The 108,056-nt window shown below is 64.9% G+C and carries 125 protein-coding genes and 1 riboswitch (2 of these 126 running past the window's edge); of the genes, 52 read left to right on the top strand and 73 right to left on the bottom strand.

Annotation, left to right across the window (positions count from 1 at the left end; all coding sequences use genetic code 11):
• The 3 genes in view from ACP7BY_RS02135 to ACP7BY_RS02145 are tightly spaced (each overlapping or abutting the next) and all read right to left on the bottom strand, a layout consistent with a single transcriptional unit that may run on beyond the window.
• A protein-coding gene (locus ACP7BY_RS02135; protein ID WP_033965361.1) for a dihydrofolate reductase family protein crosses the window boundary here: on the bottom strand, window positions 1-267 show its 5' end (the start). 306 nt of this gene lie to the left of the window's left edge; 267 of the gene's 573 nt are visible here — the first part of the coding sequence; the start codon lies at window positions 265-267; the stop codon falls past the left edge of the window.
• A complete protein-coding gene (locus tag ACP7BY_RS02140) occupies window positions 267-782 on the bottom strand; it encodes an SRPBCC family protein (protein WP_033965362.1) in 516 nt (171 codons plus the stop codon). Before ACP7BY_RS02140 ends, ACP7BY_RS02135 begins: the two co-directional genes overlap by 1 nt.
• Complete coding sequence (locus ACP7BY_RS02145; RefSeq protein ID WP_137903025.1) at window positions 782-1,120, bottom strand: ArsR/SmtB family transcription factor; 339 nt, start codon at window positions 1,118-1,120, stop codon at window positions 782-784. The genes ACP7BY_RS02140 and ACP7BY_RS02145 overlap by 1 nt, the downstream gene beginning before the upstream one ends.
• Window positions 1,121-1,551: 431 nt before the next feature.
• Here ACP7BY_RS02145 and ACP7BY_RS02150 point away from each other — a divergent pair, with 431 nt between their 5' ends.
• From ACP7BY_RS02150 to ACP7BY_RS02160, 3 genes are all read left to right on the top strand, one after another.
• Window positions 1,552-1,719 carry a hypothetical protein gene (locus tag ACP7BY_RS02150; RefSeq protein WP_171010564.1) on the top strand — a complete coding sequence of 56 codons (168 nt, stop codon included), beginning with the start codon at window positions 1,552-1,554 and terminating at the stop codon, window positions 1,717-1,719.
• Between the two features lie 135 nt (window positions 1,720-1,854).
• Window positions 1,855-2,289 (top strand): hypothetical protein, encoded by a 435-nt coding sequence (locus ACP7BY_RS02155; RefSeq protein ID WP_137903026.1) that lies wholly within the window; start codon window positions 1,855-1,857, stop codon window positions 2,287-2,289.
• Window positions 2,290-2,890: 601 nt separating this feature from the next.
• Complete coding sequence (locus ACP7BY_RS02160; protein WP_033965364.1) at window positions 2,891-3,217, top strand: DUF736 domain-containing protein; 327 nt, start codon at window positions 2,891-2,893, stop codon at window positions 3,215-3,217.
• Window positions 3,218-3,302: 85 nt separating this feature from the next.
• Here the strand turns inward: ACP7BY_RS02160 and ACP7BY_RS02165 are convergent, their stop codons facing one another.
• Window positions 3,303-5,054 carry an ATP-binding protein gene (locus tag ACP7BY_RS02165; RefSeq protein ID WP_137903027.1) on the bottom strand — a complete coding sequence of 584 codons (1,752 nt, stop codon included), beginning with the start codon at window positions 5,052-5,054 and terminating at the stop codon, window positions 3,303-3,305.
• Window positions 5,032-6,537, bottom strand: a complete 1,506-nt coding sequence (locus ACP7BY_RS02170; RefSeq protein WP_033965366.1) for an ATPase domain-containing protein — start codon at window positions 6,535-6,537, stop codon at window positions 5,032-5,034. The genes ACP7BY_RS02165 and ACP7BY_RS02170 overlap by 23 nt, the downstream gene beginning before the upstream one ends.
• Window positions 6,538-6,907: 370 nt before the next feature.
• On the opposite strand from ACP7BY_RS02170, the gene ACP7BY_RS02175 reads away from it, so the two are divergent.
• From ACP7BY_RS02175 to ACP7BY_RS02260, 18 genes are all read left to right on the top strand, one after another.
• The gene (locus tag ACP7BY_RS02175; protein WP_349304018.1) at window positions 6,908-7,420 is read left to right on the top strand and encodes an Hsp20/alpha crystallin family protein; all 513 of its coding nucleotides are present in this window, start codon (window positions 6,908-6,910) and stop codon (window positions 7,418-7,420) included.
• Between the two features lie 76 nt (window positions 7,421-7,496).
• A complete protein-coding gene (locus ACP7BY_RS02180; RefSeq protein WP_231565150.1) occupies window positions 7,497-7,841 on the top strand; it encodes an ETC complex I subunit in 345 nt (114 codons plus the stop codon).
• Between the two features lie 336 nt (window positions 7,842-8,177).
• Window positions 8,178-8,426 (top strand): helix-turn-helix domain-containing protein, encoded by a 249-nt coding sequence (locus tag ACP7BY_RS02185; protein ID WP_033965369.1) that lies wholly within the window; start codon window positions 8,178-8,180, stop codon window positions 8,424-8,426.
• A gap of 137 nt (window positions 8,427-8,563) precedes the next feature.
• Entirely contained in the window at window positions 8,564-8,827 is a 264-nt protein-coding gene (locus ACP7BY_RS02190; protein WP_033965373.1) for a DNA -binding domain-containing protein, read from the top strand.
• Window positions 8,828-8,938: 111 nt separating this feature from the next.
• Window positions 8,939-9,163: a transcriptional regulator domain-containing protein gene (locus ACP7BY_RS02195; RefSeq protein WP_033965374.1), complete on the top strand. Its 225-nt coding sequence runs from the start codon at window positions 8,939-8,941 to the stop codon at window positions 9,161-9,163.
• A gap of 7 nt (window positions 9,164-9,170) precedes the next feature.
• Window positions 9,171-9,710: a DUF2285 domain-containing protein gene (locus ACP7BY_RS02200; RefSeq protein WP_033965375.1), complete on the top strand. Its 540-nt coding sequence runs from the start codon at window positions 9,171-9,173 to the stop codon at window positions 9,708-9,710.
• A 128-nt stretch (window positions 9,711-9,838) separates the two neighbouring features.
• Window positions 9,839-10,120 (top strand): helix-turn-helix transcriptional regulator, encoded by a 282-nt coding sequence (locus ACP7BY_RS02205; protein ID WP_033965377.1) that lies wholly within the window; start codon window positions 9,839-9,841, stop codon window positions 10,118-10,120.
• An 11-nt stretch (window positions 10,121-10,131) separates the two neighbouring features.
• Window positions 10,132-11,016, top strand: a complete 885-nt coding sequence (locus tag ACP7BY_RS02210; RefSeq protein WP_033965379.1) for a replication initiator protein A — start codon at window positions 10,132-10,134, stop codon at window positions 11,014-11,016.
• Window positions 11,017-11,227: 211 nt separating this feature from the next.
• On the top strand, window positions 11,228-11,866 hold the full coding sequence (gene parA, locus ACP7BY_RS02215; protein WP_137903028.1) for a ParA family partition ATPase: 639 nt from the start codon (window positions 11,228-11,230) through the stop codon (window positions 11,864-11,866).
• The gene (locus ACP7BY_RS02220) at window positions 11,863-12,117 is read left to right on the top strand and encodes a hypothetical protein (RefSeq protein WP_033965404.1); all 255 of its coding nucleotides are present in this window, start codon (window positions 11,863-11,865) and stop codon (window positions 12,115-12,117) included. The genes parA and ACP7BY_RS02220 overlap by 4 nt, the downstream gene beginning before the upstream one ends.
• Window positions 12,114-12,635 carry a DUF2840 domain-containing protein gene (locus ACP7BY_RS02225; RefSeq protein WP_033965380.1) on the top strand — a complete coding sequence of 174 codons (522 nt, stop codon included), beginning with the start codon at window positions 12,114-12,116 and terminating at the stop codon, window positions 12,633-12,635. Before ACP7BY_RS02220 ends, ACP7BY_RS02225 begins: the two co-directional genes overlap by 4 nt.
• Window positions 12,632-13,177, top strand: coding sequence for a S26 family signal peptidase (locus ACP7BY_RS02230; protein WP_137903029.1), 546 nt, complete (start codon window positions 12,632-12,634; stop codon window positions 13,175-13,177). The genes ACP7BY_RS02225 and ACP7BY_RS02230 overlap by 4 nt, the downstream gene beginning before the upstream one ends.
• A gap of 46 nt (window positions 13,178-13,223) precedes the next feature.
• A complete protein-coding gene (locus ACP7BY_RS02235) occupies window positions 13,224-13,559 on the top strand; it encodes a DUF736 domain-containing protein (protein WP_033965406.1) in 336 nt (111 codons plus the stop codon).
• A 4-nt stretch (window positions 13,560-13,563) separates the two neighbouring features.
• Complete coding sequence (locus tag ACP7BY_RS02240) at window positions 13,564-14,340, top strand: lytic transglycosylase domain-containing protein (RefSeq protein ID WP_052192374.1); 777 nt, start codon at window positions 13,564-13,566, stop codon at window positions 14,338-14,340.
• A gap of 244 nt (window positions 14,341-14,584) precedes the next feature.
• A complete protein-coding gene (locus tag ACP7BY_RS02245) occupies window positions 14,585-16,324 on the top strand; it encodes a relaxase/mobilization nuclease domain-containing protein (protein ID WP_137903030.1) in 1,740 nt (579 codons plus the stop codon).
• A 226-nt stretch (window positions 16,325-16,550) separates the two neighbouring features.
• Window positions 16,551-16,943, top strand: a complete 393-nt coding sequence (locus tag ACP7BY_RS02250; protein WP_033965381.1) for a VOC family protein — start codon at window positions 16,551-16,553, stop codon at window positions 16,941-16,943.
• Between the two features lie 407 nt (window positions 16,944-17,350).
• The gene (locus tag ACP7BY_RS02255) at window positions 17,351-19,336 is read left to right on the top strand and encodes a conjugal transfer protein TraG (RefSeq protein ID WP_033965409.1); all 1,986 of its coding nucleotides are present in this window, start codon (window positions 17,351-17,353) and stop codon (window positions 19,334-19,336) included.
• Between the two features lie 9 nt (window positions 19,337-19,345).
• Window positions 19,346-19,774 carry a ribbon-helix-helix protein, CopG family gene (locus ACP7BY_RS02260; RefSeq protein WP_033965383.1) on the top strand — a complete coding sequence of 143 codons (429 nt, stop codon included), beginning with the start codon at window positions 19,346-19,348 and terminating at the stop codon, window positions 19,772-19,774.
• A gap of 50 nt (window positions 19,775-19,824) precedes the next feature.
• Here the strand turns inward: ACP7BY_RS02260 and ACP7BY_RS02265 are convergent, their stop codons facing one another.
• Genes ACP7BY_RS02265 through ACP7BY_RS02280 form a run of 4 tightly spaced genes read right to left on the bottom strand, consistent with a single transcriptional unit; the run spans window position 19,825 to window position 21,712 of the window.
• Window positions 19,825-20,412 carry a uridine kinase family protein gene (locus ACP7BY_RS02265; RefSeq protein WP_052192375.1) on the bottom strand — a complete coding sequence of 196 codons (588 nt, stop codon included), beginning with the start codon at window positions 20,410-20,412 and terminating at the stop codon, window positions 19,825-19,827.
• A 49-nt stretch (window positions 20,413-20,461) separates the two neighbouring features.
• Window positions 20,462-20,917: an SRPBCC domain-containing protein gene (locus ACP7BY_RS02270; protein WP_033965384.1), complete on the bottom strand. Its 456-nt coding sequence runs from the start codon at window positions 20,915-20,917 to the stop codon at window positions 20,462-20,464.
• Window positions 20,917-21,384 (bottom strand): SRPBCC family protein, encoded by a 468-nt coding sequence (locus ACP7BY_RS02275; protein WP_033965385.1) that lies wholly within the window; start codon window positions 21,382-21,384, stop codon window positions 20,917-20,919. Before ACP7BY_RS02275 ends, ACP7BY_RS02270 begins: the two co-directional genes overlap by 1 nt.
• Window positions 21,374-21,712 (bottom strand): ArsR/SmtB family transcription factor, encoded by a 339-nt coding sequence (locus ACP7BY_RS02280; protein ID WP_033965386.1) that lies wholly within the window; start codon window positions 21,710-21,712, stop codon window positions 21,374-21,376. Before ACP7BY_RS02280 ends, ACP7BY_RS02275 begins: the two co-directional genes overlap by 11 nt.
• A 161-nt stretch (window positions 21,713-21,873) precedes the next feature.
• On the opposite strand from ACP7BY_RS02280, the gene ACP7BY_RS02285 reads away from it, so the two are divergent.
• Complete coding sequence (locus ACP7BY_RS02285; protein WP_033965387.1) at window positions 21,874-22,299, top strand: SAM-dependent methyltransferase; 426 nt, start codon at window positions 21,874-21,876, stop codon at window positions 22,297-22,299.
• The gene (locus ACP7BY_RS02290) at window positions 22,296-23,234 is read left to right on the top strand and encodes a GNAT family N-acetyltransferase (protein WP_171010565.1); all 939 of its coding nucleotides are present in this window, start codon (window positions 22,296-22,298) and stop codon (window positions 23,232-23,234) included. The genes ACP7BY_RS02285 and ACP7BY_RS02290 overlap by 4 nt, the downstream gene beginning before the upstream one ends.
• Here the strand turns inward: ACP7BY_RS02290 and ACP7BY_RS02295 are convergent.
• Window positions 23,212-23,478: a VOC family protein gene (locus ACP7BY_RS02295; protein ID WP_331386108.1), complete on the bottom strand. Its 267-nt coding sequence runs from the start codon at window positions 23,476-23,478 to the stop codon at window positions 23,212-23,214. The genes ACP7BY_RS02290 and ACP7BY_RS02295 overlap by 23 nt on opposite strands.
• Window positions 23,479-23,833: 355 nt before the next feature.
• Between ACP7BY_RS02295 and trbB the strand changes: the two genes are divergently transcribed.
• The 11 genes from trbB (at window position 23,834) to ACP7BY_RS02350 (ending at window position 33,518) form a co-directional block, all read left to right on the top strand.
• Window positions 23,834-24,817, top strand: coding sequence for a P-type conjugative transfer ATPase TrbB (gene trbB / locus ACP7BY_RS02300; RefSeq protein ID WP_137900597.1), 984 nt, complete (start codon window positions 23,834-23,836; stop codon window positions 24,815-24,817).
• On the top strand, window positions 24,814-25,146 hold the full coding sequence (locus tag ACP7BY_RS02305) for a TrbC/VirB2 family protein (RefSeq protein WP_033965391.1): 333 nt from the start codon (window positions 24,814-24,816) through the stop codon (window positions 25,144-25,146). Before trbB ends, ACP7BY_RS02305 begins: the two co-directional genes overlap by 4 nt.
• Complete coding sequence (locus tag ACP7BY_RS02310; RefSeq protein WP_033965392.1) at window positions 25,146-25,427, top strand: VirB3 family type IV secretion system protein; 282 nt, start codon at window positions 25,146-25,148, stop codon at window positions 25,425-25,427. Before ACP7BY_RS02305 ends, ACP7BY_RS02310 begins: the two co-directional genes overlap by 1 nt.
• 9 nt (window positions 25,428-25,436) lie before the next feature.
• Entirely contained in the window at window positions 25,437-27,875 is a 2,439-nt protein-coding gene (trbE, locus tag ACP7BY_RS02315; RefSeq protein WP_137903032.1) for a conjugal transfer protein TrbE, read from the top strand.
• Window positions 27,872-28,633, top strand: coding sequence for a P-type conjugative transfer protein TrbJ (gene trbJ / locus ACP7BY_RS02320; RefSeq protein ID WP_033965393.1), 762 nt, complete (start codon window positions 27,872-27,874; stop codon window positions 28,631-28,633). Before trbE ends, trbJ begins: the two co-directional genes overlap by 4 nt.
• 10 nt (window positions 28,634-28,643) lie before the next feature.
• Window positions 28,644-29,027: a putative entry exclusion protein TrbK-alt gene (trbK-alt, locus tag ACP7BY_RS02325; RefSeq protein WP_033965394.1), complete on the top strand. Its 384-nt coding sequence runs from the start codon at window positions 28,644-28,646 to the stop codon at window positions 29,025-29,027.
• Between the two features lie 4 nt (window positions 29,028-29,031).
• Window positions 29,032-30,372: a P-type conjugative transfer protein TrbL gene (gene trbL, locus ACP7BY_RS02330; protein ID WP_137903033.1), complete on the top strand. Its 1,341-nt coding sequence runs from the start codon at window positions 29,032-29,034 to the stop codon at window positions 30,370-30,372.
• Window positions 30,372-31,055 carry a conjugal transfer protein TrbF gene (gene trbF / locus ACP7BY_RS02335; RefSeq protein WP_033964902.1) on the top strand — a complete coding sequence of 228 codons (684 nt, stop codon included), beginning with the start codon at window positions 30,372-30,374 and terminating at the stop codon, window positions 31,053-31,055. The genes trbL and trbF overlap by 1 nt, the downstream gene beginning before the upstream one ends.
• Window positions 31,052-32,077, top strand: coding sequence for a P-type conjugative transfer protein TrbG (gene trbG / locus ACP7BY_RS02340; RefSeq protein ID WP_052192340.1), 1,026 nt, complete (start codon window positions 31,052-31,054; stop codon window positions 32,075-32,077). Before trbF ends, trbG begins: the two co-directional genes overlap by 4 nt.
• Window positions 32,078-32,148: 71 nt before the next feature.
• Entirely contained in the window at window positions 32,149-33,291 is a 1,143-nt protein-coding gene (locus ACP7BY_RS02345; protein ID WP_212742094.1) for a TrbI/VirB10 family protein, read from the top strand.
• A 2-nt stretch (window positions 33,292-33,293) separates the two neighbouring features.
• The gene (locus ACP7BY_RS02350; RefSeq protein ID WP_033964904.1) at window positions 33,294-33,518 is read left to right on the top strand and encodes a DUF2274 domain-containing protein; all 225 of its coding nucleotides are present in this window, start codon (window positions 33,294-33,296) and stop codon (window positions 33,516-33,518) included.
• 36 nt (window positions 33,519-33,554) lie between these two features.
• Here ACP7BY_RS02350 and ACP7BY_RS02355 read toward each other — a convergent pair whose 3' ends face one another.
• The 8 genes from ACP7BY_RS02355 to ACP7BY_RS02390 form a co-directional block, all read right to left on the bottom strand.
• Window positions 33,555-34,463 carry a LysR family transcriptional regulator gene (locus ACP7BY_RS02355; protein WP_081988714.1) on the bottom strand — a complete coding sequence of 303 codons (909 nt, stop codon included), beginning with the start codon at window positions 34,461-34,463 and terminating at the stop codon, window positions 33,555-33,557.
• Between the two features lie 126 nt (window positions 34,464-34,589).
• Window positions 34,590-35,018, bottom strand: a complete 429-nt coding sequence (locus tag ACP7BY_RS02360; protein WP_033964907.1) for a hypothetical protein — start codon at window positions 35,016-35,018, stop codon at window positions 34,590-34,592.
• A gap of 89 nt (window positions 35,019-35,107) precedes the next feature.
• The gene (locus tag ACP7BY_RS02365; RefSeq protein WP_033964908.1) at window positions 35,108-35,359 is read right to left on the bottom strand and encodes a hypothetical protein; all 252 of its coding nucleotides are present in this window, start codon (window positions 35,357-35,359) and stop codon (window positions 35,108-35,110) included.
• Window positions 35,360-35,384: 25 nt separating this feature from the next.
• Window positions 35,385-36,248, bottom strand: a complete 864-nt coding sequence (locus ACP7BY_RS02370) for a DUF6671 family protein (protein WP_033964909.1) — start codon at window positions 36,246-36,248, stop codon at window positions 35,385-35,387.
• Between the two features lie 2 nt (window positions 36,249-36,250).
• The gene (gene cysD / locus ACP7BY_RS02375) at window positions 36,251-37,156 is read right to left on the bottom strand and encodes a sulfate adenylyltransferase subunit CysD (protein ID WP_033964970.1); all 906 of its coding nucleotides are present in this window, start codon (window positions 37,154-37,156) and stop codon (window positions 36,251-36,253) included.
• Window positions 37,153-39,711 (bottom strand): YbcC family protein, encoded by a 2,559-nt coding sequence (locus ACP7BY_RS02380; protein ID WP_137903035.1) that lies wholly within the window; start codon window positions 39,709-39,711, stop codon window positions 37,153-37,155. Before ACP7BY_RS02380 ends, cysD begins: the two co-directional genes overlap by 4 nt.
• Window positions 39,708-41,339, bottom strand: coding sequence for an NADH-quinone oxidoreductase subunit L (locus tag ACP7BY_RS02385; protein ID WP_033964910.1), 1,632 nt, complete (start codon window positions 41,337-41,339; stop codon window positions 39,708-39,710). Before ACP7BY_RS02385 ends, ACP7BY_RS02380 begins: the two co-directional genes overlap by 4 nt.
• A 386-nt stretch (window positions 41,340-41,725) precedes the next feature.
• A complete protein-coding gene (locus ACP7BY_RS02390; RefSeq protein WP_033964911.1) occupies window positions 41,726-42,499 on the bottom strand; it encodes an HAD-IA family hydrolase in 774 nt (257 codons plus the stop codon).
• Window positions 42,500-42,627: 128 nt separating this feature from the next.
• Between ACP7BY_RS02390 and ACP7BY_RS02395 the strand changes: the two genes are divergently transcribed.
• Window positions 42,628-43,515 (top strand): LysR family transcriptional regulator, encoded by an 888-nt coding sequence (locus ACP7BY_RS02395; RefSeq protein ID WP_033964912.1) that lies wholly within the window; start codon window positions 42,628-42,630, stop codon window positions 43,513-43,515.
• A 44-nt stretch (window positions 43,516-43,559) separates the two neighbouring features.
• On the opposite strand, the gene ACP7BY_RS02400 is transcribed toward ACP7BY_RS02395, so the two are convergent.
• The 7 genes from ACP7BY_RS02400 to ACP7BY_RS02430 form a co-directional block, all read right to left on the bottom strand.
• Window positions 43,560-44,942: a bifunctional folylpolyglutamate synthase/dihydrofolate synthase gene (locus ACP7BY_RS02400; protein WP_231565084.1), complete on the bottom strand. Its 1,383-nt coding sequence runs from the start codon at window positions 44,940-44,942 to the stop codon at window positions 43,560-43,562.
• 85 nt (window positions 44,943-45,027) lie between these two features.
• Window positions 45,028-45,852, bottom strand: a complete 825-nt coding sequence (locus tag ACP7BY_RS02405; RefSeq protein WP_033964971.1) for a DUF6671 family protein — start codon at window positions 45,850-45,852, stop codon at window positions 45,028-45,030.
• Between the two features lie 46 nt (window positions 45,853-45,898).
• A complete protein-coding gene (pyrC, locus tag ACP7BY_RS02410) occupies window positions 45,899-47,002 on the bottom strand; it encodes a dihydroorotase (protein WP_426287978.1) in 1,104 nt (367 codons plus the stop codon).
• On the bottom strand, window positions 46,989-48,710 hold the full coding sequence (ilvD, locus tag ACP7BY_RS02415; protein WP_033964916.1) for a dihydroxy-acid dehydratase: 1,722 nt from the start codon (window positions 48,708-48,710) through the stop codon (window positions 46,989-46,991). Before ilvD ends, pyrC begins: the two co-directional genes overlap by 14 nt.
• A 305-nt stretch (window positions 48,711-49,015) precedes the next feature.
• The gene (locus tag ACP7BY_RS02420) at window positions 49,016-49,483 is read right to left on the bottom strand and encodes a tellurite resistance TerB family protein (RefSeq protein ID WP_171010566.1); all 468 of its coding nucleotides are present in this window, start codon (window positions 49,481-49,483) and stop codon (window positions 49,016-49,018) included.
• Window positions 49,484-49,532: 49 nt separating this feature from the next.
• Window positions 49,533-49,820: a zf-TFIIB domain-containing protein gene (locus tag ACP7BY_RS02425; protein WP_033964917.1), complete on the bottom strand. Its 288-nt coding sequence runs from the start codon at window positions 49,818-49,820 to the stop codon at window positions 49,533-49,535.
• Window positions 49,820-50,809: a TerC family protein gene (locus tag ACP7BY_RS02430; protein ID WP_033964919.1), complete on the bottom strand. Its 990-nt coding sequence runs from the start codon at window positions 50,807-50,809 to the stop codon at window positions 49,820-49,822. Before ACP7BY_RS02430 ends, ACP7BY_RS02425 begins: the two co-directional genes overlap by 1 nt.
• 448 nt (window positions 50,810-51,257) lie before the next feature.
• Here ACP7BY_RS02430 and ACP7BY_RS02435 point away from each other — a divergent pair, with 448 nt between their 5' ends.
• Complete coding sequence (locus tag ACP7BY_RS02435) at window positions 51,258-52,427, top strand: serine hydrolase domain-containing protein (RefSeq protein WP_137903037.1); 1,170 nt, start codon at window positions 51,258-51,260, stop codon at window positions 52,425-52,427.
• 488 nt (window positions 52,428-52,915) lie between these two features.
• On the top strand, window positions 52,916-53,185 hold the full coding sequence (locus ACP7BY_RS02440) for a helix-turn-helix transcriptional regulator (protein WP_081988710.1): 270 nt from the start codon (window positions 52,916-52,918) through the stop codon (window positions 53,183-53,185).
• Here ACP7BY_RS02440 and ACP7BY_RS02445 read toward each other — a convergent pair.
• Together ACP7BY_RS02445 and guaA are read right to left on the bottom strand one after the other, a co-directional pair.
• On the bottom strand, window positions 53,175-54,431 hold the full coding sequence (locus ACP7BY_RS02445) for a tyrosine-type recombinase/integrase (RefSeq protein WP_033964920.1): 1,257 nt from the start codon (window positions 54,429-54,431) through the stop codon (window positions 53,175-53,177). The genes ACP7BY_RS02440 and ACP7BY_RS02445 overlap by 11 nt on opposite strands.
• 318 nt (window positions 54,432-54,749) lie before the next feature.
• The gene (gene guaA, locus ACP7BY_RS02450) at window positions 54,750-56,306 is read right to left on the bottom strand and encodes a glutamine-hydrolyzing GMP synthase (protein WP_033964921.1); all 1,557 of its coding nucleotides are present in this window, start codon (window positions 56,304-56,306) and stop codon (window positions 54,750-54,752) included.
• A gap of 49 nt (window positions 56,307-56,355) precedes the next feature.
• On the opposite strand from guaA, the gene ACP7BY_RS02455 reads away from it, so the two are divergent.
• Complete coding sequence (locus ACP7BY_RS02455) at window positions 56,356-57,435, top strand: 50S ribosomal protein L11 methyltransferase (protein WP_052192343.1); 1,080 nt, start codon at window positions 56,356-56,358, stop codon at window positions 57,433-57,435.
• A gap of 25 nt (window positions 57,436-57,460) precedes the next feature.
• Here ACP7BY_RS02455 and ACP7BY_RS02460 read toward each other — a convergent pair whose 3' ends face one another.
• The 34 genes from ACP7BY_RS02460 to rpsL form a co-directional block, all read right to left on the bottom strand.
• On the bottom strand, window positions 57,461-59,587 hold the full coding sequence (locus tag ACP7BY_RS02460) for a prolyl oligopeptidase family serine peptidase (protein WP_033964922.1): 2,127 nt from the start codon (window positions 59,585-59,587) through the stop codon (window positions 57,461-57,463).
• 172 nt (window positions 59,588-59,759) lie between these two features.
• Entirely contained in the window at window positions 59,760-60,182 is a 423-nt protein-coding gene (gene rplQ / locus ACP7BY_RS02465) for a 50S ribosomal protein L17 (RefSeq protein ID WP_010403700.1), read from the bottom strand.
• Between the two features lie 171 nt (window positions 60,183-60,353).
• Window positions 60,354-61,421 carry a DNA-directed RNA polymerase subunit alpha gene (locus ACP7BY_RS02470; RefSeq protein WP_033964923.1) on the bottom strand — a complete coding sequence of 356 codons (1,068 nt, stop codon included), beginning with the start codon at window positions 61,419-61,421 and terminating at the stop codon, window positions 60,354-60,356.
• A gap of 95 nt (window positions 61,422-61,516) precedes the next feature.
• A complete protein-coding gene (rpsK, locus tag ACP7BY_RS02475) occupies window positions 61,517-61,906 on the bottom strand; it encodes a 30S ribosomal protein S11 (RefSeq protein ID WP_010164557.1) in 390 nt (129 codons plus the stop codon).
• Between the two features lie 55 nt (window positions 61,907-61,961).
• Window positions 61,962-62,330, bottom strand: a complete 369-nt coding sequence (gene rpsM, locus ACP7BY_RS02480; protein WP_033964976.1) for a 30S ribosomal protein S13 — start codon at window positions 62,328-62,330, stop codon at window positions 61,962-61,964.
• Between the two features lie 166 nt (window positions 62,331-62,496).
• A complete protein-coding gene (locus tag ACP7BY_RS02485; protein ID WP_249340876.1) occupies window positions 62,497-63,789 on the bottom strand; it encodes a HAMP domain-containing sensor histidine kinase in 1,293 nt (430 codons plus the stop codon).
• 86 nt (window positions 63,790-63,875) lie between these two features.
• Window positions 63,876-64,568 carry a response regulator transcription factor gene (locus ACP7BY_RS02490; RefSeq protein ID WP_137903039.1) on the bottom strand — a complete coding sequence of 231 codons (693 nt, stop codon included), beginning with the start codon at window positions 64,566-64,568 and terminating at the stop codon, window positions 63,876-63,878.
• Window positions 64,569-64,829: 261 nt separating this feature from the next.
• Entirely contained in the window at window positions 64,830-65,480 is a 651-nt protein-coding gene (locus ACP7BY_RS02495; protein WP_033964926.1) for an adenylate kinase, read from the bottom strand.
• A gap of 40 nt (window positions 65,481-65,520) precedes the next feature.
• Window positions 65,521-66,873 (bottom strand): preprotein translocase subunit SecY, encoded by a 1,353-nt coding sequence (gene secY, locus ACP7BY_RS02500; protein ID WP_033964927.1) that lies wholly within the window; start codon window positions 66,871-66,873, stop codon window positions 65,521-65,523.
• 314 nt (window positions 66,874-67,187) lie between these two features.
• Complete coding sequence (rplO, locus tag ACP7BY_RS02505; protein WP_033964928.1) at window positions 67,188-67,730, bottom strand: 50S ribosomal protein L15; 543 nt, start codon at window positions 67,728-67,730, stop codon at window positions 67,188-67,190.
• 118 nt (window positions 67,731-67,848) lie between these two features.
• Window positions 67,849-68,025, bottom strand: a complete 177-nt coding sequence (rpmD, locus tag ACP7BY_RS02510; RefSeq protein WP_010403711.1) for a 50S ribosomal protein L30 — start codon at window positions 68,023-68,025, stop codon at window positions 67,849-67,851.
• Window positions 68,026-68,031: 6 nt separating this feature from the next.
• Entirely contained in the window at window positions 68,032-68,751 is a 720-nt protein-coding gene (rpsE, locus tag ACP7BY_RS02515; RefSeq protein WP_010403712.1) for a 30S ribosomal protein S5, read from the bottom strand.
• Between the two features lie 2 nt (window positions 68,752-68,753).
• A complete protein-coding gene (rplR, locus tag ACP7BY_RS02520) occupies window positions 68,754-69,113 on the bottom strand; it encodes a 50S ribosomal protein L18 (protein ID WP_033964929.1) in 360 nt (119 codons plus the stop codon).
• Window positions 69,113-69,646 carry a 50S ribosomal protein L6 gene (gene rplF / locus ACP7BY_RS02525; RefSeq protein WP_010403714.1) on the bottom strand — a complete coding sequence of 178 codons (534 nt, stop codon included), beginning with the start codon at window positions 69,644-69,646 and terminating at the stop codon, window positions 69,113-69,115. The genes rplR and rplF overlap by 1 nt, the downstream gene beginning before the upstream one ends.
• Window positions 69,646-70,041 (bottom strand): 30S ribosomal protein S8, encoded by a 396-nt coding sequence (rpsH, locus tag ACP7BY_RS02530; protein WP_033964930.1) that lies wholly within the window; start codon window positions 70,039-70,041, stop codon window positions 69,646-69,648. Before rpsH ends, rplF begins: the two co-directional genes overlap by 1 nt.
• Window positions 70,042-70,051: 10 nt before the next feature.
• Window positions 70,052-70,357, bottom strand: a complete 306-nt coding sequence (gene rpsN, locus ACP7BY_RS02535) for a 30S ribosomal protein S14 (RefSeq protein WP_033964931.1) — start codon at window positions 70,355-70,357, stop codon at window positions 70,052-70,054.
• A 1-nt stretch (window position 70,358) separates the two neighbouring features.
• On the bottom strand, window positions 70,359-70,946 hold the full coding sequence (gene rplE / locus ACP7BY_RS02540; RefSeq protein WP_033964932.1) for a 50S ribosomal protein L5: 588 nt from the start codon (window positions 70,944-70,946) through the stop codon (window positions 70,359-70,361).
• Entirely contained in the window at window positions 70,939-71,256 is a 318-nt protein-coding gene (rplX, locus tag ACP7BY_RS02545) for a 50S ribosomal protein L24 (RefSeq protein WP_033964933.1), read from the bottom strand. The genes rplE and rplX overlap by 8 nt, the downstream gene beginning before the upstream one ends.
• A complete protein-coding gene (gene rplN / locus ACP7BY_RS02550; protein WP_010164574.1) occupies window positions 71,256-71,624 on the bottom strand; it encodes a 50S ribosomal protein L14 in 369 nt (122 codons plus the stop codon). The genes rplX and rplN overlap by 1 nt, the downstream gene beginning before the upstream one ends.
• An 82-nt stretch (window positions 71,625-71,706) precedes the next feature.
• Window positions 71,707-71,979, bottom strand: a complete 273-nt coding sequence (rpsQ, locus tag ACP7BY_RS02555; protein ID WP_010403725.1) for a 30S ribosomal protein S17 — start codon at window positions 71,977-71,979, stop codon at window positions 71,707-71,709.
• A 10-nt stretch (window positions 71,980-71,989) separates the two neighbouring features.
• Window positions 71,990-72,208, bottom strand: a complete 219-nt coding sequence (gene rpmC / locus ACP7BY_RS02560) for a 50S ribosomal protein L29 (RefSeq protein WP_010403727.1) — start codon at window positions 72,206-72,208, stop codon at window positions 71,990-71,992.
• A gap of 1 nt (window position 72,209) precedes the next feature.
• Entirely contained in the window at window positions 72,210-72,644 is a 435-nt protein-coding gene (gene rplP, locus ACP7BY_RS02565) for a 50S ribosomal protein L16 (RefSeq protein WP_010164579.1), read from the bottom strand.
• Window positions 72,645-72,654: 10 nt separating this feature from the next.
• On the bottom strand, window positions 72,655-73,356 hold the full coding sequence (gene rpsC, locus ACP7BY_RS02570; RefSeq protein ID WP_010403730.1) for a 30S ribosomal protein S3: 702 nt from the start codon (window positions 73,354-73,356) through the stop codon (window positions 72,655-72,657).
• Window positions 73,356-73,733 (bottom strand): 50S ribosomal protein L22, encoded by a 378-nt coding sequence (gene rplV / locus ACP7BY_RS02575; protein ID WP_010403732.1) that lies wholly within the window; start codon window positions 73,731-73,733, stop codon window positions 73,356-73,358. Before rplV ends, rpsC begins: the two co-directional genes overlap by 1 nt.
• Window positions 73,733-74,008, bottom strand: coding sequence for a 30S ribosomal protein S19 (rpsS, locus tag ACP7BY_RS02580; protein ID WP_010164582.1), 276 nt, complete (start codon window positions 74,006-74,008; stop codon window positions 73,733-73,735). The genes rplV and rpsS overlap by 1 nt, the downstream gene beginning before the upstream one ends.
• Window positions 74,009-74,011: 3 nt before the next feature.
• Complete coding sequence (rplB, locus tag ACP7BY_RS02585) at window positions 74,012-74,863, bottom strand: 50S ribosomal protein L2 (protein ID WP_010403733.1); 852 nt, start codon at window positions 74,861-74,863, stop codon at window positions 74,012-74,014.
• 4 nt (window positions 74,864-74,867) lie between these two features.
• Window positions 74,868-75,179 (bottom strand): 50S ribosomal protein L23, encoded by a 312-nt coding sequence (locus ACP7BY_RS02590; protein ID WP_010403734.1) that lies wholly within the window; start codon window positions 75,177-75,179, stop codon window positions 74,868-74,870.
• Window positions 75,172-75,798, bottom strand: a complete 627-nt coding sequence (gene rplD, locus ACP7BY_RS02595; protein WP_033964934.1) for a 50S ribosomal protein L4 — start codon at window positions 75,796-75,798, stop codon at window positions 75,172-75,174. The genes ACP7BY_RS02590 and rplD overlap by 8 nt, the downstream gene beginning before the upstream one ends.
• Window positions 75,799-75,800: 2 nt before the next feature.
• On the bottom strand, window positions 75,801-76,556 hold the full coding sequence (gene rplC, locus ACP7BY_RS02600; protein ID WP_010403739.1) for a 50S ribosomal protein L3: 756 nt from the start codon (window positions 76,554-76,556) through the stop codon (window positions 75,801-75,803).
• Between the two features lie 214 nt (window positions 76,557-76,770).
• Window positions 76,771-77,079 carry a 30S ribosomal protein S10 gene (rpsJ, locus tag ACP7BY_RS02605; protein ID WP_007406109.1) on the bottom strand — a complete coding sequence of 103 codons (309 nt, stop codon included), beginning with the start codon at window positions 77,077-77,079 and terminating at the stop codon, window positions 76,771-76,773.
• 150 nt (window positions 77,080-77,229) lie between these two features.
• Window positions 77,230-78,420, bottom strand: a complete 1,191-nt coding sequence (gene tuf, locus ACP7BY_RS02610; RefSeq protein ID WP_033964937.1) for an elongation factor Tu — start codon at window positions 78,418-78,420, stop codon at window positions 77,230-77,232.
• Between the two features lie 106 nt (window positions 78,421-78,526).
• A complete protein-coding gene (gene fusA, locus ACP7BY_RS02615) occupies window positions 78,527-80,602 on the bottom strand; it encodes an elongation factor G (protein WP_033964941.1) in 2,076 nt (691 codons plus the stop codon).
• A gap of 178 nt (window positions 80,603-80,780) precedes the next feature.
• Window positions 80,781-81,251 (bottom strand): 30S ribosomal protein S7, encoded by a 471-nt coding sequence (gene rpsG / locus ACP7BY_RS02620; protein ID WP_010403744.1) that lies wholly within the window; start codon window positions 81,249-81,251, stop codon window positions 80,781-80,783.
• Between the two features lie 58 nt (window positions 81,252-81,309).
• Window positions 81,310-81,681, bottom strand: coding sequence for a 30S ribosomal protein S12 (gene rpsL / locus ACP7BY_RS02625; protein ID WP_010185487.1), 372 nt, complete (start codon window positions 81,679-81,681; stop codon window positions 81,310-81,312).
• A gap of 292 nt (window positions 81,682-81,973) precedes the next feature.
• On the opposite strand from rpsL, the gene ACP7BY_RS02630 reads away from it, so the two are divergent.
• On the top strand, window positions 81,974-83,200 hold the full coding sequence (locus ACP7BY_RS02630; RefSeq protein ID WP_171010567.1) for an erythromycin esterase family protein: 1,227 nt from the start codon (window positions 81,974-81,976) through the stop codon (window positions 83,198-83,200).
• Between the two features lie 92 nt (window positions 83,201-83,292).
• On the opposite strand, the gene ACP7BY_RS02635 is transcribed toward ACP7BY_RS02630, so the two are convergent.
• Window positions 83,293-83,949 (bottom strand): hypothetical protein, encoded by a 657-nt coding sequence (locus ACP7BY_RS02635; protein WP_426287979.1) that lies wholly within the window; start codon window positions 83,947-83,949, stop codon window positions 83,293-83,295.
• Between the two features lie 310 nt (window positions 83,950-84,259).
• On the opposite strand from ACP7BY_RS02635, the gene glpD reads away from it, so the two are divergent.
• The 3 genes from glpD to ACP7BY_RS02650 all read left to right on the top strand — a co-directional run bounded on the left by glpD (window position 84,260) and on the right by ACP7BY_RS02650 (window position 87,987).
• Entirely contained in the window at window positions 84,260-85,762 is a 1,503-nt protein-coding gene (gene glpD / locus ACP7BY_RS02640) for a glycerol-3-phosphate dehydrogenase (RefSeq protein ID WP_033964947.1), read from the top strand.
• 63 nt (window positions 85,763-85,825) lie between these two features.
• Complete coding sequence (locus tag ACP7BY_RS02645; RefSeq protein WP_033964948.1) at window positions 85,826-86,890, top strand: NAD(P)-dependent alcohol dehydrogenase; 1,065 nt, start codon at window positions 85,826-85,828, stop codon at window positions 86,888-86,890.
• Between the two features lie 149 nt (window positions 86,891-87,039).
• Complete coding sequence (locus tag ACP7BY_RS02650; RefSeq protein WP_137903041.1) at window positions 87,040-87,987, top strand: rhodanese-related sulfurtransferase; 948 nt, start codon at window positions 87,040-87,042, stop codon at window positions 87,985-87,987.
• Between the two features lie 34 nt (window positions 87,988-88,021).
• Here ACP7BY_RS02650 and ACP7BY_RS02655 read toward each other — a convergent pair whose 3' ends face one another.
• On the bottom strand, window positions 88,022-89,554 hold the full coding sequence (locus ACP7BY_RS02655; RefSeq protein WP_033964950.1) for an aminoacyl--tRNA ligase-related protein: 1,533 nt from the start codon (window positions 89,552-89,554) through the stop codon (window positions 88,022-88,024).
• A 158-nt stretch (window positions 89,555-89,712) separates the two neighbouring features.
• Here ACP7BY_RS02655 and ACP7BY_RS02660 point away from each other — a divergent pair, with 158 nt between their 5' ends.
• The gene (locus ACP7BY_RS02660) at window positions 89,713-90,588 is read left to right on the top strand and encodes a DMT family transporter (RefSeq protein ID WP_033964952.1); all 876 of its coding nucleotides are present in this window, start codon (window positions 89,713-89,715) and stop codon (window positions 90,586-90,588) included.
• Here ACP7BY_RS02660 and ACP7BY_RS02665 read toward each other — a convergent pair.
• The 7 genes from ACP7BY_RS02665 to ACP7BY_RS02695 all read right to left on the bottom strand — a co-directional run bounded on the left by ACP7BY_RS02665 (window position 90,585) and on the right by ACP7BY_RS02695 (window position 97,332).
• Entirely contained in the window at window positions 90,585-91,211 is a 627-nt protein-coding gene (locus ACP7BY_RS02665; RefSeq protein ID WP_052192345.1) for a DUF938 domain-containing protein, read from the bottom strand. The genes ACP7BY_RS02660 and ACP7BY_RS02665 overlap by 4 nt on opposite strands.
• Window positions 91,208-91,711 carry a CcdC protein domain-containing protein gene (locus ACP7BY_RS02670; RefSeq protein WP_033964953.1) on the bottom strand — a complete coding sequence of 168 codons (504 nt, stop codon included), beginning with the start codon at window positions 91,709-91,711 and terminating at the stop codon, window positions 91,208-91,210. Before ACP7BY_RS02670 ends, ACP7BY_RS02665 begins: the two co-directional genes overlap by 4 nt.
• A 13-nt stretch (window positions 91,712-91,724) precedes the next feature.
• Complete coding sequence (gene gcvPB / locus ACP7BY_RS02675; protein ID WP_033964954.1) at window positions 91,725-93,317, bottom strand: aminomethyl-transferring glycine dehydrogenase subunit GcvPB; 1,593 nt, start codon at window positions 93,315-93,317, stop codon at window positions 91,725-91,727.
• The gene (gene gcvPA, locus ACP7BY_RS02680) at window positions 93,314-94,672 is read right to left on the bottom strand and encodes an aminomethyl-transferring glycine dehydrogenase subunit GcvPA (RefSeq protein WP_137903043.1); all 1,359 of its coding nucleotides are present in this window, start codon (window positions 94,670-94,672) and stop codon (window positions 93,314-93,316) included. Before gcvPA ends, gcvPB begins: the two co-directional genes overlap by 4 nt.
• A gap of 118 nt (window positions 94,673-94,790) precedes the next feature.
• Window positions 94,791-95,162 (bottom strand): glycine cleavage system protein GcvH, encoded by a 372-nt coding sequence (gene gcvH / locus ACP7BY_RS02685; protein ID WP_033964955.1) that lies wholly within the window; start codon window positions 95,160-95,162, stop codon window positions 94,791-94,793.
• On the bottom strand, window positions 95,162-96,322 hold the full coding sequence (gcvT, locus tag ACP7BY_RS02690) for a glycine cleavage system aminomethyltransferase GcvT (RefSeq protein ID WP_081988713.1): 1,161 nt from the start codon (window positions 96,320-96,322) through the stop codon (window positions 95,162-95,164). The genes gcvH and gcvT overlap by 1 nt, the downstream gene beginning before the upstream one ends.
• A 165-nt stretch (window positions 96,323-96,487) precedes the next feature.
• Window positions 96,488-96,591, bottom strand: a riboswitch (glycine riboswitch).
• Between the two features lie 84 nt (window positions 96,592-96,675).
• On the bottom strand, window positions 96,676-97,332 hold the full coding sequence (locus tag ACP7BY_RS02695) for a hypothetical protein (protein ID WP_081988715.1): 657 nt from the start codon (window positions 97,330-97,332) through the stop codon (window positions 96,676-96,678).
• A 120-nt stretch (window positions 97,333-97,452) separates the two neighbouring features.
• Here ACP7BY_RS02695 and ispH point away from each other — a divergent pair, with 120 nt between their 5' ends.
• The 3 genes from ispH to rnhA are packed head-to-tail and all read left to right on the top strand — an operon-like array spanning window position 97,453 to window position 99,845.
• On the top strand, window positions 97,453-98,409 hold the full coding sequence (gene ispH, locus ACP7BY_RS02700; protein ID WP_033964957.1) for a 4-hydroxy-3-methylbut-2-enyl diphosphate reductase: 957 nt from the start codon (window positions 97,453-97,455) through the stop codon (window positions 98,407-98,409).
• Window positions 98,410-98,412: 3 nt separating this feature from the next.
• Complete coding sequence (thrB, locus tag ACP7BY_RS02705) at window positions 98,413-99,372, top strand: homoserine kinase (RefSeq protein ID WP_033964958.1); 960 nt, start codon at window positions 98,413-98,415, stop codon at window positions 99,370-99,372.
• The gene (gene rnhA, locus ACP7BY_RS02710; RefSeq protein WP_137903044.1) at window positions 99,369-99,845 is read left to right on the top strand and encodes a ribonuclease HI; all 477 of its coding nucleotides are present in this window, start codon (window positions 99,369-99,371) and stop codon (window positions 99,843-99,845) included. Before thrB ends, rnhA begins: the two co-directional genes overlap by 4 nt.
• Here the strand turns inward: rnhA and ACP7BY_RS02715 are convergent.
• Genes ACP7BY_RS02715 through ACP7BY_RS02725 form a run of 3 tightly spaced genes read right to left on the bottom strand, consistent with a single transcriptional unit; the run spans window position 99,842 to window position 102,118 of the window.
• A complete protein-coding gene (locus ACP7BY_RS02715) occupies window positions 99,842-100,015 on the bottom strand; it encodes a YegP family protein (RefSeq protein WP_010403777.1) in 174 nt (57 codons plus the stop codon). The two genes, rnhA and ACP7BY_RS02715, sit on opposite strands and share 4 nt — an antisense overlap.
• A gap of 50 nt (window positions 100,016-100,065) precedes the next feature.
• Window positions 100,066-101,160, bottom strand: a complete 1,095-nt coding sequence (locus tag ACP7BY_RS02720; RefSeq protein ID WP_033964960.1) for an NAD(P)/FAD-dependent oxidoreductase — start codon at window positions 101,158-101,160, stop codon at window positions 100,066-100,068.
• 4 nt (window positions 101,161-101,164) lie between these two features.
• Window positions 101,165-102,118 carry an alpha/beta fold hydrolase gene (locus ACP7BY_RS02725; RefSeq protein ID WP_033964962.1) on the bottom strand — a complete coding sequence of 318 codons (954 nt, stop codon included), beginning with the start codon at window positions 102,116-102,118 and terminating at the stop codon, window positions 101,165-101,167.
• A 47-nt stretch (window positions 102,119-102,165) separates the two neighbouring features.
• Here ACP7BY_RS02725 and ACP7BY_RS02730 point away from each other — a divergent pair, with 47 nt between their 5' ends.
• The 6 genes from ACP7BY_RS02730 to ACP7BY_RS02755 form a co-directional block, all read left to right on the top strand.
• Complete coding sequence (locus ACP7BY_RS02730) at window positions 102,166-102,648, top strand: A24 family peptidase (protein ID WP_171010569.1); 483 nt, start codon at window positions 102,166-102,168, stop codon at window positions 102,646-102,648.
• A gap of 35 nt (window positions 102,649-102,683) precedes the next feature.
• Window positions 102,684-103,697, top strand: a complete 1,014-nt coding sequence (gene cpaB / locus ACP7BY_RS02735) for a Flp pilus assembly protein CpaB (protein WP_033964963.1) — start codon at window positions 102,684-102,686, stop codon at window positions 103,695-103,697.
• Complete coding sequence (locus ACP7BY_RS02740) at window positions 103,697-105,397, top strand: type II and III secretion system protein family protein (protein ID WP_033964965.1); 1,701 nt, start codon at window positions 103,697-103,699, stop codon at window positions 105,395-105,397. Before cpaB ends, ACP7BY_RS02740 begins: the two co-directional genes overlap by 1 nt.
• 12 nt (window positions 105,398-105,409) lie before the next feature.
• Window positions 105,410-106,057: a CpaD family pilus assembly protein gene (locus ACP7BY_RS02745; protein WP_052192346.1), complete on the top strand. Its 648-nt coding sequence runs from the start codon at window positions 105,410-105,412 to the stop codon at window positions 106,055-106,057.
• The gene (locus ACP7BY_RS02750; protein WP_137903045.1) at window positions 106,057-107,346 is read left to right on the top strand and encodes an AAA family ATPase; all 1,290 of its coding nucleotides are present in this window, start codon (window positions 106,057-106,059) and stop codon (window positions 107,344-107,346) included. The genes ACP7BY_RS02745 and ACP7BY_RS02750 overlap by 1 nt, the downstream gene beginning before the upstream one ends.
• Before the next feature lie 73 nt (window positions 107,347-107,419).
• Window positions 107,420-108,056, top strand: partial view of a type II secretion system F family protein gene (locus tag ACP7BY_RS02755; protein ID WP_033964967.1) — the 5' portion only. Its footprint extends 338 nt past the window's final position; only the first 637 of its 975 coding nucleotides appear in the window; the start codon lies at window positions 107,420-107,422; its stop codon lies off the right edge, out of view.

Below are 108,056 nucleotides of genomic sequence, written 5' to 3' on the forward strand. Positions count from 1 at the left end.
GTACTTCTTCATCGCATCAATGGTCCGTGCGAACGGGTCCGTCCACTCGGGCATTGTCAAGGTCCGCGTCTCCAGCCGCCACGCTTCCTCCATCATCTGGTAGGTGACGCGACCAAAGAGCAGCGCATCGGCGCGGCCCATGCTCGCTATGGCATGGCGATGTGTTGCACGCAGCGCCTCCTCCAGAAGCACCGCGTCCGTAGAGCCGGCGCTATGGTCGACACAACCGTCGATCGTCACGTTGATGGAGTAGAGAAGGGGTCGCATTATGGACGTTGCTCCTTTGTTGCTCTTGCTGAGATAGCCAGGTCGAATTTTTGCAGCTGGCTGGTCAATCCAAGGATTGCGCCGCTTGTCATCTCGGGGTCCGGATGACGATCCGCGGTAAGGACCATCCGAACACGCCCGGCTTCGACGCTCATCTCAACCAGCATGTCATACGGATACGGCTCGACGCCGGGGACGAAGTCCATGTCGAAGCGGATGCGCAGCCGCCGGTGGCGCACCATCTCCACGAGCCGACCGCTCACCCTCGCGGTCTGCCGCATGTCGAGGTTCGCCAGATAGGCGACCTGCTCGGCACCCACCGCGGTCATCACATAATCAAAGGCGCCGCCGACCCGCAGCTGAAGGGCCGTCATCTCGACGCGCATTCCCTCGGGTGCGAACCACTCCTCCAGCCCTTCTTTCGTGGTCCATAGCGCCCAGACGTCCTCGATCGATGCGTCATAGACCCGCTCGAACCTGATCGGACCCGCGGCCCGCTCGCTGGCCTGCGCCATCACTTCTCACCCTCGGATTGCCGCGCGCTCGCCCGTCGCGCCAGAGCTGCATCGAAACGATCGAGCCGGCCCTCCCAAAGCCTGCGATAGCTTCGAACCCAGTCGTCGATCGCATGGAACGGCTCAGGTCGGAGCGAGTAGAGGCGCCTTGCCCCATCGGGCCTCATGACGACGAATCCCGCTTCCCCGAGGATTCTCAGGTGCCGCGAAACGCCGGACTGATCGATGTCCACGGCACGAACGAGGTCGCCCACCGCCTGTTCCCCGGCTGCCAGCGCTTCCACGATACGAAGCCGCGTCGGGTCGGCCAATGTCTGGAAAACGCTTTGTTGCATCATGATACATATGTATATCGGTGCATATCGAGCGTCAAGCCGCCTGCCCGCGGCTGGGACCCTGAGCGTTGGCGCCCAGCCTCAACTCCGCTTCTGACGGGGGGTAGCCGTGCCCCTCCGTCACGGGTCGAAAGACAGGTGCCGGCCGAATAGCGATCAGCGAGGCTGTGTCGTGACCAACCGATCAAGATCGGCGCGCGTCGTAATGGAGAATCCAGTCAAGCCTCCGGTCCGGACGTCCGACCAGCCCCCTTGTCCTTGCGCTAATCCTTGGTCCGGCCGAGGCCCTAACGCCATCAACCCATAAAGGGTCGGCTATGCGCGCATGCCGCCGCTGCGGCTTCGCCTGCGCGGTGATTGCGGCCCTCGGCCGGACACATCGGGCGCCAGTCACGCGGGGGTTGGTCCCCCGCCTCCAGACAGGAGCCGGAACGATGTCCCTCAACCAAGCGCACGCCTTCGCCTTCAGCCTCGCCACGACGCTGATGGTCACCATCGTGATCTTCGAGGCCGGTGACGGCAGCCTCTCGGTCGTTCCCGCCAACGAATATGACGGCGACGCCGCGGCTATCGTCCACGAAGTGGATCCCTTCGCGCCCTAAGCACGAAGGGCTCAGTCGAGCGGAGATCCTGCCGGATTTCCGCTCCCGCGCATGCTCTCTTTCGGCTATACTTCGATCTGCGCCGTGGCGGTGGTGGAAGGCGCGACCCATAGACTATTCGCATGGAGCACCACCATGGTTATTGGCATCCTCATCAGCATCACGGCCATCGGCATCTTGTGCTGGCTGCTCTTCACGCTCGCCATCTACGCGCTGCCCCTGTTCGCCGGCGTCGCCGCCGGCAGCTGGGCCTATGAGATGGGCGCAGGCTGGCCCGGCGGCATCCTGGCCGGCCTTATAACCGCCGGGCTGACGCTCGGGCTCGGCCAGTTCCTCTTCACCCTCACCCGTCCGGCCTGGCTGCGGCTGGCCGTCGGGCTGGTGTTTGCAGCGCCCGCGGCGCTGGCCGGCTACCACGCCGTCCATGGGATCGCGAAGCACGCGGTGCCCTCGGAAACCTGGCAGACGCTGTTCTCCATCGTCGGCGCTGTCGCGGTCGGCATCACGGCATGGACCCGGATCGCTGCCGCCGCTCCCGCCCGATCGAGCGAGAGGTTCGCGGGGGCGTAACACCCACCTGGGCGACGGCAGCTGCGGGACGAGGCGCTGGCGCAACTCACGTCTTCGGCGGTAGGACGGTCGGGGATCAGGAGGCTCGCAGCCGTCAAATCCAGCCGAGAGCCGCGCCGTTCGAGCGCTTCGACGGAGCTCGGCAGTCGCGCGCGATCGATGAAGACGTGAGCAGCAGCGTCCCTGCCGAGAACCGTGCGGGACCGCACGAGCCTATACGGACGCCAAGTTGATGACGATCGCCATCTGTCCGGAGCCGGGCTTTGCGAGCGGCGACAGATCGCCAGGTCTCCGTTGACCCATTGCCTGTTGCGAGCGCACCGACACGGCCTCTTCGATGGGTGTATCTGGCCGAAGGACGGCTTCGCCTCGATCGCCTAAGGCGCAACAGCACCGTCAAGATTTTCTTCCCCTGCCGGAACCCACCCCACGCGACAGGTCGCGTAGGGGCCCCGGGCCGCCGGCATTCCTCGCGCACCAAGAAAGTCCCTCCTTTGCTGTCTGACGCCCTTCGGGTGCGCCGTCGATCGCCTCCGGCCGGGCGATCACCATCGAGGCCGCAATGGTGCGGGCTCGACAGACAAGCTCAAGGAGATTTCCCATGGCCACCATCGGCACCTTCAAGAAGACCGGCTCGAACGAGTACACCGGCGAAATCGTTACCCTCAGCGTCCAGACCAAGAACGTCCGCATCGTCCCCGAAGCCCGGACCAGCGGCGAGAACGCCCCCAGCCACCGCGTCTTCGTCGGCCGCGCCGAGATCGGGGCCGCCTGGTCGAAGCGCTCCAACGAGGGCCGCAACTATCTCGGCCTCAAGCTGGACGATCCGAGCTTCACCGCTCCGATCTACGCCAATCTCTTCGACGACGAGGAAGGCGACGGCTTCAGCCTCATCTGGTCCCGCCCCAGCCGCCGCAACGGCGACTGAGACGCCCCGCAAGCGCCCCGCCCGGCAACCCGGGCGGGGCGTCTTTTCAGCTCTCGGGCAGGTTTGGCGTGCCGCCCCGGTCGTTTCAGCCGGAAGAGAGATGCGCTCCCAAGGCGGCCGCGAGAGCCGCTTCCAACTCGTCGAGCCGATAGGGCTTGCGCAACAATTTCAAGCCGTCTGCGTCGCCATCCCGCTGGCCGTCGCTAAACCCGCTCGTGAGCACGACGGGCAGGCCCGGACGGCGGCGCGCGAGTTCGCGGGCGAGTTCAATGCCGCTCATGCCGCCCGGCATCACCACGTCGGAGAACACCAGATCGGCGGCGTGGCCGTTCTCCAATTGCGCGAGCGCGGCTGGCGCGCTCTCCGCCCGGCGAACCGTGAAGCCGAGCCCCTCCAGCATCTGGCCGGCCAGCTCCGCGACCTCGTCATTGTCTTCAACCAGGAGAATCCGGCGCTCGCCCTTCGGGCCTGGTACCGGAATCGCGGGTGGACTCGCCTCGACAGCCGCCGCGAGCGGAAGGCTGTTGGCGCGCGGCAGGTGAAGGATGATCCTCGTCCCCTCCCCGACACGGCTTCGCACCTTCACATGTCCCCCCGACTGCTTGGCGAAGCCATAGACCTGGCTGAGGCCGAGACCGGTGCCGCTTCCGACCTCTTTGGTCGTGAAGAAGGGATCGAAGATCCGATCCAAGACGTCGGGTGCTATTCCGGTGCCGGTGTCACGAACTTCGATCCGCACGAAATCACCGGTGAGACGACTTTCGCCACGGCCGTCCAGTCGCGCATTGCCAGCGAAGATCGTCACGGTCCCGCCCTGCGGCATGGCATCCCGCGCGTTGACGACCGTGTTGAGGATGGCAAGCTCGAGCTGCGTCTGGTCCGCCATCACCGGCCAGAGGTCTTCCGCAAGCTCGACCTCGAGCGCGATATCCTCGCGCAGAGCGCCTGTCATCAGGATGCGCATATCGTCGAAGCGGGCACGCAAATCGATCGCCTCGGGCGCCAATGACATGCGTCGGGAGAAGGCAAGCAGTTGGCGCGTCAGCGACGCACCCCGCGTGACGGCCTGGCGCATGCCGGAGACGATCCGCTCGCGGCGCTCCGGGTCGGGCGCCCGCCCCAACATGTCCAGCCCGCCAGAGACCACCATCAGGAGGTTGTTGAAGTCGTGGGCGACGCCGCCTGTGAGCTGGCCGATCGCCTCCATCTTCTGCGCCTGGCGGAGCGCCCGCTCGGCCTCCTGCCGCTGTTCCATCTCGACGGCCAGCCTGCGGTTCGTCGCCTCAAGCTCTGCGGTGCGTTCGCGAACCCGTTCTTCGAGCGTCTCATTGAGATCGCGCAGGTCCTGCTCCTGCGCGCGCAACCGCGCCTCAGCACGCTCACGCTCGCGCAAATGGTCGCGCACCTGATATTGCCGCCGTCGCGCCCGGAGCGCCGAATGCAGGGTGCTTACCAGCGTTACAGAGCGAAGCGGCCGCTCCAGCAGCACCAGATTGCCGAAGCCTGCGAAGTGTTCACTGCCGCGTCCGAACCCGGCGCTGCCGCGCGAGCCGCTGGCGGTGACCACGAGGATCGGTGGTTCCGACCACGCCGGCAGCCGCTCAAGACAGGCTTGAAGCATGGCCATGGCCGGCGGCGGTGATACCGCCTCCTCGACGACGATCGCGGCGCCAACCCCTTCTTCCATCGCCCGGCAGAGCTCGGCGAGCGTGGCGACGGTTTGCGTCCCAAGTCCTGCTCGCTCCAAGATCGCCGCGACGGTGGGACCGTCCCGACGCGACGGCGCCAAGATCAGGACGCGCTCATCACGTTCTTCAGCGCCCGGGATTTGCGTCATCACGGGCGTCCGGCATGGCCTGCTTGCTATCAACGAGGGTGGGCGCGCCCGACAGGACCCCACGGAATGAACGAATTGGCGGACCGACGCTGACGCCCTCGCCAGATATCAGACGATATTCGCGAATCGTCGTCTCGTGCCGGCCGCTGCGGCTCTTCAAGACCGATATCGCCTTGCGTACCTCGCCTTCAGCCTCGAAGTAACGCAGCAGGACGATGCCGTCGGCGAGGAAGCTGAGATCAATCGGCGCCGCCACGTCGCCGACCATGCCGTGCTGGGCCATGATCAGGATGGTGACCACCCCTTGATTCCCGAGATACGCCAGCAGCTCGTGCATATGCAGGATGAGCGCCTGCTCCTCCGGCATCGACGCCATATAGCTGTTGAGGCTGTCGATCACGACCAGCTTCGCGCCCGCCTCGACGTTGCGCTTCACCTTGTCGACGAACTCGCCCGGTGACAGCGTCACCGGGTTGATCTGCTCCCAGACAAGCGTTCCGCTCTCTCTCGCCGCCTCGATCTCCATGCCGAGCCCTGCGGCTCGCGCCTCGGCGGTGCGGTAGTTCTCGTCGAAAGCGAAGATCGCCACCCGCTGCTCCTGGCGCGCCGCCGCCATCGTGTACTGCAGCGCGAGCGACGACTTGCCGACCCCCGACGGACCGAGCAGGAGCGTACTGGTCCCGCGCTGAAGCCCTCCGCCGAGCATCTCATCGAGCGGCCCGACATCGCTCCGCAGCACATCTGCCGTGAACTCGGTCCGATGCTCGGCCGCGATCAGGCTCGGGTACACCAAAATACCGCCCTTGCAGATTGCATAGTCATGATAGCCGGTGCGGTAATCGACACCGCGCAGCTTGGCGACGCACATGCGGCGGCGAAACACGCCGTATTGCATCCGCCGCTGCTCGAGGGTGACGACGCCATGGACGATGCTGTGCAACTGAAGACCTTGCGCGTTGTCGGTGAGATCATCGAGCGCCAGGACGGTGCATTGCTGATCGGCGAAGAAACGCTTCAAGGTCAGCAGCTGGCGGCGGTAGCTTAAAGAGTCGAGCGCGAGGAGACGCAATTCGGTCAGGGCATCGATGACCAGGCGGTCCGGCCGGAGCGCTTTCACCTTGTCGATGATCAGACCGACGGTGTGGTCGAGCTCGACCTCGGCGGCGTGGATGATGCCCTGCTGCTGCTCCAGGTCGGCTTCCAGCGGCGCGACCTCCAGGATGGTCAAGCCATTCAGGTCGAGGCTGTGGCTAAGTGCGGTGGCGCGCAGCTCGCGCTCGGTTTCCGACAGCGTGATGTAGAGGCATCGCTCGCCCGACCGGACGCCTTCCAGGAGGAACTGCAGCGCGAGCGTGGTCTTGCCGGAGCCCGGGGTGCCCTCGACCAGGTACATATGTTCGCGCGCCAACCCGCCATGCACGACGGAATCGAAACCGGCGATGCCACTCGCGGCCAAGCGATCCAGTTGCGGTCGGTCTTCCACGGTCGACGCTCCCCGGTGCAAACGCGCTTGGAGCGCGCGGCCGGGTCGCACGACCTCAGTTCGTCACAAGGCCAGCCCCTTTGGCGCAAGACTCCATCGCAGCCTGTAACTTTACAAAGCCGGTTTGGTTCAAACAAGCTTGCCTGATCTTGCAGATGTCTGGGACTGCGCGTCGCCCAAAGGTCGCGATCAGCCCGACGAAGCTGTTTCTTCATCGAAAAGTTGCCCAACCACGACCGTGTGGTTCTTGACCTCCGGCCGCCCCATTCCCAAATTTCTGGCGCGCCGGACGCTCGATTGAGGTCCGGCTCCGAGGGGCGTCCGGCGCTCCGGGCGCACCTCATTCAACCATGTTGCTTTGAGAAAGGACATGACGATGAACGTGCGTGATCTGATCCACTGGGGTCGGGAAACCGATCAGACCCCGACCGCCTATCGGAGCGGGACCCCGAGCCCGTTCTTGTCGCTCCATCGCGACATGAACCGCCTGTTCGATGAGGCCTTCCGCGACTTCGGCGCGCCCGGTCTTTTCGGCCGCACCCCGGCGTGGCCAAGCGTCGAGGTGACGGAGACCGAGAAGGACGTGCGTATCGCCGCAGAACTCCCCGGCCTGGAGGAGAAGGACGTCGAGGTCCTGATCGAGGACGGCGTCCTGACGCTCCGCGGCGAAAAGCGCTCCCACACCGAAGACGCGGCGCGGCAGTTCAGCGAGCGGACCTATGGCCGCTTCGAGCGCCGCATCGGGCTCGGCTTCGACGTCGAGGAGGAGAAGGTCGCTGCCGACTTCAAGAACGGCGTGCTGACCGTCACCCTGCCGAAGTCCGAAAGGGCTCAGTCCAAAGCCAAGCGCATCGCCATCAACGGCGGCGCCCAGGCGCAGTAAGCCTGACGAGGCCAGGGGGCAGACCCAGCCGGGTCCCCCCCGGCCTTTCCTTCGCCGTTCGCGGGAGGGACAGGTCGTGAGCTATGTTTGGAGAGAAATAGAACCCGCGCAGCCCCTGCCCGAGACAAGTCGCACCGACCTCGGCCGCCGGGCGCCGCGTGCGCACGACCCGGACTCGGTGTTTCCTCCCGATGCCGTCGCTCGGATCTTTCGCCCCTCACGCTCGGTCATGACCTCGGGCAAGGCGCGCACGAAGCATTGGATTCTCCGCTTCGAACGGCGAACCCCACCCTTCATCGAGCCTTTGATGGGTTGGACGGGTGGTGACGATCCGCTGACGCAGGTCGAGCTCCGGTTTCCGACTCTCGAATCCGCGGTCGCCTACGCCCGACGCCAGGGTCTAACCTATGTCGTGAACTAAGCAGATCCGCAAGCGCCGGCGCGGCGGCGACCGGCAATTCGGCGCGCGCCCACCGCCATTCTGGTGCGCTGAATCCTCCTTGGGCTTGTGGAGGCGGACGGCTCGATCCCCCTCCGAGAACAGTCGATTTGCGCTCATACCTAGGGGTCTGACGATACGGCTCATCTGATCCACTGGGCCAGACATCAGCAACGGATCAGGCGACCGAATCAGGTCGGCCGCTCCACCCGGAAAAGGTGCCCCGAAACGGAAAAACACTGGCGGCTCTGGCACCAGGACGACTATTATAGTCGTAGTTCTGGCGTGCACGTTCGTGTCGGTGGGAGGTGATCATGCATGATCACCGCCCGACAGTCGCGGGCCGCACGCGCGCTGCTCGGTTGGAACCAGGAGACGCTCGCTGACAAGGCCCAGGTTTCTTTGACCGCGCTCAAACGCCTCGAATCCGTCAACGGTCTCGAGGTGTTCGAAAGCACGCGCGATCAGGTCCGTCGGGCCCTGGAACGAAGCGGCATCGTCCTCCTCACCTCCGACCAGGGTGAAGGAGTCATGCTTGTCCGTGCGAAGATCGGCTCAGCAACTTGAGGTGCGCCCTACCTGGCGACCCGGCGGTGATGCCGCGCGTTCATCGGGTGATGTCCCCCATCGCCCCTCGCATGTCGCAGAATTCTGGATATGGTTAACCGCTGATTCAGCGGCGCTCATCACGGCGGGGGGAACGCATGACCCAGCAAGAATTCCTTGATCAGCCGCCGGAGAGCCCGGCGCTGACCGCCTACGACCGCACGCATGTGAAGCTCTATTTGCGCCTGCTCGACGCCGACACCGATGGAGCCGACTGGCGAGAGGCGGTCGCGTTGCTGTTCGGCATCGATCCGGACCGCGAGCCCGAACGGGCCCAACGCGTTCACCACAGCCACCTGGCGCGCGCGCGCTGGATGACCGAGCACGGCTACCGCCAGCTCGTCCGTGAAGGCCATCACTAAGCGCGATGCCGCCGCGGCATCACCCATTGCCGACGCGCTGACTTCCCGCGCCTCGCTCAACCGTGGATCGTCTCTTCCCCGTCCCGCACGCGTGCGACCAGGAGGATACCGATGACGCCCGACACGTCCGGGTGGCGCACTTCACCCGGCTACGATTTCCTCGACCAACTCATTGCCCCGGACCTCGCCTGGGAATGTCTGCGCCGCAACCGCGATTATCAACGCGATTACGCTGACACCGAGCGGCCCGCCACCAGCCTGCAGATCATCACCGAGGGAGTGCGCCTGCGATGGGGGTTGCGATTTCCCCGTCCCACCGATCCTCAACGCAACTGAGACGACGGTGTTCTGGGCGCCGGAGATTGATCCAGGCAGCGTCATTGTAGCAGCGGTTCCGCCGATCCCGGGTTTGGACGGCGGATTGTCTTCTGGCCGAGAGCTTGGCGACGCCCGTGCAGGCGTCGACGGGCTCAGCATGGTCTACGGACGCGGACCGAAAGCCGTCCGCCTCCTTCTTGTCGACGCTGCCGTTCCCACCCAGCCCCTCGCGGCGCTCGTCCCCCTCGGCGCAGACGGGCTCGACCGGATCGAAGCTGTGACACGGCTATGGCGCGCCCTCAACAAGCGGTCCGTACCGCCGGACGGCCGTCTCACCGCCCAGCAGCGACGCCGGCTGCGTTACATGCTGCAAGCGGTTGACGGGCACATGAACGGCGCAAGTTATCGCGAGATCGCCGCCGCGATCTACGGTGCTTCACGGGTCGGCGAGGCCGCGTGGAAGACCTCCGCGCTTCGAGACAGCACCATCGACCTCGTCAAGGACGGCGCAGCGCTGATCGCCGGCGGCTATCGCAAGCTGCTGCGCAGCCGACGCCGTACCTGAACGCCCAAAGGGGTGCGATTTAAGCCCACCCATCTTCGCCATCCCCCCGCGCGGCAGCTCTTCGCCACCATGGCCTTCGCTCGCCGCTAATCGCCAGCGGCCTCACCGAACGCCCCGGAGGCCCGATCATGTCCGCCAACGCAGCCGGCTTGCCGCCGCGCTATCTCCGCACACCCGAAGCCGCACGTTTCCTCGGTCTGTCCGGCCGCACCCTGGAAAAACACAGGACCTATGGCACTGGTCCCGCCTATCGCAAGCTCGGCGGCCGTGTCGTCTACGCCGTCGACGACCTGCAGGCCTGGGCCGATCGCGGCGCGGTCACCTCCACCTCCGACCCGCGCGGGAGCGTCCTTCCCGCCAAGCGCCATGAACCTGCGGCGCCGGTCCGCGCCGGCCGCCAGGCCCGTTGAGACGTCCCCGGATGTCACCGCCTCGCCCACGCCACGAACGCGAGCAGCTCGATCTCTTCCGAGCGCTGCCCGGCGGCCTGGCGCCCAGGGATGCGCAGGATCTCATGGCCTATCCGTTCTTCTCGCTCGCCAAATCGAAGCGCCTCGCGCCGATCGCCTTCAAGGCGGGTCCGGTCGTCATCCGGGTCGAAGCCGTGCCGGAGCACGGCATGGCGACCATCTGGGACGCCGACGTGCTGATCTGGGCCGCGAGCCAGATCGTCGAGGCGCGTGATGCCGGCCTGCGCCCGTCGCGGCTGATGGGGACGACGCCCTACGAGATCCTGAACTTCATCGGTCGCGGCGTGTCTCTACGCGACTATGACCGCCTGAAGGCGGCGCTCGACCGGCTGCAATCGACCACGATCGCGACTTCGATCCGCCAGCCCAATGAGCGGCGGATGCACCGCTTCTCCTGGATCAACGAGTGGAAGGAGAAGGCCGACGCGCGCGGCCGGCCGCACGGCCTCGAACTGATCGTGCCCGACTGGTTCTACGCCGCGGTGCTCGACGACGCGCTCGTGCTGACCATCGACCGCGCCTATTTCGACCTCACCGGGGGCCTTGAGCGCTGGCTCTATCGGCTCGTCCGCAAGCATGGCGGTCGCCAGGAGCACGGCTGGCGCTTCGACTTCGCGCACCTCCACGCCAAGTCGGGCAGCCTCTCGCCGCTCAAGCACTTCGCCTACGACCTGCGCGACATCGTCCGCCGCCAGCCGCTGCCCGGCTATCGCTTGCGCATCGAGCCGTGCGCCGGCGGCCCTGAAATCCTGTCCTTCGTCACCACCGATCCCGACGCGCTCGGGACACCGCGGCGTCACCGCCGGTCGCCAATTCGATCAGGGGATAAGCTGTGAATCGTCTCGTGCTATCGGGGACCGCCCCTATCGTGCCATCGGGGACCCGATTCTCGTGCTATCGGGGACCGGAATCGCCGATTCCAGGTTTCGATTCAGCAGCTTGGGGCCCCCGTAACTTACCTAACCTAGATTCCTTCGGAATCTTTCTAACGCGGCCGCCGTTTTGCACGCCTGCGGATAACCACCAGGCCCTGCTCCGGAGCGCGTCATGATCGTCGCGCTCCTCAACCAGAAGGGCGGCGTCGGCAAGACAACGCTCGCTTTGCATCTCGCCGGCGAATGGGCACGCCACGGCCTGCGCGTCACCCTGATCGACGCGGACCCGCAAGGCTCCGCGCTCGATTGGTCGCAGCAGCGCGCCCGTGAACGCCTGCCGCGCCTGTTCGGCGTCGTCGGTCTGGCGCGAGACACCCTCCACCGTGAAGCACCCGAGCTGGCGCGGGACGCCGATCACATCGTCATCGACGGCCCGCCGCGCGTCGCCGGGCTGATGCGATCGGCCTTGCTCGCCGCCGATCTGATCCTGATCCCGGTACAACCGTCGCCGTTCGACGGCTGGGCGTCCGCCGAGATGCTGTCGCTGCTCGGCGAGGCGCGCATCTACCGCCCGCATCTCGCCGCACGCTTCGTGCTCAACCGCTGCGCCGCGCGCACCGTCATCGCCCGCGACACCGCCGAGACGCTCGCCGACCACGATCCGCCGCTGCTGGCTTCCACCATCGGCCAGCGCGTCGCCTTCGCCGACACCGCCCAATCCGGACGGCTCGTCTCGGAGGTCGACGGACACAGCCGAGCGGCGCGCGAGATCACCGCCCTCTGCGCCGAAATCGGGAGGATCACATGGTGACCGAGCGGTCGTCGAAGCGTGCCTTCGCCAAGCGTCCCGCTGATCCGGACAGCTGGATCAAGGCCTGCGACCCGCAACGGCCGCGAAGCGGCGATGCCGCCGCCTTCACGGCCCGGCTAACCATCGACGTCACGCCGGAGCTGCGCGGACGGATCAAGATCGCCGCGTTCCAGCGTGCGCAAACCGTCGCCGACATGCTGCGCGCGCTGCTCGCGCGTGAGTATCCCGAGAACGCAGGAGGTGATCAATGATCGCCCCCGACGCCAGCCCCGCGAGGCGCGACCAGAGCTCCGCCGACGCCGCATCCGACCCGCTCACCCACGTCGAGCTGACCTGGATCGAGAAGCGGCAGGAGGACTGGATCCGGTTCGGCCGCCACGCGCGCGAACAGATTCTCGATCGCCGCCGACGGGTCGTCAGCTTCCCACCCGGAAGTACGTTTGCCCTGGTCCGGTGGGCGGCCAACGACTTCGGCACGATCCTCTCCAACATCTCCATTGCCTGGGCCGTGGGGCGCGGCGAGGCCTTTCAGACGCTGCCATCGGTGCGTCCTGGCGCGGACATCCTGCTGACGGTGGATGGATGGCCGAAAGTCGAGCGCGTGCTGCAGACCATCGACGCCGTCGAGCACCGCGGCCTCGATCCTGCCGACGCCGCGCCGGATTACTGGCGACATGTCCACAACCGGCTCGCCGCCGGGTTGGAGCCGCGGACCTATACCGCCGCGCGGCACGGCGCGTTCCGCCTGCGCGTGAGCGTCGCGCCATGACGCGCTTCGACTATGTGGTGACAACGGTCTTGGCCGTGATCTTGATCGGCGGGCTCTCGGCGCTGCCGATCGCGCCGAGGCTGATCTGGAATGCCTCCGCCAGCACGCCGATCGGCCTCTATGCGATCGAGCGCTCGCCGCGCCTTGAGGTCACCGACCTCGTCGCCGTGGACGCCCCGGAACCGCTCGCGTCCTTCCTCGCCGGGCGTGGCTATCTGCCCCGCGGCGTGCCGCTCCTGAAGCGCGTCGCCGGCCTTCCCGGGCAACGGGTTTGCCGCGCCGGCGCGCAGGTCAGCGTCGACGGCGTGCCGATGGGAGACGCGCTGGCGCGCGACCGGCTCGGTCGCGACCTGCCGATCTGGCAGGGCTGCCGCCGTATCGAGGCGGGCGAGATCTTCCTCATGAACTGGTCCGTCGAGGACAGCCTCGACGGCCGCTACTTCGGTCCGCTTCCCACGGGCACGATCATCGGCCGCGCGATGCCGGTGTGGACCGACGAAGACGGCAGCGGCCGTTTCGAATGGCGCGCGCCAACACGATGACCGCGCGCCGATCCTCTTCCCCACCACCAGCAGAAGGAGCCTTTCCATGGCGCTGATCGGTCATTTCACCCGCACCAAGTCCGGCTATTCCGGCCACATCCGAACGCTCACGCTGGATGCTGCACTCGTCCTCCTCCCGGCCGATCCGTCCGACGCCGAGAATGCGCCCGACTTCCGCGTCCATCTCGGCGATGAGGACGGCCCGGAGGTCGGCGCCGGCTGGAAACGCACCGGCGAGAAGGCCGGCGACTATGTCTCGCTGCTGCTCGACGATCCCACGCTGGCACGCCCGATGCGCGCCAACCTGTTCCAGTCGGGCGACGACAAATCGGCTTGGGGCCTGAACTGGAGCCGTCCGCCCAAGCGCAACGAGCAGGACTGAGCCGATGTGGAGATTTCGCCGCTCGCATGAGCCCTCGACGGACACCGGGCGGTTACGCGCCGCCCGGCGTCTCTCCCCGCTTCTCGTTTCCGGCCTGCTGATCCAGCTCGGCCCGCCCGCAGCCGCACTCGGCCAGACACCGCAGATCGTCCGCTCGGTTCCAGCCGATCCGTTTGCCGCCTTCGTCACCGAAGCGGCGCAGCGCTTCGGCGTTCCGGAGAGCTGGATCCGCGCCGTCATGCGCGTCGAAAGCGCCGGCGAGGTGCGCGCGATCTCTCCGGCGGGCGCGATGGGGTTGATGCAGATCATGCCCACGACCTGGGTCGATCTGCGTACCCGTCACCGGCTCGGGAGCGACCCCTACGACCCCCGCGACAACATCCTGGCGGGGGCCGCCTATCTGCGCGAAATGCACGACCGCTACGGCTCGCCCGGCTTCCTCGCGGCTTACAATGCCGGTCCCGGCCGCTACGACGAATACCTCGCGAGCGGCCGAGCCTTGCCGGCTGAGACTCGGGCCTATGTCGCCGCGCTGGCGCCCGTCGTGGGCGGCGGAGAGATCGCCGGCCCCATCAATGTCGCGGCCGCCGATCCGCTCGCATGGACGCGGGCGCCGCTGTTCATCGCGCACAGCGGGAGCACGACGGCTGCCGATCCGGCGCGGACCGAAAGCCGACCGACCGAGGTTTTGGCGACCGCTCCAGTGCGCGAAGCGTCCGCGTCGGCGCCGCAGTCGTCCGGCCTGTTCGTCGCACGACCCGATGGTCGAGGCCCGCGATGACCGCACCAAGCCGTTCTCGCAGTCTAGCGTGCCCCGGCGTTTTCTGGCGACCTTCGGGAGGAGAAGCATGCAACACAACCGCACGATGGCAGGATAAAGGGGCGCGATGTGCGCTTCGGGTCGGTCGTGCTTTTTCAGGGACTTATGCGGCAAATTCGCGATGTGCGCCTGAGAGGCGCAGCCTGCGACTTCGGTATTCTCCTCAGCAAATCAGCGCGATCGCGCGATGTGCGGGCTGGGCACAATGAGCGGCGAGGACGAGTTCCGCATCCGGCCGGGCCGCATCCGCTCGACCAGCGCGCAACGGGCGCGACCCTTCATCGCCCAGGCGCTGGCCGCCGCCCAGCGCGCCGGCGGATCGGTCTCACGCAAGGGCGCGATCGGACCCGGCCATCGCTCGCGCTTCGGCCGCGGTCAGCGCGCCTCGGTCCAGGCCAATCGCTTTATCACCGCCCGATCGCGGGGCGCCGTGATCAAGGCGCGCGTGGTGCGTCATGCCGGGCGCGGTGCGCCGCTCGCCACGCACTTGGGCTATCTGCGCCGCGAGGGCGTCACCCGGGATGGAGAGAAGGCCCGGCTGTTCGGGCCCGGAAGCGACGACGCCGATCCCAAGGCCTTCTCGGCACGGTGCGAGGAGGACCGCCATCATTTCCGCTTCATCGTCTCGCCCGACGACGCCGTCGAGATGTCCGACCTCAGAGGCTTCACCCGCGAGCTCGTCGGTCAGATGGAGAAGGATCTCGGGACCAGGCTCGAGTGGATCGGCGTCGACCACTGGAATACCGAACACCCGCACGTGCACCTGATCGTCCGCGGCGTGCGCGACGACGGCGAAAACCTCGTCATCTCCCGTGACTACATCAAGGAAGGCATGCGCGATCGTGCGCGCGACCTGATCACCCAGGAGCTCGGAGTCCGGACCGACCAGGACATCCGCCGCACGCTCGAACGCCAGATCACGGCGGAGCGCTGGACCACTCTCGATCGCCAGCTCGCGCGCGACAGCAACCGGACCGGCGTCATCGACCTCGCGCCGCATCCAAACCGCCAGCCCGATGAATTCCATGCCCTCAAGGTCGGACGGCTGCGCAAGCTGGAGTCGCTGGGACTCGCCGACCAGATCGGCCCCGGCCAGTGGTCCGTGTCAGAGAAGGCCGAGGCGACGCTGCGCGAGCTCGGCGAGCGCGGCGACATCATCAAGCGCATCCATCGTGGGCTTTCGGAGCGCGGCATCGAGCGCGGCGCGGCGAGCTACGTCCTGGCCGGCGAGAGCCTCGACGATCCCGTCGTCGGCCGGCTGGTCGCCCGCGGCCTCGACGACGAGCTGAAGGGCACAGCCTTCGCCGTGATCGACGGCGTCGATGGCCGCACCCACCACGTCAGACTCGCCGACCTCGACGGCGCCGGCGACAGTGCGCCGGGCTCGATCGTCGAACTCCGCAAATTCGACGACGCGCGGGGTCAGCGACGCGTCGCGCTCGCGGTCCGCTCGGACCTGGCGATCGACCAGCAGATTACCGCGAGCGGCGCCACCTGGCTGGACCGGCAGGCGATCGCGCGCGAGCCGGTCGCGCTCGGCGGTGGAGGCTTCGGCGCGGAGGTTCGCCAAGCGCTGGACGCCCGCGCCGAACATCTGATCGGGCAGGGCCTCGCCGAACGCCAGGCCCGCGGCGTCAGCTTCCGACCCGGGCTGATCGAGACGCTCCGCCAGCGTGAGCTGGACGCCATCGCGAAACAGTTGGCCACCGAAACCGGCCGCCCGCTGACCCGCGCGGCGGCAGGCGAGTATGTCGCCGGGGCCTATCGGCAGCGCTTCACGCTCGCGTCGGGCCGGTTCGCGATGATCGACGACGGGCTCGGCTTCCAACTCGTGCCTTGGTCCCCCTCGCTGGAAAGGCAGCTCGGCCAGCATGTCTCCGGCGTGTCGCGCGGCGACGGCGGCGTCGACTGGAGTTTCGGCCGCAAGCGGGGCCTCGGACTCTAGTTGGAGTTGGTGATGGTGTGCTTACCGGAAGCCTAGACCCTCCTCGCTTGACAGGGGGCCAGCCTGGCCTGGCCGGCGAGCGTGCCGCCACCTGGATGGCGTCGCGACAGGCTGGCACACTGACAGCGTTCGACCGCGGTGATGACGTTTCCGCCAAACGTAGGCTTCCGCGTTGACCTCAAAGGCCGAGGTGGGCATCGTACTCCGAACCCAAAGGAAGAGTGACATGCCCGTTCCAGAAGGTTTCGCGGTGGTGACGCCGTACATTTTTGTAGATGGGGCCGAGGAATATGTGCGCTTCCTCGAGGCCGCATTCGGCGCGCGCGAAATCGGTAGAAGCATCGCTCCCGACGGGCGCATCGCCAATTGCCAGATGAGATTCGACACCGCGACGATCATGATCAGCGAAGCGTCCGAGGGTTTTCCAGCGAGCTCAGCTGCCTTTTACCTTTACGTCGACGATGCCAATGCAGCGATGGACAAAGCATTGGGGGCTGGCGCCGACAAGATCATGGATACGGCCGACATGCCGTATGGAGATCGGCAGGGGGGCATCAGAGATCCCTCAGGCAACATATGGTGGGTCTCGCAGCGCCTGAGCGACGGGCCTTATTTCTAGCCTCCGGTTCAATCGGTTCTTGTCGCAAAGGCCGACATTCCGGACTCCGCAGGGAGTCGGCTGCTGAGCGCGCCGTTCAAATGCTCACCTTGGGGTTTGCCCGAATAGTCAGTCAGCCTCCCGTCGCCGATATGGCAAAAGCTGCCTATCCGTAGCGCCGCCTTTGGCACGGGCTAGAAGTCCGGCCCCAGGCGATCATCGCGAACCGGCCGATGGCGAGAAATGCCTGCCCCAGCGCAATACGGAGTCAGGTGTCATGCGGGCGCTGGTCTCGGACAATGAAACTTTCTACGCCAAGACCTGTATTCGCGCGCCAAGGTTGCCGGCAATGCGATCCCCGAAAACGCGTCTTGCAATCTGGCCGGCCAAGCACTGACGTCGATGCAGTCACCGTCGAGGAAATCTGCTTGTCTGCCACGAAAATCCTATGGGGTCAGATCCTCACCGTCTTCCTGATCGTGCTCCTGACCACATGGGCGGCGACGCAATGGACGGCTTGGCGGCTCGGCTTCCAGCCGCAGCTCGGCTCACCCTGGTTCGAGCTGTTCGGCTGGCCCATCTACTACCCACCGGCCCTCTTCTGGTGGTGGTATTTCTACGATGCCTATGCGCCGCCGATCTTCGTCGAAGGCGCCTATATCGCCGCATCGGGTGGCTTCATTTCGATAGCGGTCGCGATCGGCATGTCGGTGTGGCGGGCACGCGAGGCCAAGAACGTCGAGACCTACGGCTCGGCGCGATGGGCACGCCCGGACGAGGTGAGGTCCGCCGGGTTACTCGGACCCGATGGCGTGGTGCTCGGCAAGCTCGACCGCGCCTATCTCCGTCATGATGGACCCGAGCATGTGCTCTGCTTTGCTCCGACTCGGTCCGGCAAAGGCGTCGGCCTCGTCGTTCCGTCGCTTCTGACCTGGCCGGGCTCCGCAATCGTCCACGACATCAAGGGTGAGAACTGGCAGCTCACTGCGGGCTTTCGCGCCCGGCACGGCCGGGTGCTGCTGTTCGATCCCACCAATGCGAAGTCGGCCGCTTACAATCCTCTGCTCGAGGTCCGCCGCGGCGAGTGGGAGGTACGCGACGTCCAGAACATCGCCGACATCCTGGTCGATCCGGAAGGGAGCCTGGAGAAACGGAACCATTGGGAGAAGACCAGCCACGCGCTCCTCGTCGGCGCCATCCTCCATGTCCTCTACGCCGAAGCCGACAAGACGCTGGCCGGTGTCGCCGCTTTCCTTTCCGACCCGAAGCGACCGATCGAATCGACACTGGCCGCCATGATGAAGACCGCGCATCTCGGCGAGGCCGGTCCCCACCCGGTCATCGCCAGCGCCGCGCGCGAGCTGCTCAACAAATCGGACAACGAACGGTCAGGCGTGCTCTCGACCGCGATGTCGTTCCTCGGCCTCTACCGCGATCCCGTCGTCGCCGCAGTCACGCGCCGTTGCGACTGGCGCATTACGGATATCATTGGGGGGAAACGACCCACCACGCTTTATCTGGTGGTGCCGCCCTCCGACATCGCGCGCACCAAGCCGCTGATCCGCCTGATCCTCAACCAGGTCGGCCGACGGCTGACCGAGGACCTGCAGGCCAAAGGCGGACGCCACCGGCTGCTCCTAATGCTCGATGAGTTTCCCGCGCTCGGACGCCTGGACTTCTTCGAAAGCGCCTTGGCTTTCATGGCCGGCTACGGCCTGAAGAGCTTCCTGATCGCGCAGTCGCTGAACCAGATCGAGAAGGCTTACGGGCCGAACAACTCGATCCTCGACAACTGTCATGTCCGGGTCAGCTTCGCGACAAACGACGAGCGTACCGCCAAGCGGGTTTCCGATGCGCTCGGAACCGCGACCGAGATGCGCGCGATGAAGAACTATGCCGGGCACCGCCTCTCGCCCTGGCTCGGCCACCTTATGGTCTCGCGCTCGGAGACGGCGCGGCCGCTGCTCACCCCCGGCGAGGTGATGCAGCTCCCACCGGCCGATGAGATCGTCATGGTGGCTGGGACGCCGCCGATCCGCGCAAAAAAGGCGCGCTATTTCGAGGATCGGCGCTTCCAGGAGCGCATCCTGCCACCGCCCTCTTTGGCGAAGTCGCCTGAGGCAAATCCCGACGATTGGAGCGCCTTGCCGTTGCCGCCGTCACCGCAAACCGAACCAGCCGTCGAGCAGGGCGGGACTGACGGTGAGGATCCGACGGGATCGGAGCGCCGCCACCAGCCCGAATTGAGCCACGCCCGGGCGGTCGAGAAGAAGGTCCCGATCGAGAACGAGTTTGCGGCAGATCTCGATGATGACGCCGAAGACGACAGCGCCCGGATCAGCCGGATGAACCGGCTCGTGCAGGGCGTGGCCCGGCAGGTGTCGCTTGATCCCAACGACGGCATGGAGCTGTGAGAGGCGGCGATGGCATCAAGCTCGAAAAAACAGCGCGTGTCCGTCTACCTCGACCCGGAGGTCATGAAGGCGCTGGCGGATTATGCCGCGCGCCGGGATCATTCGCGCTCTCTCGTCGCGGAGGCGGCCATCGCGTCCTTCCTGTCTCCCGACGCCGCCGAGCGGCAGGAGGCGGCCACGACCAAGCGGCTCGATCAACTCGATCGGCGCATGACGCGCATGGAACGCGACCTCGGTATCTCGGTCGAGACACTGGCGGTCTTCGTGCGCTTCTGGCTTACGACCAATCCACCCTTGCCTGAGCCGGCCCAAGCCGCCGCCCGCGCACAGGCCGGCGAGCGCTACGATGCGTTCGTCGCGGCCCTCGGCCGGCGACTCGCCAAGGGCCCGAAGCTGCGACAGGAAATCTCGGAGGACGTTCCTGCAGGCGGCAATTGATCGGTGCCGGGACCACCTCGGCTACGCGACCAGGTTTGCGACGCTCGGGCTCAGGGGGTGAGATTAATGGCCACGTCAAACGCGTCAGGGGGCATCACGCTCTTGAAGTAGAAATCCTCAGCTTCATGCCACTGCCGCTCCCAAGGTCCGATCGCTCCTTCCCGAGCGGCCAACCGCGCCAAGCGCACATCGTCCGGCGCCAAGAGCGCGACGCGCAGATCGAGCAGGTCGGCCAGTTCCGGGCGCGCCGCATAGACCCCTTCCAGGATCACGATCGGCCTTGGGCCGATCCGCGTCGGCTCATCGCGCAGCCGTCCATCGAAAGCGTCCCAGTCGAAGGCGCGCCAACATGCCTCCCGGCCGGCCGCAAGGCCTTCGAGCACCGATCGTTGTCTCGTCCAATCGATGCAGGCCGCTGCGCGCGCTACGGCGCTATCCGCCCGAAGCTCGATCCCGCCCGCATAAAAGTCGTCGCCCTCGATCACGCAGGCCTCGACCCGCTCGGCGAGCGTCCTCGCCAACGTCGATTTGCCGACACCGCTTCTGCCATCAACCGCGACGATCAAGGGCAGCCCCTTACGCTGCGCCGCTTCGGTCATGATCCCGGCCAGCGTGACCTCATCGCTGGCACGCATCATTCGACCACTCCGTTCGCTGATTGCGTCGGGCTGTTCAGCGATCCTCCTTTCAAAGCACCTTCTCCACTTCATCGAGGAGCGCTCTCGTACCTGCTTCCCGGCCAGCGATGTCGCCGTCGAAGTAGGCGCCCTGTTCGGTCAGCTCCAAACGCGTACCGGCGCCATCGGAATTGAAGCTGATGGTGACGAGCGAAGAGGACAGCGGCGTCCCCTCCAGTGTCATGTGGTAGGCGTAGATGAGCGTGTTGCCCTCATCTACGTGCAGCCAGGTCGTGGCGTTCGTGAGGACGACGTCCGCTCCCGGGGGGCTGAACCGGCTGAACTCGACGGCGCCTGCCACGGTCGGTTCGGCTGGCCGATACTCATGGATGGTCCAGCCGTCGGCGAAGACCAGCCACTTGCGCCGCGCGTCGGCCTGCGCGAACGCCGCGAAAACCTTGGCCGGCGGCGCAGAGTAATTCCGTTCGATGGTGAAGCTTCCGTGCTTGATCGGGTTGCCCGTCATCAGAGCCCTCCGGCCAAGGCTTCGAGCTGGCTGAGGCACGTGCCCCAGCCATCATGGAAGCCCATCTCCTCATGCTTCTGACGGTCTGCGTCTGACTTGTGGCGCACCAGTGCCCGATAGCGGGTGCCGCCTTCCACCGCCTCCATCGTGATGTCGGCGGTCATGAAGGTTTCGGAATTCGGACGGAACTCGGGCCCGACCGCATCGGTCCATACCAGACGCTTCCGAGGCTCTGCCAGCAGCACGCAGCCTGGCGTTTCATCCATTTCGGCGCCGTCCGGCGACGCCATCACGACCGAGAAGATTGCCCCGGCGCGGGGGTCGATCGCGACGCGCGCTACCGTCCAGGGTTTCGGTGCGAACCATTGCTTGAGCAGGTCGGGCTCCGTCCACGCGCGCCAGAGCTGGGCGGGTGCGGCGCTGACCGTCCGCTCCAGCACGAGATCGAGTTTGGCATCATGCGTCATTGTTTTCTCCTTCACCGGGTAGATTCGCTAGAAATGCATCGAGGCGGTCGAGACGCGCCTCCCAAAGAGACCGCTGCTGGCCCAGCCAGCCTTCGGCGGCTTTCGCCGTTTCAGCCTTGAGCCGACAGGTACGGATGCGGCCGGCCTTGTCGGATTCAATCCATCCGCCCGCCTCCAGCACCTTCAGGTGTTTGAGGAAGCTCGGCAGCGCCATGTCATGCGGCGCGGCCAGCTCAGAGACAGGCGCGGGGCCGGCCGCCAGCCGGGCGATCACCGCACGGCGGGTGGGATCAGCGAGTCCGTGGAAAATCGAATCAAGGTTAGCCATATGGCTATCTATTGACTTGGCACAGTGCTCGTCAAGATACCTAGCCATATGGAAAGGTGTCTTCCATCCGGCGGAGCGAAGGTCATGATGAAACCAAACGACACGGACGACGTCGTCGCACCAAACCCGTCGAAGCCCCCGAGCCTGTCCGGAGGAGAAAAGTGACTGAACGGCTGTCCCAACGTCTGAAGGCGATCCTCGAAGCCCTGCCTCTCTCGCCCTGTATACGCGTGCTCGAGGTGGGATGCGGTCCCGGAGCGCTGACGCGCGCCATGTCGTCGGCGATCGGCAGCGGGTATGTGCTCGGGATCGACCGGTCAGACCGGGCCGTCGCGCAGGCCATCGCAGGCTCCAAGGAGCAGATCGCTGCCGGCCGTCTGTCATTCCGAACGGTGGCGGCCGAGGATTTCGTGATGGGACCCGGCGAGGCGCCGTTCGATCTTGTCGTGGCGGTCCGCGTCGGCGCGCTCGACGGCCGTCATCCCGCGGCCGGCGCTCGCGCCTGGCCGCGAATTCGCGCGGCGCTTGCCCCAAGCGGACGGATCTTCGTCGATGGCGTTGAGATACCTGCGGAGACGCCAAGGTGAGGATCGTGCCCTTCACGATGGATCGCGCCGAAGACGCATTGCGCCTGATGAACCTGCTTCGGCTCACGCCGATCAGCCTGCCCGAGTTCCTGGACCGCGAGGCACGATGGCCGGCGGGCGATCTGCGTCTGCGCTGGCTTGGTTACGACAATGACCGGGCCGTTGCCTTCGGGCAGATCGCCAACTCGCCCTATGCGCCATCTGATCATCTTGCCGTGCAGGTCGCTGTCGATCCCGATCATCGCGGCCGGGGGAGAGGCAGCACCATGCTCGGCCTTGTGGAGAGCGAAGCCATCGGGCGCGGTTTTCGGGGGCTTGTCGCCACGATACCTGAGGCAGCATCCGGTCCGCAGGCCTGGGCCGAGGCACGCGGGTTTCAGCGCCACGCGCTGCGTTGCGACAGTCTGCTCGACCTTCGGACCTTCGACGGTCAGTCGGCAGTGCCCGCGGGGGTGACGCTCTCGGACATGACCGGAGCCAGCGAGGCGCAGTGGAAGGCGGTGGCGATGCTGTTGCAGACCCTCATCGCCGATGCGCCCGACATGCGAGACCTCCCGTCATGGACGTTGGCGCGCTGTTTTTCGGTACTGCGCGAGACTCCGGCCTCGCGACCGGAATGGGTCGTTGTTGCCCGGTTTAACGGCAGACCCGTCGGCCTCACCATCGGTCACGCTTTGGGCCAGGAGATCTATTCCTACTTCACTGGCGTGTTGCCCGACTGGCGCAGCATGCATGTCGGCCTCGCGCTCAAGCTGCGCCTGATCGCTGCGGCGCAAATGTCGGGCATCACGACGATGCGGACAACGAACCTCGACGCCAATACCGCGGCGCTTCGGCTCAACGCCTCGATTGGCTTCCGTCGCGTTCCCGGCAGCCTGGAGCTGCGCAAGGCTTTGTCCGCGGTCGATTTCGCTACCTCGGCGAAACCCCAGTAACATAGCTAGCTGCGAACTCCGCGCTGGCCGGGATCGGCTTGATGATGTCGATCAGCACCCCGTTGGGGTCGCTGGTGATGAAGTGGCGCTGGCCGAAGTCCTCATCGCGCAAGGACAGGAGAATAGGGATCCCGTCGGCAACAACCTGGCCATGCACGGTGTCAACATCGTCGACTTCGAAATTGAGAAGGATGTCCGACGCGCGTCCGCGCGCGACGTAAGGTCGCGTGGTACTGCGCGCGATCTATCCGATTCCGACGTATTCGCACCCAATCGCAGACGGTCTTTCTTACAAGCGATCCTGGCCATGAGAGTGCCCAGAAGCTCTCTGCGATATGATCGCGGAAGTGATCGAGTACGGGGTTCGAGAGCTACAGCACATTCGAGATATCTCTTTAGCGCCATTGGACGATTTCCAAAGTTGGGCACGCTGACCGGCGAAGGATCGCAAGCTATTCCGCAGGTCCGCCTTTTCCCTGTATTTCTACGCTACGGTTCTACGAACGCATTCCCTTGTTGCCGCGCCCACATTTCTGCCTCTTCTACTCATCCCCGATCCAGGGCCGCTCGTCCGCGGTCCTTTCACGAACGGGGACGACATGGCGGCTTCTCACCAGCGATCCGAGGCGAGCTTACGCGGCGCGCGCATGTTGCGCACCGCGCTCGGCCCCGCCATCGCCGGATTCCTGGAAGACCCCACAGTCGTCGAGGTGATGCTCAACCCCGACGGGCGGCTCTGGATCGACCGCCTGTCCGAGGGGCTGTCTGATACGGGAGAGTGCCTGTCCGCCGCCGACGGCGAGCGTATCGTGCGCCTGGTGGCGCATCACGTCGGCGCCGAGGTTCATGCCGGCGCACCACGCGTCTCGGCCGAGCTGCCCGAAACCGGAGAGCGGTTCGAGGGGCTGTTGCCGCCCGTCGTGGCGGCGCCGGCCTTCGCGATCCGCAAGCCCGCCGTCGCGGTCTTTACGCTGCAGGACTACGTCGCGTCCGCGATCATGTCGGCGGATCAGGCCGACGTCCTTCGTCGCGCCGTGGCCGATCGGCGCAACATCCTCGTGGCCGGCGGCACCTCGACCGGCAAGACCACGCTCACCAACGCCTTGCTCGCCGAGATCTCAAAGACCGCCGACCGCGTCGTCCTGATCGAGGACACGCGCGAGCTGCAATGCGCGGCCCCAAACCTGGTCGCGATGCGCACCAAGGATGGCGTCGCCACCCTCTCTGAGCTGGTCCGCTCGTCGCTGCGCCTGCGCCCAGACCGTATCCCCATCGGTGAGGTGCGCGGGTCCGAGGCGCTCGACCTCTTGAAGGCCTGGGGCACCGGCCACCCTGGCGGCGTCGGCACAATCCACGCCGGCACCGCGCTAGGCGCGCTACGCCGCCTCGAGCAGCTCATCCAGGAAGCCGTCGTCACCGTCCCGCGCGCCCTGATCGCCGAGACGATCGATCTGGTCGCGGTGCTGAGCGGCCGCGGGTCCAATCGCCGCCTGGCCGAACTCGCCCGGATCGAGGGCCTCCGTCCCGACGGCGACTACCACGTAACCCCCGCAACCCAGCCCCCCTCAGGAGATCCCGCATGATCCGCCGGTCCTTGGCCCTACGTCGCCGCCTCACAACGGCGGTCAGTCTCGCGCTTTTCAGCGTTGCGTTCGCGCCGGCCGCCCACGCCTCCGGCTCGTCCATGCCGTGGGAGCAACCGCTCAATCAGATCCTGCAGTCCATCGAAGGACCGGTCGCCAAGATCATCGCGGTGATCATCATCATCGTCACCGGCCTGACGCTCGCGTTCGGCGACACCAGCGGCGGCTTCCGCAGGCTGATCCAGATCGTCTTCGGCCTCTCGATCGCGTTCGCGGCCTCGAGCTTCTTCCTGTCGTTCTTCTCCTTCGGCGGCGGGGCGCTCGTTTGATGACGGGCCTTGCCGACAGCGCCGGCGAAGTGCCTGGCTTCAGCGTCCCGGTGCACCGCGCCTTGACGGAGCACATCCTGCTTGGCGGCGCGCCGCGCTCGATCGCCATCCTCAATGGCACGCTGGCGGCGGCGCTCGGCCTCGGATTGCGCCTCTGGCTGGTGGGCTTGGGCCTCTGGGCGGTAGGGCACCTTGCCGCCGTCTGGGCGGCCAAGCGCGATCCGCAGTTCGTCGACGTGGTGCGCCGCCACCTGCGCCTCCCCGTTTTCCTGAACGTCTGAGGCCGGCCGATGATGAACCTCGCCGAATATCGCCGGACCTCGACCCGCCTCGCCGATTTCCTGCCCTGGGCGGCGCTGGTCGGCGAAGGCGTTGTCCTCAACAAGGACGGCAGCTTCCAGCGCACCGCTCGCTTTCGCGGGCCCGATCTCGACTCCGCGGTGCCGGCCGAGCTGGTCGCCGTCGCCGGCCGGCTCAACAACGCCTTCCGTCGGCTGGGTTCCGGCTGGGCGATCTTCGTCGAGGCGCAGCGGCACGGCGTCGGCGCCTATCCAGCAAGCCGCTTTCCCGAGGCCGCGTCCGCGCTGGTTGACGCTGAGCGCCAGGCCGACTTCGAGGAAGACGCCTCGCACTTCGAGTCGAGCTACTTCGTCACCTTCGTCTTCCTGCCCCCGGCCGAAGACGCTGCGCGCGCCGAGAGCTGGCTCTACGAAGGCAAGGCCGATAAGGGCGTTGACGCCTGGGAGGCGTTGCGCGGCTTCGTCGATCGCACCAACCGCGTGCTCCAGCTCGTCGAGAGCTTCATGCCCGAGTGCGCCTGGCTCGATGATGGCGAGACGCTCACCTACCTACATTCGACCGTCTCGACCAAACGCCACCGCGTGCGCGTGCCCGAGACGCCGATGTATCTCGACGCGCTGCTGGCGGACCAGCCGCTGACCGGCGGCCTCGAGCCGCGACTCGGCGAGGCCCATCTGCGCGTGCTCACCATCGTCGGCTTCCCGACCGCGACGACGCCCGGCCTGCTCGACGATCTCAACCGCCTCGCCTTCCCCTATCGCTGGTCGACGCGCGCGGTGCTGCTCGACAAGACCGACGCCACCAAGCTGCTGACAAAGATCCGGCGGCAATGGTTCTCCAAGCGCAAGTCGATCGCCGCGATCCTGAAGGAGGTGATGACCAACGAGGCCTCCGTGCTGGTCGACACCGATGCCGCCAACAAGGCGGCCGATGCCGATCTCGCGCTGCAGGAGCTCGGCGCCGACTACACCGGCCAGGCCTATGTGACGGCGACCGTCGCCGTCTGGGACGCCGATCCGCGCGTCGCGGCAGAGAAGCTGCGCCTGGTCGAGAAGGTCATTCAGGGTCGCGACTTCACGGCGATGCCTGAGACGGTCAACGCCGTCGATGCCTGGCTCGGCTCCCTGCCGGGCCACGTCTACGCCAACGTCCGGCAGCCGCCAATCTCGACACTCAACCTTGCCCACATGATCCCCCTGTCAGCGGTGTGGGCGGGGCCGGAACGGGATGAGCATTTCGGTGCGCCCCCCTTGCTGTTCGGCAAGACCGAAGGCTCCACCCCGTTCCGGTTTTCCCTTCACGTCGGCGACGTCGGCCACACCCTGGTGGTCGGCCCGACCGGAGCCGGCAAGTCCGTCCTGCTGGCGCTGATGGCGCTGCAGTTCCGGCGATACCCCGGTTCGCAGGTCTTCGCCTTCGACTTCGGCGGCTCGATCCGTGCGGCCGCGCTCGCTTGTGGTGGCGACTGGCACGATCTGGGAGGCAGCTTGACCGAAGCCGCGGCCGACAGCGTGTCGTTGCAGCCGCTCGCCCGCATCCACGAGGTGCCCGAGCGCGCCTGGGCCGCCGACTGGATCGTCGCCATCCTGATGCGCGAGGGCGTGACCATCTCGCCCGAGGTGAAGGAACATCTCTGGACGGCCTTGACCTCGCTGGCGAGCGCGCCAGTGGTCGAGCGCACGCTTACCGGGCTCGCCGTCCTCTTGCAATCGAACGACCTCAAGCAGGCGCTCCGACCCTACTGCATCGGCGGCGCCTATGGTCGCCTGCTCGATGCCGAAAGCGAGCATCTCGGGCAAGCATCGGTGCAGGCGTTCGAGACTGAAGGCCTGATCGGCACCGGCGCGGCGCCGGCCGTGCTCGCCTATCTGTTCCACCGCATCGAGGACCGCCTCGACGGCAGCCCGACCTTGCTGATCGTCGACGAAGGCTGGCTGGCGCTCGATGACAAGGGATTCGCCGGCCAGCTTCGGGAATGGCTGAAGACGCTCCGGAAGAAGAACGCCTCGGTCGTATTCGCCACGCAGTCGCTGTCGGACATCGATGGATCGGCCATCGCGCCCGCCATCATCGAGAGCTGCCAGACCCGGCTGCTCCTGCCGAACGAGCGGGCAATCGAGCCGCAGATCACCGCGATCTACCGGCGCTTCGGCCTCAACGACCGGCAGATCGAGATCCTCGCCCGGGCCATGCCCAAGCGCGACTATTACTGCCAGTCCCGCCGCGGCAACCGGCTGTTCGAGCTCGGCCTCGGCGAGGTCGCGCTGGCGCTCTGCGCCGCGTCTTCCAAGACCGACCAGGCCGCCATCGAGCGCGTCCTCGCCGAGCACGGCCGCGACGCCTTCCTCGCCGAATGGCTGCGCCTGCGCGGCGTCGGCTGGGCCGCCGACCTGATCCCCGGCCTCACCAACCTGGAGACCCGACCATGATCCTTCGTCGCTCGCGCGCGGCCCTTTTGGCCGCCAGCATCTTCGCCGTGCCCGTCGCGTTGTCGCCGGTCCTCACCACCCCGGCCGCTGCGCAGTGGGTGGTCTACGATCCGACCAACTACGCCCAGAACGTCCTTCAGGCGGCGCGCGCGCTGCAGCAGATCAACAACCAGATCACCTCACTGCAGAACGAAGCGCAATCGCTGATCAATCAGGCGCGCAATCTGGCCAGCCTCCCCTACTCCTCGTTGCAGCAGCTTCAACAGTCCGTGCAGCGGACCCAGCAGCTCCTGAATCAGGCGCAAAACATCGCCTTCGACGTCCAGCAGGTCGACCGCGCCTTCCAGTCGACCTACGGCAACGCCTCACTCTCCGCGTCTGACGCCCAGCTCGTCGCGCAAGCCCGCGAGCGCTGGCAGAACACGGTCGGCGGTTTGCAGGACGCAATGCGGGTGCAGGCGGGCGTCGTCGGCAATATCGACACCAACCGCACGCAGATGTCGGCGCTGGTCGGCCAGAGCCAGGGCGCCACCGGCGCGTTGCAGGCGACCCAGGCCGGAAACCAGCTCCTCGCACTCCAGGCGCAACAGCTCGCCGATCTCACCGCCGTCGTCGCCGCCAACGGCCGCGCGCAATCGCTCTCGGAAGCCGAACGCGCGGCGGCCGCCGAACAGGGCCGCGAGCAGCGCCGACGGTTCCTGACCCCCGGCGTCGGCTATCAACCCGGCAACGCCCGGATGTTCCCAAGCGGCAACTGAGGGCGAGCTCATGGACGGCAAGCTTTTCGCACGGGTGGGCGCCATCGTCTTCGTCGCGGTCGCAATCACCGCGACGGCGATCGAGATGACCCGGAAAGAGGAAGAACCGGGGGCAACGTTCGCGCGCGCCGCCGTCGCGGCGGCGACCGACCCACTGCGCGCGGAGCTGATCCGGTGCCAGCGCCTCGGCGAAGCCGGTCCCCGCGATCCGGCCTGCCTCACCGCCTGGGCGGAAAGCCGCGAGCGGTTCCTTGCTCCCGGCGCGCGGCCGGGCGTGCGCACCACCCCGGCCACCGAGGTTCCGCCGACGCCGCCCGACGCGGCTGGAATTCGCTCCATGCCGGATGATCCGATCCGCAAGGAAATGGCGCCGCAGCTGGACGAGGCCCGATAGCATCATGGGCGGCACCGGCGTCATCGACCATTTCCTCGAGGTCTTCACCCGCTACATCGACAGCGGGTTCGGCCTGCTCGGGGGCGAGGTCGCGTTTATCGCGACCACGCTGATCGTCATCGACGTAACGCTCGCCGCCCTGTTCTGGAGCTGGGGCGCCGACGACGACATCATGGCGCGCCTGGTCAAGAAGACCCTGTTCGTCGGCGTGTTCGCCTACATCATCGGCAACTGGAACAACCTCGCGCGGATCGTCTTCGAAAGCTTCGCCGGCCTCGGCCTGAAGGCCTCCGGCACCGGTTTCACTACCGCCGATCTGCTGCGCCCCGGCAAGGTCGCGCAGACCGGGCTGGATGCCGGTCGACCGCTGCTCGACTCGATCTCCAGCCTGATGGGCTACTGGTCGTTCTTCGAGAATTTCATCCAGATCGCCTGCATGTTCCTCGCCTGGGCGCTGGTGCTGCTCGCCTTCTTCATCCTCGCCATCCAGCTCTTCGTCACCTTGATCGAGTTCAAGCTGACGACGCTCGCCGGCTTCGTGCTTATCCCCTTCGGCCTGTTCGGCAAGAGCGCCTTCATGGCCGAGCGGGTGCTCGGCAACGTCATCTCGTCGGGCATCAAGGTCCTGGTGCTCGCCGTCATCATCGGCATCGGCTCGACGCTGTTCTCCGAGTTCACGGCCGGTTTCGGCGGCGCCAATCCGACCATCGACGAGGCCATGGCCATCGTGCTCGCCGCACTGTCGCTGCTCGGCCTCGGCATCTTCGGGCCCGGCATCGCCAACGGGCTGGTGTCCGGCGGTCCGCAGCTCGGCGCCGGCGCCGCGGTCGGGACCGGGCTCGCGGCAGGCGGCATGATCGCCGCCGGCGGCGCCGCGGCCGGTCTGGCCGCCGGTGGTGTCGGAGCCGTGGCCGGCGGCGCGGCCGCCGCCGCGCGCGGCGGCGCCGCGATGGCGGGCGGCGCGTCCACCGCCTACAGCCTCGGTGCGGCCGGTCAGTCGGGCGCGGCCGGCGTGGCCTCCGGCCTCGGCGGCGTCGCCCGCGCCGCCGGGAGTGCGGCGACCTCGCCGCTTCGCCGCGCCGCCGCCAGCATGAAGTCGAGCTTCTCCGAGGGCGGCAAGACCGCGTTCGAGGCGACGGGCGGTTCGTCGACCATGGGCTCGATCGGCGGCGGCGCGACGGACGCAGCCTCGTCGGCGGCCAGCGACGCGCCGCCCGCCTGGGCCCGCCGCATGAAACGCTCCCAAGCCCTCAGCCACGGCGTGACGGCCGCCGCGCACGCGGTGCGCAGCGGCGACAGCCATGGCGGCGGCGCCTCCATCAACCTCTCCGAAAGCGACCGTTGATGTTCAAAAGACCTTCCACGCACTACGGCAAGACCCCCGAGCCCGAGACGCCCTATCAGCGCGCCGCCCAGGTCTGGGATGACCGGATCGGCGGCGCCCGCGTCCAGGCCAAGAACTGGCGGCTGATGGCCTTCGGCTCGCTGATCCTGTCTGCCGGGTTCGCCGCCGCGCTTGTCTGGCAATCGGCGCGCGGCACGGTCGTGCCCTGGGTAGTGCAGGTCGACCGGCTCGGCCAGGCGCAGGCGATCGCGCCCGCGGTCGCGGACTACCGGCCCACCGATCCCCAGATCGCCTTCCATCTCGCGCGCTTCATCGAGCAGGTCCGCACGATCCCCGCCGACCCGATCATCGTCCGCCAGAATTGGCTGCGCGCCTACGATTTCACCACCGATCGCGGCGCCGCGGCGCTCAACGACTATGCACGCTCGAACGACCCCTTCGCCAAGGTCGGGCGGATCCAAATCGCGATCGACGTCTCGAGCGTGATCCGGGCGTCGCCGGACTCATTCCGCGTCGCCTGGACCGAGCGGCGCTACGAGAACGGCCAGCTCGCCGAGACGAGCCGCTGGACCGCCATCCTCACCATCGTCGTGCAGGTCCCGCGCAATGCCGACCGGCTGCGCGCCAACCCGCTCGGCATCTACGTCAACGCCATCAACTGGTCACGGGAGCTTGGGCAATGAAGCCGTCTTTCCGTAGAGCCGGAAACCCGGCTTTCCGCACGTCCACATTCGCGGCTTTGCTGCTCTCAGCAACCCCGCTCGCCGGCTGCGCCACCGCGCAAAAGCCGCCCGAGATCTCCTATGATGATGCCGCGCCCGCGGTACAGACGGTCGATCCACCCGCGCCGGTCCAGGTGGTGGAGCTGCCACGGCCGTTGCCGCTGCCCGGCCAGATGAAACCGGTCGAGGAACGCCGCCGGCCCCCTGAACCGACCGATCCCGCCGCGCGGATCAACCAGGCCAATGCGGCCGCGCGGGTGCAGCCGGTGCGCGACGGCTTCATCAACGCCATGCAGGTCTATCCGTGGACGCAGGGCGCGCTCTATCAAGTCTATACCGCCGTCGGCCAGATCACCGACATCGCGCTCCAGCCCGGCGAACAGCTCGTCGGCGCAGGGCCGGTCGCCGCCGGCGACACGGTGCGCTGGATCATCGGCGACACCCAGAGCGGCTCCGGCGCGACCACCCAAGTCCATATCCTGGTGAAGCCGACCCGCGCCGATCTGATGACGAACCTCGTCATCAACACCAACCTGCGCACCTACCATATGGAGCTGCGCTCCACCGAGCGGACCTATATGGCCTCGGTCTCCTGGCAGTATCCGCAGGATCAGCTGATCGCGCTCCGCCGCCAGAACGCGCAGGCCGAGGCGGCGCGGCCGGTCGCCACCGGCGTCGACCTCGCCAACATCAACTTCCGCTACGCCATCGAGGGCGACCGCGCGCCGTGGCGGCCGCTCCGCGCCTATGACGACGGGCGGCAGGTCTTCATCGAGTTCCCGCGGGGCATCGCCCAGGGAGAGATGCCGCCGCTGTTCGTGGTCGGCCCGGAGGGCGACACCTCCGAACTCGTGAACTACCGCGTCCGTAGTAACTACATGATTGTCGATCGCCTGTTCGCGGCCGCCGAGCTGCGCTTCGGCGCCGGCGATCGCCAGAGGCGCGTGCGGATCACCCGCACCGACGGGAGGCCGACATCGTGAGCGAGCCGCAGGCCCCGAAAGACGACGAGGCGGCTCCGCTGACAGGGGCCGCCCAGGAAGCTGCCTCGACCATGCGCCTGCGCGCCGAAGCGCCGCGGGTGACGCGGCTGTCACGCAAGGTGCTCGCCGGCATCGGGCTGGTCGCGAGCGTCGGGCTCGGCAGCGCGCTGATCTACGCGCTTCAGACCCGCGACGGCGGCAAAACCGCCGAGGAGCTCTATTCGATCGACAACCGCTCGACCGCGGACGGCTTGGCCGGCCTCCCGCGCGACTACAGTCGGGTACCGCAGCTGGGACCGCCGCTCCCCGGCGATCTCGGTCGACCCATCCTGGACGCGCAGAACCGCGGCCAACCGGTGCCGGCGCCCGGCATCGCCACACCGAACCCCGGCCTCAGCGCCGAGGAGCAGCGGCGTCTCCAGGAGATCGAGACCGCCCGCACCGCCAAGCTCTTTGCCGGTACGGAGGGCCGTCCGCTGTCATCGCCGGCACCCGGCACTGCCGCTGCCACGCCCCCACCGGCGCCTGATCTCAGCAGCCTCGGCCTCGCGCCACAGCCCGCCACGCCCACCGCTCAGGATCGGCAGCTCGCCTTCCTGAATGCCGCCGCCGATCGGCGCACCGTCGCCCCGGATCGTATTGCCGCGCCAGCGTCGCCAAACGTCCTGCAGGCGGGCACCATCATCTCCGCCGCGCTCATCACCGGCATCCGCTCCGATCTTCCCGGCCAGATCACCGCCCAGGTGACCGAGAACGTCTACGACAGTCCGACCGGCCGGATTCTGCTTGTGCCTCAGGGCACACGCATCGTCGGTCAGTACGACAACAATGTCGGGTTTGGGCAGAGCCGGGTGCTGCTCGTCTGGAACCGCCTGATCTTCCCGAACGGTCGCTCGATCGTGCTGGAGCGCCAGCCCGGAGCGGACGCTGAGGGTTATGCCGGGCTACAGGACGGCGTGGACTACCACTGGTGGGATCTGGCCAAAGCCGCCGGTCTGTCCACCCTCCTCAGCCTGGGCGCCGAACTCGCCACCAACGATGAAGATCGCTTGATTCAGGCAATCCGCAACGGCGGTCAGGACACCATTAATGATACCGGCCAGCAGATCGTTCGTCGTCAGCTCAACGTCGCGCCGACGCTTACGATCCGACCGGGATTCCCCGTGCGGGTCATCGTAACCCGCGACCTTGTCCTCGAACCCTATGGAGGTTGACCATGGCAAAGTTAAAGCTGGGAGCCCTCGACGACGACAAGCCGACTAAGGTGTCGATCGAACTGCCGGCGACGGTCCATCGGAACCTGGTCGCCTACGCCGAGGTGCTCGCGCGCGAGACGGGTCGGCCTGTCGGTGATCCGATCAAGCTGATTTCACCGATGATCGAGCGGTTCATGGCGACCGATCGAGCATTCGCAAAAGCGCGTCGGACAACAGGTAGATGAACCGCATTCGACGACTTCGTCCTGGAAGCGCAAGTCTTAGGCCTCGATGGGTGACCTGGTGATCCTTTGGGTCGCTGAAAGCGACTTGGCGAGGCTGAGCAATCGTCTCAAGGCCGGATTGTCGTTCCGGGGAGACCACACGGCGCAGAACGTGAGGAGATCGTCCGATAGCGGCCGGTAAACAACACCGGGGAAGCGCGTCGCTATGGTCGCTTCGCTTGTCAAAGTCAGACCTCGCCCAAGGGCCACGAGGTGCATCAGATTATCTCGGCCGACGCGATAGCTTTCGATGCTCGGATGACGCCCGAGGTCAGCGAGGTGCTTGACCAGATAGTCATGGATTTCAGGTCCGGGATCGGTGTCGCTGATGATGAAATGTCGCTCGTAAAGGGCCGCCCACGAAATAACCGGCTTCTTCGACAACTCATCACCATCCGGGATCGCCACATAAACCCGTTCCGTCCATAGTTGTGCCAGATCACAGCCCTCCGCACTCGGTTGGCCAGTGAGGAATGCCACGTCGAGGTCATGACGCTGAACAGCGTTGATGTGCGCAGACGGGCCGCCTTCGACAAGATCGGGTCGGATGGCCGGATGTGCCGCGATGAAGGCGCGAAGCAAGTCAGCGAGGAATCCGGAAGCAAGAGAAGAAAATATGCCGATCCGAACAGCTCCAGCCTCTCCACGCCCGTGCGATCCAGCATCCATCGCTGCATGACCAATATGCCTTAGGGCCTTGCGCGCACGGATGAGAAACTGACTGCCTGCATGGGTGAGTTGAACGCCCCCGTGATGGCGGACAAACAGTGCCGCGCCGATCTCATCCTCAAGGTCACGCACGCGGCGACTGATGGCGGACTCGTGGACCCCCATGGCTTTTGCCGCCCGCCGGAAGCTCCCCCGCTCGGCGGCCGCAACCATGTAGCGAAGGTGTCGAAGCTCCATCCTTATGTCGCCTCCATTCATCTCGCGAGGCGCAGGCTCACACCTTCGATGAGGTCCGACGCATAACCGATCGCGTCTTGAGATCGCCACGTTGGCTTGAGGTCGTCGCTGTGTCTGTGTGCGTGCTCATCCCGGGATCAGCCGCCGACTACTCACGATCGCGCCAAGCTGGCCAAGCGTCTTGCCATCGACAGTCGCGGTCGCGTGGGCTGTCCTGATTGCCTCGAATTCCGCGGTGACGCCGGAGTATCCCGCCTCCGAGGGATACCCGACGATGACGAGTACGTCCCAAGGCTGGTCCGCCTCGTTCGATATGAGCATGCGGTACTCGGTGATAATTCCGCGCTCGACCGCAATCCGGTCCATCTCGAACCAATTGAGCGTGATGAAGCGCGCAAGCGACGTGGTGTCGCCATCCTGAGCCTTCAGAAATGTCAGTTCGAAAGCGCGTGTAGCTGACCTGATGGCCGCAGTCTCGCCCGCCCACGAAAATGCGGGAATAGCCAACGCAGACAAAGCGCTTACCCCGAGCATGCGCCGCGACGGTTCAAACATAAAGCACTTTCCTTCAAGCGGTGAAAAGGAATCGTCAAAGGTGTTTAGTCAGCTTCTTTAGCTGTTGCGCCCGTAGCCCGCGTGCACTGTCAGTCCTTATTGACGGACTCGACGGCGCCGCAGTCGTGTTCAGCATAATAGGAGTTCAGCGCCGATCGGCATCGTGCCGCCGACAGGTGTTTCAATATTTCGAGGTCGTTGAGAACATCGAAGGGGTCTTGGTCAAGGGCGCTCCGCAGGGCGTTCTTGAGCCACAGGCTCATGCGAGGGTTCGCCAAAACCCATTCAATCATCGAATCGGCATCTTCTGGGCCGTCGCGGCGCTTTCCTCCTTCTGCCATGTGAACCTCCTCGCTTACCTGACAGTCACGGGTTGCAATCGCCGCATTGACCTGGATCCGCCGTTGTCGCTGCAACCGGGCGCTCGATCCGGTGACCGCAGGCTGCGCACGAAAGCACGTCCGCCCGCATCGCCAAGGTTGGCCCGCCGCACCACGAACAGGGCAGACCGGAAAGCCGCTCGGTAACGGCGAACCCGGGTGCCAAGCACACCGGGCACTGGCTGCGATACCGGCGGACCAGATCGATGGCAGCGGCTTTGATGGCGCGCATGCGGTTCGGGTTTCGATGGGCGCGCATGTCGGTTTCGACGAAGGCCGCACCACATACGCCGACCACCTGCGTCACCGCGTTGTCGAGTTCCGCCGCGCTGCCGATATCTTTGATCAGCGCGCGCTGAGGTGCCGGCTGACCCTCGGTACATCCGATGACGATCACGCCGTGAGCGGGGAACTGGACCCGCTCGGCGAATGCGCGCGCCGCCGCCACGTCCGAAACAACCGCGTGACTGAAGTTGGTGTTCAGGCCCGCATGACGACCGATGAGCTCAAGCCCGCGGGCGCGATCGGCGAGCACGACGATCTCGCGGGCGAGCGGCGCGAACGGGATGTAAGGGTGCGGGCCAAAGCTGCCTTCACTTGCGAGCGCGACCCTGGCGTCGGGCGATTCCGCGAACGCCGCCGTGATCTTGGCCCGCGCGGCATCGAGCTGCGAGCCTGTCCGCTCGACGTCCCGGCTGAAGGTTCCGAACCGGTCGGTGTCGATGCCGTTGCTTACCTTGACACGCAGACCGAGCGCTCGCTCCAGCAGCGGCGCTATCACCCGCTCCTTGGCGTGCATCGTCGCGAGCACCGCCAGTTCATCGTCGTAGGGGCGCGAGGCGGCGGGCATGTTTAGAAATACCCCTCCCGCTTCTTCTGTTCGAGCGAGCCGCCATCCTCTCCGTCGCTGATCCGGCCCTGACGTTCCGATCCCTTGGCAGCCAAAGTCTCCTGGACTACGGAGCGGAGGTCCGTCGCGTCGGATTCGACCGCCGCCGTCACCGGCCAGCAGCCAAGCGTCCGAAAGCGCACGGTCTTCGTGTCGACGGTTTCGCCGGCCCGCAGTCGCATGCGGGGTTCGTCATCGACGACGATCAGTCCCCCGCCCCTCTCCACGACGGGCCTGGGCGCCGCGAAATAAAGCGGCGCCAGCGCGATGTCGTAGACGAGCGCATACGTCCAGACGTCAGTTTCGGTCCAGTTCGACAGCGGGAACACCCGCGCCGACTGATCCTTGCCGAGCCGCGTGTTGTAGAGATTCCAGAGCTCGGGACGCTGTTGGCGGGGTTCCCAGACATGGCCGGCGCTCCGAACGGAAAACACGCGCTCCTTGGCCCGTGATTTCTCCTCGTCGCGGCGCGCCCCGCCGAAGATGATGTCATAGCCGCCCTGGTCGAGAGCGGCCTTGAGCGGCTCGGTGCGCATCTCCAGCGTATAGCGGTCGCCATGATCGAACGGGTTGAGACCGGCAGCGCGACCGTCCTCATTGGCATGGACGATCAGCTTGAACCCATGCTCGCGCGCGAAGGCGTCGCGGAAGTCGAGCAGCGACCGGAACTCCCAGGTCGAGTCGATATGGAGCAGCGGGAACGGCGGTCGGCCGGGAAAGAAGGCGCGCAACGCGAGGTGGGCGAGCACGGTCGAGTCCTTGCCCGCCGAGAACAGCATAACCGGCTTGCGCGCGTCGGCGACGGCCTCGCGCAGGATGTGGATCGCCTCCGATTCCAGTCGAGCGAGGTGCGACAGCCGTGCGGTCATGCGGCGGCTTCCCATTGAAGCCCACCGACGTAGCGGCGGATCACCCGCCCATCGTCGGCCAGCCGGAAGAGGTGAACCCAGCCGTTGTCGACGAGATGGCGAACGCCCGCGTGTTTCGCGATGACGCCGTTCAGCGCGTCTTCGGGGGCTGCGATGAAAACGTTGAGCCGCAGCGGCTCGTGCACGAAGCGCTCGCCGTCGTGAACCGACTGCCAGGGCAATCCCACCTTGAGGTCGCCGGAATTGCCCTCAAGCACACCCAGTTGCCCGACGACGTTGTGAAGCACCTTGTTGCCGCTCCCGAAGGCGCGGTTGTTCACGGTCGAGCCGTAATATTGCAGGTTGATCCAGCTCGCGACGACCATCGGCGCGGTCATGATCAGTTCGAGCACGCCGAACCCGTCGTCCTTGCGCCACTCATAGTCATGAAGGAAGGCGCGGCCCCCGAGATCGAGCCCGCGCGTCCGCGCCCGCGGGGCGGCGATGAAGGCGGCGTTGCCGGCCAGCCCCCATTCGGGACGGACCTGCGCCCAGTCACGGCTGCGCGCCTTCACCGCATCATCGACGTCCGTTTTGTTGTCGATCCCGAGCCCCAGCGCGCGCTCGGCGCGCGCCAGCGAGGAAGCCTTGGCGAGCGCCGCGCGCAGTGCGGCGAGATCGGCGGCGTGGGATGCGGGCAGATCGCCAGCGTCGAAGATGCGGACCTCATCCGTCGTGGTGTCGTGCAGACAGCCCAGGAACCAGGTGTCCTCGGGGATGTCGATCCCCTTGCCGGCGAGGCCTATGCGCACGCCCGGATCGTTGAGAATGGCTGCGGCGACGCGGGCATTCGCTTCGCCGGTGTGGCCGCCGCACGCGCCGCAATCGAGCCCCGAGGCATGGGGATTGTTGACGGTCGTGCTGCCGTGCCCGGTGAGCAGGACCAGCCGCGCGAAGTCTTTCGTCATCGACATGGCGCGCAAGACGGCCTCGGCCATGGCGACGCGCTGCGCGTCGTCGAAGCCGGTCAGCCGGCCGCCCACCGCACGGGGTTCCAGACGTGGACCGATCCGACCGATGACGCTCTTGTCGAGGCCATCGGTGTTGGGATCGCTGACCGTCCGGGTCAGGCGCGCGCTGTCGCCGACGAGCTTGCCGGCGAACAGCAAGCCCGCCGTCTCGACATAGGTGAAGGACGACACTGCCGAGAGCTTGAACGCCTTCCACGCCTTGGCGGCGCGACGACGCAGCAGGCGCCGATTGAGGATCTCCGCCTCCTCGGGCTCGGAAGCGCCGGCGACCGCCTCGCAGACGACGAAGGCCGGCTTGAGCAGCACCGGACATTGCGCTCCGCCGGTGTCGCGGCCGATCGGCACATACTCGATCGGGAAGCCGAAGAAGCCGGCGAAGCCGATCGTCTCGGCCTCGGGGCATACGGTCTCCAGCGCGCGCCGATAGACCTCGGAGCGCACGTCGATGCAGAACGCCGCCTGGAACGCCTTGCGCGCGCCCTTCGAGGGCGCGGGGGAGGCGAGGTGCTGCCCGAGCCGCGCCAGTAACTGACGCTGATACGCGGCCTCATAGGCTTCGTGCAGCATCAGATCGATGACCAGCTCCGGATCGTCGCCAAGGCGCTCGTCCTCCGGCAGCGCGGTGGCCTCAGCCATCGCCTTCGACCACGCAATTCTGAAGGCGGGGTCCGCGCGTTCGAGGAACAGTGCATAGCCCCACACCACCCGGATCGCCAGCAACTGCACCAGGGTGTCGTCGTCGCGCCCGTAAAGCGCGTTGTCCCAGACGCGGTAGCGCGCATAGGCGGCCCAGCCGCCGATATCGATCAGCGCGCGGTGCAGATAATCCTCGACCGCGCGATCGGGGATGCCGAGCGCGCCGACGACCGCGACGATCGCGTCGCGCGGATCGTCGGGCATGGCGGCGACAGCCTTGCGGAAGCCCTTGATCCCCATCGTCTCGGGGTTGCGGTCGAACCGCATCGCCGCGCGCCAGGCGGCGTAAGGCGGCAGCGCCCGCGACGGCAGCTTCCAGGCCGCCTGACCTTCGTCGAAATAAGCCGCGCACCACTTCGAGATCTCGTCGATCATGAAGGCCGTGCGCGAGGCCTGACGGTCGCCCGCCGCCAGGCCGTCGAGAACTTCGGCGACAGTCGCAACCACCGCTTTTGGCCTCTTCGTCACTGGCTCTCGCGTCGCCGACTGGCGCAGCGCGGCGGCATCGCTCGCCGGCGCCGCATGACCGGACGTCGCGGCGATCGCCGCCTCCAGATCGCGATCCTCGATCCGTCCCGCCGCCAGCGCTTCGCGATAGAAATTGCGCGGCATCAGCATGTCGACGCCGGCGACACGGCGCAGCGTTGCGCTCGTCGCCGAAAAGCTCTGGTCGCTGAAGCCTAAGAACGGATTGACCGCGACGAAGTGCTTGAGCGGCCAAAGCGGCGCGATCTTGTTGCACGCCCGGTCGATGGCGGCGTCGATCGCCGGCCGTTGCCGGCTGATCGATGGCTCCACATCACAGGCCGGGCTTGGCGGGTCGAACGCGACGGCGACGACATGGCTCATGAGGGAACTCCGCTGACAGTAGTCGAGGAAACGATCGCAGTGGGCGGCGGCGGGCTGGGCCAGAACCGCAGCACCAGCCGATTGGCGAGCGTGTTGACATAGAGGCCGTTGGCGAGATGGACGTAGATGGCCTGCCAGCGCGGGGCATCGGCCTTGCCCGGCAAGACGCTCTGGAAGACGGTCACGGCGGCAAAGGCGAGGACGACCAGGGCGACGATGACGAGGTCGAGAGGGCCGCGCAGCGCCTGCACCGGGGGCAGCGACCCGGCGAGCACATGCTCCACCGCCCATTGCAGCCCGAAATAGGCGAGCGACACCACGACGGCGAGCGCGACCGTCCGGGCGACCACATAGAGGCTCGGCCGCTCGTCGAAGGCCTGGGTGATGAGGTGAGCGAGACCCAGCATCACCACCGCGCCGAGCGCGAACACACCGGGCTGGGCGGTGATCGTCGCCCCGAACAGCGTGCCCACGACCAGCGCCGCCGCCAGCACCAGACCGACGATCATCGCCATCCGGGCCGGGTGCGGCTTGCCGCCCGGGCTCGGCGACCACGACGCCCGCGCGAGGTCAATCACGCTGCCCGACGAGAGGAAGGCGTGCGCCTTGTAGAGCGAGTGGGCGACGATGTGCAGCAGCGCGGCGGCGAACGCGCCGAGGCCGCATTGCAGCATCATGAACCCCATCTGGGCGATGGTCGAATAGGCCAGCGAAACCTTGACGCTGGTCTGGGTGAGCATGACGACCGACCCGAACAGCGCGGTCGCGCCGCCGACGATGACCAGGACTTCCATCGATGGCGCTGAGAGCGAGATGACATCGGCGAAGCGCAGCACGAGGAAGCCGCCGGCATTGATCACACCGGCATGGAGCAGCGCCGACACGGGCGTCGGCGTCTCCATGACCTCGGTGAGCCAGCCATGCAGCGGGAACTGTGCCGACTTCAGCAGCGCGGCGACGACCAGCAGCACCGCGACCGCGTGGATGGCAGTCGGAATGTCTCCGCCGACGCGCATCGCCTCCGCGCCCGCGAAGAGGACCGCATAGTCGAGGCTGCCGAACGCCTGGTGCAGCAGCACCATCGCGGCGATCAGGCAGAGATCGCCGAGGCGGCTGGCGAGGAATTTCTTGCGAGCCGCGAGCACCGCCGCCTGCCGCTCGGGATAGAACAACAGCAACTTGTTGAGCCCGAGGCTGGTTGCGATCCACCCAAGCGCGAACTGGAAAAGATTGCCCGAGACGATTAGCAGCAGCACCGCCGCCAGCGTCAGGCACAGCCAGCGGGTGAAACGGCCCTGCCCGGGATCGCCGTCGAGATAGTTGCGGCTATAGAGGATGACGATCAGGCCGACGAAGGCGACGAGCGCGAACATGATCACGCTCAATGCATCGATATAGATCCCCAGCCCGACGCCGCTGATGCCGAGCGTACCCGTCGTCAGCGGTCCGTGAAACGCGACAGCGACTGCCGCCGTCAGCGCTAATGCGAGCGCGAAGGCGGCCGCCGGACCTGCCGCAAAGGCGGTCCCGGCGATGCGTTGCCGCGCGACTGTGGCCACCGGTGCCATGCCGACGGCCGTTAGGGTGAGTGGACCGAGGCCAAGGAGCCATAGCAGCGATGCAGACATGGGTGCCTCCAAGAAGTAGCTACCCCTGCAATATCGTGCGCGACGTTTTCGATAAAATACAAAGATTACAAGAGATCATTCTCTTTCGTAAAACTGTGATCCGGCAAACCGCCCGCCTTTCATCGCTAGCGGGATGCAGGTCCGACCGTAGGAAAGGGCAACGGTTCAGCAATTCCGCCGGATTGTGTAGCGCGGGACTAGTCCGCGACCGGCGCTCCCCCGGGTTCGCTTGGGCCGAGCCGTGACGGGTTGCCCGCTCCGGCTCGGTCGTGTCGAGCGAAGGAAATGGCGGAGAAGGATGTGATGGAGCCGCGCGGCTCTTGCGGCTTCTCGTTGATGGCTTGCGGATTCCAACGACGTCTCGACTTGCCCGACGGTGCCGACGTTTACACTACAGCTTGGCGGCCCGCGGCATTCAGGATCTCCTCCAAGAACGCCAAGTCAACAATTCCGGCTTCTGGACGGGCACCGTGCAACGAAAGCGCGGGTGCATTGGGCTCCCCCAGATTCGAGAGCACAGCTGTTGCGCCGGCAAAATCTTCCCGCGTCGTGTAGTCGCTCACCGTGACGATTGTTTGCAGATGAGCCGCCAGCGCCGCGCGTAGGCCGACACTCGAATCCTCGATTGCGACGCAGTCGGCGGCCTCAAGCCCCAAGCGCGCGAGCGCCCAGACATAGATATCGGGCTCGGGCTTCTTGCGCTCAACCGCTTCGTTGGCCGCGATCAGGTTGATCATGGCGGGTAAGTGCAGGTCTTGGCTTAACAGCGCCTCGACGCCAGGCTTAGACGCTGTCGTCGCGATCGCGACCATGACGCCGGCGGCGTCCGCCTCCCGCACCAGCCGCAACAGGCCTGGCCGAAGCGGAATCGCCGGAGCGATCTCGGCGAAGTGCCGGATCTTCGCACGATGGATCTCAGCGATCAGGGCGGAAGTGTCGGCGTCATCGAGAAGCTCAGGCCGTTGGCGTTCGAGATAAAAGCGCAGGCGTTCCTTGCCGCCGGCCACAGCGAGAAGTTCGCCATACAGCGCCTCGTCCCAAAACCAGTCGAGCCCCAATTCGGCAAAGGCGCGATTGTAGGCGACACGTTGCCCGATGCGCTCGGTTTCCGCGATCGTACCATCGAAGTCCAGGAAGAGACCGCGGAGCCCACACTTCATGCCAGTGACCTCATGGCAAAACCATTTTTGTTGGCGGTGAACAAATCTGTCTTATCTACCACCCCGCTCGCGCTTCGATAAAATACAAAGATTGCAACATATCGTTCTGTTTCATAAACTCCTCAGCCATGGCCACTCTCAACTATCACCACCTGCGCTATTTCTGGGCGATCGCTCATGAGGGCAGCCTCACTCGCGCCGCTGACCGCCTCAACCTTTCGCAATCGGCCCTCTCGGTTCAGCTCGGCAAGCTCGAACTGCAGCTTGGCCATCCGCTGTTCGACCGAGCCGGAAAACGCCTCGTGCTCACGGAGGCCGGTCGGATCGCCCTCGACTATGCAGACACCGTCTTCCAGGCCGGCGACGAGCTGGTGAGCACGATGAAAGGGCGGCCGGTGGATCGGCGCCAAGCATTCCGAGTGGGCGCGTTGACGACGCTCTCGCGAAACTTCCAGCTGGAGTTCCTGAGCCCACTCGTGGGCCGGACCGACGTCGAGCTGATCATCCGCTCAGGGACCATGCGCGATCTCCTCGCCCAGCTTGAGGCGCATATGATCGATGTCGTGCTCGCCAACAGCGCGCCGCAGCACGACGCGCGGTCCGATCTTCGCAGCCATCTGCTCGCTCAGCAGCCGGTCGCACTGGTAAGGCGCCCGCGCGCCGAACCGGTCGCGTTCCGCTTCCCGGAAGACCTGCGGTCGCAACCCATCCTGTTACCGAGTCTCGACAGCGAGATCCGCATCGGGTTCGACCGGATCCTCGAACTCGCCGGTGTGCGCCCGATTATATTTGCCGAAGTGGACGACATGGCGATGTTGCGGCTACTGGCTCGCGACAGCGACGGACTGGCGCTCGTGCCGCCAATCGTGGTGCGCGACGAGCTCGCTGCCGGCCTGCTCGTGGAGGTCTGTCCCGTCCCGAACCTCAGCGAGACGTTCTACGCGATCACCCAGAAACGCCGCTTTCCGAATCCCTTGCTCGGGGAGTTGCTCATGCGGGCGGCAAACGGAAAGTGATACCGTCGCTTAGTTCGGGTTCTGCCTATGACGCCGTCAGCTTTTCAATTTGGCCAGGTTTCTGAATCCAGCGCCAAGACCTCTCCGGCGAGATAGAGCGAACCGCAGATGACCACATGCGGCGGCGGCCCGTCGTCCGAAAGCGCCGCATCGAGAGCCGTTGAGACATCCGGCCGAGCCTCCGCGTAAAGCCCCGCACGCCGCGCCACGTCCAACAGGATCGCCGGATCGGCCGCCGCGCTCGCATCAAATGCCACCACGAGCAGCTTTAGGGGACGGATCGGACACAACGCCGCGAAGATGCCTTCAAGGTCTTTGTTGGCGAGGACGCCGAGAATGACCGCCAACGGCCGCCCATCGCTCGCTCTCAGGTCGCGAAGCGATCGGGCCAGCGATCTGAACGCGTGAGGATTATGGGCGCCGTCGAGCCAGAGATCGGCGCCTCGCGCTAACGCTCGTCCGGCCAGCGGGCCTGCCGTCAAGGACTGCATCCGGGCGGGCCACGAGGCGCATCTCATCCCCTCAGCCAAGGCTGGGTCCAGCAGGCCGAACTTGCGGGCCACGGCGACCGCGAGCCCGGCATTGGCGACCTGATGCGCGCCAATCAAACGACCCTGGGGCAAGTCCATGACTCCGGCAGCGTCCTGATAGCGGATGCGGCCGCCTTCCGCCCATGAATCGAAATCCCGGCCAGCCAGCATAAGCGGCGCTCGTGCGCTCTCGGCCGCTTGCCTGATCACGACCGAGGCGCTTTCGACCTGGCGAGCGGAAACGCAGGGAACTCCGGGTTTGATGATGCCGGCCTTCTCCCCCGCGATCTCGGCGATCCCTTCTCCGAGAAACTCACAATGGTCGAGCGCGACGGCCGTGATCGCCGTGATCGCCGGACGCTCGATGACGTTGGTTGCGTCATAACGCCCGCCCAGACCCACCTCTACCAGGCAGAGATCGGCGGGCGTCTCCGCGAACGCCAGCAACGCCGCCGCCGTCGTGATCTCGAAGAATGTGATCGGCTCACCCTCGTTCGCCGTTTCAATCCGCGCCAGCACCTCAGCCAGATGATCCTCAGAAATCAGTTCCCCGGCCAGCCGTATCCGCTCCGCGAAACGGACGAGGTGCGGTGAGGTATAGACGTGCGTGCGCAAGCCGCCAGACTCGACGATGGCGCGCAGGAACGCGATGGTCGACCCTTTGCCGTTGGTCCCCGCGACATGAATCACGGGTGGCAGGCGACGCTCAGGGCATCCGAGCTTCGCACAGAGACGTTCCATGCGAACGAGCGAAAGATCGATCAGCTGCGGGTGCAGCGCGCGCAGTCGCTCCAGCGCAGCGTCGTGAGCTCGCAGACCGTCTGTCACGAGGGACAGTCCACCACCGAGATCGGCGGAGCGGTTCGGGCCTCGGCGGGCGTGACCAAAGCTGGCCACCAGGTCCGCCCTTTGCGCCACTGACCCCTCCGAGCAGCACCCCGACGCGACGTCGGTCTCGAAGCGGGATAAGCGCCCCGGTGCCTCATGGATTGCACTCCGGACAATACTGCGCCGGCGCACGGATCAACCCGTCGGACCGAGGCCGCTCCTCACGACAACCGCACGCGGAACAACCATATTCCTCGGCGAGGACCATCTCGGTGGGCGTACCGCACGCCTCGCACGTCAAGCCGACGCGCGATCCCGTACGGCCGAAACCGGGCGCGGCACACGCAGGACATGGTGTCGCGAGCCGGCGAGCGAGACGATCCGCCAGCGCCGCGAGGCTATTCATCCGCGTCGGATTGAGGTGGGCGCGCATGTCGGTTTCCAGACGCGCGCGGCGATCCGAGGATTCGGCAGCGGCCGTCGCGATCGCGCGCGCGAGGCTTTCCCGGTCGGTGATGCCTTTGGCGAGAGCGGCTGTCACCGAACCCTCATTTGCCCGCACGATCAAGGCGTGGCTCGGGAAGCCAACCCGTTCGAGAAACGGGTCAAGGGCGTCGCCAGGCGCGACAACGAGGTGGCCGAAGTTGGTCGCGTCGGCGATCAGGCTTTCACTGACGACGATCCCCCTCTCGTCATCGACGAACACCAGGAGTTCCATGCCAGCCGCGAAGAACGGGATCGCCGGATGGGGACCGAACGAGCCTTCGCTGGCGAGCCCCAGCGGTAATCCGGCGCCCTGCATGCCCAGCCTCGCCTTGCGCACCGCGACCTCGAGCATCGTCCCCTGTCGGGCGATTTCGCCGGAGAACGTCCCGAGCTGATCGGTATCGAGACCGGACGCGGGTACGACGACAAGACCAAGTGTCGTGTTCAGGGCCGGGGCGATCGCATCTTCCTTGCGATGCATGGTGGCGAGCACGGCGCTGCGACCTGCGTAAGGACGTGGTTCGTCGGTTGCGGCTGGCTCATGTCGGCGCATCGATCAGTCCCCGATACGTCCAGGCCATGGACGCGCCGGCCTGGAACGGCACGACCTGGTCGCCGGCGGCGGCGAAGACCGATGGGGCCCGCCACGGTGTCCGTTCGAGCACGATCAAGCCCGTGTTGAGCGGCAGGTCGTAGAAGCGGGGACCATGTTCTGACGCGAAAGCTTCGAACCGGTCCAGCGCCCCTTCCTCGTCAAACACTGTCACGTAACTCTGCAGGGCGACGGGCGCGTTGAAGATGCCGGCGCAGCCGCAGGCGGACTCCTTGTCACGGACCGCGTGCGGCGCTGAATCGGTGCCGAGGAAGAACTTCGGGTTTCCCGAGGTCGCCGCGCGTCGCAGCGCCAGACGATGCCGCTCGCGTTTCGCAACCGGCAGGCAGTAGAGATGCGGTCTGATGCCGCCCTCGAACATCGCGTTGCGGTTGATCATCAGGTGGTGCGGCGTGATCGTGGCGCCGACGTTCGGCCCGGCGGCCTCGACGAAGATCACGGCTTCGGCGGTGGTGATGTGTTCGAGGACGATCTTCAGCCCGGGGAATCCTGCAACCACCTTCGCAAGCACGCGGTCGATGAACACGGCCTCACGGTCGAAAACGTCGACGTCGTGGTCCGTGACCTCCCCGTGGAGCAGCAACGGCATCCCCAGGCGCTGCATGACGTCGAGGGCGCCGAAGATGCGAGCCACGTCGGTCACGCCTTGCGCGGCGTTGGTCGTCGCATGGGCAGGGTAGAGCTTTGCCGCGGTGAACACGCCCGACTTGAATCCGCGCTCGATTTCCGCCGGGTCGATGTCGTCGGTCAGATAGGCCGTTATCAGTGGCGTGAAGGCGAGACCCGGCGTGACGGCAGCCTGGATGCGCTCGCGATACGCTTGCGCCGCGGCCACCGTCGTCACCGGCGGATCGAGGTTGGGCATGACGATCGCCCTGGCGAACTGACGGGCGGTCTCGTTGACGACCGCGGCGAGCATCGCGCCGTCGCGCAGATGCACATGCCAGTCGTCGGGCTGGCGAAGGATCAGGCGCTGCGCGGCGGACGACTCCATGTTCTCGGCTGTGGCGCCTGGCTCAGATATCGGCATAGACATGCTCTTCCGCAGCCGCTCCGGGATGAGTCACCGCGCCCTTGCCGGCGGGTCCGACAGTCTGCGCGTAGCGCCACAGCGCTCCTGACTGGAAGGCATGCCGGCGCGGCTGCCACCGCTCACGGCGCGCCGCCAGCTCTTTAGGATCGAGCCGCACAGACAGTGTTCCGCGCTCGGTGTCGATCTCGATCATGTCGCCGTCCTCAATCAGCGCGATCGGGCCGCCGACCGCAGCTTCCGGCCCGACATGCCCGACGCACAGGCCCCGCGTCGCGCCAGAGAAGCGGCCGTCGGTGATCAAGGCCACGTCCTCCCCCATGCCCTGGCCATAGATCGCCGAGGTGGTGGACAGCATCTCGCGCATGCCGGGCCCGCCGCGTGGCCCCTCATAGCGGATGACGAGCACCTCACCCGCCTGGTAGCGCCGGTGCATCACCGCTGCGAAAGCGTCCTCCTCGCGGTCGAACACCCGCGCAGGGCCGCTGAAGGCCAGCCTGCGCAGGCCCGCCACCTTTACGATCGCCCCTTCAGGCGCGAGATTTCCCGAAAGGCCGACCAGGCCCCCGGTCGGCGACAGCGGCCGCGTCGTCGGGTGGACGACGTCCTGATTGTCAGGCACACGCACGCCTTCCAAATTCTCGGCCAAGGTGCGGCCGGTCACGGTCAGACAATCCCCGTGCAGGAAGCCGCCGTCGAGGAGGGCTTTCAGCACCATCGGCACGCCGCCAATGTCGTGCACGTCCTTGGCGAGATAGCGTCCGCCGGGTTTCAGATCGGCGATCAACGGCGTGCGCCGAAACACCGCGGCGACATCGAAAATGTCGAAGGCGATGCCGGCCTCATGCGCCATCGCCGGCAGATGGAGCGCCGCGTTGGTCGATCCGCCGGTTGCGGCGACGACCGCGGCCGCGTTCTCTAGCGCCTGGCGCGTGACGATGTCGCGCGGCCTGAGGCCCCGTGCGAGGAGTGCCATCACCGCGCGACCGGACGCGTCCGCGAAGCGGTCACGCGACTCGTAAGGCGCAGGCGTGCTAGCCGAACCCGGCAGGGCGAGACCGATCGCCTCCGACACATAAGCCATGCTGTTGGCCGTGTATTGACCGCCGCACGAGCCCACCGATGGGCATGCCACCATCTCGAGTTCCGCGAGGTCCGCATCGCTCATCGTTCCGGCGGCGTTGGCGCCGACGGCCTCGAACACGTCGAGCACGGTCACGTCCTTTCCGCGAAACCGACCCGGCAGGATCGAGCCGCCGTAGAGGAATACCGAGGGAACGTTGAGGCGCAACATCGCCATCATCAGCCCCGGCAGGGTCTTGTCGCACCCGGCGAGCCCAACGAGAGCGTCATAGCAATGACCGCGCACGGAGAGTTCGACCGAGTCGGCGATGACCTCGCGGCTGACGAGCGAGGCCTTCATCCCGGCATGACCCATCGCGATGCCGTCGGTGACCGTGATGGTGGTGAACTCGCGCGGCGTGCCGCCGGCCGCCGCTACCCCCTTCTTCACAACCTGCGCCTGGCGGGACAGCGAGATGTTGCACGGCGCCGCCTCATTCCAGGTCGTGACGACGCCGACGAATGGCTGGGCGATCTCTCGGGCTGAAAGGCCCATCGCGTACAGGAACGAGCGATGTGGCGCACGCTCGGGACCCACGGTCGTATGCCGACTCGGCAAGCCCTTCTTGTCCGCATCCGAACCCACCGTCGGCGCTCGACCCTCTTCAACGCCTTCCCGATGATCGTTCAAGATTCGCCCTCTCAGCCACGAAGCCCGCGCGCATCCTGCGGCTTGCTGGCGTCCCGTGACCAGGCTTGTTCCAACCCGCCAGGATCCATGGCGAGACAGTCAGAATTGGCTCGTAGGTTCCGCTGTGCTCAAGGTAGACGCGACGACGCCTTCAGTTGACTACAAAGTTTGCAAGACATCGTTCTGTTTTATGTATCGTCACCCTTGGTCGGTCGCGCAGTTCAGACGTTGAACACGCGTTTGCGCCGACACGTGTCGATCTACGATGCGTCCGCAATACCGAATTCGGCGGCATCGAGCCCAAGGACCTCGCAGATGCGCAGGGCCGCCCGGCGCTCGTCAGCATCAAAGCCGCCATCGGCGGCGGCGATCGCGCAGCATGCCTCGACCAGCAAAGCCGGGTAGCGCGCCGCACCCTTGACCCTAGCGACGGCCTCGAACGCGGCGGCCTCGCCGCCTTTCCGGTCGGAGGTGAACCGCTCGGTCATCGCTTCGAAGGTGGCGGCGACATCGTCGAGTCCGAAGGCGGCGATCGGCTGGAATCCGCGGAGCAAGCCCAGCATCCGATCATGTTCCTCGGTCGTCACCCAGCCGTCAGCGTAGGCGACCAGCGCGCACCCCGCGACGATGCCCTCCATCAGATGCTCGTTCCGCGCCCTGTGAACCTCGTCGCCGAACTCTTCCCAGGAGCGTTTGGAGAAGCGGCCAAGCGAACGTCGATATGGCATGGTCTGTCCTTTCGTGATTGGGCCTTTGGGCGCTGACTGTGATTGCTGGTCAGTCGAAAATGTCGAAGATGCTGGACCGTTTTTTCTTGCGCCGATAGCCGTCGTCATCGTCCCAGTCGCGCTGGCCGTCGTGACGCTGTTCGAACGCTGATCGTGGCGATTGGCCATGCACCGGCCGGTCGTCGGGTTCGGCTTCACGCCCCCCAGCAAGCAGTTTTTCAAGTTCGCCACGATCGAGCCAGACGCCTCGGCAGGTCGGGCAGATGTCGAACTCGATGCCGGACCGCTGTACGGTCTGCATCGATCCGTTGTCGTTGGGGCACAGCAGCAGGGGCATCAGGATTCTCCTGTCAGGGTGGGGACGGGATTGCGGGTGCGCCAGAGGGAATAGGCGATGCCCGAAGCGAGGATCGCGAAGGTGACCCCGAGCGACCAGGCCGGTGGGAACTTTGTAAGTCCGAGCAGGTCAGCGACGAAGATCTTCGAACCGATGAAGATCAGCAGCACCGCCAGCGCCTGCTTCAGATAGGCGAAGCGGTGCAGCACCGCCGCCAGCGCGAAATACAGCGCGCGCAGTCCCAGGATCGCGAAGATATTCGAGGTGTAGACGATGTAGGGATCGGTCGTGATCGCGAAGATCGCCGGCACGGAGTCGACCGCGAAGATCACGTCGGCGATCTCGATCAGGATGAGCGCGAGGAACAACGGCGTCATGTAGCGCACGAGCTTGCCGGTTTTGGGATCGGGCAGCTTCACGAGAAAGCGCTCGCCGTGCAGCTCGTCCGTAACGCGGAAACGGCGGCGGACGAACTTCAGCACCGGGTTGGCGGCTAGGTCCATTTCCTTGTCGCCGAAGGCGAGCATCTTGATGCCGGTTAGGATCAGAAATCCGGCGAACAGGTAGAGCACCCAGCCGAACTCGGCGACGAGCGTTGCCCCGATGCCGATCATGATCGCGCGCAGCACGATCACGCCCAGAATGCCCCAGAACAGCACGCGGTGCTGATACTGGCGCGGCACCGCGAAGAACCCGAAGATCAGCGCGATGACGAAGACGTTGTCGAGCGCGAGGCTCTTCTCGACCACGAAGCCGGTGAGATACTGGATGCCGGCAGTCTCACCCAGCTGCCACCAGACGAGGCCCGCAAATCCTACACCCAGAGCAAGATAGCCTGCCGAAAGCGCTAGGCTCTCGCCGACGCCGATCTCCTTCTGCTTGCGATGCAGGACGCCGAGGTCGAGCGCCAGCAGCACGCCAACTATCGCGACGAAGCCGAGCCACATCCAGGCGGGCTTGCCGAGCCACTCAAGAAACAGAAATTCCAAATACCGCCTCCTTTTACGGAGCGCAGCTCGAGCGGGAGCGGTGAACATCGGACCCGGGCATCGAGCGCACTCGATGCGGTCCGACATCACGATCATCAGGATCGCCAGAGGGGCCCGGCCCGCAATCCGCACATAGGAGCAGTCAAGTGACGTTACAAGAGGACGCCAACAACCGACGCATGAGCAAGCACGCGTCGACACGATTCACGCTTGGCTGTTTAGTTTCGTTGCGGTCAATATGACCTGCGGTTTGCTTGGCCCAGGGTGCCAGCTCCGCTATACTTCGTACGAACGGGCTGGCTACTCGGTGGCGCCTTCGCCTGGATCGCGGGAGGAGCGGATCGTGGTTGGACAGGTTCCGGAAAAACCCCGGCCACGCAAGGCGGCTAACCTATTCTCGTCGCAGTATGCGAAAACCGCGGGCCTATCCAAATCGCGGCTGATTCGAATGCACGACAGCCTTGGCCGCCATGTGGATAGCGGCCAGTTGCCCGGCTTGGTGGCGGTGGTCGCTCGACGAGGCTCGGAGCACGTCGATACCATCGGAACCCTAGGGTTTGACACCGCGGCATCGATGCAGCGCGACACGATCTTCCGCATGGCTTCGGTGACAAAGGTGATCACCGCGGTGGCGACGATGATCCTGGTCGAGGAATGCCGGCTCAGGCTGGACGATCCGGTCGACGAATTCCTCCCGGAGCTGGCGAACCGACAGGTTCTGCGCACGATCAACAGCGCGCTCGAAGACACGGTCCCTGCCACACGCCCAATTACGTTGCGCGACCTGCTGACCTATCGCTCAGGCTATGGTGAAGTCCGGTTTCTCTCGCCTACCTGTCCCCTGCAGGCGGCTATGACCGAGGCCCGCCTGCCGCTCAGCACATTCTACTTTCCGGGAACGCCTGACGAGTATCTGCAGGCGTTGGGACGCCTGCCGCTTGCCAGCCAGCCTGGCGAGCGGTGGCTATATCACGCGAGCGCCGAGATTCTGGGCGTGCTGATCGCGCGTGCGTCCGGCATGCCGCTGTCGGACTTTCTACGGGCGCGCATCTTTGAGCCGCTGGGTATGATCGATAGCGGGTTCACGCTGCCGGAGACCAAGCTCGAGCGGGTGGCGACCTGCTATCAGACGGACTTCGTCACCGGCGTCATCACCCCCCTTGAAGAGGCGCGTGTCGCACTCCTGGCGCAACTCTGCGCGTTCGAATCGGGCGCCGGCGACCAGTTCGTGTCCACCGCCAACGACATGCTCGCATTCGGCCGCATGCTGCTGAACCATGGTGCCTACGGAAAGGAGCGGATCCTGTCCCGATTGTCGATCGAGGCGATGACTACGGACCATTTGACGGCCGACCAAAAAGCGGCGTCGCCATTCTTTCCGAGATTCTGGGGCTCACGCGGCTGGGGGCTCGGCGTTTCGATTGTAACCCGGCGTGACGACGTGGCCAGCGTGCCCGGACGCTACGGCTGGGATGGGGTCTTCAGCACGTCGCTGTACATCGACCCCGTTGAGGACTTGGTCGGCATCCTGATGGCGCAATGCCGACCGGGTGCCCTCGCGCTGCATCCGGTAGTGCTGGATTTCTGGACCTCCGCGTATCAGGCGATCGATGATTGAGTCGGAAGCCTAGCTCAGATGGATAATCGTCAGGTCCTCAGCGGAAATCTGGGGGGGGACGAATCGCCAGACCTATGCGGCTCAATGCCGATCGCGCGAAACGGGGGCGAGCCGACTCTGGTGTTTCTTCATTGGTATCTCATCCGCCAACTCGTCGATCACCGGGGACGCCGGCGATCGTTGCCTTGGCAGTCCTCCGCGAAACGTTAACTGGTGGTGCGGGTGGCCGGGGTCGAACCGGCACTCCTCTCGGAACTGGATTTTGAAGTGGATCGTGTGGTCAAACGGGCTAAATTTCCACGGACGGCGACTCTTCGAATATGAGCCGAAGGCTGAGTGTACGCTCTTGGACGACACCTGCCCTCCGGGACCACCCGTCCAATTTGCACGCTACGGCCCGATATTTCCGCACACGTTCACGCCGGGGCTTCAAAGCGGAAGATCTATCGCCTTCTATCTTCACAAGAGCAAAAGCGTGGAGATAGAGTATGAGTGCTGCCCCGCATGTCGCCCGCAGAACAATTCGTCGGCAGCAGTTGCGGGAGATCGTGCCGCTTGCCGACAGCACGATCTACGATATGGAGCAGCGAGGAGAGTTCCCGCAGCGCTTCTATCTCACCTCGCGCTGCGTCGTCTGGGACTTAGCAGAGGTCGAAGCCTGGCTCGACACTCGACGCCACGCCTCTCGGGCTAACACCGCTAAGCGCGCTCCCTGTCCCGATGTGAGATTGCGCCGTTCGCGGCCCGTCAAACACTAGGCTCAAGCTCAAGCAGCTCCATCGTGGCGGGGAGCAAAGTCGGAACATACTTCCGCCCCAAGACCCAGGCGTCCACCAGATTGGACCACTCCTGCATCATGTGCCGGCGTTGATGCTCGTACTCCGCCTTGTTGTAGACACCCCGCGAGGACCTTCCGTCTTCGTGCGCCAGGCACTTCTCGATCCAGTCACTGTTGAAGCCGAGCTCATTCAACAGGGTCGAGCCTGTGCGTCGAAGATCGTGAACAGTGAAGGATTCGAGTGGCAGCCCCTCCTTTTTCGCTCTGACAACGACTGCGGTCGTGATCCGGTTGAACGTCGCCCGCGACATCGGAGCGTCAGCGTCATATCGCGACGGAAGGACATACCGCGAGTTGCCCGCGCAAGTTTTCAGGGCGATGAAGATGTCGACGGCCTGCTGTGACAGGTAGACATTGTGTGCCTTCGACCGCTTCATTCGCTCCTTGGGTATCGCCCAGACGGCGTTCTCGAAATCGACCTCATCCCAAGTCGCGTCCTGCAGTTCGCTTTTCCGGACCATCGTCAGAAGGAAGAGCTTCATCCCCAGCCTTACAGTCGGCAGGGTCGGTACATGCTCGAGTTGACCGAGCATGATGCGTATCTCCGCAGGAGACAGCGAACGGTCTTTCGATACGAAGGTCGCGATGGACGCGGGCCCAACTTCATCTGCCGGATTCGCGACCTTCTCGCCATGCAAGATCGCGAACGCAAAGATCAGCTTCACGATGTCCCGCACATGGACGGCCGTGGCTGGAGCCCCGCGTTCTTTCACTTTCCCGCACATCATGCGGAGATCGTCGGGCATGATCTCTGTCAGAAGCCTGTTTCGAAACGTCGGCAAGATGTCGCGCTCATAGATCGAGCGCCGCATGGCGCGTGTACTCTCTGCCATGCGCGACTCCTGGAACCATTTTTCGCCGAACTCGCCGAACCGCTTCGCCTCCTTCAGCCGCCGCTTGTGATGCTGCTTCTCTTGAGCAGGGGACCGGCCCTCTGAAATGGCCCGCTTCGCATCGATCAGCTTCTCGCGAGCCCTGGCAAGCGAGAGGCCATCTGGGCCGTATCGGCCGAGCGTCAGCGTCTCGCGACGTCCGTTGAGGCGGTAGTCATATCGGAACACGATCGCCCCCGACGGCTGCACCACAACGTACATACCGTCACGATCGCTCACCTTGTATAATTTTTTCTGTGATCTCAGTGCCTTAATCGCAGCGTCAGTGAGCATGGGGGCCTCCAAAACCGTGCAAAAACTGGAGAGAGGCGCCAATTATACCGTCAGGCCAAAACAGGTGATGCTAGAAGCATGATTCCCGTTTTATATCAGCCTTCTAGTGCCAGAAAAAATACCGTCAGCAGCTCTCTTAACCCTGACGGTATCGCAAAATCCCAGGTCGGACAAGTTTCCCCATACCGTCTGCTATACCGTCAAATCGGAGCAATGCCCCTCGATAGAGAGCGATAGACGCTGATACGATTATCGTTATATTTCAATGTTTTATGTCGTGTTGGAGCGTACAAACGGATACTGTCGGAGGGGCAGAAATCATTCCCACTCGATCGTGCCGGGCGGCTTGCTCGTATAGTCATAGGTAACGCGGTTGATGCCCTTGACCTCGTTGACGATCCGCGTCGCCACGCGCGGCAGGAAGTCACCCGGGAACTGGAATGCCTCGGCGGTCATGCCATCGGTCGAGGTGACGGCGCGCAGCGCCAGCACATTGTCATAGGTGCGCCCGTCGCCCATCACGCCGACGCTGCGCACCGGCAGCAGCACCGCGAACGCCTGCCAGATCGTGTCGTAGAGGCCCGCCGCGCGGATTTCCTCGAGATAGATCGCATCGGCCTTGCGCAGGATGTCGCAGCGTTCCTTGGTCACTTCGCCCGGAATGCGGATCGCGAGGCCCGGCCCGGGGAACGGATGCCGCCCGACAAACGCTTCGGTCAGCCCCAATTCGCGGCCCAGCGCGCGCACTTCGTCCTTGAACAGTTCGCGCAGCGGCTCGACCAACTGCATGTTCATCCGCGCGGGCAGGCCGCCGACATTGTGGTGGCTCTTGATCGTCACCGACGGGCCACCGGTGAAGCTCACGCTTTCGATCACGTCGGGGTAGAGCGTGCCTTGCGCGAGGAAATCGGCCCCGCCCACCTTTTTGGCCTCGGCCTCGAAGATATCGATGAACGCCGCGCCGATGAACTTGCGCTTGGCCTCGGGATCGGTGACGCCCGCCAGCCCTTCGAGGAAGGTCGCCTCGGCATCCACATGCACCAGCGGGATGTTGTAATGGTTGCGGAACAGCGAGACGACTTGCTCGGCCTCGCCGCTGCGCATCAGGCCGTGATCGACGAACACGCAGGTGAGTTGCGCGCCAATCGCCTCATGGATCAACACGGCGGCGACCGCACTGTCGACACCGCCCGACAGGCCGCAAATCACCCGCCCCTTGCCCACCTGCGCGCGGATCTCGGCGATCTTGGCGGCGCGGAATTCGGCCATCGTCCAGTCACCGGTCAGGCCGCAGACGTGCCGCGCGAAATTGGCGATCAGCTTGGCGCCATCGGGCGTGTGCGCCACTTCCATGTGGAATTGCGTGGCGTAATATTTGCGCGCTTCGTCCGCGACGACCGCGATCGGCGAACCGGGGCTGACCGCGACCGGGCGGAAGCCGGGGGCGAGCGCGGTCACCTTGTCGCCATGGCTCATCCACACAGTGTGCTTTTCGCCCGGCTGCCACACGCCGTCGAACAGCGCGCAATGGTCGGTCACTTCGATTACGGCATGACCGAACTCGCCACTTTCGCCGAGCGTCACGCTGCCGCCCAACTGGTGCATCAGCACTTGCTGGCCATAGCAAATGCCCATGATCGGCACGCCGCTATCGAGAATCGCCTGCGGGATACGCGGCGATCCTTCCTCCAGAACCGAAGCCGGGCTGCCCGAGAGGATCACGCCTTTGGGGCTCATCCGGGCGAAGGCCGCATCGGCGGTGGTGAAGGGAGCGATCTCGCTGTAGACGCCAGCCTCACGCACGCGCCGCGCGATCAATTGCGTTACCTGGCTGCCGAAATCGACGATGAGGATGGAGTCGGTCTGATGGGTCATGCGGCCAGATAGCAGATACGCGCGGCGGGGGAAGAGCTTTGGAAACGGCATGAACAACAAGCGAGGCATGAAAGCGGTAGCGCGCGCCGGTTTCGAACCGATGGTGGAGGCCGCCGGGCGGGACGGGCGCAAACTCGCCGCGCTCGCCGGGCTTGCATCGAAGATCGGACTGCGCGGCCGGGTTTTTCCGCTGGCGACCGAAGCCCGCGCGCTCGCCCCCGATGACGGGGAGGTCGCCGCGCGCACTCAGCAATTGATTGGGCAAAGCGTGCCGCGCTGGCATTTCAATATGCTGCGCGACGAACCGCGCAACGCCGCTTTCGATGCCGCAATCCGGCGAGCGGTGACGCCGGGCACGCATGTGCTCGATATCGGCGCGGGCAGCGGCCTGCTGTCGATGATGGCCGCGCGCGCCGGCGCGGGGCGCGTTGTTGCGTGCGAGGAAAACCCCGCAATCGCCGATTCCGCGACGCGCATCGTCGCCGCCAATGGCTATGCCGACCGTATTCGCGTCGTCACCGGCAATTCGACCGAACTTGATCTCGAATCCGATCTCGAGGGCCGCGCCGATGTGATCGTGTCCGAAATCGTCTCGAACAACCTGCTCGCCGAAGGTGTGCTGAACACGCTGGCGGATGCGGCATCGCGGTTGCTGGCTCCCGGCGGGCAGATGATCCCACAGGGCGGCGCAGTGATGGTCGCGTTGGCCAATTGGAGCGGAGCGGCTCAAACCCACATGGCGGAGGTCGCCGGGTTCGATCTCGACGGGTTCAACACGCTGGCGCAGGTGCCGCGCAACGTCGCAGTCAGCGACGCGACGCTCTCACTACACAGCGCGCCCGCCGCCTTGTTGGCGTTCGATTTCACCGGCAAGGCCGCGCGCGAGCCGCACCGTGCCGAAACGACGCTGGTCAGCGACGGCACGCCCGTCTGCGGGATCGTGCAGTGGATCCGGCTCGATCTCGACGCCGAGGGCACCTATGAGAACCGCCCGGGCCCCGCCGCCAAATCGCATTGGGGTGCGCAATTCTATCCGTTCGACACGCCGCTCGATCTTCCAGCGGGCACCCCGGTGCGGATCGCCGGGGTGCATGACGGCAACCAATTGCTGGTGTGGCGGGAGGGGTAAGCCTCCCCCCACCCTGCCGCGCGGCTTACTCGACCGGCTTGACCGTCAGCCCCGTCCACTTCGCCGCGAACGCCCAGGCGTCGGCGGTTTCGGCGATCACCTTGTCGGTCGGCTTGCCCGAGCCATGGCCTGCGCGCGTCTCGATCCGCACCAGCCGCGGCTTCGGCCCCAGATCGAGCGATTGCAGCATCGCAGTATATTTGAAGGTATGCCCCGGCACGACGCGGTCGTCGGTATCGGCGGTCTCGGCCAGGATCGCCGGGTACGCCTTGCCCGCGCGGATATTGTGATAGGGCGAATAGGCGTAGAGCGTCTTGAAATCGGCTTCCTTCGAGGGATAGCCATAGTCATCGACCCAATAGCGCCCGGCGGTGAAGCGGTCGAAGCGCAGCATATCCATCACGCCCACTGCGGGCAGCGCCGCCGCGAACAGGTCCGGCCGCTGATTGGTCACCGCGCCCACCAGCAAGCCGCCATTCGATCCGCCCTGGATGGCAAGCTGGTCCGTACCGGTTATGCCTTGCGCCTTCAGATATTCGCCCGCGGCGATGAAGTCGTCGAACACATTCTGCTTGTTGGCCAGGCGACCGCCATCGTGCCACGCCTTGCCATATTCGCCACCGCCGCGAATGTTCGCGACCGCCAGCACCCCGCCCTGCTCCAGCCACGCCAGCCGCGTCGCCGAGAACGCTGGCGTCACCGAAATGTTGAAGCCGCCATAAGCGTAGAGCAGCGTCGGGGCCGGTCCGGTGACATCACTGCGCCGGACGATGAACATCGGCACCTGCGTGCCGTCCTTCGACGCGTAGAAGCGCTGCTCGACCGTGTAACGCGCCGGATCGAACGCCACCTTCGGCGCGGCCCATGGCGTCGCCTGCCCGGTGGTCACGTCATAGCGATAGATCGTCGTCGGCGTGGCGAAGCTGGTGAAGGCAAAGAAGGTCTCGGGATCGCCCTCCTCGCCGCCAAAGCCCCCGGCCGCGCCGATGCCAGGCAGCGGCACTACGCCATCTGGCTTGCCCTCCAGCGTGTAGCGGCGAATCTCGCTCTTCACGTCGGCGAGGTAGGACACCAGCAACTTACCACCGACCAGCGAGGCACCGGCGAGCACATCCTTGCCCTGCGCCACGAGTTCCTGCTCGGGCACTTCGGCCGAGCGCGCGTAAAGATTGGTCGCGACGATCCGGCCGCGCGGCGCATTCTTGTTGGTCACCCAATAGAAATTCCCGCCGACATTGCCCGCCAGGCTCCACTCATAGTCCAGCCCCTTGAAGATCGTGCGCGGCACCGGCGTGGGCGCGGTCAGATCGATGACGGTGATCTGATAGCGGTTGTCGGTGCCTTCATGCGTCGTGATGACCAGCCATTTGCCGTCATCGGTCACTTGCGCGGTGTGGCCGAGCTTGGGGCTCTCGGGCGTGGCGTAGATCAGCGGGTCGGCCGCCTGCGCGGTGCCGAGCTTGTGGAAGTAGATTTGCTGGTTCTCGTTCAGCGCCTGGAACTTCGCCCCCGCCGCCGGTGCTGCGAAGCGCGAATAATAGAAGCCCGAGCCATCCTTAGCCCAGGCCAGGCCGGAGAATTTCACCCACTCGATCGTGTCCGAAACCGCTCCGGTGGCCACGTCGAGGACCTTGACCGTGCGCCAGTCGGTGCCGCCATCCTGCACCGCATAAGCGAGCTTCTTGCCGTCCTCGGACGGGCTCCACTCGGCGAGCGCGGTCGCGCCGTCATTCGACCAGCCATTGGGGTCGATCAACACCCGCCCGGCACCGTCAACGCTGTCGCGCACATACAGTACCGCCTGGTTCTGCAGGCCGCTATTGTGGGTATAGAAATAGTGGCCGCCCTTCTTCACCGGCACGCCGAAACGCTCATAATCGAGCAATGTCTTCAACCGCGCCGCAAAGATGTCGCGGCCGGGCAGCGTCGCCAGATAGGCGTTGGTGACGGCATTCTCGTCCGCCACCCATTTCGCGACCTCGGCATCGGTGCGCACATCGTTTTCGAGCCAGCGATACGGATCGGCGACCTTCACGCCGAACTGTTCGTCGGTCTGGGTCACGCGGCGGGTTTCGGGATATTGCATGGTCTGGGCCTGTAGTTGCGCGGGAGCCGCGAGAACGAGAGCGATCAGCGGCAGGGTTAAGCGCATGTAGGGCTCCAAAACGAAAAAAGGAGCCGCACTCTACCGAGTGCGGCTCCTTTCTCAATCTCTTGATCGCATCACCCGCTACATCCGCGTCGTGGCGAAGCCACGCCGTCGAACGGCGCTTTATGCGCCGTCGGCCGGACGAGGCGAAAAGCGGTGCTTAGCTACGCTAAGCTCATGCCGCCTCGTCATACTCACCGTCATTCAGCACCGGGCCCGAATCCTGGCCCTTGGCGCTGACGTCGCGGTCGACGAATTCGATGATCGCCATCGGCGATGCGTCCGACAAGCGGATGCCGGCCTTGATGATGCGGGTGTAGCCGCCGTTACGATCGGCATAGCGCGTCGCCAGAACGTCGAACAGCTTAACCAGCTGCGCATCGTCGAGCAGCCGGGCGTGCGCCAGGCGACGGTTGGACAGGCCACCCTTCTTCGCCAGCGTGATCAGCTTTTCAACGTAAGGACGCAGTTCCTTCGCCTTGGCGACGGTGGTGGTGATCTGCTCGTGCTTGATGAGGGCAGCGGACATGTTGCGGAACAACGCAATGCGATGTGCCGAGGTACGCTGCAGTTTACGACCGCCTACGCGATGACGCATGATAATTTCCTTCGTTCGTTAAGGGGCCGTTTGACGGAACCCCAGACCAGGTGGGGACGGTTCGCCCACCCAAATGACCGTCACCCCGGCGAAGGCCGGAGCCGTTTCGTTATGGGGCACTCGCTCCGCACTTGCGCGAGGCAGCCCCGGCTTTCGCCGGGGCGACGTGCCTTAGCCCATAATCTCTTGTTCAAGCTTCTTGGCCATCTCTTCGATGTTCTCAGGCGGCCAGCCCGGGATTTCCATGCCGAGGCGCAGCCCCATCGAGGAGAGCACTTCCTTGATCTCGTTGAGCGACTTGCGGCCGAAGTTCGGCGTGCGCAGCATCTCGGCTTCGGTCTTCTGGACCAGATCGCCGATATAGATGATGTTGTCGTTCTTGAGGCAGTTGGCCGAGCGCACCGACAGTTCGAGCTCGTCGACCTTCTTGAGCAGGTAGCGGTTGATCTGCTGCGTGTCGCCAGCGACTTCGCCACCGGTCGCCGCCGGGGCAGCATGGCCGATCGGGGCTGCGCGCGTGACCGACGAATCATCGAAGTGCACGAACAAAGCGAGCTGGTCCTGCAGAATGCGACCGGCATAGCCAACCGCGTCCTCAGGTGTGATCGTGCCGTCGGTCTCGACCGTCAGCGTCAGCTTGTCATAATCGAGTTCCTGCCCGACGCGGGTGTTCTCGACCTTGTAGCTGACCTGCTTGACCGGCGAATACAGCGCATCGACCGGGATCAGGCCGATCGGCGCATCTGCCGGACGGTTGGCAACCGCTGCGACATAGCCTTTACCGACATCGGCGGTCAGTTCCATGTTCAGCGTCGCGCCATCGTCGAGGTGGCACAGCACCAGCTGCGGGTTCATCACTTCGATGTCGCCCGAAACCGCAATGTCGCCCGCCTTGACCGGGCCAGGGCCCGTTGCCGAAAGCTGAAGCCGCTTCGGCCCCTCGCCCTGCATGCGCAGCGCGATTTGCTTCACGTTCAGCACGATGTCGGTTACGTCCTCGCGAACGCCCGCGAGCGAGGAGAATTCATGCAGAACGTTCTCGATCTTGATCGAGGTGACGGCCGCACCCTGCAGCGAGGACAGCAGCACGCGACGCAGCGCGTTGCCCAGCGTCAGGCCGAAGCCACGCTCCAGCGGCTCGGCGATGAAGGTCGCCTTGCGCTTGCCGTCTCCGCCGGGCTTCTTTTCGAGGCCGGACGGCTTCTTCAATTCCTGCCAGTTCTTTGCATTGACGGACATAGGCTATCCCTTGGTTTTGGGCCGGAATGGGGCAATCCCGGCCATATATGAATCGAACCGTGCAGCGCGATCAACCGCGCACGGTCGAGACGAAGTCAGACGCGACGACGCTTGGACGGGCGGACGCCGTTGTGCGGGATCGAGGTCACGTCGCGGATCGAAGTGATCTGGAAGCCGACGGCCTGCAATGCGCGCAGCGCCGACTCACGGCCCGAACCGGGGCCCTTCACTTCGACTTCGAGCGTGCGGACGCCATGTTCGGCGGCCTTCTTGCCGGCGTCTTCCGCTGCGACCTGCGCGGCGTACGGCGTCGACTTGCGCGAGCCCTTGAAGCCCATCGCCCCTGCCGACGACCAGCTGATCGCGTTGCCCTGGGCATCGGTGATCGTGATCATCGTGTTGTTGAAGCTTGCGTTCACATGGGCAACGCCCGAGGTGATGTTCTTGCGTTCGCGGCGCTTAATGCGCTGTGGTTCACGTGCCATTGTCTGTCCCTAATCCTTCGTCGAGGAGCGAGCCGCGGTCACCCGCGGCTCAAGCTCACTTCTTCTTACCGGCGATCGGCTTGGCCTTGCCCTTGCGAGTGCGCGCATTGGTATGCGTGCGCTGGCCACGAACCGGCAGGCCCTTGCGATGACGCAGGCCGCGATAGCAGGCCAGATCCATCAGGCGCTTGATGTTCATCGCAACCTGGCGACGAAGATCACCCTCGACGGTATAGTCGGCGTCGATGGTCTCGCGGATGTGGAGGACTTCCTGGTCGGTCAGGTCCTGCACGCGCGCGGTCAGCGGGATGCCGAGCTTGGTGACGATTTCCTTGGCCTTGGTGTCGCCAATGCCGTGAATGTAGGTGAGCGCAATAACAACGCGCTTGTTGGTCGGGATGTTGACCCCGGCGATACGTGCCATGAACTTGTTCTCCTGCTCCACAGGGTGCGCATGGCTGCGGACCCCATCTCATCGCGTTGCCTACCGTAACGCACGACACCGGCGAGCGCAAACATGCGCCGCCGGAGACCGGTGTTTCGGAATGGAAGTGCGTTAAGACCCGACTCACCTGCTGTCAAGCGCCCGATCACGCCGTCAGTGGGATGACGATCGCCACGATCAGGCCGGGCGCGTGGTCGCCCAGTTCCAGACGCCCGCCATGCAGCCGGGCGACCGCCTCGACCAGCGCCATGCCGAGCCCCGCCCCCGGCACACTGCGCGCGACATCCAGCCGCCCGAACCGACGCAGCGCCTGCGCACGGTCAGCCTCGGCGATGCCTGGGCCGCGATCGGCAACCTGAAAGCGCGCTTCGTCCGGACCGATCACCAGCCCGAGCCGGATCTCCCCACCCTGTGCCGCATGGCGCAGTGCATTGTCGATCAAATTGGCGATCGCCTGCGTCATCAACTCGCGGTGCAGCACGATCTGCGGCGGGTGCGCCTCAATCCCGACCTCGAACCGCATGCCGGAATCTTCGATCACCGGGCCGTAAAGCTCGGCAATCTCCTCCATCAACGCGGCCGGGTCGATCGGTGCCAGACGGTCGCGCGGGACCGATTCGGCGCGCGTGATCTCGATCATCGTCGACAGCATCCGCATCACCAGATCGGTCTCGATCAGCAGCCCGCCCATCGCCGCCTCGCGCTGTGCCGGATCGGCCTGCAGCACCGCCACCTCGGCCTTGGCGCGCAACCGCGCGAGCGGAGACCGCAAATCGTGCGCCAGGCCATCGGTGACGATCCGCAATTCGGTCATCAGCCGTTCGGTCTTGTCGAGCATCGCGTTGAGCCGTGTCGCCAGTCGGTCGAACGCGTCGCCACCCCCCGGATGCCCGGCCGCCGGATTGACCACGCGGCGCGACAGGTCGCCGCTGGCCACCCCTTCGATCACATCGGCAACCCGGTCAAGCCGCCGCCCGACATAGCGGGTCACAATCAGCCCGCCGCCAATGCCAAGAGCCAGCGACAGCAGCATCGCCGCAGCAAGCGCGCGCTCGATCCCCTGTTGTTCCTGCTCCCAATCGTCGAGCAAGCGCCCGCTGACCAATCGGTACGGGCCGACCTCGCGCACCGCATACCCCGCCTCGCGCTCCAGCCACGGGCTTGAATCCCCCATGCGTCCGATGCGGAAGATGGTGGGTGCCGGTGCCCCGCTGCCGACGATCGCCGGGCCGATGCCAGCAACGCGCCGCCCATCAGCAGCGATCACCGCGACGATGCGCGAACGATCTCCATTTGCGCGCCCCTCGTCGATCGTCCGCGCCAGCGCGGGGAGGCCGCCGGCGCGATAGATCGCCACCAGCCCCTCCGATTCCTCGACAGTATCGCGGCGCAACTCGTCGATCGCCTGGTCGCGGACAAGCTTCCAGACGAACGCCACCAGTGCGACATTGGAGGTGAGCCCCAGCAGAATTGCCAGCAGCGCAATACGCGCGGTTACCGACAGGCGGGACGACAGGGAAATGGCTATGGCTCGACCGAGAGCCGATACCCGGCCCCACGCACGGTGTGCAGGATCGGCGCGGCGAAGCCCTCCTCGAGCTTGCGACGCAACCGCCCGATATGCACATCGACCACGTTCGATCCGGGATCGAAATGATAGTTCCAGATCTTCTCCAACATCATCGTGCGCGTGACCACTTGTCCGGCATGGCGCGCGAGATATTCGAGGAGATTGAATTCGCGCGCGCCAAGCTGAATTGGCCGCCCCGCGCGGGCGACTGTGCGCCCGAGCAAGTCGATTTCCAGATCACCGACTGACAAGCGCGTCGCCTGCCCCTCCCCCGCACCACGATCGACGCGGCGGAAGATCGCATCGATGCGCGCGGTCAGCTCGGCGAAGGAAAACGGCTTCACCAAATAATCGTCGGCACCGGCATTCAATCCGTCGATCCGGTCGTCGACAGTCCCCAACGCTGAGAGAATCAAGGTCGGCGTGCGCACCCCGGCCGCGCGAATCGCGCCGAGCATCGCAATGCCGTTCAGCCCCGGCAACATGCGATCGGCGATGATGAGATCGAAAATGCCCTCGCTCGCCAGAAACAATCCGTCGCGCCCATCGGAGCAGGATTCGACCGCAAAGCCCGCCTCGCTCAAGCCCTTGGCGAGATAGGCGGAGGTGGAGCTATCGTCCTCAACGATCAGAATCTTGCGGGTCACAGGCGGCATTCCGGGCGGTTTCCTCGTGCCTAGAATGAAATGAGGCCGACGGAAAGCATGCCTTCCGCCGGCCAACGACACTCCCGGGAGTGCGAGTGTCGATCTCGTGAATACATTTCCGGCCAGCGTGCATGGCCTGCGCCCTTCATGCGCCGGTCGCGTATCCAACGCGATGACGCTGAGGTGACGAAAATGTCATTCGCCCGAGAAACGCCTCACGCACCGCCAGCGTGAGCCCGCATTGTCTTTTGAGCCAACCGATCAGCCAGCGTCGAGAATCGCCTCGATTGCGCCCGTCACATCGGCAATGTCGCCCATGCCATCGACCCGCGCGAGCAACCCGCGCGCCTGGTAGATCGGGATGATCGGCTCGGTCTTGGCGCGATATTCGGCCATGCGCGTGCGCACGGTTTCCTCATTATCGTCGGGTCGGCGTTTGAATTCATGCCCGCCGCACACGTCGCACGTGCCCGCGATCTTGGGCTGTTTGAAGCTGTCGTGATAGCCCGCACCACAGGTGGCGCAGGTATAACGACCAACGATCCGCGCGACGAGCGCATCCTCGTTCACGTCGAGTTCGATCACGGTGTCGAGCTTGCGGCCATGCTGGGCAAGGATCGTATCGAGCGATTCGACCTGGGCCGCGGTCCGCGGATATCCGTCGAAGATCGTGCCTTGCTCGGGCGAGAGCGTGCCAAGCTTGTCATCGATCAACGCGGAAACGATCTCGTCGGATACGAGCGCGCCCGAATCCATCACCGCCGCAACCTGATGGCCGAGCGGCGTGTCGGCCTTGCGCGCGGCGCGCAGCATGTCGCCGGTCGAAAGCTGGATCATACCGCGATCCGCCTCGAGATGGCTGGCCTGGGTGCCCTTGCCGGCTCCCGGCGGCCCCAACAGGATGATGTTCAATACGCTCTCCCCAATCGCCGTGGCGACTCGCGTCCCGCTTTTAGCGGAGACGCCCGCCCTTCAGCTTCGCCTTCTTGATCAGATCGCCATATTGATGCGCAAGCAAATGGCTCTGAATCTGCGTCACCGTATCCATTGTTACGTTGACCACGATCAGCAAGCTAGTGCCACCAAGGTAGAAGGGAATCGACAGCGCCGACACCAGATATTCCGGCAACAGGCAGATGATCGCCAGATACCCGGCACCGATCACGGTGATACGCGTCAGCACATAGTCGAAATACGCCTCGGTGTTCTTGCCCGGGCGGATGCCGGGGATGAAGCCGCCATAGCGCTTGAGATTGTCGGCGGTCTCTTCCGGGTTGAACACCACGGCGGTGTAGAAGAACGAGAAGAAGACGATGCCCGCGCCGTAGAGCAGCATGTACACCAGCGACCCATGCTGCAGATATTGGTTGAGCCCGATGACGACATCGCCCCACCAGGTTTCCTTGCCGCCCGTCGGCTGTTTGCCCGCAAGCTGCATCACCGTCAGCGGCATCAGCAGCAGCGACGAGGCGAAAATCGGCGGGATCACGCCTGCCGTGTTGATCTTGAGCGGCAAATGGCTGCGATCGGCCTGCATGCCGCGCTGCGTTTGGCGCTTCGGGTATTGGATCAGGATGCGGCGCTGCGCGCGCTCCATGAAGCAGATGAACAGGATCAGGCCCGCCACCGCGACGATGATGCCGAGGATCTTGAACCCATCGAGGTTCCCCGCGCGGCCGCCCTCGGCCAGCGTGTAGAGCGTCGTCGGCAAGTTCGCGACGATACCGGCCATGATGATCAGCGACATGCCGTTGCCGATGCCGCGACTGGTGATCTGCTCACCGATCCACATCAAGAACATGGTGCCGCCGACTAGGCTGACGATCGAGCCGATGATGAACATCGGGCCGGGGTTCACGACGACGCCCTGGCTTTCGAAGCCGAGCGTCAGGAAATAGCCCTGGATGATGGTCAGCGCGACGGTGCCGTAGCGCGTATATTGGTTGAGCCGCTTGCGCCCGCTCTCGCCTTCCTTCTTGATCGCGGCGAGCGTCGGCGACAGCGAGGTCGCGAGCTGCACTACGATCGAGGCGGTGATGTAGGGCGTGACGCCCAAAGCGATCAAGCTGGCGCGCTTGAGCGAACCACCCGAGAACGCGTTGAAGAAATCGAGCACGCCACCGCTGGTACGGCTGGCCAGTTCGGTCAGCGCAGTCGGATCGATCCCCGGCAGCGGCACATAGCTGAGCAGGCGGAAAACGATCAAAGCGCCGATGGTAAACCACAGCCGCTTCTTGAGGTCGGTCGCCTGTGCGAATTTCGACAGGCTGATGCTGGAAGCCATCTGGTCGGCTGCGGATGCCATGTGCGTCTATCGTCCTGGATGCAGTAGCGGCGGAAACAAAAAGGGCGGGAAACGTTTTACCGCCCCGCCGCTCATATAGGGGCCCAAGCGGGCTTGTCTAATGGGTTGCGCGAAGAGATCGCGCTAACCTACCCCTATCCGTTCGTTTCGAGCCTAGTCGAGAAACCCCGCGCAGCGCCTGATACCTGTTTCTCGACTTCGCTCGAAACGAACGGAGGGAGCGACAGAGCGCGTCTAGAAGCCGAGATCCCTTAAACGATTTGTCCCGAACAGCGGGGTCGCTGTTCGGGACAAAGAGTATCAGATCGTCCGGCTTACGCCTTAAACGATTCCTTGTGCGCCTTGCGCTCGCGATACTTGACGCCCTTCTTGGCGGCAGCCTTTTCAGCGGCAGGAACGACGTGGATCACGTCGACCGAACCACCGGCCTTCTCGACCGCTTCGATCGCGCCCTTGGACGCGCCGGCAACCGTGAACGACAGCTTGGTGGTCAGTTCGCCCTTGCCGAGCAGACGGACGCCGTCCTTGCCACCGCGTGCCAGGCCAGCGGCCTTCAGCGCGTCATGGTCGAGGCTCGCACCGGCTTCGATCTTGCCCGCGTCAACCGCGACCTGGATCGCGCCGAGGTTCACCTCAGCATAATCCTTGGCGAAGATGTTGTTGAAGCCACGCTTCGGCAACCGCATGTGCAGCGGCATCTGGCCGCCTTCGAAACCGGCGATGGAAACGCCCTCGCGGCTCTTCTGGCCCTTCTGGCCGCGGCCTGCGGTCTTGCCCTTGCCGGAACCGATACCACGGCCGACACGCATTTTCGACTTACGCGCACCGGCGTTGTCACGGATATCATTAAGTTTCATGTGTGCACTCGCTTTCGCTTTTGACGCGCTGGATAAATGAGGAAGGGGGCCGTTAGCCCCCTGCCCCGGATTTGTCTACTTCTTCTCCCTCTCCCCTGTGGGGAGAGGGAGAAGAAGTTTACGCCTCGATCTTCACCATGTGCGCGACCTTGCGGATCATGCCACGAACTTCGGGCGTGTCCTGCAGCTCGCGCGTGCGGTGCATCTTGTTGAGGCCGAGACCGATCAGCGTTGCGCGCTGGTCCTTCTCGCGGCGGATCGGCGAACCGGTCTGCGTGATCTTGATGGTTGCCATGGGTCTTTACTCCACGATCGCTTCGGCTTCAGCCTGGGGCGCTTCCGCACCGCCACGGCCGAGCAGATCGGCGATCTTCTTGCCACGACGCTGCGCAACCGACTTCGGGCTCACCTGGCTGGTCAGCGCCTCGAAGGTCGCACGGATCATGTTGTACGGGTTGGACGTACCGACCGACTTGGTCACCACGTCGGCAACGCCGAGCGATTCGAACACGGCGCGCATCGGGCCACCGGCGATGATGCCCGTTCCCTGCGGTGCCGAGCGCAGCGTGACGAGACCGGCACCGAAGTGACCGTTACCGTCATGATGCAGCGTGCGGCCTTCCTTCAGCGGAACGCGGACCATTGCCTTCTTGGCAGCAGCCGTCGCCTTGGAAATGGCTTCGGGCACTTCGCGTGCCTTGCCATGACCGAAGCCGACACGGCCCTTGCCGTCGCCCACGACGACCAAAGCTGCGAAGCCGAAGCGCTTACCGCCCTTGACCGTCTTCGAGACGCGGTTGATGTGAACCAGCTTCTCGATCAGCTCTTCGCCGCCATCATCGGCACCGGGGCCGCCACGACCGCGATTGTCGCGACCGCCACGGTTGTCACGGCCGCCACGATTCTGGCCACCGCCGCCGGGGCCACCGCGACCACGACCGCCGCGGGGACCGCGGGCGTCGGGAGCGGCTGCGCCTTCGGGAGCTGCCGTAGCTTCGGTTGGAATGTTGTCGTCAGCCATAATTAGAACTCCAATCCGGCTTCACGCGCGGCAGTCGCCAACGCCTTGACGCGACCGTGGAACAGGAAGCCACCGCGATCGAACACGACCTGCGTCACGCCCGCCGCCTTGCTGGCCTCGGCGATGCGGGTGCCGACGGCCACTGCTGCGTCGATGTTGGCGCCGGACGTGTCGCGCACGTCCTTTTCCAGCGTCGAAGCAGCTGCGATCGTCACGCCCTGCGCGTCGTCGATAATCTGCGCATAGATGTGGCGGCCCGAGCGATGGATCGACAGCCGCGGACGGCCCGATCCACGCGCGCGGAGCGCGGTGCGGTTGCGGCGGCGCCGCTTCTCGAAGAGAGACATACCCTTGGTCGACATTACTTCTTCTTCCCTTCCTTGCGGAAGATGAACTCGCCGTCGTACTTGATGCCCTTGCCCTTATACGGCTCGGGCTTGCGCCAGCGACGGATTTCAGCGGCCAGCTGGCCGACCTTCTGCTTGTCGGAACCCGAAATCTCGACCGTCGTGTTGTCCGGGGTCTTGACTTCGATCCCTTCCGGCACGTCGATGTTGACGTCGTGGCTGTAGCCGAGCTTGAGGTTCAGCGTCTTGCCCTGAACCGCAGCGCGGTAGCCCACGCCGTTGATCAGCAGCTTCTTGGTGAAGCCGTCCGACACGCCGGTGATGAGGTTCTGCACCAGCGTGCGCTGCATGCCCCAAAATGCGCGAGCGCGCTTGGTCTCATTGGCCGGGTTGACGGCGATGCCGCCATCTTCAAGCACATAGCTGATCTCTTCGCGCAGCGGCATGGCGAGGGTGCCCTTGGGGCCCTTCACGCTGAGCTGCTGGCCTTCGATCGTCGCGGTCACGCCGCTCGGGATCGTGACCGGCTTTTTACCGATGCGGCTCATCAGAACACCTCCGCGAGGACTTCGCCGCCGACATTCTGTTCGCGCGCTTCGGCGTCGGACAGAACGCCGCGAGGCGTGGAGACGATCGTGATGCCAAGGCCATTCATGACCCGCGGCAGTTCGGTCGAAGCCGAATAGACGCGACGGCCAGGCTTGGACACGCGAGCGACGTGCTTGATCGCGGGCTGGCCCTCGAAATACTTCAGCTCGATGCGGATGCCGGCCGCAGGGCCCATCTGCTCTTCGGTGTAGCCACGAATGTAGCCCTCGCGCTGGAGCACGTCGAGCACGCGGGCCCGCAGCTTGGAGCCCGGCGTCAGGACGGAGTCCTTGCGCGCGCGCTGGCCGTTGCGGATGCGGGTGAGCATATCACCCAGGGGATCGGTCAATGCCATCTGTTGATCCTTACCAGCTCGACTTCGTAACGCCCGGGATCAGGCCCTTGTTGGCCAGATCGCGCAGCTGAATACGGCAGAGGCGGAACTTGCGATAATATGCGCGCGGACGACCGGTCAGCTCGCAGCGGTTGCGGATGCGCGTCGGGTTCCCGTTGCGGGGGATCTCAGCCATCTTGAGACGGGCTTCGATCCGCTCGCCGTCGCTGAGCGTCGTGTCGGCGGCAATCGCCTTCAGCGCCGCGTACTTCGGGGCGTACTTCTTGACCAGCATCTTGCGACGCTCGTTCTTGTTGACAGAACTTACCTTCGCCATCTTATGCCGCCTTCTTTTCGGTGTCAGCGTCTTCGATCGGGAACGGGAAACCGAACAGACGGAGCAGCTCGCGCGCTTCCTCGTCGGTCTTCGCCGTGGTCGCCACGATCACGTCCAGGCCGCGGATCTTGTCGATCCGGTCATAGCTGATTTCCGGGAACACCAGCTGTTCCTTCAGGCCGCAGGCATAGTTGCCGCGTCCGTCGAACGACTTGGGGTTGAGCCCGCGGAAATCGCGAACGCGGGGAAGTGCGATCGTGATGAAACGGTCCAGGAATTCGTACATGCGCTCACGGCGAAGGGTAACCTTCACGCCGATCGGCATGCCTTCGCGCAGCTTGAACTGTGCGATCGACTTCTTGGCCTTGGTCACGACGGGCTTCTGCCCTGCGATCAATTCCATTTCGCCAAAGGCCTGGTCGACCTTCTTCTTGTCCTGCGTGGCTTCGCCAACGCCCATGTTCAGCACGATCTTGTCGATGCGCGGAACTTCCATGGCGTTCTTGTAGCCGAACTTTTCGGTCATCGCCTTGACGATCTTGTCGTCATAGATGCCCTTCATCCGGGGCTTGGTAGCTGCATCAGCCATCGATCTTGTCTCCGGTCTTGACCGCAACACGGACTTTCTTGCCGTCCTGGGTCTCGAAACGAACGCGCGTAGGCTTGCCGTCGGCGGTCACGTGAGCGACCTTGGAGACGTGCAGCGGCGCTTCGGCGCGCTTCAGGCCACCCTGCGGGTCACCCTGGCTCGGCTTTACGTGGCGAACGGCAACGTTGACGCCCGAAACGACGACCTTGCCGTCCTTCGGAAGTGCCAGCGTGACTTCACCGGTCTTGCCCTTGTCCTTGCCGGACAGAACGATGACGCGGTCGCCCTTCTTGATCTTTGCGGTCGCCATTACAGCACCTCCGGCGCGAGACTGATGATCTTCATGTGCTTCTTGCCGCGCAGTTCGCGAACCACTGGGCCAAAGATACGGGTACCGATCGGCTCCTCGTTCTTGTTGACCAGCACGGCTGCGTTCGAATCGAAGCGGATCACGGTGCCATCGGCCCGGCGAATGTCCTTCGCCGTACGCACGATGACGGCACGGTGCACGTCGCCCTTCTTCACGCGGCCGCGGGGCGCAGCCTCCTTCACGCTGACGACAATGATGTCGCCAACGCCTGCAACACGACGCTTGGACCCGCCAAGCACCTTGATGCACATAACCCGCTTCGCGCCGCTGTTGTCAGCGACCTCGAGATTGGATTGCATCTGGATCATAGATCCGCTTCCTTCTCATCTGGGGCCGATACCGACCGGACCCCGCCTCGATCAATGGAGCCGCGCTAACGCGGCCCCGCTCTTATGCGTCGACGTCGACCCGGTCAGGCGTCGCGTGGGTGTTGACCCGATCGATCACCTTCCAGGTCTTCAGCTTGGAAATCGGCGCGGTCTCTTCGATCCGCACGGTCTCGCCCTGCTTGAACTCATTGCCCTCGTCATGGGCATGATACTTCTTCGTACGGCGGATGATCTTGCCATAGAGCGCGTGCTTGACCTTACGCTCCACGTTCACGACCACCGTCTTGTCGCCCTTGTCGGAGACGATCAGCCCCGTCAGCACGCGCTTTGGCATGTCTAAATCCTTACTTTGCCGCAGTGTCGCGCGAACGCGCGGACTGCAGGGTCTTGATGCGAGCGATGTCGCGACGGACTTCCTTGACCCGGCTCGGCTTTTCGAGCTGGTTGGTCGCGGCCTGGAAACGGAGGTTGAACGCCTCGCGCTTCAGGTTGCCGAGCTCTTCGCCCAGCTGGTCCTCGGTCTTCGCCTTGAGGTCGGAGCGACGCGTGTCGATCTTCGCCATGTTATGCAACTCCCAGATGCGAGGTGTCGCCGAGACGGGCAACGACCTTCACCTTGATCGGCAGCTTCATCGCTGCACGGCTGAACGCCATTGCCGCGATGTCGCCCGGAACGCCGTCCAGTTCGAACAGGATACGGCCGGGCTTGACGCGGGCTGCCCAATATTCCGGCGAACCCTTGCCCTTACCCATGCGGACTTCAGCGGGCTTGCCCGAGACGGGAACGTCCGGGAAAACGCGGATCCACAAACGGCCCTGGCGCTTGATGTGACGCGTGATCGCGCGGCGAGCCGCCTCGATCTGGCGTGCGGTGAGACGATCCGGCTCCATCGCCTTCAGGCCGTACGACCCGAAGTTGAGCGTGGTGCCACCCTTGGCGTCGCCATGGATGCGGCCCTTGAAGGCCTTGCGGAACTTGGTCTTTTTCGGTTGCAGCATGATCTATTCCTTAGCGGCGCGGATCAGGCCGGACGCCGGAAGTCTGTGCTTCCATCATCAGCCGGTCGGTCGCCATCGGGTCATGACCCAGGATTTCGCCCTTGAAGATCCAGACCTTCACGCCGCACACGCCATAGGCGGTGTGTGCAGTCGCTTCAGCGTAATCAACGTTCGCGCGCAGCGTGTGGAGCGGCACGCGACCTTCGCGATACCATTCCGACCGTGCGATCTCGGCGCCGCCAAGACGGCCGCCGCAGTTGATCCGGATGCCCTCGGCACCGAGACGCATCGCCGACTGCACCGCACGCTTCATGGCACGGCGGAAGGCGATACGACGCTCGAGCTGATCGGCGATGCCCTGCGCAACCAGCTTGCTGTCGACTTCCGGCTTGCGGATTTCGACGATGTTCAGGCTGACGTCGGACGTCGTCATCTTGCCGAGCGTACGGCGCAGCTTTTCGATGTCCGCACCCTTCTTGCCGATGATGACACCGGGACGGGCAGCGAAGATCGAAACGCGGCACAGCTTGGCCGGACGGTCGATGACCACTTTGGAGATCGCAGCCTGTGGCAGCGTCTTCAGGATGTACGCACGCATCTTGAGATCTTCGAGCAGAAGACGGCCGTAATCGGCGCCCTCGGCATACCAGCGGCTATCCCAGGTGCGGTTGATCTGCAGGCGCAGACCGATCGGGTTCGATTTCTGACCCATTATGCTTCTTCCTGCTCGCGCACGACGATGCGCAGACGGCTGAACGGCTTGAGGATGCGCGTCGACTTGCCACGACCGCGGGTCGCGAAGCGCTTCATCACGATCGACTTGCCAACCGAAGCCTCTGCGACGACGAGCGAGTCGACGTCGAGATTGTGGTTGTTCTCGGCGTTGGCGATGGCCGACGCCAGCACCTTGCGCGCGTCAACCGCCATGCCCTTGGTCGAGAACTGCAGGATGTTCATCGCATCGCCGACCTTCTTGCCACGGATCAATGCCGCGACGAGGCCGAGCTTCTGCGCGGAACCACGGATCTGCGTGCCGACCGACAGCGCCTCGTTATCCGCCACGCGGCGGGGAGCTTTTGCCTTAGCCATTAGCGCTTGCCCTTCTTGTCCGCGGCATGGCCGGGGAAATAGCGCGTCGGCGCGAACTCGCCGAGCTTCATGCCCACCATGTCCTCGTTGACAGAAACCGGCACGAACTTGCGGCCGTTATAGACGCTGAAGGTCAGGCCAACGAACTGCGGCAGGATCGTCGAGCGGCGCGACCAGGTCTTGATCGCACCACGCGCGTTGGTTTCCTGCGCGGTTTCTGCCTTCTTCAGCAGGTGAAGGTCCACGAACGGACCCTTCCAGACGGAACGAGCCATCGTTTAGCCCTTCTTCTTGGCGTGACGGCTGCGGATAATCATCTTGTCCGTCGCCTTGTTATGACGGGTGCGCGCACCCTTGGTCGGCTTGCCCCACGGGGTAACCGGATGACGGCCGCCCGAAGTCCGGCCTTCACCACCGCCGTGCGGATGGTCGACCGGATTCTTGGCGACGCCGCGCGTCAGCGGGCGGATGCCCAACCAGCGATTGCGACCCGCCTTGGCGAGGTTGGTGTTGCCATTGTCGGGGTTCGAAACCGCGCCAACCGTCGCCATGCAATTGGCGTGGATGTAACGCTGCTCGCCCGAGTTGAGGCGGACCATGACCATGCCCTTGTCGCGACCGACGACCTGCACATAGGTGCCGGCCGACCGTGCGAGCTGACCGCCCTTGCCCGGCTTCATCTCGACGTTGTGGACGATCGTGCCAACCGGCATCTGGCCCAGTTCCATCGCGTTGCCCGGCTTCACGTCGGTCTTCTTGTCCGCGATCACCTTGTCGCCAACGGCGAGGCGCTGCGGCGCAATGATGTACGCGACGTTTTCCTTGCCATCGGCGGTCTGACCATAGTTGATCAGCGCGATGAAGGCGGTGCGGTTGGGATCATATTCGATCCGCTCGACCACGCCATCGACGCCCCAGTTACGGCGCTTGAAGTCGATGATGCGGTAGCGCTGCTTGTGGCCGCCGGCGATGCCGCGCGAGGTCACATGGCCCTTGTTGTTGCGCCCACCGGTCTTGCGCTTGCCTTCGGTCAGCGCCTTGACGGGGCCGCCTTTGTGCAGGCCGGAACGGTCGACGAGGATGAGTCCGCGTCGTGCCGGGCTGGTCGGATTATAATGCTTCAATGCCATCGGATCAGATCCCCGTCGTCACGTCGATGGACTGGCCGTCCTTCAACGTCACGATCGCCTTCTTGATGTCGGAGCGGGTGTAGGGCGCGCCCTTCCACTTCTTGGTCTTGCCCTTCTGGACGATCGTGTTCACGCCCAGGACGGTCACGTCGAACAGCGCCTCGACTGCAGCCTTGATCTGCGGCTTGGTCGCGTCGTTAGTGACCTTGAAGACGACCGCGTTATGCTCGCTGAGCAAAGTGGCCTTTTCGGTGATGTGCGGTGCGACGATCACGTCATAATGACGCGCGTCGATCGCGGCTTTCTGCTTAGCCATTGAAGCGCGCCTCCAGCATTTCGACGGCAGCGCGGGTCAGGACCAGCGTGTCGTGCTTAAGGATGTCATAGACGTTGGCACCAGCCGCCGGCATCACGTTGATCGTGTGCAGGTTGCCCGCTGCCAGCGCGAAGCTGGTCTCGACCGCTGCGCCGTCAATGACGAGCGCGGTCTTGCCCGTGCCGAGCTTTGCCCAATCCGCGATCAGCGTCTTGGTCTTGCTCTCTGCGACCGTCAGGCTGTCCATGACAACCAGCGTGCCCGCCTGAGCGTGGCTCGACAGCGCCATCTTCAGACCGAGCGCGCGAACCTTCTTGTTCAGGCCGGGGTTGAAGTCGCGGGTCCGCTGACCGTGCGCCTTACCACCGCCGACGAAGATCGGAGCGCGGCGATCGCCGTGACGAGCCGTACCGCCGCCCTTCTGGCGACCGAACTTCTTGCCGGTGCGAGCAACGTCAGCGCGCTCACGCGTGCCGCTTGCGGTCGCGCGACGCTTTTCGAGCTGCCAGGTGACAACGCGGTGCAGGATGTCGGCGCGCGGATCGAGGCCGAAGACCTCGTCGTTGAGCTCGATGTCCGCGCCTGCGGTGTCGGCGAAGGATTGAACCTTGACCTTCATGTTCAGCCCTCCTGGCCGTCGGTCGCGTCCACGGTCGCGACGTCAGCAGGCGTCTCGGCGGGAGCGGTGTCGTTGTTGTTGGCGACCTGCTTCAGGCCGGCGGGATACGGCGCATCAGCGTGACGCGCGACCTTCACCGAATCCTTGACGAGCAACCAGCCACCCTTCGAGCCAGGGACCGAGCCCTTGACGAAGATGAGGCCACGCTCGACGTCGGTCGAAACGATTTCGAGATTTTGCTGGGTGCGGTTCTTGTCGCCCATGTGCCCGGCCATCTTCTTGTTCTTGAAGACCTTGCCCGGATCCTGGCGCTGACCGGTCGAACCCAGCGAGCGGTGCGAGACCGAAACGCCGTGCGTTGCGCGCAGACCGCCGAAGCCCCAACGCTTCATACCGCCCTGGAAGCCCTTACCCTGGGTCACGCCCTGGATATCGACGATCTGGCCAGCGACATAATGGTCGGCCGAGATGGTCGCGCCGACTTCGAGCAGCGCATCTTCGCTCACGCGGAATTCGGCGAGCTTCGCCTTGGGCTCAACTTCGGCCTTGCCGAAATGGCCACGCTGCGGCTTGGCAACGTTCTTTGCTTTTGCGGTACCCGCGCCCAACTGGACTGCGACATACCCATCACGATCGGCCTCGCGAACGGCCACAACTTGCAGATTTTCCAGCGCCAGAACGGTCACGGGCACATGGCGCCCATCGTCCTGGAACCAGCGGGTCATCCCCATCTTTTTCGCGATCACGCCAGTGCGCATGATCAATGCTCCATTCAATGCAGAGGCACCCCTCGGACCATTCCGAAGGGTGCGTACTCAGCCCAAACTTTATTTTATACTGCGGCCCCGACCCGGGCTGGTGCTCCCCGCGTTGGCGGTGGAGCGTGTCGGGGGACGCAGACCCGGGCAAGCCCGGCGGTATCCCGTCTATTTGGCCCCGAATCCGGGGCCGAATCTCTCGGAAGAGCGGCCTTTAGGCCAGCTTGATCTCGACGTCAACGCCTGCGGCGAGGTCGAGCTTCATAAGCGCGTCGACCGTCTGCGGGGTCGGCTGCACGATGTCGAGCATGCGCTTGTAGGTGCGGACTTCGAACTGCTCGCGCGACTTCTTGTCGATGTGCGGACCGCGGTTCACGGTGAACTTCTCGATGCGCGTCGGCAACGGAATGGGACCACGGATGAGAGCGCCGGTGCGGCGCGCGGTGTCGGCGATGTCGCCGGTCGCCTGATCGAGCACGCGATGATCGAACGCCTTGAGGCGGATGCGGATATTGCTGTCCATAGTCCCTACCGATGCGAAAGAGCGGGCCCCGTAGCGGGGCTCTTGCTGTTCAAAACCAAAACTGGAGGCGGGCCACTACAGCGGCCTCCATAAAATAGCAACAGCCCGCACCTCCCTTTGGAGGTGCGGGCTGTACTTTTCTTGTAACGCTTAGGCCGAGATGCCCGAGACGATGCCCGAACCAACGGTACGGCCGCCTTCGCGGATCGTGAAGCGCTGGCCAACGTCCATAGCGATCGGTGCGATCAGCTTGACGCCAAGCGCGATGTTGTCGCCAGGCATAACCATTTCGGTGCCCTCAGGCAGCTCGACGGTGCCGGTGACGTCCGTGGTGCGGAAGTAGAACTGCGGACGATAGTTGGCGAAGAACGGCGTGTGACGGCCACCTTCGTCCTTCGACAGCACGTACACTTCCGACTGGAAGTCGGTGTGCGGCTTGATCGAGCCGGGCTTGCAGAGCACCTGGCCACGCTCAACTTCTTCACGGCCAACGCCGCGGATCAGCGCGCCGATGTTGTCGCCTGCCTGGCCCTGGTCGAGCAGCTTGCGGAACATTTCGACGCCCGTGACGGTGGTCTTGCGGGTGTCGTTGATGCCGACGATCTCGACTTCTTCGCCAACCTTGACGACGCCGGTCTCGACGCGGCCGGTGACGACCGTACCACGACCCGAGATCGAGAACACGTCTTCGATCGGCATCATGAACGGCTTGTCGAGCGGACGCTCGGGCTGCGGCAGGTACGTGTCGACAGCCTGCATCAGCTTGAGGACGGCGTCATGGCCGATCTCGGGCTGCTTGTCTTCGAGCGCGCACACGGCCGAACCCTGGATGACCGGGATGTTGTCGCCGTCGAAATCATACGACGAGAGCAATTCGCGGATTTCCAGCTCGACGAGCTCGAGGATCTCGGGATCGTCGACCAGATCGACCTTGTTCATGAACACGACCATCGTCGGCACGCCGACCTGGCGAGCGAGCAGGATGTGCTCGCGGGTCTGCGGCATCGGGCCGTCGGTCGCCGAAACGACGAGGATCGCGCCGTCCATCTGCGCCGCACCGGTGATCATGTTCTTCACATAGTCGGCGTGGCCCGGGCAATCGACGTGCGCATAGTGACGCTCGGTCGTCTCATACTCGACGTGTGCGGTCGAGATGGTGATGCCGCGCTCGCGCTCTTCGGGAGCCTTGTCGATGTTGGCATAGCTGGTGAACGTCGCACCGCCGGTTTCCGCGAGCACCTTGGTGATCGCAGCCGTGAGCGAGGTCTTGCCGTGATCGACGTGGCCGATCGTGCCGATGTTGAGGTGCGGCTTGGTCCGCTCAAACTTTGCTTTTGCCATTTTTCCTACCTTATTGATCGTTTTCGGTTCGCCACAGCGCCACGCGAAGGGGGCCCCATAGCGGGAGTTTTCAGGTTACGCCAGCCCTAGCACCGGGCGGGGTGCCTTACGCCAGCTTCGCCTTAACTTCGTCGGCAACGTTGGCGGGGACTTCGTCATAATGCGAGAACTGCATGCTGTACTGCGCGCGCCCCTGCGTGAACGACCGCAGCTGGTTGACGTAGCCGAACATGTTGGCCAGCGGCACCATCGCCTCGACCGTCTGCGCATTGCCGCGGCTGTCGGTGCCCTGGATCTGGCCACGACGGCTGTTCATGTCGCCGATAACGTCACCCAGATAATCTTCCGGGGTCACGACCTCGACCTTCATGATCGGCTCGAGCAGCTTGATACCGGCCTTCTGCGCGGCTTCACGCATGCAACCACGGGCGCAGATTTCGAACGCCAGCGCGCTCGAGTCGACGTCGTGATACTTGCCGTCGGTCAGCTCCACCGAGAAATCGATGATCGGGAAGCCGATCAGCGATCCGGTCTCGGCGGTCTCGCGCATGCCCTTTTCGACCGAAGGAATATATTCCTTCGGGACGTTGCCGCCCTTCACCGAATCGATGAACACGAAACCCGAACCACGCTCGCCCGGCGTCAGCTTGACGCGGACTTCTGCGAACTGGCCCGAACCACCCGACTGCTTCTTGTGGGTGTAGGTCAGCTCGACCGGCTTTGCGAGATACTCGCGATACGCCACCTGCGGCGCACCGACATTCGCCTCGACCTTGAACTCACGCTTCATGCGGTCGACCAGGATTTCGAGATGGAGCTCGCCCATGCCCTTGATGATGGTCTGGCCGCTCTCGGCATCCGACGACACGCGGAACGAAGGATCCTCGCGCGACAGGCGATTGAGCGCGATGCCCATCTTTTCCTGGTCGGCCTTGGTCTTCGGCTCCACCGACAGCTCGATCACGGGCTCGGGGAATTCCATCCGCTCGAGGATGATCGGCGCGTTGGAGGCGCAGAGCGTGTCCCCGGTGGTCGTGTCCTTCAGCCCCGCCAGAGCGACGATGTCGCCGGCATAGGCCACCTGAATGTCCTCACGGTCGTTCGCATGCATCAGCAGCATGCGGCCAACCTTTTCCTTCTTGTCCTTGACCGAGTTGGTGACCTGCGACGCGGTCTCCAACTTGCCCGAATAGATGCGGGCGAAGGTCAGCGTACCCACGAACGGATCGTTCATGATCTTGAACGCCAGCGCCGAGAACGGCGCATTGTCGTCGGCCGGACGCGAATCGGGGGTCTCGCCGTCGAGCTTGAGGCCCTGGATGGCAGGAACGTCGAGCGGGCTCGGCAGGTAATCGACCACGGCGTCGAGCAAGGGCTGCACGCCCTTGTTCTTGAACGCCGAGCCGCACAGCACGGGCACGAACGAGAAGCTGAGCGTGCCCTTGCGGATCAGCGCCTTAAGCTGCTCGGTCGTCGGCTCGGTGCCTTCGAGATACGCTTCCATCAGGTCGTCGTCTTGCTCGACGGCCATTTCGATCAGCTCGCTGCGCGCGGTCGCGGCAGCGTCAGCCATGTCGGCGGGAATGTCCTGATATTCGAACTTCGCGCCCAGCGACTCTTCGAGCCAGATGATCGCGCGGTTCTCGACCAGGTCGACCAGACCCTTGAAATCGCTCTCAAGGCCGATCGGGAGATACAGCACCGCCGGACGCGCGCCGAGACGATCCTTGATCATCTCCACGCAACGGTCGAACGAGGCACCGGTACGGTCGAGCTTGTTGACAAAGCACATCCGCGGAACCTTGTACTTGTCCGCCTGGCGCCACACCGTCTCCGACTGCGGCTCAACACCGGCAACGCCGTCGAAGCACGCAACCGCGCCATCGAGCACGCGCAGCGAACGCTCGACTTCAATCGTGAAGTCGACGTGGCCGGGGGTGTCGATGATGTTGATGCGATGGTCGTTCCAGAAGCACGTCGTAGCAGCCGACGTGATCGTGATCCCGCGCTCCTGCTCCTGCTCCATCCAATCCATCGTCGCGGTGCCTTCATGCACTTCGCCGATCTTGTAGGACTTGCCGGTGTAATACAGGATACGCTCGGTCGTCGTCGTCTTACCGGCGTCGATATGCGCCATGATGCCGATATTGCGGTACATGTTCAACGGATGGCTGCGGGCCATGATACGTCACTCCTGGTGCCTGTGCGGCAGTCAAAATTCTGAAAGGTGCACTCTCAACACCGTTCGGGCCAAGCCTTCGAAGGCCCTGCCCTATCTTCCGAGGAAGTGCAGCCCTTCGACAAGCTCAGGGCGAACGGTAATGAGGGCGAAGGTATATCCCTTCGCCCTCATATAGTCTTTACCAGCGATAATGCGAGAAGGCGCGGTTGGCTTCCGCCATCCGGTGCGTGTCTTCGCGCTTCTTCACGGCATTGCCACGGTTGTTCGCGGCATCCATCAGCTCGCCCGACAGGCGTGCCGACATGGTGTTTTCGCTGCGCGCACGCGCAGCGGCGATCAGCCAGCGGATCGCCAGGGCCTGGGCGCGCTCGGGGCGCACTTCGACCGGGACCTGATAGGTCGCACCGCCGACGCGGCGGCTGCGGACTTCGATGCCGGGCTTCACGTTGGTGAGCGCGTCATGGAAAACCGCGACGGGATCCTTCTTCGCACGGGCTTCGACGGTTTCCATCGCGCCGTACACGATCAGTTCCGCGACGGACTTCTTGCCGTCAAGCATCACCGAATTCATGAACTTCGAGAGGACCTCATCACCGTACTTAGGATCGGGGAGGATGATACGCTTTTCTGGGCGACGACGACGTGCCATTTCAATTCTTCCTTCTAAACTTCAGCCATACGAGGATCGGCTATGTGAGCCGACCGGCTTACTTCGGACGCTTGGCGCCGTACTTGGAACGCGACTGGCGACGATCCTTCACACCCTGTGTATCGAGCACGCCGCGCAGAACGTGGTAGCGCACACCGGGAAGATCGCGAACGCGACCGCCGCGGATCAGCACGACCGAGTGCTCCTGCAGGTTGTGGCCCTCACCGGGGATGTAGCTGATGACTTCGCGGCTGTTGGTCAGGCGGACCTTGGCCACCTTGCGCAGTGCGGAGTTCGGCTTCTTAGGGGTCGTCGTATAGACGCGGGTGCAAACGCCACGCTTCTGCGGGTTCTGCTCCATGGCAGGGACCTTGGACTTGGCCTTCTGCGGATCGCGGCCCTTGCGGACCAACTGGTTGATCGTCGGCATTGAATCTCTTCACCTTGACTGTTGGTTACTTTGCTGGAGCCATCACGCCCCCCCGAACAAAATGGGGAATACAAAAAGGGCCATTGGGCGTGAAACCACCCCCTGGGCCCTGGAATGCATCCAGCAATGTTCAAGCACTGTCCCGGAGCAAGCCCCGGTCAAGCGGAGGTGCGCATACAGCGCCTTGGGGGCGGGGTCAACTGAGTCGCTCGCGGTGAGCGGCGCACCAGCGCGCCCTGTCGACAATCGCCCGCTCTGACCCTAGCCTCTCCGCATCTTTGGGAGAATGGCGATGCGGTGGCTGCGCCGGACGCATTTGGCAATGCTGGCGTTCGTGACGCTGCTCGTGCTCGTCCCCTCTGTCATACCCGCTGCGTTTGCGTCCGCACTTGCGCCGGTAGAGCGCACCGACCGACCGGCAATGCATGCGGTGATGCGAGATTTGTGTCATCGCGACGTCGGGGTTCTGGGGGAGGCCACGCACGCAGATGGGCATACCGAAGCCTTCAAGGTGGCGCTTGTCGAGCGGCTGGTGAAACAATGCGGATTTCGCGCCGTCGTGTTCGAGGGCAGTCTCTACGAGTTCCTGGGTTTCAACCGCGCGAGGCGCGATGGCCGGGCGACTGAAGCGATGGTCGGCAACGCGATCGGCGGACTCTGGAAGTTCGAGGCTGAGATCAAGCCGCTGACGCATTTCCTGTACACCGAGGCGATGGCTGGCCGGATCACGCTTGGCGGGATGGACGACCAATTGGGCGGTTTTGAGCAGCCGTTCGCGAACGAGACGATGGCGGCGCTGCTGACCCAAGGGTTACCGGTGGATCGCAGGACGGCCTGTGTCGAGGCTTTCCATCGACGCACGTACCTCGCTTTTGATGATGACCATCCAAATTCTCCAGACTTTAAGAACCGGATCGATGCATGTGCCATGGATATGCGCAGCGCGCTCTCCAAGCAGAACCTTGCCGAGGGAGAAACCGCCGAGCGGATCGAAATGCTCGACGGCATCGATCGTCAACTCGCGCGCGATCGCCTTTCATCCGAGGACTATGCGAAGGATCGGGATCGAGCGATGTATTACGCGTTCGCTCGCTTTTCCGCCAACCTGCCCAAACGCACCCGTATCATCGTTTGGACGCACAGCTTCCATGCCGCAAAGAGCCCGGCGATCCGCCCCGATCTAAACGGTGCCCTCACCTTCGGAACGCTCCTCCATCAAGCGTATGCGAGCCGCGCCTTCGCGCTCGCTTTTTCAGCGCGGGGCGGATCGTATCGCTGGAGCCGCAAGGAAAACCGACCAGTCCCGGCACCGCCGCCAGACGCGCTGGAACTGGCATCGCCAGGCGATAATCGGACCGCCTATCTCAACAGCGCAACCTTGCGCGCCCGAGGCATCGCGCCCGCCGCGCCTGACTATCACACCTATCAATCAGCACGCTGGGCAGACATTTACGACGGACTCGTTGTCTTTGCCGAGGAGCATCCACCGCACAGTAGCCGCGTCTACCCCGCGCCTTAGGGTGGGCAGGTCGGACTGGTTCAAGATCTATAGATTTTCCGAGCGCTAGCTTCCGTTCAAACGACCAAATGCGAGCCCGCTACCGAGACCACTCAGCTCGAAGCCAATGATCGGGTCGCAAGCCAATCCTTCAGCGCGAGCCAGTGGTTTGCTCCAGCTTCGACAAGAAGGGTTAGGCCGGGCTGCGCGTGCGCCTCGATCAGGCTCGTGAGGTTGAGGTTTCGGCGATAGCTGAGATCCGCTACGACCCGACTGCCAATGCCCTTCCCGCAAGGTGTGCCGTTCGCCGGATCGTATTGGTCGCCATATGCTTGGCGGTACCACGCTGCATAATCGAACCCGGCAACCGGCGCGACGGTAGCCGCATAGCGCATTTGCCGCTCTACCGTTCCCGCGGCGTTCCGGGCATCAAAAGGGTTTACCTTCGACCGTAACAAATGCGCGCCGAGCGCATCGGCGATGGCGACCTTATCTTCGACGAGGACCTTATAATCCTGATCCGGGCTGAAATCCCAGCCGGAGAAGTGTGCACCGCTGTCCAGCGCCAGCTTTACGGCGTACAGATTCTCCGATGCAGCACCGCCGTCCGTTCGATGCCGTGCAAGGTTGGCGATATCCTTCAGATACCAGTCGAACCCGCTTTTGGCCGAAGACACGCCCTCGACCAAGACGAACCCTGGCCTGTAGTGCTCGACCGCCGCCTTGATCTGCCGGTGCGTCTCGTCTGTGATATCGTCGGTATGCTCCACCCCGACAAAGACGAGCTTGGCTCGATTTCGCAGGTGGTAGACATGGGTAAACGGCTTTGCCCATCCCGCAGGCGTCGTGCACATATCGTGCGATGCCGGTGCGGTCGCTGCTGCGCTTGAGTCGATCGTGGCGCTCGCCGCAACCGGGCTTAGTGCGGCGAGCCAAATAAGCGAAAGAGACACTACTCGCATCGTCGGCCCCTTCGAAGAGCTGGAACGTTACCACAGAATTAGACCTGCAATTGTGTCAGCATCGCGGCTCCCGCAAACCGCAGTCGCATCCGCCGCGCGAGTGCGATACAGGACAGCGGTGACATACGATCTCCTCATCGTCGGCGGCGGTATCAACGGCTGTGCGATCGCGCGCGAGGCCAGCTTGCTTGGCCTCAAGGTCCTCCTGGTCGAGCGCGACGATCTCGCCGCGCACACCTCCTCGGCCTCGACCAAGCTGATCCATGGCGGGCTGCGCTATCTCGAATATTATGAGTTCAAGCTCGTCGCCGAGGCGCTGCGCGAGCGCGAGCGGCTGGTGAAGGCCGCGCCGCACATCATCCATCCGCTGCGCTTCGTCCTGCCGCACGAAAATGCGCTGCGGCCGTGGTGGATGGTACGGCTCGGCCTCTATCTCTATGATTTTCTGGGCGGCAAGATGACGCTGGCGCGCTCGCGCGGGCTGCGGCGGAGCGACACCGCCTTCACCGCGCCGCTCAAGGGTGCGGGCAAGGGCTTCGTCTATTCGGACGCCTTCGTCGACGATTCGCGCCTGACCGTGCTCAACGCGGTCGATGCCGCCGCCAACGGGGCCGAAATTGCGGTCGGCACCGCGCTCGAGTCGGCGCGGCGCGAGGGCGATGTCTGGCGTGCGACGCTGTCCGATGGACGCACCGTCACCGCCCGCGCGCTGGTCAATGCCGCCGGGCCGTGGGTGCATCAGTTGCTCGGGCGCCTCGGCGTCAACGCCGCCTCGGGCGTGCGGCTGGTCAAGGGCAGCCACATCGTCGTGCCGCGCCTGTTCGAGGGCGACCACGCCTATATCCTGCAGCAGCCCGATGGCCGCATCGTCTTCGCCATCCCCTATCAGGGGGCCTTTACCGAGATCGGCACCACCGACATTCCGGTCGATGCCCCCGAAGACGCGCAGATCGACGCGGGCGAAATCGCTTATCTCTGCGAGGCAGTGAACCGCCATTTCGTCCGGCAGATCAGCCCCGCCGACGTCACCTCGACCTGGTCGGGCGTGCGCCCGCTTTATGACGATGGTGCGAGCGAAGCCAAGGCGGTGACGCGCGATTACGTGCTGGAGCTCGACACCAACGGCCCGACCTTGCTCTCCATCTTCGGCGGCAAGATCACGACGGCGCGGCATCTCGCCGAAGAGGCGTTGGGCAAGCTGTCGGGCCCGATGGGCTTCACCGCGCATCCGGTTACGCGGGCGCGGGTGTTTCCCGGCGGCGCGATTCCGGACTTTGCGCAGTTCCTGGCCCAGGTCCGCGCGCGGTGGCCTTTTCTGGGCGATGCGCAGTCGGAGCGCATGGCGCATGCTTACGGCTCGCGCCTCGCAGAAATGCTCGACGGCATCGACAATGAAGCCGCGCTCGGAGCAGATCTCGGCGGGGGCTTGACCGAGCTCGAGGCGCGCTGGCTGCACGATCGCGAATGGGCGCGCAGCACCGACGACGTCCTGCTCCGCCGCACCAAATTGGGGCTGCATCTGAGCGCGGCCGAGCGCACGCAGGTCGAGCGCTGGTGGACGGAAACTTTCCCGACCGCAGGCGGGAACGATGTCGATCACGGGCGAGTTACCGCAGCCTAGTCACACCACCATCCAAGCACAGCCGCTCCGTGCCCGCGCGTAGCGGCGGCGAAAGGATTTCGCATGACCACCACCACCCACGCCTTTGCCGCGCATGCCGCCGACGCGCCGCTCGCGCCCTTCTCGTTCGAACGCCGCGATCCTCAGCCCGACGACGTAGCGATCGACATCCTGTTCTGCGGCGTCTGCCATTCCGACCTGCACACCGTGCGCGGCGAATGGGGCGGCACGCTATACCCATGCGTGCCGGGGCATGAGATCGTCGGTCGCGTTACTGCGGTCGGCAGCAACGTCACCAAATTCGCGGTCGGCGACATCGCCGGGGTCGGCTGCATGGTCGACAGCTGCGGCCACTGCCCGTCCTGCACCGACGGCGAGGAGCAATATTGCGAGACGACCGGCTTTGTCGGCACCTATAACGGGCCCGATCCGGTGATGGGCGGCCACACCATGGGCGGCTATTCCGACCATATCGTGGTGAAGCAGGATTTCGTGCTGAAGGTGACGCATGACGAGGCCGATCTCGCCGCCGTCGCGCCGTTGCTGTGCGCCGGGATCACCACCTATTCGCCGCTGCACCACTGGAAAGTCGGGCCGGGGCAGAAGGTCGGCGTGGTTGGGCTGGGCGGGCTCGGCCATATGGGCGTCAAGATCGCCGCCGCGATGGGGGCCGAGGTCTATGTGTTCAGCACCTCCCCCAGCAAGCGCGACGATGCCAAGCGGCTCGGCGCGACCGACCTGATCGTGTCCAAGGACTCGGAAGCGATGGCCGCCCATGTCAACAGCTTCGACTTCATCCTCAACACCGTTGCTGCCGCGCACGATCTCAACCCGTTCCTCGCGCTGCTCAAGCGCGACGGGACGATGACGCTGGTCGGCGTGCCCGAATCGCCGCATCCCGCGCCCGATGTCGGCCATCTTGTGTTCAAGCGCCGCGCGCTTGCCGGATCGTTGATCGGCGGGATCAAGGAGACCCAGGACATGCTCGATTTCTGCCGCGAACATGGCCTGACCGCCGATATCGAGATGATCCGCATCCAGGATATCGACGCCGCTTATGACCGGATGGTGAAGAGCGACGTGAAATACCGCTTCGTCATCGACATGCAGTCGCTCAAGACGGCGTAAAACGGCCCCCACTTCCGTTCGGGCTGAGCTTGTCGAAGCCCTCCGCTTTACTCGCGCTCAGGCGCTTGTGGCGAGGGCCCTTCGACCGGCTCAGAGTGAACGGAGGGGCGGTTCCCCTCATTGATGAAACCTTTTAGAGGGGCGGCGTCATGACAAATGCCCCCTCCCCCATCACCGTCGCCGCGCTTTACCGCTTTGCCCGCTTTCCCGATCCCACTGCCATCCGCGCGCCGCTGCTCACTTTGTGCGAAGCAGAAGGGATCAAGGGTACGCTCCTGCTCGCGCGCGAAGGCATTAACGGCACCATCGCCGGGTCGGACGCGGGCATCGCCGCTGTCATTGCGCACATCCGCACCCTGCCCGACTGCTCAGGCATCGTGGTCAAATACAGCCATGCCGCGACGATGCCGTTCCATCGCCTCAAGGTCCGTCTCAAGCGCGAGATCGTGACGATGGGGGAGCCCGATATCGATCCGCTGCAAGGTGTCGGCCATTATGTGAAACCCGCCGACTGGAATGCGCTGATCGACGATCCCGACACAATCGTGATCGACACGCGCAATGCCTATGAGGTGAAGGTCGGTACCTTCGCCCGCGCGATCGACCCGGCGACCGAGAGCTTCCGCGACTTTCCCGCCTGGGTGCGCGAGCACCGCGCGGAGCTGGAGGGCAAGAAGGTCGCGATGTTCTGCACCGGCGGCATCCGCTGTGAGAAATCGACCGCTTTCCTCAACGCCGAGGGGCTGGACGACGTTTTCCACCTCGAAGGCGGCATCCTGAAATATCTCGAAGAGGTGCCGGAAACCGAAAGCCGCTGGCACGGCGAATGCTTCGTGTTCGACGAGCGCGTTGCGGTCGGCCACGGCCTCGCGCTCGGCACCCATGAACTGTGCCGCGCCTGCCGTATGCCGGTCAGCCCCGCCGACCGCGCCTCACCGCTGTATGAGGAAGGCGTCGCCTGCCCCGCTTGTCATGCCACCCGCGATGCGCAGGCGCGCGCGAGCTATGCCGAGCGCCACCGCCAGGTAAAACTCGCCGAGGCGCGCGGCGAAGCGCATGTCGGCGCGCGCTTCACGCCCGATCTTACGAAAAGCTGAAGCGAATCGCCGCACGCACGATCGGGCACCAGTATCAGTAGGCCCGTCCGATCAGCACGCGTTCAACCGCAGCGGCTCCGGTAAACACACATACCCCGTCCGGTGCGGCCTGTTGCATCGGTGCGTTACGGATGGTGAGCTTCAACGCCTTGAGCCGCTCGACCACCGCATCCAGCGCAGCGCCGGTGGGCCGTGACCATTGGACTTCCAGCCAGCCCGGGTTCTTCACGCCCTCGGCAAAATGCGCTTCGATCGCGGCGAAGTCGGCGGCGGCAACAATATTCGCCTGCAGCCGCTGACGCGCTTCTGCGTGCAGTCCGGCCTGGATTTCCTCCAGCAAACCGGCTGCCTGGCCGACGAAATCGCCCCGCGTGACGACGGCGCTGTCGAGCTTGCCGTCTTCGCGGTAGAGCCGGTCACGCCGAATCACCGAGACGTTGCCGCCCGCGACATCGCGCCCGCCCACTTCGATCACGATCGGCGCGCCCTTCTTGACCCAGCCCCAGCGCTTGGTCGCAGCCTTGCCGAATTTGAGATCGAGCAATGCGCGCACCGGCTCGCCCAGTGCCGATTGATTGGCCAACTCAGCCTGCAACGCCTTGCAATAGTCGACGATCGCGGCGTCCTCGGGCTGATCGCGCAACATCGGCACGATCACGATCTGCCACGGCGCAATGCGCGGCGGCACGCGCAGGCCGTCGTCATCGCCGTGAACCATGATGACACCGCCGATCATCCGCGTCGACACGCCCCAGCTCGTCGTATTGGCAAGGACGAATTCGCCCTGGTCGTTCTGAAAGCGGATGTTCTGCGCGCTCGCGAAATTGGTGCCCAGGAAATGGCTGGTGCCGGCCTGCAACGCCTTGCCGTCCTGCATCATCGCTTCGATGCTGTAGGTCGCGACGGCACCGGGAAAGCGTTCGTTCTCGGGCTTCTCGCCCGCGACCACCGGCAGCGCGAGGCAATCCTCGGAAAACGAACGATAGACCTCGAGCATCTTGAGCGTTTCCTCGCGTGCTTCCTCGGCCGAAGCGTGCGCGGTATGCCCCTCCTGCCACAGAAACTCGCTGGTGCGCAGGAACATGCGCGTGCGCATTTCCCAGCGGACGACGTTCGCCCATTGGTTGATCAGCACCGGCAAATCGCGCCAGGACTGCACCCACCGGGCAAAGGCGGCCCCAATCACCATTTCGGAGGTCGGGCGGACGACGAGGGGTTCTTCGAGCTTGGCCTCGGGATCGGGAATGAGCCCGCCTTTGCCGTCCGCCTTCAGCCGATGATGCGTGACGACCGCCATTTCCTTGGCGAAGCCTTCGACATGCTCCGCCTCTTTCTCGAAATAGGAGAGCGGGATGAACAGCGGGAAATAGCAATTCTCATGGCCCGTCGCTTTAATCCGGTCATCGAGCAGCCGCTGGATCCGCTCCCAAATGCCATAGCCCCACGGCCGTATGACCATGCAGCCGCGCACGCCCGATTCCTCGGCAAGGTCGGCTTCTGCAATGACGGATTGATACCAGGCCGAGAAATCGGCCTCGCGGGTGACGGGGAGTGCGCGTTTGATCATGCCGGTGCGGATAGCGACTGGCGACGCGCGCGTCACCCCCGCGCTTGTGTCTCGCGCCGCGCGGCGTCATGGACCAATGCATACTCTGGAGACACTCGATCGACGCCCCCGCCCTACCCTCCGTCGAAACGGCGCCGCGCTATACCCCCGACCGCGTCATGCTGGGGCTGGCCTTGCGCCTGCTCGCCATCGCTGGCCTGGCAACGATGAGCGCGCTGATCAAACTCGCGGAAAATCGTGGGGCGAACCTCGCCGAGACGATGTTCTTCCGTCAGGCCTTCGCGGCGATGCTGATTTTGGGAATCGTGGTGACCGGTCCCGGCCTTTCGTCGCTCCGGACCCAGCGATTCGGCGCACATGTCCGGCGCACCGCCGTTGGCCTGATCGGCATGGTGACCACTTTCGGCGCGGTGTTGCTGTTGCCGTTGGCAGACGCGACCACCTTGCAGTTTACCGTGCCGATCTTCGGCACGCTGCTGGGGGCGCTCATCCTCGGCGAACAGGTCGGCATCCACCGCTGGGCCGCGGTCGTCGTCGGCTTTATCGGCGTATTGATCGTGACCCAACCGGGGACCGGCGCGTTGCCATTGGGCGGGGCGGCGGTCGGCCTTGTCGCGGCGATGTTCGTGGCATTGGTCGCGATCCTGCTGCGCCAGATCGGGCGCACCGAAAGCGCGCTGACGACGGTCTTCTGGTTTTCGGCGCTGTCGATCCCGCCGCTCGGCATCGCCTATGCGCTCAACCTTCAGCAGCACGATGCCTTGACCTGGGCAATTCTGGTGGGCGTCGGCCTGATTGGCGGGCTCGCGCAACTGGCGTTGACCGCAGCAGTGCGCCACGCGCCGGTCTCGACCGTGATCCCGATGGATTATTCGAGCCTGTTCTGGGGCACGCTTTATGGCTGGCTGCTGTTCGGCACGTTACCCGGCTGGGGCACTGTCCTCGGCGCGCCGATCATCGTGGCGAGCGGGCTCTACATTGTCTGGCGGGAGCAGGTCCGGCAACGCCCCGTGACCGAAGCCGTAAGCCCCTAACGGCGACAAAACACCAATAGCAGGTTGTTGGCAGGCATTGCGAGGCATTGGTCGAGCGAGAAGGATGTCGCCGCAGCCGTTACTGCCTCAACGGAACGCAACCCCCAGCGCGAGTCGCGCGCACGCAGCGATTCGTCGAACGCGAGGTTGCTCGGTGCGGTCGGGACGCCCGCTTGCAGAAACGGGCCATACAAGATCAACGGTGCCCCCGACGGCAGGACCGACCCAGCTCCCGAGAGCAAACCGAGCGTCGCTTCCCACGGGCTGATATGGGCCATGTTGATGCAGAGCACCGCGTCGGCACGGCGGATCGACCATTGGCTCGCAGCCGCATCGATATTGAGCGGTGGAAGGACATTGGCTATCCCCTCGCACCACGCGCCGATCGAGCGGCGCGCATCCGCGTCGGGGTCGCTTGGCTGCCAGTCAAGCGCGGGAAATTCCTGCGCGAAATAGGCGGCATGCTCGCCCGATCCGCTCGCGATTTCCAGCACCAGACCAGCAGACGGGAGTGTTTCGCGCAGCACATCGGCAATCGCCATGCGGTTGCGCAGTGTCGCCGGGGCATGGCGCCGCGCGTCTTCCCCCGCCTCCCCCGGAATCCAGGGGACGGGTGTCGTCACGCGCGGGCTTCGGCGAGCAGGCGATTCGCGCGCAGATACATTTCCAGCCGCTGCGCTGCGAACACGCCGAGCGAGAGCGCCGCGAAAGTATCGATCAGCACCGCCAGGTTGAAGTGCAACGCAGCCCCTTCCGCCTGCGCGACCGATTTGATCGCGATCAGCGCCACGATGAAGGCAAGCGCCCAGAGCGAGGCACGCTGGCGCAGTTCGTGGGTTTCGGGGTCGACATGGATTTGCATGGTCTTGCCGCGCTGCCAGCCGAGTGCCGCCCCGACCAGCAACGCCGCCACCGCGATCCCCCACCCAGCCAGCGTGGGCGGGCTGCGATAGAAGATCACGGCGACGACGGCGGTGTAAAGTGCCGGTACGATCCACAATTGCTCGACCTTGAGCGGCCTGAGCCGGGTCAACCGCCGCGCACGCAGCGCGAACACCGCAAGGAAGATCGCGATCGGGATTGCATATTGCAAAATCCCCGGCGGCGCAGCGTGGACCGGCATGAATTTCCCCCTGTTATTCGGCCGCTTGGGCCAGACCCGGGTCCTTCCATATCAGCACTGGCTTGCGTGCCGCCAGTGTTTCATCGAGGCGGCTGCGCGGCGCGAAATGCGGGGCGCTCTTCAGGCTGATATCGCCCGCCTTGGCGCGCTCGGCGACCGAGCGCAAAGCGCCGATGAACTGGTCGAGCGCGGCCTTCGATTCGGTCTCGGTCGGCTCGATCAGCATCGCGCCGTGGACGACCAGCGGGAAGTACATCGTCATCGGGTGGAAGCCCTCGTCGATCAGCCCCTTGGCGACGTCGATCGTCGAGAAACCGTCGGCGAGGCCATTATCCGAGAACAGCGCCTCGTGCATGCACGGGCCCGATGCGGCGAACGGCGCGTCGAGCGTCTTTTCCAGGCTGCGCAGGATGTAATTGGCGTTGAGCACGGCGTCTTCCGAAACCTGGCGCAGGCCATCCGCTCCGTGGCTGAGGATATAGGTCAGCGCGCGGGTGAACATGCCCATCTGGCCGTGGAAGGCAGTCATGCGGCCGAAGGTGTGCGGGTGTTCGTCGCCCGCCGTTTCTTCCTCGATCAGCGCGATATGGCCGTCTGCATAGCGCGCGGTGAAGGGCAGCGGGCCGAACGGCGCGAGCGCTTCCGACAGCACGACCGGGCCCGAGCCGGGACCGCCGCCGCCATGCGGGGTGGAGAAGGTCTTGTGCAAATTGATGTGCATCGCGTCGATGCCGAGATCGCCCGGGCGCACGCGGCCGACGATCGCGTTGAAGTTCGCACCGTCGCAATAGACATAGGCCCCGACCGCATGGACCGCGTCCGAGATCGCCTTCATGTCGCGCTCGAACAGCCCGCAGGTATTGGGGTTGGTGATCATCACCGCCGCCACGTCCGGCCCGAGCCGGGCCTTGAGCGCTGCGGTATCGACACGCCCTTCGGCGGTGGCGGGAATATCCTCGACGGTGAAGCCCGCAAACGCGGCGGTCGCGGGGTTGGTGCCATGCGCGCTCTCGGGCACGAGCACGACCTTGCGGTGGCCCTCGCCGCGCGCTTCCAGCGCCGCCTTGATGCACAGGATGCCGCACAATTCGCCATGCGCGCCCGCCTTGGGGCTCATCGCGACGCCGTACATGCCGGTCAGCTTGATCAGCCACACCGCCAGTTCGTTGATGACGCCAAGCGCGCCCTGCACGGTATCGACCGGCTGGAGCGGATGGATATCGGCGAAACCGGGCAGACGCGCGACCTTCTCATTGAGGCGCGGATTGTGCTTCATCGTGCACGATCCGAGCGGGAAGAAGCCGAGGTCGATGCCGTAATTCTGGCGGCTGAGGCGCGTGTAATGGCGCACCGCTTCCGGTTCCGACAGGCCGGGAAGGCCGATCGGCGTGGTGCGCGCGAGGCTGCCGAGGCTGGTGCCTGACGGCCCCTCTCCCCGGAGGGGAGAGGGAGAAGATGCGAAATCGACGCCTGTGGTCTCCGAATCGCCGATCTCAAAGATCAGCGCTTCTTCCAGCATCAGGCCCTTGTTCCCAGTGACGGTCGGCGAGGCCTTGCCACCGGCGACGGGCGCTTCGGGGCGCCATCCGCTTGCATTGATGCTCATGCCAGAATCTCCTCGAGCGCGGCGGCCAGCGTTTCTACATCTTCTGCCGAGGTCGTCTCGGTCACCGCGACGACCAGGCCGTTGGCGAGGCTCGCCTCACCCGGATAGAGCCGCCCGAGCGATACGCCCGCCAGGATACCGCGTTCAGCCAGGGCGCGCACAACCGGCCGCGCTTCTTGCGGCAGCTTCAGCGTGAATTCGTTGAAGAAGGTGGTCGTTACCAATTCGACCCCTGGCACCTGCGCCAGCCGTGCCGCCGCCGAAGCCGCGCCGTGATGGTTGATCTGGGCCAGCGTGCGCAGGCCCTTTTCGCCCAGCAGCGTCATATGAATCGAGAAAGCCAGCGCACACAGGCCGCTATTGGTGCAGATGTTCGACGTCGCCTTTTCGCGGCGGATATGCTGCTCGCGCGTCGACAGCGTCAGCACGAAACCGCGGCGGCCATCGGCATCCAGCGTCTCACCGCAGAGGCGGCCCGGCATCTGGCGGACGTATTTTTCCTTGCAGCCGAACAGGCCGACATAGGGGCCGCCGAACTGCAGGCCGACGCCGAGCGACTGGCCTTCGCCGACGACGATGTCTGCGTCCATCTCACCGGGCGACTTGATCGCACCCAGCGCAACCGGCTCGGTCACCACCGCAATCAGCAGCGCCTTATTGGCGTGGCAGGCGTCCGCAAGCGGCGTGAGGTCGGCGATGCGGCCGAGAATGTCGGGATATTGCACGACGACGCACGACGTATCCTTGTCGATCGCCGCGATCAGCGTTTCCAGATCGGTGTCTGCGCTCAGGGTCGGCGTCGCGGTTTCGAGCACGTCGCCGGTGAACTTCGCCATCGTCTTGGCGACCGAGACATAATGCGGGTGCAGGCCAGAGGACAGGATCGCCTTGCCGCGCTTGGTGATGCGGCGCGCCATGCCGATTGCTTCCCAGCAGGCGGTCGAGCCGTCATACATCGAGGCGTTGGCGACATCGGTGCCGAGCAGCCGCGCGACTTGCGTCTGGAACTCGAACAGCATCTGCAGCGTGCCCTGCGCGATTTCGGGCTGATACGGGGTATAGGCCGTCAGGAACTCGCCGCGCTGGATCAAATGATCGACCGAGGCGGGCACATGGTGGCGATAGGCACCGCAGCCAAGGAAAAAGGGCGCTTCCCCCGCCGTCAGATTCTTGCGGGCCAGCGCGCTCATATGGCGCTCGACCGCCATTTCGCTGGCGTGCATCGGCAGATCGTGGATCGGGCCGTCGAGCCGGGCGGCTTCGGGCACGTCGACGAACAGATCGTCGATCGAAGCGGCACCGATGACGCCGAGCATCGCCTCGCGATCGGACTGAGTCAGGGGTAGGTAACGCATTTCAAAATCTCCCCCCTTCCGCACGGCGGGAGGGGTTGGGGGAGGGAATGACAAAGCTTGGCGGTGAGCAAAACGCCCTCCCCCAGCCCCTCCCGCACGGCGGGAGGGGAGAAGGAGATCAGAGCTTCGCGACGAATGCCTGATAGGCGACTTCATCCATCAGCTCGTTCAGCTCATCGGCGTCGCTCAGCGTCAGCTTGAAGAACCAGCCATCGCCTTCGGGATCCTCATTGACGAGGCCGGGCGTGTCGGCGAGCGCGGCGTTGCCGTCGATCACCGTGCCGGACACCGGCGAATAGACGTCCGACGCGGCCTTGACCGATTCGACGACCGCGGCTTCATCGCCCTTGGCCAATTCCTTGCCCTCTTCGGGCACGTCGACGAACACGATGTCGCCGAGCTGGCTCTGCGCATATTCGGTAATGCCAACGATGCCGATGTCACCATCGACATCAACCCATTCATGATCTTCAGTAAAATAACGGCTCATCACTTGCCTCCTGCGCGGACGTAGCGGTGGGGAATAAAGGGCATTGTCGTCACGGTCGCTTGATGGACCTTGCCGCGCTGCGCCAATTGAATTGTCGTACCGGGAACCGCAAGCGCAGTCGGCACATAGGCCATGGCGATCGGCGCGCCGACGCTGGGGGCGAAGCCGCCCGAGGTGACGCGGCCGACGTCAGAGCCCTGCGCATCGAGCACAGCAGCACCTTCGCGCACCGGCTGGCGGCCACCGACCATCAGCCCGACGCGCTTGACGATCGCGCCGTTTTCACGCTCGGCCAGGATGCGTGCTGCGCCCATGAAGTCGCCCGCCTCGCGGCGGCGCTTCGATAGCGCAAAGCCGAGATCCGCCTGGATCGGCGTCGTTTCGGGGTCGAGATCATGGCCGTAAAGCGGCAAGCCGGCCTCAAGCCGCAGCGAATCGCGCGCGCCAAGGCCGATCGGCTTTACCTCAGGCTCGGCGGTCAGCGCATCAGCCAGTGCCTCGACATTCTCGGCAGGCACCGAAATCTCGAAGCCATCCTCGCCGGTATAGCCCGAGCGGCTGATCCACAGCGGAATGCCGTTCCACTCGAAGCCGCCAGCGGTCATGAACACCAGCGCTTCGACGCCCGGCACCAGCCGCGCCAGCGCATCGACCGCCTTGGGACCCTGCAACGCCAGCAGCGCCTGGTCTTCCATATGGTTGAGTGCGATGTCGTCGGGCAGATATTCGAGCAAATGCGCGATATCGTCGATCTTGGTCGCACCGTTGACGACCATGTAAAAGCCCTGAATGTCGAACGGATTGGCGTCGGGCAGGCGCGTAACCATCAGATCATCAAGGATGCCGCCATCTTCGGCCAGCAGTAGCGAATAACGCTGCTTGCCTGCGCCCAGCCCGGCAATGTCGGCGGGCAGCACGGCTTCGAGGGCGGCGACCAGATCGGCACCTTCATCGGAGCGGAACAGCAACTGTCCCATATGGCTGACATCGAACAGGCCAGCCGATTCGCGCACCCACAGATGCTCGGCCATGATGCCTTCATATTGCACCGGCATCTCATAGCCCGCGAACGGCACCATGCGGCCACCACGGGCGCGATGCCAGGCGTCGAGCGGCAAGGTCTCGATCGCGATTTCGTCGGGAATTTCAGCGTCGGTCATAAAGGCCTTCCGTGCGAGGTCTACGGCGTAGCATGACGCCGTAGCGTCCATGATCCGCCGCCCCCTCTGTCACGGATACCTGAGAGCTTTGACTTGCCGCACGTGCCGCAAGCTTACCCCTTCGGTGGCACATCGCCCAAGGCGAGTGCGCTTTCCAGAGTGTCGATGGCCCGCGCGGTCCGGTTGCCTGAGAGATTCCGGGGCGGTTGCTCCTTCGGCGGTCCAGAATGCCGCAAACGGCATCCGGGACGCTCTCCCGCGCGTGCCTATCCCGGTTGCCCGCGATCGACGCCTTCGGTTTGACGCGGCGCAGCAAGCGAGTCAACGACCCTTTGCCACAACCGCGTCAACAATCAGCGTGTGGCGTTATATTTCAGCTGGTCGCTGGTGAGCTGGAAGCCAACCAATGCCTCGAAGGTAGCGCGCAGCACCGCCTGGCGAACTTCCGGACGCGTCAACGGATCGACCGCGGCATCCTCGCCGCCCGCCTTGCGCTTTTCGAGCAGCTTCTTGCGGACATCGTCAGGCAGCGTAGCGGCGGCGCGCGACACGGTCGCGGTGCCGGTTCCCTGCACCGACGCGCGCGGCTGGCCCGCCTCGAAATGCAGCGTGACATGTCCAAGGCGCTTGGCAACGACGGCGCTGCCGCCCTGCACAACGGTGACGAAATAGGGCAAGGTCACGTCGCGGGCACCATCGGTCCGCAGCCGCCGCCCTTCGACCGAGAAGGTCAATGTAGTGAGAATGTCGTCGCCCGCATCGGTGCAGGTCGAACGAACGTTGGTCAACACCGCCGTAAGGTCGAGCGCGGTGGCATCATGGCTGGTCGCGGGATCGAACAGCGTAATGTCGCCGGTGCCGGCCGGGACCGCCACGCTTGGGCACGCCGTGCGGACCGCGGTGATGCCGCCTGTCTCGTCCAGCTCGCCCGTGTGCCGACATCCGCCGAGCAAAACCGCCGCGAACACGGGAAGTGAGAGGGCGGCGATGGCTGATTTCCGGAATGTCACGGGGTCACGCACCTTATCATGCAAAAGGGATCGCCTGCTTTAGGATTTATCGCGCAGGCGCGAGCGCACCATAGGAACCGGCTATCGCCCGCGCAAGCAATCGCGTAGGCTTGCTGCGAGATGTTCACCGCTTCAAAGCCAAAACTCGAGCTCATCATCGCCGCGCCGCGCGGCTTCTGCGCCGGGGTCGACCGTGCCATTCAGATCGTGGAACTGGCGATCGCCAAATATGGCGCACCCGTCTATGTTCGGCACGAAATCGTCCACAATCGCTTCGTCGTCGACATGCTGCGCGACAAAGGCGCGGTGTTTGTGGAGGAATTGGATGAGGTGCCCGACGGCGTTCCCGTCGTCTTCTCCGCGCATGGCGTCCCCAAGGCCGTGCCGAACAAAGCGGCCGAACGCGGCCTCGCCTTTTTCGACGCGACCTGCCCGCTGGTGTCCAAGGTTCACCGCCAGGCTGAGCGCATGGTCCAGCTCGGGCGGCACATCGTGTTCATCGGCCATGCCGGACATCCCGAAGTGATCGGAACGTTCGGCCAGGTGCCCGAAGGCGCGATGTCGCTGGTCGAAACCGTGGCGGATGCCGAAGGCTATACGCCCGCTGACCCCGACAACCTCGCCTTCCTGACCCAGACGACCTTGTCGATGGATGACACCGCCGATGTGGTCGCCACGCTGCAACGGCGTTTCCCCTCGATTCAGGGGCCGCGCGGCGAGGACATTTGCTACGCCACCGCCAACCGCCAGGGCGCAGTCAAGGCGATTGCCCATGCGTGCGATGCGATGTTGGTGATTGGCGCGCCGAACTCTTCAAACTCGGTGCGTCTGGTCGAAGTCGCCGAGCGCGAAGGTACCCCTGCTCGCCTGATTCAGCGTGCGGCGGACCTCGACTGGAGCTTCGTCGACGGCATTAGTAGACTGGGCATTACGGCCGGAGCATCCGCACCGGAGGTGCTGGTGCGCGAACTGGTCGATCGGCTGGCTGAACGGTTTACGGTAACCGAGCGCGAAGTGGAAACGAAGCGCGAGACGGTCTCGTTCAAGCTGCCCCGCGGGCTTGAAGCAACGGCCTGAGCGATGGCCGTGTATACGCCGGTATCGGCCGAGGTCCTGGCCGGTTTCCTCGCGCGCTATGACGTTGGCGAGTTGGTGTCCGCCAAGGGAATCGCCGAGGGTGTCGAGAACACCAACTACCTGGTCGACACCACCACCGGCCGCTTCATCCTGACGCTGTATGAAAAGCGCGTCGAGGGCGGCGACCTGCCCTATTTCATGGCGCTGCTCGATCATCTCGCAGCGCGCGGCAACCCTGTACCGCCAGCGATCAAGGACCGCGACGGCACCGCGATTCAGACGCTGGAGGGTCGTCCCGCCTGCCTCATCAAGTTTCTGTCCGGCGTGTCGGTATCGCATCCGACCGCAGCACAGGCGCGCGCTGCGGGAGTGGCGATGGCGGATATGCACGTCGCCTTGGCCGATTTTCCCGAGACACGTGCCAATTCGATGGGGGTCGAGACCTGGGCCCCCTTGTTCGAGCGCTGCGGGCGCAGTCTCGATACCATCGCGCCCGGCTTGTATGATGATCTCGGCTTCGCGATCGATCGGGTCGTCGGTGCATGGCCCCGGGCGACGCTCGACACGGTCACCATCCATGCCGACCTCTTCCCCGACAATGTGCTGATGCGCGGCGACGCCGTATCCGGGCTGATCGATTTCTATTTCGCCTGCACCGATCTGCGCGTGTACGATCTGGCGATCATGCACAGCGCCTGGGCCTTTGACGCCACGGGGGCGCACTATGACGCCGCCATCGGCGATGCGCTGACGGCAGGGTATGAGCAGCGCTTTCCGCTATCGTCGGTCGAACAGGCCGCCTTCCCGACGCTGGCCAGCGGGGCCTGTGTCCGCTTCGCCCTGTCGCGCGCATGGGACTGGCTCAACACCCCCGCCGACGCGCTCGTCACGCGCAAGGACCCGCTCGCTTATGTCCGGCGACTCTCGCATTATGCGCCGGAGCTGGTTAAGCGGACGCGATGACCGCGACAGCAAAAGACCCGCCCAAAGAACTCACCAAAGTCGAAATCGCCACCGATGGTGCCTGCAAGGGCAATCCCGGCCCAGGTGGCTGGGGCGCGCTGATTCGCGCAGGCGGCACCGAGAAAGAGCTGTCGGGCGGTGAAGCGCTGACCACCAATAACCGCATGGAATTGATGGCCGCGATCGAGGGGCTGAACGCGCTGAAACGCCCCTGCCATGTCATGCTCTCGACCGACAGTCGCTATGTGATGGACGGGCTGACCAAGTGGATCAAAGGCTGGCAAAAGAACGGCTGGAAGACCGCTGCGCGCCAGCCGGTGAAGAATGCCGATCTGTGGCAGGCGCTGCTCGACGCGGCGAAACCGCACCGGGTCGAATGGACCTGGGTCAAAGGCCATGCCGGCCACCCCGACAACGAACGCGCAGACCGGCTGGCGAGCGATGCCGCGGTGGCCGCTGGCAGGCGCGCTTAAGCCTCTTCGACCGGCGCGCCCGGACCGTTCTTCAGCACCGATTCAATCGCATTCTTGGCCCCGGCCTTGCTCGAATAGCCTTCGGTCCACCAAATCAGTTCGCTGTTATATTTGAACTTGGCGACATACTCGCCCGCCTTGTTCTGCTCGATCACGAATTTGTGTGCCATGCGAACCTCCCCGGTTTGTCGGTTCGGGAAGGATAGCGACGAGAATATCGTTACGCCAGCACCGCGAAGCGGCCCGGTGCATAGCGGGTAGGATCGATCGCAGCCACGCTGGGATCAGGCGCGCGGCCCAAAAGAAGCGCTGCGGCCAGCGCGGCCGCTGCCGGTGCCGTCTGGATGCCGAAACCGCCCTGCCCCGCGCACCAGAAGAAACCGGGCGAATCGGGGGCGAAGCCATAGACCGGCAAGCGATCCGGCGCGAAGCTGCGCAGGCCCGCCCAACGCCGTTCGACGCGCGTGATCTGCCAATCGACGACGTGTTCGAACCGGTCGATCGCAACGGCGACGTCGATCTCCTCGGGCTGGACATCACCGGGCGTGGCCGGAGTCTCGTCGTGCGGGCTGAGCCACAGCCGACCTCCGGCCTCGGGCTTGAAATAGAATTGGCCCGAAATGTCCGCGATATGCGGCAGCGTATCGGGGGCCGCCGGGCTGGTCGCCAATTGCACGACGGTGCGGCGATAAGCGGCGATGCCGATCGGCGCGACCCCCGCCATTTCTGCAACCGCATCGGCCCAGGCACCGGCGGCGTTGACGAGGATCGTCGCCGACACCGGCCCCGCGCCTGTCTCCATTTGCCAGCGACCACCGGTGTGGACCGCGCGCTGCAACGGCGCGGACAGCAACAGCGTCACCCCGCCCTGCCGCGCTTGTGCCAGATAATGCGCGTGGAGCGCCGCGACATCGATATAGGTGCTGCTCGCCTCCAGCACGCCCAGCGTCCAGTCGGCGCGCAAACCCGGAATGTACGCGCGCGGATCAACCCGCTGCAGCGCCACGCTGCTGCCCGCAAATTCCGCCAGAAAGCCGTCGATCCGGTCCGAATCCGACGCGCGCCCGATATGGAGCGAGCCGAGATCGGCCAGGAAGCCCCCGCCCCGCAACGCAGCGCCCGATGCGGTGGTTAGCGGCTGCACGCCAGGGCCGCCATAGGTTTCCGACCAGAAAGCCGCCGACCGCCCGGTCGCATGGTAGCCGGGCAAATCCTCCGCCTCGAGCATCACCACCGAAGCATAAGGCGCAATCGCGGCGGCAAGACTTGCGCCCGCAATCCCGGCCCCGACAATCGCCACGTCATAGTGCGTCACGGCTCTACCTCTGCGCCCGCGACGACAGGAAGATGTCGATCTCGCCAATCGCGCGATTGCGCACCGGATCTGCCTCGCGCAGGATCTCGTGCGCGGATTCCTTGCCGAAGCGCACCACCCGCGCATCCGGCACCTTTGCCGCGATCTTCAGCGCGGCCTTGGGGTCGACCAATTTATCGTCATCGGCAACGACGAACAGCAACGGCACGTCGAGCGTTTTCAAACGCGGATCGACGCTCAACCGCCGCGTCGACGCAAACGCCTCGATCACCCAGCGCCAGCTCGGCGGCCCCAGCAGCAATTCGGGCTTGCTCGATTGCCAGAAGATCTCGTCCTCATAGCGATCCGTATCCTTGGTGAGCAGTGCCTGGCGCGTTTCGGTGGTGGCGGGCCGCTCATTCCCGCGCCACGCTGGCCGTGCTGCATTGCCGACGCCGCCTAGCACCCGCGCGAGCCGTTCGCCGAGCGTCGCGCCAAGCGGACTGTGCAACCCCAGCATCGGCGCGATCAGGACAGCGGCATCGGGTCGCGCCGCGCCTTCGACCAGCGCCCGCAGCAACAGATGGCCGCCCATCGAATGGCCAAGCGCAACATGCGGTCCGCCGTCGCGCCCGGCATCTTCCGCAACCCAATCCGCCCAAAAGGCGCGAAAATCGTCGATATACTGCTGAAAATCGTCGACATGGCCAACATGCGGATCGGGCGACAGCCGCCCCGACCCGCCCTGCCCGCGCCAGTCGAACGACGTGATCGACCAGCCGAGCGCATGCCAGTGCGCAAACGCCTCGAGATACTTCTCGAAGATATCGCCGCGGCCGCCCTGAAACAGCATCCGACCGCGCGGTCGTCCTTCGACGCCCCAGTCGAAGCGCCGCAGCGCCCAGCCATCGGGAGCGGACCATTGCGTGATCCGCGCAGCCGCAGGAATCGCGCGACGATAAAGCTGAGGGGAAACCATGGACGATGGTTACGGTTTTGAAAGGCCCGCCGTCTACACCTTTCCTCATGGGTGGGATCAATCTGTCAACGATGTTGCTGCTGGTGCTGGCGGCGCTCCTGGTTTCGGCCGGGATCCAGGATGCACGCACGCGCGAGATCGCCAATTGGAAAAACGCCGCGATCGCGCTGCTCGCGCCCTTATGGTGGTGGGCGAATGCCCTGGGCTGGATGGCGATTGCGGAGCAGGTTGGCATTGCGCTGCTGGTGTTCGCGGTTTTCGTCGCCGCATTTCATTTCGGCTGGATGGGCGGCGGCGACGTCAAGATGATCGGCGCGCTGGCGCTGTGGCTGCTCGATCCCGTCGCTTTGACCTGGATGTTGATCGTCATGTCGCTGGTCGGCGGTGCGCTCACCGTGGTGCTGCTGATGGAACGCGCGTTGCGCCATCGCACGACGCAAATCGAGGTCCCCTACGGCGTGGCGATCGCAATCGCCGCGCTGATCGCACTGCGTGAACCGCTTTTTAACCACTTTGGTGTGAATGCTTAACGCGGGCTCAACTGCCCGCGTCCGAAAGGTCTAAGATGGATAGTCGCAAGGTCATTTTGCTGTTGGGTGCGCTGATCGTTGCCGCGATCTCGGCGTTCATGGCACGATCGTTGATCATTGGCAGCCCGGCACCGCAAGCGAATGCGGTAGCGATGGCACCGGTCGCAAACGGCCCGGAAGTGCTGGTCGCAACCAAGGCGCTCCCTGTCGGGACCATCCTCGACGCGACCTCGCTGAAATACCAGCCGTGGCCGAAGGAACTGGTCGAGAACGCCTATTACATCAAGAAGGGCGGCTTCGATCCGCGCTCGCTGATGGGCACGGTCGTGCGCAATGCGATCACCGCCGGGCAGCCGATCACCCAAGGCGCGCTGGTCAAGCCGGGCGACCGTGGCTTCCTCGCCGCCGCCCTCGGCCCGGGCATGCGCGCCGTGACCGTGCCGGTGCAGACGCAGACCAGCGTGGCCGGCTTCGTCTTCCCGGGCGATCGCATCGACCTGATCCTGACGCAGACCGTCCCCGGTGGCGGCGATGGCCCGCCGCTCAAGGCCGCCGAGACGATCATGCGCAACTTGCGCGTGCTCGCCACCGACCAGCGTACCGACAACGGTGTCGGCGAAGACGGAAAGGCCGTCGTCCGTACCTTTTCCAACGTGACGATCGAAGCGACCCCGAAGATTGCCGAACAGATTGCCGTGGCTCAAACGCTGGGGTCGCTCTCGCTGTCGCTGCGCTCGATCGCCGACAATAGCAGCGAACTCGAACAGGCGATCGCCAGCGGCGATGTCTCCATGCCCGACGACCCCAAGGCCGAAAAGGCGATGCTGACCCGCATCGCCAGCACGCCCGCGACCGGGGGCGGGACGATGGTGACCGGAGCCGACGTCTCGCGTTTTCAACGCAGCACGGTTCCCGGCAAGCCTGCTGATACCTCGGGCTCCGGTGGCGCACCGGGTACCGGGACGTTTCCGGGGGCTGGCACCGGCCCCGTGATCCGCGTCGCACGCGGCAATGCGGTGACCGATGTCGCCCTTGGGGGGAAGAAATAATGCGTAGCGCAACCGCTCTGCACCGCGTCCTGTCGGCGACGGTCATCACCGCGCTGGTCGGCAGTGCGCCGGTCACCGCCATGGCTGCAGGTCCCAAACTTCAAGCAAAGCCAGCGCCTGCGCGCGGCGGGCAACGTCCGGTCACCCATGTTGGTGCCGCACCTGCTGGCACTGTGCGTCCGACGACCGAGGTGGTGCTGTCGACCGGGCAAGGCGAATTGATCAACCTGCCCGCCAACGTCAGCGACGTGTGGGTTTCGAACCCCGGCGTGGCCGACGTTTATGTGAACAATCTCCATCAGATCCATCTGTTCGGCAAGGATTCCGGCGAATCGACGATCTTCGCCACCTCGGCGAGCGGCACGGTGATTTACGCCGCCAACATCCGCGTCAGCCAGAACCTGTCCTCGATCGACCGGATGGTGAAGCTCGCCATGCCCGACAGCGACATCAAGGTGACGACGGTCGGGCAGATCGCAGTGCTGACCGGCACGGTGTCGTCTCCCGAGGACAGCGCGGCCGCGCAGCGCCTTGTTACCGCGCTGCTCAATCCTGGCGTCGCGGTCGGCCCGGACGCCGCGCTTAAGGTCGGCGTGATCAACCGCTTGCGCGCGGCAACGCCCTTGCAGGTCAATTTGCAGGTGCGCATCGCCGAGGTCAGCCGCAGCTTCGTCAAGAATATCGGGGTAAACCTCACCAGCCGTGGCTCCGGCAGCACGCTGTTCGGCATTACCCAAGGGCGCCAGGGCACGATTGCTACGGCACCGGGAACGATCGGCAGCGGCATCATCAATGCCGACGGTTCGCTTCCGGGACAAACCGTCTTCACCCAGCCTGCCGCGACCGGCATGGGCACGACGCTTGGCCTGGCCGGCCACGCATTGGGGATGGACCTGCTGTCCTCGCTCGATCTGGGCGAGCGCGACGGTCAGGTTTCGACGCTCGCCAATCCGAACATCACGGTCATTTCCGGCGAAACCGGCTCGTTCCTCGCGGGCGGCGAGTTCCCGATCCCGATTTCGCAGGGGCTGGGCGCGGTCTCGGTCGATTACAAGCAATATGGCGTGAGCCTGTCCTATACTCCGACGGTGTTGGCCGATGGGCGCATTTCGCTCCATGTCCGTCCCGAGGTGTCGCAGCTGTCTTCGCAGGGTTCGGTGACGCTTTCCGGCGTCAGCATTCCGGCGCTGACGACAAGGCGGGCCGAGACGACCGTCGAGCTCGGCTCGGGTCAGAGCATGATGATCGCAGGCCTGCTGCAAAACAATCACAACAACTCGATCGACAAGGCACCCGCGCTTGGCGACATGCCCATTGTCGGCGCGTTGTTCCGCTCCAATGCGTTCCAGCGCAACGAAACCGAGCTGGTGATCGTGATCACGCCGTATCTCGTGAAGCCGGTCAACGCCAATGACATCGTCCTGCCAACCGACGGCTATAAGGCCCCGACCGACCTTGGCCGTGTTTTCATGGGTCAGCTTGGCGGCGGCACCACCGGCGGCGACCGCCCGAAGCCGACCATGGCTCCGGCTGGCAGTGCGCAGCCTTCGCTCGGGGCGGCGGCTCCTGGACCGGTCGCGCCGGACCCCACACCGGGGTCGCCGGTCGATCGCCGTCGCGATGCGCCCGCCGCTATCACGCCACCACCCAGCCAAACCAAAAAGGGCGCGAGTGCCGCACCCGGTTTCGACATCAATTGAGGGCCGAGGGACATGATCATGAACAAATATGTGCGTGCGATCACGACCGGCCTGCTTCCGGCGTTGGCGCTGTCTGCGTGCGCGGGCACGGAAAATCGCGGACTCGAATCGGTGCATCAGCCGGTGGTCAGCCGCGCCGATTATGCCATTGATGTCGCGACGAGCGGCGACGGCCTGGCCCCGGGCGAAGCGCAGCGCCTCGCCGGGTGGATGGCGTCGTTGCGGGTCGGCTATGGCGACAAGGTCGCGGTCGAGAATCCCACGCCTTCGAGTGGCGGCGTAAAGGACGATATCGCCCGCGAAGCGTCGCGTTATGGCCTGCTGGTGTCCGACGAGGCCCCGCTGGTCGGTGCGGCCGTTACGCCGGGAATGGCACGCGTCATCGTCAGCCGCACAAAGGCGACGGTTCCGGGCTGTCCCGATTACAGCCGCGACACCTCGACCGAATATGAGGCCAATACCTCCTCCAACCACGGCTGCGCGATGAACGCCAACCTCGCCGCGATGGTCGCCAATCCGGCAGACCTGGTGCGCGGGCAAGGCGGAAGCGCGGTCGCCGACCAATTGGCCTCGGCCAAGGCAATCGAAAGCTACCGCAAGGCGGCACCGACCGGTGCCGGCGGCACGACGGTCAAGACGGAAAGCACCGGAGGCAAGTAATGAATGCGCCCTTCAACCCAGCTCGCATCGGCTTGCGCGATCCCTTTGCCGCCTATGTCTGCGACGAAACCGCCGCCGAGACGCTGCGCCCGATCGCGGTGGAAATGGGCTGGGCACCCGAGAAAGTGAACAAAGGCGGCCTGCGCAACGCGGTACAGTCGCTGTCCGTGTCCGCGAGCCCGCAAATCCTGTTTGTCGATCTTTCCGAAAGCGGCGATCCGCTCAACGATATCAATGCGCTGGCCGAAGTGTGCGAGCCGGGCACCGTTGTCATCGCCGCAGGCCAGGTCAACGACGTGCGGCTGTATCGCGATCTCATCGTGAGCGGAATCCAGGACTATCTGCTCAAGCCGCTCAATCCCGACATGCTGCGGGATGCGTTCACCCATGCCCAGACCGTGCTGAACGCGCCCAAGGTTTCGGACACGGGCACCGAACGTCCGCACATCTCCACCGCGTTCATCGGCGCGCGGGGTGGCGTTGGCGCTTCGAGCCTCGCCACCGGTGTCGCCTGGGTGCTGAGCGAAAAGGGCGCACGGACGACGGCCCTGCTCGACCTTGATGTGCATTTCGGCACCGGCGCGCTGTCGCTCGACCTCGAGCCGGGGCGCGGCTTGACCGACGCGATCGAAAACCCCAGCCGCATCGACGGACTGTTCATCGAACGTGCGATGGTCAAGTCGAGCGAAATGCTCTCCGTGCTGTCGGCAGAAGCACCGATCAACTCCCCGATCCTTACCGACGGGGGCGCGTTTTATCAGTTGCAGGAGGAAATGCGCTCCGCGTTCGAATGCACCGTGGTCGATTTGCCGCGCAACATGCTCGTGCTGCATCCGCATTTGATGACGGACATCCAGGTGGCAGTGGTCGTGACCGAGCTAACGCTCGCCGCCGCGCGCGACACGATCCGTATCCTGTCCTGGATGAAGTCCAACGCGCCACAGACGCAGGTGGTGGTGGTCGCCAATCGCGTCCAGCCGACCGCGCAACTGGAAATCAGCCGCAAGGACTTTGAAGGGTCGATCGAACGCAAGATCGATTTCATGGTGCCCTTCGACCAGAAGCTGGCTGCGCAATCGGCCAAATTGGGCAAGCCGCTAACCGAAGCCGGCAAGGGCTCGAAGACGATTGTCCCGATCGTCGATCTTGCGACGAAATTGATGGCGGTTGGAGACTCGGCCGAACCGATCGACAGCGCGACCAAAAAGAAGGTTGGGGCCAAGGGGCCTTCGCTGATGGGGAAATTCGATTTCAAATCGCTGATTTCCCGACCCGCGAAGAAGAAGTGACCCCCAAAAACCTCGTGGCAAAATTCTGCGGCGTAAACGCCGTGGTAACGAAGCGGAGCGCTTGATAGGCCTCATGGAACTGATGCCGGTCCTTTCGCTGGGTGCAGGTGCGCTGGTCGTACTCGCGCTGATGGCTTTCGCCTTTGCGGGCCCCAATGCGGAGCGTGCCCGCACACGACGCATGGCCGCCCTGCGCGCGCGCCATAGCGATGCCGCCAACGTGCTGGTCGACGCGCAAATGCGCCGCATCGCGACGGCGCGGAACAACCGGATGGATGCAGCGGCAATGCGCTTCATCCCGCGCCCGGCGCTGCTGAAACAGCGTTTGGCGATGACGGGGAAGACCTGGACGGTCGGGCAATATGGCATCGCCACCTTGGGCATCATCCTCGCCGTCGCGTTGGCACTGATCATTCTTGGCTTGCCGATCCTGCTCGCGTTGCTGCTCGGGCTGGTTGTCGGCGCAGGCCTGCCGCACATGGTAGTCGGCTATTTCATCAAGCGACGGATCGCGAAATTCACCGCCAAGTTTCCCGACGCCATTGAGCTGCTGGTGCGTGGCTTGCGCTCGGGCCTGCCCATCACGGAGACCATCGCCGTCGTCGCGCAGGAGGTCGATGGGCCCGTCGGCGTCGAGTTCAAGAACATCACCGACAAGATGAAGATCGGGCGGACGATGGACGCGGCGCTTCAAGATACCGCCGACCGAC

The sequence above is a fragment of the Sphingomonas sp. PSPC2-2 genome (genome assembly GCF_049897725.1).
GTDB lineage: Bacteria > Pseudomonadota > Alphaproteobacteria > Sphingomonadales > Sphingomonadaceae > Sphingomonas.

What these genes read in the sequence shown, in the direction of transcription:
- ACP7BY_RS02140 (WP_033965362.1), bottom strand. Translation starts at nt 782, where the DNA reads ATGGCGCAGGCCAGCGAGCGGGCCGCGGGTCCGATCAGGTTCGAGCGG.
- ACP7BY_RS02145 (WP_137903025.1), bottom strand. Translation starts at nt 1,120, where the DNA reads ATGATGCAACAAAGCGTTTTCCAGACATTGGCCGACCCGACGCGGCTT.
- ACP7BY_RS02150 (WP_171010564.1), top strand. Translation starts at nt 1,552, where the DNA reads ATGTCCCTCAACCAAGCGCACGCCTTCGCCTTCAGCCTCGCCACGACG.
- ACP7BY_RS02155 (WP_137903026.1), top strand. Translation starts at nt 1,855, where the DNA reads ATGGTTATTGGCATCCTCATCAGCATCACGGCCATCGGCATCTTGTGC.
- ACP7BY_RS02160 (WP_033965364.1), top strand. Translation starts at nt 2,891, where the DNA reads ATGGCCACCATCGGCACCTTCAAGAAGACCGGCTCGAACGAGTACACC.
- ACP7BY_RS02165 (WP_137903027.1), bottom strand. Translation starts at nt 5,054, where the DNA reads ATGACGCAAATCCCGGGCGCTGAAGAACGTGATGAGCGCGTCCTGATC.
- ACP7BY_RS02175 (WP_349304018.1), top strand. Translation starts at nt 6,908, where the DNA reads ATGACGATGAACGTGCGTGATCTGATCCACTGGGGTCGGGAAACCGAT.
- ACP7BY_RS02185 (WP_033965369.1), top strand. Translation starts at nt 8,178, where the DNA reads ATGATCACCGCCCGACAGTCGCGGGCCGCACGCGCGCTGCTCGGTTGG.
- ACP7BY_RS02190 (WP_033965373.1), top strand. Translation starts at nt 8,564, where the DNA reads ATGACCCAGCAAGAATTCCTTGATCAGCCGCCGGAGAGCCCGGCGCTG.
- ACP7BY_RS02195 (WP_033965374.1), top strand. Translation starts at nt 8,939, where the DNA reads ATGACGCCCGACACGTCCGGGTGGCGCACTTCACCCGGCTACGATTTC.
- ACP7BY_RS02205 (WP_033965377.1), top strand. Translation starts at nt 9,839, where the DNA reads ATGTCCGCCAACGCAGCCGGCTTGCCGCCGCGCTATCTCCGCACACCC.
- ACP7BY_RS02210 (WP_033965379.1), top strand. Translation starts at nt 10,132, where the DNA reads ATGTCACCGCCTCGCCCACGCCACGAACGCGAGCAGCTCGATCTCTTC.
- parA (WP_137903028.1), top strand. Translation starts at nt 11,228, where the DNA reads ATGATCGTCGCGCTCCTCAACCAGAAGGGCGGCGTCGGCAAGACAACG.
- ACP7BY_RS02225 (WP_033965380.1), top strand. Translation starts at nt 12,114, where the DNA reads ATGATCGCCCCCGACGCCAGCCCCGCGAGGCGCGACCAGAGCTCCGCC.
- ACP7BY_RS02230 (WP_137903029.1), top strand. Translation starts at nt 12,632, where the DNA reads ATGACGCGCTTCGACTATGTGGTGACAACGGTCTTGGCCGTGATCTTG.
- ACP7BY_RS02235 (WP_033965406.1), top strand. Translation starts at nt 13,224, where the DNA reads ATGGCGCTGATCGGTCATTTCACCCGCACCAAGTCCGGCTATTCCGGC.
- ACP7BY_RS02240 (WP_052192374.1), top strand. Translation starts at nt 13,564, where the DNA reads ATGTGGAGATTTCGCCGCTCGCATGAGCCCTCGACGGACACCGGGCGG.
- ACP7BY_RS02245 (WP_137903030.1), top strand. Translation starts at nt 14,585, where the DNA reads ATGAGCGGCGAGGACGAGTTCCGCATCCGGCCGGGCCGCATCCGCTCG.
- ACP7BY_RS02250 (WP_033965381.1), top strand. Translation starts at nt 16,551, where the DNA reads ATGCCCGTTCCAGAAGGTTTCGCGGTGGTGACGCCGTACATTTTTGTA.
- ACP7BY_RS02260 (WP_033965383.1), top strand. Translation starts at nt 19,346, where the DNA reads ATGGCATCAAGCTCGAAAAAACAGCGCGTGTCCGTCTACCTCGACCCG.
- ACP7BY_RS02265 (WP_052192375.1), bottom strand. Translation starts at nt 20,412, where the DNA reads ATGATGCGTGCCAGCGATGAGGTCACGCTGGCCGGGATCATGACCGAA.
- ACP7BY_RS02270 (WP_033965384.1), bottom strand. Translation starts at nt 20,917, where the DNA reads ATGACGGGCAACCCGATCAAGCACGGAAGCTTCACCATCGAACGGAAT.
- ACP7BY_RS02275 (WP_033965385.1), bottom strand. Translation starts at nt 21,384, where the DNA reads ATGACGCATGATGCCAAACTCGATCTCGTGCTGGAGCGGACGGTCAGC.
- ACP7BY_RS02280 (WP_033965386.1), bottom strand. Translation starts at nt 21,712, where the DNA reads ATGGCTAACCTTGATTCGATTTTCCACGGACTCGCTGATCCCACCCGC.
- trbB (WP_137900597.1), top strand. Translation starts at nt 23,834, where the DNA reads ATGGCGGCTTCTCACCAGCGATCCGAGGCGAGCTTACGCGGCGCGCGC.
- ACP7BY_RS02305 (WP_033965391.1), top strand. Translation starts at nt 24,814, where the DNA reads ATGATCCGCCGGTCCTTGGCCCTACGTCGCCGCCTCACAACGGCGGTC.
- ACP7BY_RS02310 (WP_033965392.1), top strand. Translation starts at nt 25,146, where the DNA reads ATGACGGGCCTTGCCGACAGCGCCGGCGAAGTGCCTGGCTTCAGCGTC.
- trbE (WP_137903032.1), top strand. Translation starts at nt 25,437, where the DNA reads ATGATGAACCTCGCCGAATATCGCCGGACCTCGACCCGCCTCGCCGAT.
- trbJ (WP_033965393.1), top strand. Translation starts at nt 27,872, where the DNA reads ATGATCCTTCGTCGCTCGCGCGCGGCCCTTTTGGCCGCCAGCATCTTC.
- trbK-alt (WP_033965394.1), top strand. Translation starts at nt 28,644, where the DNA reads ATGGACGGCAAGCTTTTCGCACGGGTGGGCGCCATCGTCTTCGTCGCG.
- trbL (WP_137903033.1), top strand. Translation starts at nt 29,032, where the DNA reads ATGGGCGGCACCGGCGTCATCGACCATTTCCTCGAGGTCTTCACCCGC.
- trbF (WP_033964902.1), top strand. Translation starts at nt 30,372, where the DNA reads ATGTTCAAAAGACCTTCCACGCACTACGGCAAGACCCCCGAGCCCGAG.
- trbG (WP_052192340.1), top strand. Translation starts at nt 31,052, where the DNA reads ATGAAGCCGTCTTTCCGTAGAGCCGGAAACCCGGCTTTCCGCACGTCC.
- ACP7BY_RS02345 (WP_212742094.1), top strand. Translation starts at nt 32,149, where the DNA reads ATGCGCCTGCGCGCCGAAGCGCCGCGGGTGACGCGGCTGTCACGCAAG.
- ACP7BY_RS02350 (WP_033964904.1), top strand. Translation starts at nt 33,294, where the DNA reads ATGGCAAAGTTAAAGCTGGGAGCCCTCGACGACGACAAGCCGACTAAG.
- ACP7BY_RS02355 (WP_081988714.1), bottom strand. Translation starts at nt 34,463, where the DNA reads ATGGAGCTTCGACACCTTCGCTACATGGTTGCGGCCGCCGAGCGGGGG.
- ACP7BY_RS02360 (WP_033964907.1), bottom strand. Translation starts at nt 35,018, where the DNA reads ATGTTTGAACCGTCGCGGCGCATGCTCGGGGTAAGCGCTTTGTCTGCG.
- ACP7BY_RS02365 (WP_033964908.1), bottom strand. Translation starts at nt 35,359, where the DNA reads ATGGCAGAAGGAGGAAAGCGCCGCGACGGCCCAGAAGATGCCGATTCG.
- ACP7BY_RS02370 (WP_033964909.1), bottom strand. Translation starts at nt 36,248, where the DNA reads ATGCCCGCCGCCTCGCGCCCCTACGACGATGAACTGGCGGTGCTCGCG.
- cysD (WP_033964970.1), bottom strand. Translation starts at nt 37,156, where the DNA reads ATGACCGCACGGCTGTCGCACCTCGCTCGACTGGAATCGGAGGCGATC.
- ACP7BY_RS02380 (WP_137903035.1), bottom strand. Translation starts at nt 39,711, where the DNA reads ATGAGCCATGTCGTCGCCGTCGCGTTCGACCCGCCAAGCCCGGCCTGT.
- ACP7BY_RS02385 (WP_033964910.1), bottom strand. Translation starts at nt 41,339, where the DNA reads ATGTCTGCATCGCTGCTATGGCTCCTTGGCCTCGGTCCACTCACCCTA.
- ACP7BY_RS02390 (WP_033964911.1), bottom strand. Translation starts at nt 42,499, where the DNA reads ATGAAGTGTGGGCTCCGCGGTCTCTTCCTGGACTTCGATGGTACGATC.
- ACP7BY_RS02395 (WP_033964912.1), top strand. Translation starts at nt 42,628, where the DNA reads ATGGCCACTCTCAACTATCACCACCTGCGCTATTTCTGGGCGATCGCT.
- pyrC (WP_426287978.1), bottom strand. Translation starts at nt 47,002, where the DNA reads ATGCCGATATCTGAGCCAGGCGCCACAGCCGAGAACATGGAGTCGTCC.
- ACP7BY_RS02420 (WP_171010566.1), bottom strand. Translation starts at nt 49,483, where the DNA reads ATGCCATATCGACGTTCGCTTGGCCGCTTCTCCAAACGCTCCTGGGAA.
- ACP7BY_RS02425 (WP_033964917.1), bottom strand. Translation starts at nt 49,820, where the DNA reads ATGCCCCTGCTGCTGTGCCCCAACGACAACGGATCGATGCAGACCGTA.
- ACP7BY_RS02435 (WP_137903037.1), top strand. Translation starts at nt 51,258, where the DNA reads ATGCACGACAGCCTTGGCCGCCATGTGGATAGCGGCCAGTTGCCCGGC.
- ACP7BY_RS02440 (WP_081988710.1), top strand. Translation starts at nt 52,916, where the DNA reads ATGAGTGCTGCCCCGCATGTCGCCCGCAGAACAATTCGTCGGCAGCAG.
- ACP7BY_RS02445 (WP_033964920.1), bottom strand. Translation starts at nt 54,431, where the DNA reads ATGCTCACTGACGCTGCGATTAAGGCACTGAGATCACAGAAAAAATTA.
- guaA (WP_033964921.1), bottom strand. Translation starts at nt 56,306, where the DNA reads ATGACCCATCAGACCGACTCCATCCTCATCGTCGATTTCGGCAGCCAG.
- ACP7BY_RS02455 (WP_052192343.1), top strand. Translation starts at nt 56,356, where the DNA reads ATGAACAACAAGCGAGGCATGAAAGCGGTAGCGCGCGCCGGTTTCGAA.
- ACP7BY_RS02460 (WP_033964922.1), bottom strand. Translation starts at nt 59,587, where the DNA reads ATGCGCTTAACCCTGCCGCTGATCGCTCTCGTTCTCGCGGCTCCCGCG.
- rplQ (WP_010403700.1), bottom strand. Translation starts at nt 60,182, where the DNA reads ATGCGTCATCGCGTAGGCGGTCGTAAACTGCAGCGTACCTCGGCACAT.
- ACP7BY_RS02470 (WP_033964923.1), bottom strand. Translation starts at nt 61,421, where the DNA reads ATGTCCGTCAATGCAAAGAACTGGCAGGAATTGAAGAAGCCGTCCGGC.
- rpsK (WP_010164557.1), bottom strand. Translation starts at nt 61,906, where the DNA reads ATGGCACGTGAACCACAGCGCATTAAGCGCCGCGAACGCAAGAACATC.
- rpsM (WP_033964976.1), bottom strand. Translation starts at nt 62,330, where the DNA reads ATGGCACGTATCGCCGGGGTCAACATCCCGACCAACAAGCGCGTTGTT.
- secY (WP_033964927.1), bottom strand. Translation starts at nt 66,873, where the DNA reads ATGGCATCCGCAGCCGACCAGATGGCTTCCAGCATCAGCCTGTCGAAA.
- rplO (WP_033964928.1), bottom strand. Translation starts at nt 67,730, where the DNA reads ATGAAACTTAATGATATCCGTGACAACGCCGGTGCGCGTAAGTCGAAA.
- rpmD (WP_010403711.1), bottom strand. Translation starts at nt 68,025, where the DNA reads ATGGCAACCATCAAGATCACGCAGACCGGTTCGCCGATCCGCCGCGAG.
- rpsE (WP_010403712.1), bottom strand. Translation starts at nt 68,751, where the DNA reads ATGGCTGACGACAACATTCCAACCGAAGCTACGGCAGCTCCCGAAGGC.
- rplR (WP_033964929.1), bottom strand. Translation starts at nt 69,113, where the DNA reads ATGTCGACCAAGGGTATGTCTCTCTTCGAGAAGCGGCGCCGCCGCAAC.
- rplF (WP_010403714.1), bottom strand. Translation starts at nt 69,646, where the DNA reads ATGAGCCGCATCGGTAAAAAGCCGGTCACGATCCCGAGCGGCGTGACC.
- rpsH (WP_033964930.1), bottom strand. Translation starts at nt 70,041, where the DNA reads ATGGCATTGACCGATCCCCTGGGTGATATGCTCACCCGCATCCGCAAC.
- rpsN (WP_033964931.1), bottom strand. Translation starts at nt 70,357, where the DNA reads ATGGCGAAGGTAAGTTCTGTCAACAAGAACGAGCGTCGCAAGATGCTG.
- rplE (WP_033964932.1), bottom strand. Translation starts at nt 70,946, where the DNA reads ATGGCTGATGCAGCTACCAAGCCCCGGATGAAGGGCATCTATGACGAC.
- rplX (WP_033964933.1), bottom strand. Translation starts at nt 71,256, where the DNA reads ATGGCGACCGCAAAGATCAAGAAGGGCGACCGCGTCATCGTTCTGTCC.
- rplN (WP_010164574.1), bottom strand. Translation starts at nt 71,624, where the DNA reads ATGATCCAGATGCAATCCAATCTCGAGGTCGCTGACAACAGCGGCGCG.
- rpsQ (WP_010403725.1), bottom strand. Translation starts at nt 71,979, where the DNA reads ATGCCAAAGCGCGTGCTGACGGGGCTGATCGTCTCCGACAAGGGCGAC.
- rpmC (WP_010403727.1), bottom strand. Translation starts at nt 72,208, where the DNA reads ATGGCGAAGATCGACACGCGTCGCTCCGACCTCAAGGCGAAGACCGAG.
- rplP (WP_010164579.1), bottom strand. Translation starts at nt 72,644, where the DNA reads ATGCTGCAACCGAAAAAGACCAAGTTCCGCAAGGCCTTCAAGGGCCGC.
- rpsC (WP_010403730.1), bottom strand. Translation starts at nt 73,356, where the DNA reads ATGGGTCAGAAATCGAACCCGATCGGTCTGCGCCTGCAGATCAACCGC.
- rplV (WP_010403732.1), bottom strand. Translation starts at nt 73,733, where the DNA reads ATGGCTAAGGCAAAAGCTCCCCGCCGCGTGGCGGATAACGAGGCGCTG.
- rpsS (WP_010164582.1), bottom strand. Translation starts at nt 74,008, where the DNA reads ATGGCTCGTTCCGTCTGGAAGGGTCCGTTCGTGGACCTTCACCTGCTG.
- rplB (WP_010403733.1), bottom strand. Translation starts at nt 74,863, where the DNA reads ATGGCATTGAAGCATTATAATCCGACCAGCCCGGCACGACGCGGACTC.
- ACP7BY_RS02590 (WP_010403734.1), bottom strand. Translation starts at nt 75,179, where the DNA reads ATGGCTAAGCAGAAAGCCGCGATCGACGCGCGTCATTATGACGTGATC.
- rplD (WP_033964934.1), bottom strand. Translation starts at nt 75,798, where the DNA reads ATGAAGGTCAAGGTTCAATCCTTCGCCGACACCGCAGGCGCGGACATC.
- rplC (WP_010403739.1), bottom strand. Translation starts at nt 76,556, where the DNA reads ATGCGCACTGGCGTGATCGCGAAAAAGATGGGGATGACCCGCTGGTTC.
- rpsJ (WP_007406109.1), bottom strand. Translation starts at nt 77,079, where the DNA reads ATGGACAGCAATATCCGCATCCGCCTCAAGGCGTTCGATCATCGCGTG.
- tuf (WP_033964937.1), bottom strand. Translation starts at nt 78,420, where the DNA reads ATGGCAAAAGCAAAGTTTGAGCGGACCAAGCCGCACCTCAACATCGGC.
- fusA (WP_033964941.1), bottom strand. Translation starts at nt 80,602, where the DNA reads ATGGCCCGCAGCCATCCGTTGAACATGTACCGCAATATCGGCATCATG.
- rpsG (WP_010403744.1), bottom strand. Translation starts at nt 81,251, where the DNA reads ATGGCACGTCGTCGTCGCCCAGAAAAGCGTATCATCCTCCCCGATCCT.
- rpsL (WP_010185487.1), bottom strand. Translation starts at nt 81,681, where the DNA reads ATGCCGACGATCAACCAGTTGGTCCGCAAGGGCCGCGATCCGCAGAAG.
- ACP7BY_RS02630 (WP_171010567.1), top strand. Translation starts at nt 81,974, where the DNA reads ATGCGGTGGCTGCGCCGGACGCATTTGGCAATGCTGGCGTTCGTGACG.
- ACP7BY_RS02645 (WP_033964948.1), top strand. Translation starts at nt 85,826, where the DNA reads ATGACCACCACCACCCACGCCTTTGCCGCGCATGCCGCCGACGCGCCG.
- ACP7BY_RS02650 (WP_137903041.1), top strand. Translation starts at nt 87,040, where the DNA reads ATGACAAATGCCCCCTCCCCCATCACCGTCGCCGCGCTTTACCGCTTT.
- ACP7BY_RS02655 (WP_033964950.1), bottom strand. Translation starts at nt 89,554, where the DNA reads ATGATCAAACGCGCACTCCCCGTCACCCGCGAGGCCGATTTCTCGGCC.
- ACP7BY_RS02660 (WP_033964952.1), top strand. Translation starts at nt 89,713, where the DNA reads ATGCTGGGGCTGGCCTTGCGCCTGCTCGCCATCGCTGGCCTGGCAACG.
- ACP7BY_RS02670 (WP_033964953.1), bottom strand. Translation starts at nt 91,711, where the DNA reads ATGCCGGTCCACGCTGCGCCGCCGGGGATTTTGCAATATGCAATCCCG.
- gcvPB (WP_033964954.1), bottom strand. Translation starts at nt 93,317, where the DNA reads ATGAGCATCAATGCAAGCGGATGGCGCCCCGAAGCGCCCGTCGCCGGT.
- gcvPA (WP_137903043.1), bottom strand. Translation starts at nt 94,672, where the DNA reads ATGCGTTACCTACCCCTGACTCAGTCCGATCGCGAGGCGATGCTCGGC.
- gcvH (WP_033964955.1), bottom strand. Translation starts at nt 95,162, where the DNA reads ATGAGCCGTTATTTTACTGAAGATCATGAATGGGTTGATGTCGATGGT.
- gcvT (WP_081988713.1), bottom strand. Translation starts at nt 96,322, where the DNA reads ATGACCGACGCTGAAATTCCCGACGAAATCGCGATCGAGACCTTGCCG.
- ispH (WP_033964957.1), top strand. Translation starts at nt 97,453, where the DNA reads ATGTTCACCGCTTCAAAGCCAAAACTCGAGCTCATCATCGCCGCGCCG.
- thrB (WP_033964958.1), top strand. Translation starts at nt 98,413, where the DNA reads ATGGCCGTGTATACGCCGGTATCGGCCGAGGTCCTGGCCGGTTTCCTC.
- rnhA (WP_137903044.1), top strand. Translation starts at nt 99,369, where the DNA reads ATGACCGCGACAGCAAAAGACCCGCCCAAAGAACTCACCAAAGTCGAA.
- ACP7BY_RS02715 (WP_010403777.1), bottom strand. Translation starts at nt 100,015, where the DNA reads ATGGCACACAAATTCGTGATCGAGCAGAACAAGGCGGGCGAGTATGTC.
- ACP7BY_RS02725 (WP_033964962.1), bottom strand. Translation starts at nt 102,118, where the DNA reads ATGGTTTCCCCTCAGCTTTATCGTCGCGCGATTCCTGCGGCTGCGCGG.
- ACP7BY_RS02730 (WP_171010569.1), top strand. Translation starts at nt 102,166, where the DNA reads ATGGGTGGGATCAATCTGTCAACGATGTTGCTGCTGGTGCTGGCGGCG.
- cpaB (WP_033964963.1), top strand. Translation starts at nt 102,684, where the DNA reads ATGGATAGTCGCAAGGTCATTTTGCTGTTGGGTGCGCTGATCGTTGCC.
- ACP7BY_RS02740 (WP_033964965.1), top strand. Translation starts at nt 103,697, where the DNA reads ATGCGTAGCGCAACCGCTCTGCACCGCGTCCTGTCGGCGACGGTCATC.
- ACP7BY_RS02745 (WP_052192346.1), top strand. Translation starts at nt 105,410, where the DNA reads ATGATCATGAACAAATATGTGCGTGCGATCACGACCGGCCTGCTTCCG.
- ACP7BY_RS02750 (WP_137903045.1), top strand. Translation starts at nt 106,057, where the DNA reads ATGAATGCGCCCTTCAACCCAGCTCGCATCGGCTTGCGCGATCCCTTT.